The sequence below is a fragment of the Acetobacter estunensis genome (assembly GCF_019083805.1).
Taxonomy (GTDB): Bacteria; Pseudomonadota; Alphaproteobacteria; order Acetobacterales; family Acetobacteraceae; genus Acetobacter; species Acetobacter estunensis_A.
In genome coordinates this window covers 1-84,101 of the sequence record NZ_JAHRDV010000014.1, presented here as the reverse complement: position 1 = coordinate 84,101, position 84,101 = coordinate 1, and the positions used below count along the sequence as shown (strand labels likewise).

76 protein-coding genes are annotated in these 84,101 nt (G+C 60.9%); 45 read left to right on the top strand and 31 right to left on the bottom strand.

The window, feature by feature from the left end; all coding sequences use genetic code 11:
• From KUA11_RS14280 to KUA11_RS14270, 3 genes are all read right to left on the bottom strand, one after another.
• The coding region (locus tag KUA11_RS14280) for a DNA-methyltransferase (protein WP_217411430.1) at positions 1-612 on the bottom strand (612 nt) is incomplete at its 3' end.
• Positions 609-1,241, bottom strand: coding sequence for a ribonuclease HII (locus KUA11_RS14275; protein WP_217411428.1), 633 nt, complete (start codon positions 1,239-1,241; stop codon positions 609-611). The genes KUA11_RS14280 and KUA11_RS14275, both read right to left, overlap by 4 nt.
• 192 nt (positions 1,242-1,433) lie before the next feature.
• A complete protein-coding gene (locus KUA11_RS14270) occupies positions 1,434-1,739 on the bottom strand; it encodes a CsbD family protein (RefSeq protein ID WP_217411426.1) in 306 nt (101 codons plus the stop codon).
• Positions 1,740-1,957: 218 nt separating this feature from the next.
• Here KUA11_RS14270 and KUA11_RS14265 point away from each other — a divergent pair, with 218 nt between their 5' ends.
• Positions 1,958-3,460, top strand: a complete 1,503-nt coding sequence (locus KUA11_RS14265) for an MFS transporter (RefSeq protein WP_217411424.1) — start codon at positions 1,958-1,960, stop codon at positions 3,458-3,460.
• Here KUA11_RS14265 and KUA11_RS14260 read toward each other — a convergent pair.
• From KUA11_RS14260 to KUA11_RS14245, 4 genes are read right to left on the bottom strand one after another with little or no spacing between them, the layout of a single operon-like run.
• Entirely contained in the window at positions 3,384-5,552 is a 2,169-nt protein-coding gene (locus KUA11_RS14260; RefSeq protein ID WP_217411422.1) for a VWA domain-containing protein, read from the bottom strand. The genes KUA11_RS14265 and KUA11_RS14260 overlap by 77 nt on opposite strands.
• Positions 5,553-5,558: 6 nt before the next feature.
• On the bottom strand, positions 5,559-8,408 hold the full coding sequence (locus KUA11_RS14255; protein ID WP_217411420.1) for a DUF4159 domain-containing protein: 2,850 nt from the start codon (positions 8,406-8,408) through the stop codon (positions 5,559-5,561).
• Positions 8,408-9,430, bottom strand: a complete 1,023-nt coding sequence (locus KUA11_RS14250) for a DUF58 domain-containing protein (RefSeq protein WP_254454950.1) — start codon at positions 9,428-9,430, stop codon at positions 8,408-8,410. Before KUA11_RS14250 ends, KUA11_RS14255 begins: the two co-directional genes overlap by 1 nt.
• A gap of 2 nt (positions 9,431-9,432) precedes the next feature.
• Entirely contained in the window at positions 9,433-10,479 is a 1,047-nt protein-coding gene (locus KUA11_RS14245) for an AAA family ATPase (RefSeq protein ID WP_217411418.1), read from the bottom strand.
• A gap of 92 nt (positions 10,480-10,571) precedes the next feature.
• Here KUA11_RS14245 and KUA11_RS14240 point away from each other — a divergent pair, with 92 nt between their 5' ends.
• From KUA11_RS14240 to KUA11_RS14220, 5 genes are all read left to right on the top strand, one after another.
• A complete protein-coding gene (locus KUA11_RS14240; RefSeq protein WP_217411416.1) occupies positions 10,572-11,174 on the top strand; it encodes a DUF1285 domain-containing protein in 603 nt (200 codons plus the stop codon).
• The gene (locus KUA11_RS14235) at positions 11,171-12,421 is read left to right on the top strand and encodes a CCA tRNA nucleotidyltransferase (RefSeq protein WP_217411414.1); all 1,251 of its coding nucleotides are present in this window, start codon (positions 11,171-11,173) and stop codon (positions 12,419-12,421) included. The genes KUA11_RS14240 and KUA11_RS14235 overlap by 4 nt, the downstream gene beginning before the upstream one ends.
• Positions 12,422-12,496: 75 nt before the next feature.
• Entirely contained in the window at positions 12,497-14,287 is a 1,791-nt protein-coding gene (locus KUA11_RS14230; protein ID WP_217411412.1) for an ABC transporter ATP-binding protein, read from the top strand.
• A gap of 177 nt (positions 14,288-14,464) precedes the next feature.
• The gene (locus KUA11_RS14225) at positions 14,465-14,644 is read left to right on the top strand and encodes a CsbD family protein (RefSeq protein WP_217411410.1); all 180 of its coding nucleotides are present in this window, start codon (positions 14,465-14,467) and stop codon (positions 14,642-14,644) included.
• Between the two features lie 180 nt (positions 14,645-14,824).
• The gene (locus KUA11_RS14220) at positions 14,825-15,493 is read left to right on the top strand and encodes a glutathione S-transferase (RefSeq protein WP_217411408.1); all 669 of its coding nucleotides are present in this window, start codon (positions 14,825-14,827) and stop codon (positions 15,491-15,493) included.
• Positions 15,494-15,524: 31 nt separating this feature from the next.
• On the opposite strand, the gene KUA11_RS14215 is transcribed toward KUA11_RS14220, so the two are convergent.
• From KUA11_RS14215 to KUA11_RS14205, 3 genes are all read right to left on the bottom strand, one after another.
• Positions 15,525-17,147, bottom strand: a complete 1,623-nt coding sequence (locus tag KUA11_RS14215; protein ID WP_217411406.1) for an ABC-F family ATP-binding cassette domain-containing protein — start codon at positions 17,145-17,147, stop codon at positions 15,525-15,527.
• 39 nt (positions 17,148-17,186) lie between these two features.
• Entirely contained in the window at positions 17,187-18,086 is a 900-nt protein-coding gene (locus tag KUA11_RS14210; protein ID WP_217411404.1) for a 50S ribosomal protein L11 methyltransferase, read from the bottom strand.
• A 96-nt stretch (positions 18,087-18,182) separates the two neighbouring features.
• Positions 18,183-20,480: an ATP-dependent helicase gene (locus KUA11_RS14205; protein ID WP_217411402.1), complete on the bottom strand. Its 2,298-nt coding sequence runs from the start codon at positions 20,478-20,480 to the stop codon at positions 18,183-18,185.
• 105 nt (positions 20,481-20,585) lie between these two features.
• On the opposite strand from KUA11_RS14205, the gene lipA reads away from it, so the two are divergent.
• Positions 20,586-21,575: a lipoyl synthase gene (lipA, locus tag KUA11_RS14200; protein WP_217411400.1), complete on the top strand. Its 990-nt coding sequence runs from the start codon at positions 20,586-20,588 to the stop codon at positions 21,573-21,575.
• Positions 21,575-22,081 (top strand): type II toxin-antitoxin system RatA family toxin, encoded by a 507-nt coding sequence (locus tag KUA11_RS14195; RefSeq protein WP_217411398.1) that lies wholly within the window; start codon positions 21,575-21,577, stop codon positions 22,079-22,081. Before lipA ends, KUA11_RS14195 begins: the two co-directional genes overlap by 1 nt.
• Before the next feature lie 708 nt (positions 22,082-22,789).
• Here the strand turns inward: KUA11_RS14195 and KUA11_RS14190 are convergent.
• The 3 genes from KUA11_RS14190 to KUA11_RS14180 all read right to left on the bottom strand — a co-directional run bounded on the left by KUA11_RS14190 (position 22,790) and on the right by KUA11_RS14180 (position 25,872).
• Positions 22,790-24,214, bottom strand: coding sequence for a cytochrome-c peroxidase (locus KUA11_RS14190; RefSeq protein WP_217411396.1), 1,425 nt, complete (start codon positions 24,212-24,214; stop codon positions 22,790-22,792).
• Between the two features lie 117 nt (positions 24,215-24,331).
• Positions 24,332-25,069, bottom strand: a complete 738-nt coding sequence (locus KUA11_RS14185) for a DNA-methyltransferase (protein WP_217411437.1) — start codon at positions 25,067-25,069, stop codon at positions 24,332-24,334.
• Positions 25,070-25,194: 125 nt separating this feature from the next.
• Complete coding sequence (locus tag KUA11_RS14180) at positions 25,195-25,872, bottom strand: Tim44/TimA family putative adaptor protein (protein WP_217411394.1); 678 nt, start codon at positions 25,870-25,872, stop codon at positions 25,195-25,197.
• A gap of 147 nt (positions 25,873-26,019) precedes the next feature.
• On the opposite strand from KUA11_RS14180, the gene KUA11_RS14175 reads away from it, so the two are divergent.
• The 13 genes from KUA11_RS14175 to glpK all read left to right on the top strand — a co-directional run bounded on the left by KUA11_RS14175 (position 26,020) and on the right by glpK (position 40,865).
• Positions 26,020-26,559: a histidine phosphatase family protein gene (locus KUA11_RS14175; RefSeq protein WP_217411392.1), complete on the top strand. Its 540-nt coding sequence runs from the start codon at positions 26,020-26,022 to the stop codon at positions 26,557-26,559.
• 88 nt (positions 26,560-26,647) lie between these two features.
• Positions 26,648-27,148, top strand: coding sequence for a protein-export chaperone SecB (secB, locus tag KUA11_RS14170; protein ID WP_166316034.1), 501 nt, complete (start codon positions 26,648-26,650; stop codon positions 27,146-27,148).
• Positions 27,149-27,217: 69 nt separating this feature from the next.
• A complete protein-coding gene (locus tag KUA11_RS14165; RefSeq protein WP_254454949.1) occupies positions 27,218-27,628 on the top strand; it encodes a hypothetical protein in 411 nt (136 codons plus the stop codon).
• Between the two features lie 194 nt (positions 27,629-27,822).
• Entirely contained in the window at positions 27,823-28,401 is a 579-nt protein-coding gene (locus KUA11_RS14160) for a sigma-70 family RNA polymerase sigma factor (RefSeq protein ID WP_217411390.1), read from the top strand.
• 141 nt (positions 28,402-28,542) lie between these two features.
• Positions 28,543-28,716 (top strand): NepR family anti-sigma factor, encoded by a 174-nt coding sequence (locus tag KUA11_RS14155; protein WP_217411388.1) that lies wholly within the window; start codon positions 28,543-28,545, stop codon positions 28,714-28,716.
• A 147-nt stretch (positions 28,717-28,863) separates the two neighbouring features.
• Complete coding sequence (locus KUA11_RS14150) at positions 28,864-30,663, top strand: sensor histidine kinase (RefSeq protein WP_217411386.1); 1,800 nt, start codon at positions 28,864-28,866, stop codon at positions 30,661-30,663.
• A 51-nt stretch (positions 30,664-30,714) separates the two neighbouring features.
• Positions 30,715-32,436: a thiol reductant ABC exporter subunit CydD gene (gene cydD, locus KUA11_RS14145; protein ID WP_217411384.1), complete on the top strand. Its 1,722-nt coding sequence runs from the start codon at positions 30,715-30,717 to the stop codon at positions 32,434-32,436.
• Complete coding sequence (gene cydC / locus KUA11_RS14140) at positions 32,433-34,127, top strand: thiol reductant ABC exporter subunit CydC (protein WP_217411382.1); 1,695 nt, start codon at positions 32,433-32,435, stop codon at positions 34,125-34,127. The genes cydD and cydC overlap by 4 nt, the downstream gene beginning before the upstream one ends.
• 73 nt (positions 34,128-34,200) lie before the next feature.
• Positions 34,201-36,057: a DNA helicase RecQ gene (gene recQ / locus KUA11_RS14135; RefSeq protein ID WP_217411436.1), complete on the top strand. Its 1,857-nt coding sequence runs from the start codon at positions 34,201-34,203 to the stop codon at positions 36,055-36,057.
• Positions 36,058-36,086: 29 nt separating this feature from the next.
• The gene (locus tag KUA11_RS14130; protein ID WP_166316016.1) at positions 36,087-36,857 is read left to right on the top strand and encodes a DeoR/GlpR family DNA-binding transcription regulator; all 771 of its coding nucleotides are present in this window, start codon (positions 36,087-36,089) and stop codon (positions 36,855-36,857) included.
• A gap of 108 nt (positions 36,858-36,965) precedes the next feature.
• Positions 36,966-38,489: a glycerol-3-phosphate dehydrogenase gene (gene glpD / locus KUA11_RS14125; RefSeq protein ID WP_217411435.1), complete on the top strand. Its 1,524-nt coding sequence runs from the start codon at positions 36,966-36,968 to the stop codon at positions 38,487-38,489.
• A gap of 38 nt (positions 38,490-38,527) precedes the next feature.
• Positions 38,528-39,355, top strand: coding sequence for an MIP/aquaporin family protein (locus KUA11_RS14120; protein ID WP_166316013.1), 828 nt, complete (start codon positions 38,528-38,530; stop codon positions 39,353-39,355).
• Between the two features lie 19 nt (positions 39,356-39,374).
• Positions 39,375-40,865, top strand: a complete 1,491-nt coding sequence (glpK, locus tag KUA11_RS14115) for a glycerol kinase GlpK (RefSeq protein ID WP_217411380.1) — start codon at positions 39,375-39,377, stop codon at positions 40,863-40,865.
• Positions 40,866-41,391: 526 nt separating this feature from the next.
• On the opposite strand, the gene KUA11_RS14110 is transcribed toward glpK, so the two are convergent.
• Positions 41,392-42,834 carry a DUF2252 domain-containing protein gene (locus tag KUA11_RS14110; protein WP_217411378.1) on the bottom strand — a complete coding sequence of 481 codons (1,443 nt, stop codon included), beginning with the start codon at positions 42,832-42,834 and terminating at the stop codon, positions 41,392-41,394.
• 193 nt (positions 42,835-43,027) lie between these two features.
• Here KUA11_RS14110 and KUA11_RS14105 point away from each other — a divergent pair, with 193 nt between their 5' ends.
• The 8 genes from KUA11_RS14105 to recO all read left to right on the top strand — a co-directional run bounded on the left by KUA11_RS14105 (position 43,028) and on the right by recO (position 53,016).
• Positions 43,028-44,116, top strand: coding sequence for an LLM class flavin-dependent oxidoreductase (locus KUA11_RS14105; RefSeq protein WP_217411376.1), 1,089 nt, complete (start codon positions 43,028-43,030; stop codon positions 44,114-44,116).
• A gap of 20 nt (positions 44,117-44,136) precedes the next feature.
• Positions 44,137-44,961 carry an NADPH-dependent oxidoreductase gene (locus KUA11_RS14100; protein WP_217411375.1) on the top strand — a complete coding sequence of 275 codons (825 nt, stop codon included), beginning with the start codon at positions 44,137-44,139 and terminating at the stop codon, positions 44,959-44,961.
• 70 nt (positions 44,962-45,031) lie between these two features.
• A complete protein-coding gene (gene dnaE / locus KUA11_RS14095) occupies positions 45,032-48,451 on the top strand; it encodes a DNA polymerase III subunit alpha (protein ID WP_217411373.1) in 3,420 nt (1,139 codons plus the stop codon).
• A gap of 74 nt (positions 48,452-48,525) precedes the next feature.
• Positions 48,526-48,804 (top strand): hypothetical protein, encoded by a 279-nt coding sequence (locus tag KUA11_RS14090; protein WP_217411371.1) that lies wholly within the window; start codon positions 48,526-48,528, stop codon positions 48,802-48,804.
• A gap of 232 nt (positions 48,805-49,036) precedes the next feature.
• On the top strand, positions 49,037-50,173 hold the full coding sequence (locus tag KUA11_RS14085) for a Rieske 2Fe-2S domain-containing protein (RefSeq protein WP_408744216.1): 1,137 nt from the start codon (positions 49,037-49,039) through the stop codon (positions 50,171-50,173).
• 209 nt (positions 50,174-50,382) lie between these two features.
• Positions 50,383-51,180, top strand: coding sequence for a 30S ribosomal protein S2 (gene rpsB, locus KUA11_RS14080; RefSeq protein ID WP_166313647.1), 798 nt, complete (start codon positions 50,383-50,385; stop codon positions 51,178-51,180).
• Positions 51,181-51,303: 123 nt separating this feature from the next.
• The gene (tsf, locus tag KUA11_RS14075) at positions 51,304-52,209 is read left to right on the top strand and encodes a translation elongation factor Ts (RefSeq protein WP_217411369.1); all 906 of its coding nucleotides are present in this window, start codon (positions 51,304-51,306) and stop codon (positions 52,207-52,209) included.
• Positions 52,210-52,248: 39 nt separating this feature from the next.
• Positions 52,249-53,016 carry a DNA repair protein RecO gene (recO, locus tag KUA11_RS14070; RefSeq protein ID WP_217411433.1) on the top strand — a complete coding sequence of 256 codons (768 nt, stop codon included), beginning with the start codon at positions 52,249-52,251 and terminating at the stop codon, positions 53,014-53,016.
• On the opposite strand, the gene KUA11_RS14065 is transcribed toward recO, so the two are convergent.
• Both KUA11_RS14065 and KUA11_RS14060 read right to left on the bottom strand, forming a co-directional pair.
• Positions 52,999-53,748: a 2-keto-4-pentenoate hydratase gene (locus KUA11_RS14065; protein ID WP_217411367.1), complete on the bottom strand. Its 750-nt coding sequence runs from the start codon at positions 53,746-53,748 to the stop codon at positions 52,999-53,001. The two genes, recO and KUA11_RS14065, sit on opposite strands and share 18 nt — an antisense overlap.
• A 185-nt stretch (positions 53,749-53,933) precedes the next feature.
• Positions 53,934-55,013, bottom strand: coding sequence for a YeiH family protein (locus KUA11_RS14060; protein ID WP_217411365.1), 1,080 nt, complete (start codon positions 55,011-55,013; stop codon positions 53,934-53,936).
• 98 nt (positions 55,014-55,111) lie between these two features.
• Here KUA11_RS14060 and KUA11_RS14055 point away from each other — a divergent pair, with 98 nt between their 5' ends.
• Entirely contained in the window at positions 55,112-55,996 is an 885-nt protein-coding gene (locus tag KUA11_RS14055; RefSeq protein ID WP_217411363.1) for a LysR family transcriptional regulator, read from the top strand.
• A gap of 30 nt (positions 55,997-56,026) precedes the next feature.
• On the opposite strand, the gene KUA11_RS14050 is transcribed toward KUA11_RS14055, so the two are convergent.
• Complete coding sequence (locus KUA11_RS14050; protein WP_242006183.1) at positions 56,027-56,479, bottom strand: hypothetical protein; 453 nt, start codon at positions 56,477-56,479, stop codon at positions 56,027-56,029.
• A 46-nt stretch (positions 56,480-56,525) separates the two neighbouring features.
• Here KUA11_RS14050 and parC point away from each other — a divergent pair, with 46 nt between their 5' ends.
• The 7 genes from parC (at position 56,526) to KUA11_RS14015 (ending at position 65,477) form a co-directional block, all read left to right on the top strand.
• Complete coding sequence (parC, locus tag KUA11_RS14045; protein WP_217411361.1) at positions 56,526-58,745, top strand: DNA topoisomerase IV subunit A; 2,220 nt, start codon at positions 56,526-56,528, stop codon at positions 58,743-58,745.
• Between the two features lie 97 nt (positions 58,746-58,842).
• Positions 58,843-60,564 carry a hypothetical protein gene (locus KUA11_RS14040; RefSeq protein ID WP_217411359.1) on the top strand — a complete coding sequence of 574 codons (1,722 nt, stop codon included), beginning with the start codon at positions 58,843-58,845 and terminating at the stop codon, positions 60,562-60,564.
• Complete coding sequence (locus KUA11_RS14035; RefSeq protein ID WP_217411357.1) at positions 60,561-61,547, top strand: hypothetical protein; 987 nt, start codon at positions 60,561-60,563, stop codon at positions 61,545-61,547. The genes KUA11_RS14040 and KUA11_RS14035 overlap by 4 nt, the downstream gene beginning before the upstream one ends.
• On the top strand, positions 61,544-62,158 hold the full coding sequence (locus KUA11_RS14030; RefSeq protein ID WP_217411355.1) for a hypothetical protein: 615 nt from the start codon (positions 61,544-61,546) through the stop codon (positions 62,156-62,158). The genes KUA11_RS14035 and KUA11_RS14030 overlap by 4 nt, the downstream gene beginning before the upstream one ends.
• Entirely contained in the window at positions 62,158-63,303 is a 1,146-nt protein-coding gene (locus KUA11_RS14025) for a hypothetical protein (RefSeq protein ID WP_217411353.1), read from the top strand. Before KUA11_RS14030 ends, KUA11_RS14025 begins: the two co-directional genes overlap by 1 nt.
• Complete coding sequence (locus tag KUA11_RS14020; protein WP_217411351.1) at positions 63,300-64,925, top strand: NADH-quinone oxidoreductase subunit D-related protein; 1,626 nt, start codon at positions 63,300-63,302, stop codon at positions 64,923-64,925. The genes KUA11_RS14025 and KUA11_RS14020 overlap by 4 nt, the downstream gene beginning before the upstream one ends.
• A gap of 51 nt (positions 64,926-64,976) precedes the next feature.
• On the top strand, positions 64,977-65,477 hold the full coding sequence (locus KUA11_RS14015; RefSeq protein WP_217411349.1) for an NADH-quinone oxidoreductase subunit B family protein: 501 nt from the start codon (positions 64,977-64,979) through the stop codon (positions 65,475-65,477).
• Positions 65,478-65,486: 9 nt separating this feature from the next.
• On the opposite strand, the gene KUA11_RS14010 is transcribed toward KUA11_RS14015, so the two are convergent.
• Both KUA11_RS14010 and KUA11_RS14005 read right to left on the bottom strand, forming a co-directional pair.
• The gene (locus KUA11_RS14010) at positions 65,487-66,362 is read right to left on the bottom strand and encodes a CDP-alcohol phosphatidyltransferase family protein (RefSeq protein ID WP_217411347.1); all 876 of its coding nucleotides are present in this window, start codon (positions 66,360-66,362) and stop codon (positions 65,487-65,489) included.
• Positions 66,363-66,394: 32 nt separating this feature from the next.
• On the bottom strand, positions 66,395-67,090 hold the full coding sequence (locus KUA11_RS14005) for a phosphatidylserine decarboxylase (RefSeq protein WP_217411345.1): 696 nt from the start codon (positions 67,088-67,090) through the stop codon (positions 66,395-66,397).
• A 149-nt stretch (positions 67,091-67,239) separates the two neighbouring features.
• Here KUA11_RS14005 and KUA11_RS14000 point away from each other — a divergent pair, with 149 nt between their 5' ends.
• Together KUA11_RS14000 and KUA11_RS13995 are read left to right on the top strand one after the other, a co-directional pair.
• The gene (locus KUA11_RS14000; RefSeq protein WP_217411343.1) at positions 67,240-67,944 is read left to right on the top strand and encodes a lysophospholipid acyltransferase family protein; all 705 of its coding nucleotides are present in this window, start codon (positions 67,240-67,242) and stop codon (positions 67,942-67,944) included.
• A 419-nt stretch (positions 67,945-68,363) separates the two neighbouring features.
• Complete coding sequence (locus KUA11_RS13995) at positions 68,364-69,419, top strand: DUF2125 domain-containing protein (RefSeq protein WP_217411341.1); 1,056 nt, start codon at positions 68,364-68,366, stop codon at positions 69,417-69,419.
• Positions 69,420-69,421: 2 nt separating this feature from the next.
• On the opposite strand, the gene gloB is transcribed toward KUA11_RS13995, so the two are convergent.
• A complete protein-coding gene (gloB, locus tag KUA11_RS13990) occupies positions 69,422-70,150 on the bottom strand; it encodes a hydroxyacylglutathione hydrolase (protein WP_217411339.1) in 729 nt (242 codons plus the stop codon).
• A gap of 44 nt (positions 70,151-70,194) precedes the next feature.
• Between gloB and KUA11_RS13985 the strand changes: the two genes are divergently transcribed.
• The 3 genes from KUA11_RS13985 to KUA11_RS13975 all read left to right on the top strand — a co-directional run bounded on the left by KUA11_RS13985 (position 70,195) and on the right by KUA11_RS13975 (position 72,312).
• Entirely contained in the window at positions 70,195-70,914 is a 720-nt protein-coding gene (locus KUA11_RS13985) for a class I SAM-dependent methyltransferase (RefSeq protein ID WP_217411337.1), read from the top strand.
• A 6-nt stretch (positions 70,915-70,920) separates the two neighbouring features.
• Positions 70,921-71,451 carry a hypothetical protein gene (locus KUA11_RS13980; RefSeq protein ID WP_217411335.1) on the top strand — a complete coding sequence of 177 codons (531 nt, stop codon included), beginning with the start codon at positions 70,921-70,923 and terminating at the stop codon, positions 71,449-71,451.
• Positions 71,452-71,529: 78 nt separating this feature from the next.
• The gene (locus KUA11_RS13975; protein ID WP_217411334.1) at positions 71,530-72,312 is read left to right on the top strand and encodes an acetoin reductase; all 783 of its coding nucleotides are present in this window, start codon (positions 71,530-71,532) and stop codon (positions 72,310-72,312) included.
• Positions 72,313-72,318: 6 nt separating this feature from the next.
• Here the strand turns inward: KUA11_RS13975 and KUA11_RS13970 are convergent, their stop codons facing one another.
• The 3 genes from KUA11_RS13970 to KUA11_RS13960 are packed head-to-tail and all read right to left on the bottom strand — an operon-like array spanning position 72,319 to position 74,526.
• On the bottom strand, positions 72,319-72,870 hold the full coding sequence (locus KUA11_RS13970; protein WP_217411432.1) for a YdcF family protein: 552 nt from the start codon (positions 72,868-72,870) through the stop codon (positions 72,319-72,321).
• Between the two features lie 38 nt (positions 72,871-72,908).
• Positions 72,909-73,859, bottom strand: coding sequence for a cell division protein FtsX (locus tag KUA11_RS13965; RefSeq protein WP_217411332.1), 951 nt, complete (start codon positions 73,857-73,859; stop codon positions 72,909-72,911).
• Complete coding sequence (locus KUA11_RS13960) at positions 73,852-74,526, bottom strand: cell division ATP-binding protein FtsE (RefSeq protein WP_217411330.1); 675 nt, start codon at positions 74,524-74,526, stop codon at positions 73,852-73,854. Before KUA11_RS13960 ends, KUA11_RS13965 begins: the two co-directional genes overlap by 8 nt.
• 228 nt (positions 74,527-74,754) lie before the next feature.
• On the opposite strand from KUA11_RS13960, the gene KUA11_RS13955 reads away from it, so the two are divergent.
• Complete coding sequence (locus KUA11_RS13955; protein ID WP_217411328.1) at positions 74,755-76,062, top strand: MJ0042-type zinc finger domain-containing protein; 1,308 nt, start codon at positions 74,755-74,757, stop codon at positions 76,060-76,062.
• A gap of 205 nt (positions 76,063-76,267) precedes the next feature.
• Here the strand turns inward: KUA11_RS13955 and KUA11_RS13950 are convergent, their stop codons facing one another.
• From KUA11_RS13950 to rplM, 5 genes are all read right to left on the bottom strand, one after another.
• Positions 76,268-76,678, bottom strand: coding sequence for a hypothetical protein (locus tag KUA11_RS13950; RefSeq protein WP_166313695.1), 411 nt, complete (start codon positions 76,676-76,678; stop codon positions 76,268-76,270).
• A gap of 140 nt (positions 76,679-76,818) precedes the next feature.
• On the bottom strand, positions 76,819-77,085 hold the full coding sequence (locus KUA11_RS13945; RefSeq protein ID WP_166313697.1) for a hypothetical protein: 267 nt from the start codon (positions 77,083-77,085) through the stop codon (positions 76,819-76,821).
• Between the two features lie 60 nt (positions 77,086-77,145).
• Positions 77,146-78,348: a BaiN/RdsA family NAD(P)/FAD-dependent oxidoreductase gene (locus KUA11_RS13940; protein ID WP_217411326.1), complete on the bottom strand. Its 1,203-nt coding sequence runs from the start codon at positions 78,346-78,348 to the stop codon at positions 77,146-77,148.
• 87 nt (positions 78,349-78,435) lie between these two features.
• Positions 78,436-78,927, bottom strand: coding sequence for a 30S ribosomal protein S9 (gene rpsI / locus KUA11_RS13935; protein WP_166313701.1), 492 nt, complete (start codon positions 78,925-78,927; stop codon positions 78,436-78,438).
• A gap of 5 nt (positions 78,928-78,932) precedes the next feature.
• A complete protein-coding gene (gene rplM, locus KUA11_RS13930) occupies positions 78,933-79,412 on the bottom strand; it encodes a 50S ribosomal protein L13 (RefSeq protein WP_217411324.1) in 480 nt (159 codons plus the stop codon).
• Between the two features lie 267 nt (positions 79,413-79,679).
• Between rplM and KUA11_RS13925 the strand changes: the two genes are divergently transcribed.
• The gene (locus KUA11_RS13925; RefSeq protein ID WP_217411322.1) at positions 79,680-81,203 is read left to right on the top strand and encodes a 3-demethylubiquinone-9 3-methyltransferase; all 1,524 of its coding nucleotides are present in this window, start codon (positions 79,680-79,682) and stop codon (positions 81,201-81,203) included.
• A gap of 5 nt (positions 81,204-81,208) precedes the next feature.
• A complete protein-coding gene (locus tag KUA11_RS13920; RefSeq protein ID WP_217411321.1) occupies positions 81,209-82,087 on the top strand; it encodes an SDR family oxidoreductase in 879 nt (292 codons plus the stop codon).
• An 18-nt stretch (positions 82,088-82,105) separates the two neighbouring features.
• Here the strand turns inward: KUA11_RS13920 and KUA11_RS13915 are convergent, their stop codons facing one another.
• The 3 genes from KUA11_RS13915 to panB form a co-directional block, all read right to left on the bottom strand.
• Positions 82,106-82,429: an EF-hand domain-containing protein gene (locus tag KUA11_RS13915; RefSeq protein WP_166313709.1), complete on the bottom strand. Its 324-nt coding sequence runs from the start codon at positions 82,427-82,429 to the stop codon at positions 82,106-82,108.
• A 133-nt stretch (positions 82,430-82,562) separates the two neighbouring features.
• The gene (gene panC, locus KUA11_RS13910; RefSeq protein WP_217411320.1) at positions 82,563-83,399 is read right to left on the bottom strand and encodes a pantoate--beta-alanine ligase; all 837 of its coding nucleotides are present in this window, start codon (positions 83,397-83,399) and stop codon (positions 82,563-82,565) included.
• A 4-nt stretch (positions 83,400-83,403) separates the two neighbouring features.
• The coding region (panB, locus tag KUA11_RS13905; protein ID WP_217411319.1) for a 3-methyl-2-oxobutanoate hydroxymethyltransferase at positions 83,404-84,101 on the bottom strand (698 nt) is incomplete at its 5' end.

The window sequence follows — 84,101 nt, the reverse complement described above, 5'->3', positions numbered from 1 at the left end:
CAGGCTTTCGGGCTTCTGCGTGGGGTGCAGTTTCAGGCCGTGTTCGTTGCGCAGGCGTTCATTGCCGGTGCAAAGAGGCAGATACCAGTCCGAGCGCATCTGAACATCATCGTTCAGCGCCTTCATGGCCTGATAGTTGAAGCGATAACGGCTGCTCTGGTCGCGCGCGGCCCAGATCATGGTCTCGTGCGCATTGGTGAAACGGCGACCACGGAAATTGGGCATCGGGTTGGACTTGCGCCAGACGATGTCGTTGAGGATCCAGAAGCCTAGATCTTGCAGGATCGCGCCGAGGCGGAAAATGTTGTGATAGGAGCCGATCACCCAGATCGTGCCGTCCTTGTGCAGCAGACGGCGAGCTTCGCTCAACCATTCGCGCGTGAAACGGTCATAGGCCGCAAGGTCGGAGAACTTGTCCCAGTCATCGTCCACGCCATCCACGACACTGTCATCGGGGCGGCGAAGCTCTCCCTTGAGTTGAAGATTGTATGGCGGGTCGGCGAAGATGCAGTCCACACTGCCGGACGGCAGGGAACGCATCGTTTCCACACATTCGCCGCGGAGAATCTGGTCGAGCGGAAGCTCCGTCTTCAGTGTGGCAGCGCCGCTCATGCTGGTTCTCCGGTGGCAAGGGTGAGTGCAAGCTGCTTGCGGACAGTGCCGAAGCCGCGTCTGTGATGGGGTGTGCAGCCCTGCGAAGCGATGGCCTCGCGGTGGGCTTTGGTGCCGTATCCCGCGTTGCGCGCCCAGCCGTAGCCGGGCCAGCGCGTGTCGAGCCGCTCCATGATGCGGTCACGCGTGACCTTGGCGAGGATGGAGGCGGCTGCAATCGACAGGCTGATGGCATCACCACCCACTACGGTGCGCACGGGCACGTTGAGCGGCGGCACACGATTGCCATCCACTAGCGCCAGAACTGGAGGCGAGGGCAGGCGTTCGACAGCCCGTTTCATGGCGAGTTGGGCGGCGCGAAGAATGTTCAGGTGGAGGATTTCATCCACTGAAGCGGCAGCCAAGCCGATTTCGATGCCGGGAACGGAAGGCAAGCGCTCAGCCAGCATTTCTCTGCGGCGTGCCGTCAGGGCTTTCGAATCATCCAGTGTGGATGTGAGATCGTCGGGCACACCAGCGCCGAACACCACGGCGCAGGCTACGACGGGACCAGCCAGCGGACCGCATCCGACCTCGTCCACGCCCGCGACGCGGCCACCGTGTTCGAGTTCGAGTGAAAAGTCCGGCATGTGCCCCCGTCAATGTTTTTAACGACTCGTTGTTAACCGCCGAGTCGTGCCATCAGCGACTCGGTAAGTCAGAAAAACCATTGAATGGGGGAGCGGCGCAAGAGTCGGGCGGTAAAAAGTTGCGACTCGGAGGAAAAAATCGCGCAAAGAAAAACGGATGCCGCTTTTGTACGGCATCCGTTCCGTTTTCGTTCAGGCTTTCTTGCCGCGCGGCAAAAAGAGCCAGCCCAGAAGAGTGCCAACGGCGGCGACGATGCCCAGCGAGAGAAGCGGCTTGTCACGCACGAAGGTGACGCCCTTTTCGATCAGGCCTTCGCCCTCTTCGTAGAGATCGGCGAACTCTTCGCGCGCCATGCCAGCGAACTGATCCATCTTGCCATCGGCCTGCATGCCTGCATCGCCCGTCAGGCCGCCGACCGCATCCTTGACGCGACCCTTGGCCTGATCGACCACGCCTTCGACCTTCTGTTCGGTGGGGTTGATGCTGTTGTCAGCCATGAAACTTTCCTCTTCTTTGATCCGCGGTACGGACGGGCCGGACCGCGACGACATGCTTAGTAGGAGGCCCAACTACGGGCCATGGCAATGTTTTTCAGCGGTTGACCATTCGGGTTCTGCCGCCTGCCATGATCCGAACGCTCGGCTTCGTGATGAGTTCGGGGGCATCGTGATGGCAATATCCGGGTCATGTTACGAGAAAGAGAGTGTCGCACTTCATGATCTCCCTGACACCCTCGCGCATCATCGCACTGACCGTCGCGTCGCTGCTGTTCATGGAGCAGCTTGACGGCACGATACTGGCCACAGCGCTTCCCTCCATTGCGCGCTCGCTGGACGTCGATCCTGTCCTGACCTCTGTGGCGCTCACCTCCTATATCGTGGGGCTGGCGATCTTTATTCCCGCGTCTGGCGCTGTGGCGGACCGTCTGGGGAGCCGCACGACGTTGATGGTGGCCATTACTCTTTTCATGGCCTGCTCCATGCTGTGCGGTGTTGCCGGAAATCTGGAACTGCTCGCGTTCGGGCGGATATTCCAAGGGATGGGGGGCGCGCTGATGGCCCCTGTGGGGCGGCTCGTGCTTTTGCGCAGCGTGCCACGCAGTGAACTGCTGGGCGTGATGATGTGGATGATGATGCCCGCCACGCTCGGCCCCATGCTGGGACCGGTGATTGGAGGTGTCATCACCACGCTGCTGTCATGGCGCTGGGCATTTTACGTCAATGTGCCGGTCGGATTCATCGGGCTCTGGCTGACGTGGCGCTACATCCCGCAGTTGCGGGAGGATCGACCGCCTCCATTCGACTGGAAAGGCTTCGCTCTGGCGGGGGGCAGTCTCGCGCTGTTGTCGTTCGGAGCCGAACTTGTCAGTCATGCCACACGGCCACTTTGGCTGTCCGTTGTTCTTCTGCTGGCCGGAAGTGTCCTGTTTGTCGTCTGTTACCGGCATATGTGCCGCTACCGGGCGCCGATGCTGGATTTTCGACTGATGGAAGTGCCCACCTTCCGTCTTTCTGTGCTGGGAGGGGCGGCATCTCGTCTGGCGGTGGGGGCGTTTCCCTTTCTGATGCCTTCTCTGCTCCAGCTTTCTCTTGGGTTGGACGCGGCACGCAGTGGTCTCATCATGCTGGCGGCGCCGCTCGGGGCTGTCGTGGCCCGTCTGCGGGTACCACAACTGTTCCGGCGGTTCGGTTTTCGACGCGTGATGATGGTGACGGGCGGCGGTGCAGCGTTTGTGTTCGGGCTGCTGGCCTGTATCCGGCCCGGCTGGCCGCTGTGGGTGATCCCGATCATCCTGTTTGCGTCGGGTATCATGCAGGCCATCCAGTTTTCGGCCTATAATTCGATAGCCTATGCCGATCTGCCCGAAACACACATGAGTGCGGCCACGAGCTTCTATTCCACGTTTCAGCAGATCATGCTTTCAGCTGGCATCAGCGTGGCAGTGCTGGCCGTTACAATTTCACGGCTCATGCAGGGGCATGTGGAGGTGACGGGAAGCGATTTCGACGTGGGCTTCCTTGTCACGGGTGCGCTCTCATTGTTCGCCATTCCGATGGCGCGCTGCCTCGCTCCCGACGCTGGTGCGTCGGTGAGCGGTCATCGAGGGTCGTCCCTGGGGAAAGACGAAGGAAGGGAGAACGTTAGCCACGCCCTTCTCGGTACCAGCCCAGACCGAGTGTCAGGAGAGCGAGCCCCAACGCCAGCCACGCGGGAATGAGGGGCGTGCTGCTGGTGCCGGTCAGCACATGCGCATGCCGCACTGGAAACATGAGCGTTCCCTGTTGGCCTGCGGGTGTGCCTAGTTGCACTGTCGGCATGACGGGCGCCGCTGGATTGTCACCCAGCCATGCCAGAGTGCCGCCGCTTTTCTTCACGATCGGTGCGATGCGCTCCGCTGTCACGCGCAGATCATCGTATTCCTGTGGGTCCGTGCTACGTGGGGCGGCATAGGCTTTGTGTTGACCGTCATCGGCTTCCCAGATGCCGGACAGGCGCGCGGTCATAGACGCTGATGCGACACCGGGGGAAAGCTGGTGAAAGACGAGTGTCGTCTTCGTGCCATCCGGCGCGGTGACACTCACCACTGAAGGCGGCGTGGGTTGTTCGCTATGGCGTGTTACTGTCAGCGTGTCGTCTTCAATTCGTGCTTCGAGCCGTTCCTCCTCCAGATCCGGCTCTTTCATCAGCCAGTGCGAGATACGGCGCAGCAGTTCCGCCTGTGGGCCGCCCCCGAGTTCTCCACGGGACCACAGCCAGATCTGATCCGACAGCAGCAACGCCACACGTCCGTCCTCCACATGATCCAACACGAGGAGAGGCGAGGCGTCGGGACCACTCATCAGCACCTCGCCATGGGCTGAATCCGCTTTCAGTGCGCGATACCATGGGCCCCATTGCCCCGTGATTTCCTTGTCGGATGTGGTGTCAGTGGCCCGTGCTGGAGGGGCACCGGGCAGTTCCGCCGTGACGGGGTGACGGCGGCCGGCATCGGTGAGTTCAGGACGAAAGCGGCGCACGGCAATGCTGGCGCTTGCGGCCTGCGGATCGTCATAGAGCACGGGCGGCACATGGGCGGGCAGGATATCGCCCACAGCCGTTTCCTGAAGCGAGCCAGGGCCGGTAAACTCCGGGCCTGCGATCAGGAGCAATCCTCCGCCCTTACGCACGAAGCGGGCGATGTTGCGGAGATAACGTGGTGGCAGGATGTGACGGTTCTCAAAACCGTCGAGAATGATGAGGTCGAACTGGTCGATCTTGTTTTCGAACAGTTCCTGCACGGGAAAGGCGATCAGCGCGAGATCGGACAGCGGCGTGCCGTCATCCTTCTCGGGCGGACGCAAAATGGTGAAGTGGACGAGATCGACGGTCGGGTCGGCCTTGAGCAGACGTCGCCATACGCGCTCGCCCTGATTGGGAGTGCCCGAGACGAGAAGCACTTTCAGCCGGTCGCGCACGCCGTTGATGCTGACCACATCCTGATTGTTCAGCGTAGAGACTTCTCCGGGCAGCGCGGAGACGGACAGCCCCACCAGCGTTTCGCCGGGATGGGTGAGGGGAAGCTGGATATCCTGCGGCTCCCCTGTACGCACGGGAACCTCTAGCGCGGGTTCCCCATCTTTCGTGAGCGTGACGGTGGCGGGCGTGCCGTCATGTGTGCCGGGACCGAGATCGTCCACCTGCACGCGCAGCGTTGCGGTTTTCCCAACGATGGCATAGGGCGGCGCCTGAAGGATGCGCAGACGGCGGTCTGTTTCTTCGCCCTTTCCCGTCAGAAGAACATGCAGCGGAAGTGTCGTTTCATGACCGTGAGAATCTTTGGGGACGAGACGCTCGGGAACATTGGCGGGTGTATCGCGTGTCTGACCGTCGGTGATCATCACCGCGCCGGCAAACTGCTCGGGCGGAATATCGGCGGCACCTTGTGAAAGCGCATCGAACAGTCGCGTGCCACCGCTCTGCTCACCATGCACGGTGATCGCGCGCAGGCTGAGACCGGGTGGTGTTTTCTCCCCCAGAAGGCGCTCTGCAGCGCGAGCAATCGCTGCCCGTTTCTCCAGTGTCATCGAAGGTGTCTGGTCCACGATCACCAGCGCCGTTTCGGGCAGATCATGATGGGTTTCGTGCAGCGTCTGCGGACCCGTCAGCCACACCAGAATGATGACAGCGGCTAGGGCACGGAGCAGCGTGCCCCGCATCCGGGCCACCACTCCGGTAAGTGTGAGCACGACAACGAGAGCAGCGAGCGCGATCAGCGCCCAACGGGGCAGGAAAGGTGCGAAATTCAGCGAACGGGTGAAGAAATCAGGCATGTGTCTTCACTCCCCCAGCCGGCGCAGGATGGCGGGGACGTGAACCTGATCCGCCTTGTAGTTGCCGGTCAGGGCGTAAATCACCGCGTTCACTCCGAAGCGATAGGCTGTGCGCCGTTGTTCGTCACCGCCCGGTAGAACCGCAAAGCGCGTGTCGCCGTTCTGATCCACTGCCCAGGCATGCGCCCAGTCGGCGCTACCGATGATGACGGGACTCACATCGTCGTTCTCGGCTTCTCCCTCACGGGCCACCCATACGGGCTGTCCGGCGTAGCGGCCGGGGAAATCGTGCAGCAGATAAAATGTGTGGCTGAGTACATGATGATCGTCGAGCCGGGCGAGCGCCGGGATGGGAAGGCCCGCAGTGACGCGGCGTAGGGCAGCGGTGCTGCCGGGGGCGTCCCCAGAAAAGCCGGTTTCATCGTTGCGGGCGGTGTCCGGGTCCACCCCCTGCGTGTCGATGACGATCATGCCGCCACGCGCCATGAAAGTGGAAAGGGCGGCGGTTTCCGCAGGCGTGACCTGAGCGTCGGGCGTGATGGGCCAGTAAAGCAGTGGATAATAGGCGAGATCGTCTTTTCCCGGCCGTACGCCGTCCGGGTGTCCCAGCACGGCGGAGGTGCGGGCGTTGACGTAATCCGAAAGCCCCTGAAGTCCTTCACGGGACACGGAGTCCACCTCCGCGTTGCCGGTGAGGACATAGGCCAGGCGCGTTTCAAGGGCGGCCTGTGGAACCGGTTCTGTAATTTGCGACGGTGGAGGACTTGACTGCGGCAGGGGGACGGCGTCCTGCGCGAATGCCGGAGTGAGTTGTGCGACGAGAAGCAGGACGAGAAGGGACGCGCGTGTGCTGGACCGACCCAATGAAAAACCTCGCAGTCGCCATGTCCAAATGGCGTCGATCAGCAGAAGCAACAGCCCCAATGCCAGTAGCCATGGTCCCGGATAACGATCTGGTTGGTGTCCAGCCGGAGTGGCGGAAACACCGATAGCTGGAAGGGCTGAAAGAGTGTGTAGCGTGTCGCCCACATTGAGCGCGCGCCGTGCGGAACGGCTGCCATAAAGACCGGGCGGATGCTCGGGCGATGGTGGCGTGCTGCCGAACAGGTTCGCGGCCAGCCCCCGAGCGAACGGCGGTGGCGGTCCAAGTGCGCCGTCTCCGTCCAGCGACAGGACGGGCGGCAGGATGGCGGTATCGGCTGGAGCGTCCACGCCGCTTGCGTGGTTTACGAGGCGCTCCAGCATGGCCACGAACAGACCGGAAAGCGGCAGATTGGACCAGTCCGCCGTGGGCGTGACGTGGAACAGCACGACTTCGCCCTTACCCAAAGGAGTGTGAGTAACCAGCGGCGTGCCGTCCGCCAGACGTGCCCATGTGAGGCTGTCCAGATCGGGGGCAGGCCGCGCGAGCACCTGCCGCGAGACGGTCACGTCCTTTGGAATCGGCAATCCGTGGAAAGGAGAGGTCTCGGGAAAGGCAGTCAGGGGCTGTGGCTTGCCCCATGACATGGCGCCGCCAAGCTGGCGCGCTGTTGGCATCAGAGATACCGGCAGCAGAGTTGTGGCAACATCGTTTTTCTGAGTGGACGAATCCGTGTCGTCCGTTTCGCTGGCGCTGTCTTCGTTGCCTGCAAGCGTGCGTCCGGCAAAACGTATGAGAGTGCCTCCCTTGCGAACCCAGTCCGCCACACGTTTACGGGTCTCGCCATCCGTCAGGCTGCCGTCGGGAGCGATAAGCACGGACAGGGGCTGTGACACGAGTGACGCGACAGTGCCTGTGTGCAAATCCGCCGTGGGGGTGAGGGCACGGCGCAGGTAAAATTGCGTGCCGACCAAAGGCGTGTCACCGCTTGCGGACGCCGAGACGAGACCGACGGGGCGCAGGCGGTCCCCTTCATCGAGGAGCAGGGTAGCGGCAGCGGAAGGCGTGGCGTCCACGCTGAGCAGGTCCACACGGTTGCGCATGATGGTGGGGAGCGCGACGGAGACAGGGGCACTTGCCGCATCGGCTGGGATCGCCACATCCGTTACGGCCAATGTGCCACCGTCCTGTCCATGAGCGCGAATACGCACATGGCGGCTCATTGCCTGCGGCAGAGTGATGAGCTGCGCCATCACGCCACTGTCCGCGCCTTCATCCGGTGTGTGTGTGCCGGTCAGAACCATGGGCTGGCTGTCGGGGAAGCGGATGTCCTGTGTGGGCGCTGTGGCAGCCAGAGCGGCAGCCAGTGTTCTGTCGGCGACGGCGCCCGCTTTGCCCGGCGTGGCGACGCCATCGTCGAAATAGATCACAGCTCCGATGGGAGTATGGGCGGCCATCAAGGCCCGAAGAGTGGCCGCTGTTCGGGCGCGATCAGGAGCCCACGGCGCAGAACGCAGTGCATCGAGCCGATGGCTGGCTTCTTCGGCAGAAAGAACTGGAGGAAGAAGGGGTTCGTTCGTCGGAGACGCAGAACCATTGGGAGCTGTCGGCAGCAGCACGATCTTGCGCTCAGCGTGTCCGGCGGCATCGAGCACAGCGTGGGCGGCGGCGGTGCGGGCGGGCCAGTCGGCGGCGGAAAACAGACCGTTGTCCATCAGCACGACAAGGGTGCCGGAGCCGGGCAGAGGCACGGGACGTCCCGAAATGACAGGGGTGGCGAGGCCGAGAATCAGTAGGGCAACAGCAGCCAGTCGAAGTAGCAGTAGCCATAAGGGAGGCGTGGCGGCGTCATCGCGTGCAGGTTTCAGCCGTGTCAGCAACGCAATGGGTGGAAAGACCTGCGTGCGCGGCGCGGGTGGGCGGGTGCGAAGCAGCCACCAGACGCCCGGAAGCACGAGGAGCGCTCCGAGAAGGGCCGGAAACTGAAAGAACATCAGGCGCGCCCTCCTGTCCGGTGACTTTGCAGGGACGTGCCCAGTGTCAGCAGCGCCGATGCCGCGGACATATCCGTGGAATGGGTCAGGAGCGTGTGTCCACAGCGGTCGGCCAGCGTGCGCAGCTTACGGACGCGCTCATCGAACAATGTGCCATAGTCTTCGCGCAGAGTTTCGACGCGGGGCAGCGTTATGGGCGGCTCGCCTTCCGTGCCCTCAAAGCGCACGCGACCGGACCATGGCAGTGCCCGTTCAGCGGGATCATGGATTTGAATCAGATGCGCCCCGATGCCGTTGCCCGCAAGACCGCGCAGAAGGGTGTCGAGATCTTGGTCGGGGCAGAGCAGATCGCTGGCGACGATCAGACGGGCATGGCGTGGGAGAGCGATGGCGGCTGGCAGAGCCGGAAGGGAATCCTGTCGGGCGAGCGTTTCCAGCGTCAGACCGATCCGCATGGCGATCCGTCCCGCACCCGGTGGCAGCATGGCCGGCCCTTGTGGCGTGAGCAGACGCACACGTTCGTCGCTGCGTTCCAGCAGGCTTGCGATGCCCAGCAGTAACAAAATGGCCCGGTCGCGTTTGAGCGGCAGGGTGCGAGCGTTGGAGCGCCAGAACATAGAAGGGGAGAGATCGCACCAGAGATAGATCGTCTGTGCGTTTTCGGCTTCGGTTTCACGCACCTGCGCGCGATGACTGCGGGCGGATTGCCGCCAGTCGATACGTGAGACGGACTCACCGGGTAGTGCGGGACGAAACTGCCAGAACGTCTCACCCGGACCGGCGCGGCGACGGCCATGCAGTCCGGTGGCCACCGTGGCGGCAATGCGTTCGGCTTCCATGACAAGGGCAGGAAGAGGGGCCGCCAGCCGATCGGCCTCAGTTGCGAGAAGCGCCGGTTCGGAGGTGTGAGTGTCGGCTGTTCGTGCCTGCGTGGAAGAGAGGGCGTCGATTGAGGACGCCTTACCCTCTTGCAAAAGGGAGCGCGCGCGGGCGAACAGTCCTGTCCGGGGAGAAGTCGCCAAGATCAGCCCAGACGCTGCACAAGCCCGGCGATCACATCCTCGACGCGGGTGGAATCCGCGCGCGCGGAGAAGCTCAGCGCCATGCGATGGGCAAGAACCGGGACGGCGAGCGCTGCGATATCGTCGAGACTGGGCGAGAGGCGTCCATCCAGAAGGGCACGGGCGCGTGTGGCCAGCATGAGCGTCTGGGCCGCACGTGGGCCGGGGCCCCATGCAATGGCGTCGCGCACTTGCTCAACGTCGGAAGTCTCGGGCCGCGCCATGCGAACCAGTTTCAGAATGGCGTCCACGATACGCTCGCCCACCGGCAGGGCACGGACCATCATCTGGGCGGCAATGAGCTTTTCGGCGCTCAGCACCGCTCGCGGCTGGACATGGGCGTTACCCGTGGTGGCGAGCAGCATGGCGCGTTCGTCGGCTTCATCGGGGAAGGCGAGATTGATCTGGAGCATGAAGCGGTCAAGCTGTGCTTCCGGCAGCGGGTAGGTGCCTTCCTGATCGATCGGGTTCTGTGTGGCGAGCACATGGAACGGACGGGGAAGGGGATATTCCGTGCCGGCGATCGCGACCTTGTGCTCCTGCATGGCCTGCAAGAGCGCGGACTGGGTGCGTGGGCTGGCGCGATTGATCTCGTCTGCCATGAGAAGCTGGCAGAAAACCGGACCCGGAATGAAACGGAAGCTGCGATGGCCGGAGGCGTCCTCATCGAGGATTTCACTGCCGGTAATATCGGAGGGCATAAGGTCGGGCGTGAACTGCACGCGCCGGGAATCCAGCCCGAGAACGGTGCCAAGCGTTGTCACCAGCAGGGTCTTGCCCAATCCCGGTGCGCCGACCAGCAGGGCGTGACCACCGGAGAGGATGCTGACGAGTGCCTGGTCCACCACGTCGCGCTGCCCGAACACGACCCGTCCGATCTCAGTGCGCACTTCCTGCAGCAGGCCTGCGATGACATCGGCTTCCTGCGCCAGTGCCGTGGCGTCGGGAGTTGAAGGCGCGCCCGTTTCGGGGGCGAGGAGAGGTTGAATCGGCAGGATCTGATGCGTCATGAGTCCAGTCTGACAGGTCCGGGGCTTACATCAAGGCGACGCAACCCTATATCGGGAAGATGCTCAGGCAAACACATGTGAGTTAATCTGACGTGACAGCCGATCCTTCAGCCGCAGGCAAGGCGCTTCTTCCGGAAAAACCTCCGCAAGGTCGGACGCCGCGTCAGTGTGGAAAGCTTCCCTTTCTCATCCGCCGCGATGGGGTGTGGCTCTACAGGGGCACACCCATTCGTCGCAAGCCGATGGTCTGCCTGTTTGCCTCCGCGCTTTCGCGCGCGCTCAATGGGGATTACTGGCTGCGCACCCCGGTGGAAGCCGGTACCATCGACGTGGAAGACGTGCCTTTCGTGGCGGTTCAGCTTGAATGGTGCGGCAAGGGGCGTGAGCAGCGGCTGTGTTTTCGCACCAATGTGGATGAGGTGGTGACGGCGGATGCCCGTCATCCCCTGATCGCCAAATGGGATGTGCCGCTCGACGCCTGCGACAGTGCGCCGCCTCCCTATATCACTGTCAGGCAGGAAGAAGGTGAGTTGCCGCTGCTTGCCCGTATTTCCCGGCCTGTGTGGTACGAACTGGCGGCGTTGGCGGAGCCGGGGTGCCATGAGGGGCAGGCCTGCCTTGGTGTGTGGAGCGGGGGCGTGTTCTTTCCTCTTGCCTGCACCCCCCGCAACTGTCCCGACGCACCCACGGAATGACGCAGAATAATGAAGGCTGCCTTGCGTTGGACGCTTTGTCCGTCCGACCACAGTTGGAGCGGATATGGCAGGTACTTCCGCAGGCGAGGCTGGTAGGCGGGGCTGTTCGTGACCTTCTGGCCGGTCGGGCTGTCAGCGACTTCGATCTGGCCACACCTGAACCGCCTGAAGACGTGATGCAGCGGCTGGAGAGTGCGGGGATTAAGGCCGTTCCCACCGGCCTCGCGCACGGGACGGTGACGGCTGTGCTCGAAGGATGCGGTTTCGAGATCACGACCTTGCGGCGGGATGTGAAGACGGATGGGCGTCATGCGGAGGTCGCATGGACACAGGACTGGCGTGAGGATGCGGCGCGTCGGGATTTCACCATCAACGCGATGTCCTGTGATCCCACAGGCCGAGTGCATGACTTTTTTGGCGGTCGCGCCGATCTGAAGGCGGGGTGGGTGCGGTTTGTGGGCGACGCCGCTCTTCGTATCCGTGAGGATGCGCTGCGGGTGTTGCGGTATTTCCGGTTCGAGGCCCGCTATGGTCGTGGCGCACGGGATGCCGCCACAGTGCAGGCCGTGAGCGCGGGGGCAGCGTTGATTGCCGGTTTGTCCGTCGAGCGTGTCTGGTCTGAACTCAAGCGTATCCTCAGCGGTCCGCGCGTGGGCGAGACACTCGGGTTGATGGATGCGACAGGCGTGTTGCGTGTCTGTCTGCCGGAACTGCAAACGGAAAGCAGCGCTGCGGTGCGGCGTGTGGAGGCTCTCTTGGCGTCCGGTGCGCCCGCCGATGGATTGCTTCGGCTCACAGCACTCCTGCAAGGAGCTCATGTTGAAGGCGATGATGTGGAGGCAGCGGTCAAGCGGTTGCGGCTGTCACGCACAGAGGCCGCGTTCGTGGTGGCGGTGTGCAACGGTGCTGCAGTGACACCCGGAGACATGCAAGGGGACGCTGATACGGCGCGCCTGCTGGCTCGGGTGCCGCGTGAGGTGGCGTTGGGAAGAGCGTGGCTGGCGCGTGCGCAGGTGCGCGAAAGAGGGCAGGACGAACCCGGTTGGGACGGATTGCTCAAGGCATTGGGGACTCGCCGTGTGCCGGAGTTTCCTGTGGCCGGGCGTGATCTGCTCGCGCTTGGCATAGCTCCCGGTCCGGAAGTGGGGCGGCATCTCGCGGCGGTGCGTGCGTGGTGGGAGGCGGGCGGCTGTGTGGCGGACAGGATCGTCTGTCTTGAATGGCTGGAACGCAGGCTTGCCGCCTGATGTGCCAGCGGTTTTGCTCTGCCTGCGTGGAGTTCGCGCCTTTTCCATGACGTGGGGCGCTGGTAGAGCACGCTGATGAACGCTGCGCTACCACGCCCCATTCTTTCCTCTTCGCAAGCGTCCACGCCTGTGAAGGATGACACAAACACCCTGCTGATACGGCTCTGGCGCGATCAGGTGCGTCAGCATGTCGGACGGATCGTCTCGGTGTTTGTGCTGACAGTCCTGATGGCCGGATTGACGGCGCTTTATCCACTGGTGATCCAGCGCGCGCTGGACATGTTTTCCTCCCACGATGAGCGGATTCTGTATCAGGTGCCGCTGCTGATCGTGGCCATCACCCTGTCCAAGGCAGCGGCCCAATATGGGCAGACCCTCGCCACTCAGGGGCTGGTTCTGGTTGTCATTCGCGGTCTTCAGGGGGAGATGTTCCGGCATCTGACGACGGCGGATGTCGCGCGGGTGGAGGAAGATGCTCCCGCAGCACTGGCCGCCCGTTTCACGACCGATGCGATTTCCATTCGCGAGGCGATGATCCGCGCCGTCAACTCCGTGGGCGATGTGGTGACGGTCATCGGCTTGATCGCCTCCATGATTTATATGGATTGGGAACTTAGCCTGATCGCGGCGTTACTGTACCCCATCGCCGCCGTCCCCATTCAGAAACTTGGCAAGCGGGTGCGCCGGGCGTCTGGCAATGTGAATGAGCAGGTGGGTGCGACCGCAGCTTTTCTGACGGAAAGTTTCGCGCAGGCGCGCACCGTCCGCGTCTATCGACTGGAATCCCGCGAGGAACAACGCGCCGAGACCGCGTTCGATCGGCTGCACGAGGCTTTCCTCCGGATCATGCGCGGGCGGGCGCGGATCGATCCGCTGATGGAGGCGCTGGGGGGCGTGGCCGTGGCTGCGGTGCTTGGTTTTGCCGGCTGGCGCGCGGCCATGGGAGGCGCGACGCTGGGGGACTTTTCGGGCTTTGTGGCAGCACTTCTTCTGGCGGCTCGTCCTTTGCGTGCACTGGGAGCACTGAATGCAGCCCTTCAGGAAGGATTGGCCGGACTTTCGCGTGTTTTTTCTCTCATTGACGAACAGCCTACCGTGACAGAACGCGCATCCGCCCGTCCGTTGCCTGCGGGAAAAGGACATCTGCGCTTTAATCAGGTGGGATTTCGTTACCCTGACGGACGCAGTGGACTTGCGGACCTGTCATTCGAGGCGCAGCCGGGCATGACGGTGGCGCTCGTTGGGCCATCGGGGGCGGGGAAATCGACCGCGCTTTCGCTCATTCCCCGTCTGCATGACGTGACAGAGGGTGCGATCACACTGGACGGGGTGGATCTGCGTGATCTGCGGCTGGACGCGCTGCGCGACGCCATTGCTTATGTCAGTCAGGATCCGCTGCTGTTCGATGTGTCCGTGCGGGAAAACATCCTGATGGGGCACCCGGATGCCACCGATGAGGCCATGCGCCGCGCCGCGGAAATGGCGGCGGCGGACATCTTCATCGAAGCACTGCCTGATGGGTATGACACGATTGTTGGCCCCGGCGGTGGACGGTTGTCCGGCGGGCAGAGACAGCGGGTGGCGTTGGCGCGCGCTCTGCTGCGCGATCCGCGCCTGCTGTTGCTCGATGAGGCCACAAGCGCGCTGGACAGTGAGAACGAGGCGCTGGTGCAGAACGCACTCGCGCAACTTCGGGCTGGTCGCACGACGATCATTGTGGCGCATCGTCTCTCCACAGTGCGCTCGGCCGATATGGTGGTGGCCATGGCGGATGGAAGAGCGATGGAGTGCGGCACGCATGCGGAGTTGATGGCGGCGGACGGGCTGTATGCGCGGTTGGTGCGGAGTCAGGGGCTGGGGGAATAGGTGGACCGCTGAGCAAGAAGATGCGGGCTGGCGATATTTCTGCAATCCGGGCCGATGCTGGAACCTTTGAAACGGCAATGTGAATTACTGGTAATTGATGAACCTGTCAGGACGGAACGCGTTGTCACTGTCACAGGCCCCGTTAAATGGGCAGCATAGTGTCAGGGAGAATGACCGATGAGTGAACTGAGCGACAAGATTAAGGGCACCACCGACAAGGTCGTGGGTTCCGTGAAAGAAGGCGTTGGAAAGGCGACCAATAATGCGGAACTTGAGGCTGAGGGCAAGGCCCAGCAGGTCAAAGGTAAAGTTGAAAATGTAAAAGGTACAGTCAAGGGTAAGATCAACGATCTCTGATGTGAGATGTTGACTGACCTGAAAAAAGAGCGTCCGAAGTGGCGCTCTTTTTTTATTGGTAAAATCGCCTGATTTCTGCGTTACAGTTTCGTCCTGAACGCAAGCGTTCGTTTCTGCGTTGCCTTGAGTCCTACTGTTCCAAGCTGCGTTTTGCACGTGGCGTGTTTAGGACGATTGCCCATGATTACTGTGCATCACCTCGAAAATTCCCGCTCACAACGTGTGCTGTGGCTGCTTGAAGAGCTTGGCGTGCCGTATGACATTCGGTTCTACAAGCGTGATCCCAAGACCATGCAGGCGCCTCCAGAACTGCGGAAGATCCATCCTTTGGGCAAATCCCCCATTATTACGGAGGGAGATGTCACGCTGGCGGAAAGCGGTGCCATTATCGAATATCTTCTCGATGAACATGGGAACGGACGCCTGCGTCCTGCTTCCGGCACTCCGGATTATCGCTCTTTCATCTATTGGCTGCACTACGCGGAAGGCTCGGCCATGCCGCCGTTGGTGATGAAGCTTATCTTCGGAATGATTCCCTCGAAGGTGCCATTTCTGGTCAGGCCAATCGCCTCACTTATTTCCAAAGGTGTGCAGGCGCAGCTTCTTCGGCCGGAAATCAAGCGTCATATGGAGTTCTGGGAACAATCGTTGGCAAAAACTGGATGGTTTGCGGGCAGTGACTTCACGGCTGCCGATATTCAGATGAGCTTTCCACTGGAAATCGCATGCGCGCGGGCAGATGGAGCGCATCTTCCGCATGTGAGCGCGTTTCTGCGGCGTATCCATGCACGACCGGCGTGGCGGCGTGCCTTGGAAAGAGGCGGAGCCTATGCATATGCGGGATCATAAAAATGATTGATGTCAAAAGGAGACCGGGCCTTTACTCATGCAGTCCCGGCGCTTCCCGCCCGGTCCGGGCCACGTATTCCGTGTAGCCCCCGTCATATCGGTGAAGCCCGTCTGGTGTCAGTTCAAGCACCCGGTTGGATAATGCCGCCAGAAAGTGTCGGTCATGCGACACGAACAACATCGTTCCGTCGTAGTCGGCCAAGGCTGAAATCAGCATTTCCTTGGTGGCAATGTCGAGATGGTTTGTTGGCTCATCCAGCACGAGGAAATTCGGCGGGTCATAGAGCATCAGAGCCATCACCAGCCGCGCTTTTTCACCGCCTGACAGGACGCGGCACTTCTTCTCCACATCGTCACCGGAAAATCCGAAGCCACCCGCCAGCGCCCGCAACGATCCCTGTCCCGCAAGAGGAAAGGCGTCGTTCAGCGTCTCGAACACGGTGCGGTCACCATCGAGCAGATCCATGGCGTGCTGTGCAAAATATCCCATCTTCACACTGCCGCCGAGCGTCACGGTGCCGGCGTCCGGCTCCGTTGTGCCTGTCACCAGCTTCAGCAGCGTGGACTTGCCCGCGCCGTTTACACCCAGCACACAGCAGCGTTCCTGACGGCGGATCAGTAGGTCCAGCCCTTTGTAAATCACGCGGTTGCCATAGCTTTTGTCCACACCACGCAGATTGACCACGGCGTCACCAGAACGTGGAGCCTGTGGGAACGTGAAAGACAATGCCTGCCGACGCTTGGGCGGTTCCACGCGGTCGATCTTGTCCAGCTTCTTCACGCGGCTCTGCACCTGTGCCGCATGGGAAGCACGGGCCTTGAAACGCTCGATAAATGCGACTTCTTTCGCAAGCATCGCCTGCTGCCGGTCGAATTGCGCCTGCTGCTGTTTCTCGTTTAGCGCCCGCTGCTGTTCGTAAAATTCGTAGTCGCCAGAAAAACTCGTGAGTGTGCCGCCATCGATCTCAATCACCTTGTTGATGACGCGGTTCATGAAGGCGCGGTCATGTGAGGTCATCAGCAGCGCGCCGTCATAACCTGCGAGAAACTGCTCCAGCCAGATCAGGCTCTCCAGATCGAGATGGTTGCTTGGCTCATCAAGCAGCATCACGTCCGGTTTCATAAGAAGGATGCGGGCAAGCGCCACGCGCATCTTCCAGCCGCCGGAAAGACGGCCCACGTCGCCGTCCATCATTTCCTGACTGAATCCAAGTCCATGCAGGACTTCGCGCGCCCGGCCTTCCAGCGCGTATCCGCCAAGTTCCTCGAAACGCGCCTGCACTTCGCCAAAGCGTTCCAGAATGGCGTCCATCTCATCGAACCGCTCCGGGTCCGCCATCGCGGCTTCCAGTTCTGCCAGTTCCGTGCCGATGTCCGCGACGGCTCCCGCGCCGTTCATCACCTCAGCCACGGCACTGCGGCCAGACATTTCTCCCACGTCCTGATTGAAGAAGCCGATCGTGACCCCACGATCTGTCAGAACCTGTCCTTCATCGGGTTCTTCCTGTCCCGTGATCAGTCGGAACAGCGTGGTCTTTCCGGCACCATTTGGCCCGACCAGTCCAATCTTCTCGCCTTTCTGAAGGGCGGCGGAGGCCTCGATAAAGATGACACGGTGGCCGTTATGTTTGCTGATGTTGTCGAGACGGATCATGAGGCGGCCTTACGTGTCGCTGGAGCGGATAGGCGAAGATCAGAAAGGCTTGCGCAGCACCAACGTTGCCCAGTCCCCTTCACGCAGGCGACGTTCCATCACCAGCCCGCACCGCTGATGGGCGACCAGCACCATACGGACCTGTGTGTTCAGCAGTCCGGCAAGAATCACCGTGCCGCCGGGAGCAAGATGTGCCGCCAGATCCTTGGCCATCAGGCACAGCGGACGGGCGAGGATATTGGCGAACACCAGATCATACGGTGCGGCCTTGCGGATGGCGGGGGCGGACCAGCCGTTGCTGTAACGCGCATCGATCAGGCGGGACAGACCGTTGCGGGCTGCGTTCTCGCGGGTGATGCGCACCGACCAGGGATCGATGTCGGTGGCGAGCACCGGACGGTGCAGCAGGGTTGCCGCTGCCATGGCGAGGATGCCCGAACCGCAGCCCAGATCCAGAATACGCTGTGGCTTGCGGTGAGCCACGCCTTCCAGCGCCCGCAGGCAGCCACGTGTTGAGCCATGTTCCCCCGAGCCAAAGGCCATGCCCGCGTCCAGTGTCACGACAATGCGGCGTGTGGCTGGTGGTGCGTCCAGATGCGAGCCGCAAATTATGAAGCGCTTGCCCACTTCCTGTGCTGGGAAGGATTCATAGGTCCGCGCCAGCCAGCCTTCGGATTCCGTGTGCGAGCGTTCGAGCGGCACGGACACACCGCTTGTCAGTTCCGCCAGCGCAAGCGCCGTGGCCAATTCGGCTTCCGCATGACCGACGTCCTTGACGCCTTCGATCCGCCACATGCGTTCTTCTTCGTCGAATTCGAAGATGCCCACCGTCGTGCAGACCATGCTGATGGCGGATTCATAGGCTTCTACAGCCGCTTCCGGCACCACGACGGAAATGGTTTCAAGCTCGGTCGCGTGGCGGCGGCGGCTGATGGTCATGGCAGCTCTTTCTCTCCCGGCGGGTGTCGTATCCGGCGCGGACAGGGGCCGGGTGCGGCTTCCTATCAGGGGGAGGGGCGGGAGCGCCAGAGGCGATCAGTCCGCGACCGGCTGAAGATAGGACGACATCACGCGCTTGACGCCGGATTTCTCGAATGAGACTTCCGTTGCGCCGCGATCGGCTTCGATCACCACGCCATAGCCGAACTTCTGGTGAAAGACCCGCGTACCGACCTGAATCTGCGGCGTGCTGGCGGCCAGTTCTTCCTGCATCCGCTTGCGGCGCTTGGCCACCAAGGGCGACATGGAGCCGCTGATGTCATCGGAAAATACACTTGATGAGAATAGGCCTGAGTGATCGCGCCGCGCCTGTCGTGTGGCATTTTCGCCTTCACGCTCTACATGCTCGTCAGGCAGTTCGTCTAGGAACCGGCTGGGCATGGATTCCTGCCAGTTGGCGTAAATGCGGCGGCTGGACGCGTGCACGATCGTCAGTCGGTGGCGCGCGCGGGTGATGCCCACATAAGCCAGCCTGCGCTCCTCCTCCAGTCCCTTGTTGCCGCCTTCGTCCAGCGTGCGTTGGGAGGGGAACACGCCTTCTTCCCAACCGGGCAGGAACACGGTGTCGAACTCCAGTCCCTTTGCGCCATGGAGCGTCATGACGGAGACTTTCTGATCCTCGCTCGCGCCTTCTCCATCCATGACAAGTGAGACATGTTCGAGAAATTCGCCAAGAGTGGGGAAGTCGGCCAGAGCGCGGACCAGTTCGCGCAGGTTTTCCACCCGTCCGGGCGCGTCGGGCGCGGTGTCGTTGCGCCACATATCGAGATAGCCGCTTTCTTCCAGCAGCATCTCCACGGCAACGACATGGCCTTCCTTGGCCAGTGTGGCACGGGCATTTGCGAAGGCCGTCATCAGTTCGGCCTGTTTGTCGGCGGATTTTCCCTTGATCAGCTTTTCTTCAAGCATCTGAGCCAGCGTGGGGGCGAGAGGCTGTTGCCGTGTGCGTGCCTGCACATGCATCTTCTGGAGTGCCGCTGCTCCGACGCCCCGTTTGGGCACATTGACGATCCGTTCAAAGGCGAGGTCATCGGCCGGATTGACCAATGCGCGCATATAAGCGAGCGCATCGCGGATTTCGGCCCGTTCATAGAAGCGCAGACCACCGATGATTCGGTAAGGAATGCCGGTCTGCACCAGTCGCTCTTCGAACGCGCGGGTCTGGAAACCGGCGCGGACAAGGATGGCGATCTCACCCAAGGGATGACCTTCCGCCCGAAGGCGGTCGATCCGCACACAGACCTCACGGGCCTCCGCGTCCGAGTCCCATACGCCGACAATGTGGACCTTCTCGCCCTGTGCGTCTTCGCGTCCGGGGCGCAGGGTTTTGCCCAGTCGTCCATCGTTGTGGGAAATCAGCCCTGCGGCCGCTCCGAGAATATGCGCGGTAGAGCGATAGTTGCGCTCCAGCCGGACGATGGTGGCACCGGGGAAGTCCTGCTCGAAACGCAGGATATTCTCCACTTCCGCACCGCGCCAAGAGTAGATCGACTGATCGTCATCACCGACGCAGCAGATATTGGACACGTCACCGGGACGGCGGGCGAGCAGGCGCAGCCAGAGATACTGCACCGTGTTCGTGTCCTGATATTCATCCACCAGAATGTAGCGGAACATCCGGTGATACTGCTCCAGCACATCCGGGTGCTTGCGCAGGATTTCCACCATGTGAAGCATCAGATCACCGAAATCGCAGGCGTTGAGTTCGCGCAGCCGGGTCTGATAGGCGGCATAGATCGCTCGTGCATGACCGTCGGCGTAATCCACGTTTTCAGCGGGTGTAATTGCGTCTGGGGTCAGTCCGCGGTCTTTCCAGCGCTGGATGATGCCCATCAGTCCGGGCAACGGCCAGCGTTTCACATCCACACGCCAAGGTTCGATCACCTGTTTGAGCAGACGCAACTGGTCATCGGTGTCGAGAATGAGGAAGCCGCTGGTCAGCCCCACATGCTCCGCATGGCGGCGCAGCATCCGCGCGCACAGGGCATGGAACGTGCCCAACCACAGCCCTTCGGCGGGAGCGCCGAGGATGAACGAGATGCGCTCGCGCATTTCGCGTGCAGCTTTGTTGGTGAACGTGACAGCCAGAACCTGCCATGGCTTGGCGCGACCCGAGAGCAGGATATGGGCAAAGCGCGTGGTCAACACCCGTGTCTTGCCCGTGCCGGCACCCGCCAGAACGAGAAGCGGCCCTTCGGTCGTCTCGATGGCGGCAAGCTGTTCGGGATTGAGGCGTTCGAGATGGGAGGGTGTGGTCACGGTCTGTCTTTCCGGTGCTCCGGGGCGGAGCCACTCGTCGGTGCGTTCATTATGGTGTCGCGTTCCTGCTACCATGCACGGCATTTCCTGTCTCGCTCGCGCAGGCTTGCGGAGAGAGTGCTTGACGATCGGGGCGGCGCGTCACAGCTTCTGGGGACGATTTGCCGGGGCAGGGGACAGATGAGCGTTCGCGTTCTCATAGATCATCGCAAGACAACACCGGCGACGCGCCATCCGGAAAAGGCGCATCGCCCGGATAATCCGATTGCGCGCAAGCCGGACTGGATCCGTGTGAAGGCGCCCGGTCATCCGGTCTATCATGAGACGCGCAAGCTGATGCGCGACAACAAGCTCGTGACGGTGTGTGAGGAAGCGGCCTGCCCCAATATTGGGGAGTGCTGGTCCCAGCGCCATGCCACCATGATGATCATGGGCGAGATCTGCACCCGCGCCTGTTCGTTCTGCAACGTGACCACCGGTCTGCCCCATGCGCTCGATCAGGACGAACCGCAGCGTGTGGCGGACGCAGTGGCCAAGCTCGGCCTGCGTCATGTGGTCATTACCTCTGTGGACCGTGATGACCTCAAGGACGGCGGCGCGCGGCATTTTGCGGACGTCATCACGGCCATACGCCGGGCCTCCCCCGATACCACGGTCGAAGTGCTGACACCTGATTTCCTGCGCAAGCCCGGGGCGCTGGAGGTTGTTGTGGAAGCGCGGCCCGATGTGTTCAACCACAATATCGAGACCGTCCCGCGTCTCTATCCCATCATTCGTCCCGGCGCGCGCTACTATCAGTCGGTTCGGCTTCTGGACCGGGTGAAGCAGCTCGATGCGTCGATTTTCACCAAATCCGGTGTGATGCTGGGGCTAGGAGAGGAGAAAATGGAGGTTGCACAGGTGATGGACGATTTCCGCATAGCGGATATCGATTTTATCACCATGGGGCAGTATCTTCAGCCCACGGTCAAGCACGCGGCTGTCGCCCGGTTCGTGACGCCGGAAGAGTTCGAGGAGTATGCCGCAATGGCGCGTGCAAAAGGGTTCCTTCAGGTTAGCGCCACACCGCTTACGCGGTCGTCCTATCACGCGGACGCCGATTTTGCGGCGCTGCGGGAAGCGCGGGAGGCCCATTTGCGCATGAAGGCGGCAGCGGGCGAGGTGGCCTGATGCCGACCCATTCCGAACGGCGCGTTCTTCCTTATACACCGGAGCAGATTTTCGATCTTGTGGCGGATGTGGGCAATTACCCAAGGTTTTTGCCGTGGTGCACCAATGTTCGTGTGAAAATGAGCACGTCACAAGAACTGGTAGCGGATATGACGGTCGGGTTCGGCCCGTTTCGGGAGACATTTACATCTCGCGTCGCGCTAGATCGTCCAAATTCTATTCGTGTGACGTACGAAAAAGGCCCGTTCCGTTATCTCAATAACGTGTGGGCGTTTGCGCCTCATGAAAATGGCTGCGTTGTCGATTTCTTCGTGGATTTCGAGTTTCGCTCGCGCCTGCTCCAAAGCGCGATCGGGGTGGTGTTCAACGAGGCCGTTCGGCTGATGGTTTCGGCGTTTATCCGACGTGCGCGGGAGATATACGGGCCGCCGAAGACGGAGCGGGTGGCGGTCTCTTCTCCCGTTCAGGGCGTGGGAATGAGGGGTAGCGTTGCGGGGCGTAGTTGAGAGGGGTCTCTGACGCCTATGCCGATGTGCGGCCGTCAGGTTCAAGCGTGACAAAATAGGTTAGCGGTAATCGTCGGGTCTCTGCCCATAGCGACCACCGGGGCCGAGGGCACTTGGAACGTGCATTGGGCCGGTATTGGAATAACCGTAGTTATCTGCCCGATAACCTGATCGTTCATCTTGCCAATGGCGATGATGCCGGTGTGCGCAGCTCGACAGCAGAATGACGGCGAGAACAGCCAGTAATCTTGAAATATTACAGTGTGGCATGCTTGGTTCCCCGCAAGGATCGGGTGAAACGTTGTTAGCGTGTATAGTGTCCATACGATCCTGGTACCGTTGGTGCGCTATCTCCCGGCTCACGGCGTGGAGGCGGTGGCCCATAGCTTCCGGCGCTGCGTTGCGCGCGCCCATCGCGCCAGCCGTGATGAGGGTGGTGCTCACTACAGGCGATGAGTGAAAAGCTCAGGGCCGCAATCACACAGAGTCCCACATTACGTAGCCGCATATCCTTTGCTCCTTCGATGTTGTCCGAAGAAAGAGGCCTGCAAATCTCATGAAAACCAACGAAGGCTAAGGACAGGAGTTTCTGTGTAAGAAGATGACAAGATAAGACAGCTCATAGCTCATGAGTGGCGACAGTGTGCGCCGTAATGAAAAAGGGAGGCTTTAAGCCTCCCTTTTTCATCGTGTCCGATTGCTGGCTGATTACTGAGCCGTAGGTTTGACCTGATCCAGTGGCACACCATGATAGCGTCCTGTCTGGGCTTTCAGGAACGCGGTGATGGCCTCGACATCGGCATCCGAAATATCGCCTGCTGGCGTCTGATCTTTCGCCATCTTGCGCACGGCGTCTTCCAGTGTTTTCACGCTGCCATCGTGGAACCATGGACCGGTGAGAGCCACATTGCGCAGGGTCGGCACGAGGAAGCGCGAGCGATCCAGCGGGTCATGCGTGACGTTAAATCGTCCAGCATCCGCGTTGGTGAGAGGCGTTCCACGATCCTTGAAGTAATCATGCTCCAGTCCCATGACCTCCATCGCACCACCACCCATCGACGGGCCATTGTGGCAGCCTGAGCAGCCGATGCTCTTGAACAGGGCGTACCCGTGCTTTTCCTGATCCGTCAGGGCACTTTCATCTCCCTTGAGGTACAGATCGAAGCGGCTGTCCGGTGTGATGAGTGTTTTCTCATATTCCGCGATCGCGTCCGTGATGGTGTCCTTATCGACCGGCTGGTTCGGATAGACCGACGCGAACGCCGCCATCAGATCGTGTTCGCCGGCAAGACGCGCGGCAACCGAACCCCAATCGTGGGAACCCATTTCCACTGGATTCATGACGGGACCGGCCGCCTGTTCCGCCAATGTGGCGGCACGTCCATCCCAGAACTGCACGATGTTATAAACCGAGTTGTACACGGTCGGAACGTTGATCGGGCCTTTTTGCCCGTGGATACCGGTTGCTGTAACCAGATTGTCCACACCACCTTTGTCCAGCCCATGACAACTGGCACAGTTGAGTGTGCCATCGCCGGAGAGGCGATTGTCAAAGAACAGCTTGCGTCCCAGTTCGACCTTGTCCGCATTGACCGGCCAGCTTTCGGCGATGGGCTGAACAGGCTCGGCCGCAAAGCGGGCGGCAACACCCTTCACGGCGTAATGCGCGCGGCGTTCAGCGTCGATCCATGCCAGCACGGCGTTACGCTGGCTTTCCGAGAGGTGAGCGTGCCAGTGCATGAGCAGATACATCGTGGGCGGCATCCGGTTTTGGCGGATAACTTCTTCGATGCGTGAAAGCTGTTCTTCGCTTGGCGAATGGCCTTCCTGGAAGGCGGCGATCACCGGCTCCATACGGAAATGCCGCAAACCCTGTTCCAGGTCATGCTGCATGAGCTGATTGGCAACGGGCACGCGGAAGTAGAAGGGGAGGTTGGCGTCTTTGGTATGGCAGTAGTCACACCGGGCTTCCCGCAACACATCGAAGGCGGCATGAGCGACCGGATCTTTGAGAGTGGGAGAGGAGGCCGAAAGTTCGGGCGCTCCGGCATGATCGAAATGGGTCAGGTAGGCCACTGTTCCGCCGTAGACCACGACACCGGCTCCGATCAGCCCAAGGATGATCCGTTTCAAATGACTTCTCCGAAGCGCAGAATTAAAAACATGTCAGACCTGTAACATGACACCCATGCGATCTGTCAAAACGATTATCTTGATAAAAACGATGATTGATTTCGATCAAGTCGGCCGTCAGCCGTCGAGTTCACTTTTCAATCGTGCCCGCGCAATCGTGGCATAGGCGGGATCGATCTCGATACCGATCCCCTGCGCGCCCATACGTTGAGCGGCGACAAGGGTGGTTCCCGTGCCCATGAATGGGTCCAGCACACGGGGGTTCTCTCGTCCATGCAGGCGAATGCACAGTTCGGGAAGAGCAACGGGAAACGTGCCGGGATGATTGAACTTCTCGTCTCGGCCTCTGACAGTCTCGTAAGGCACGAACCAGGTGTCGCCGCGACAGCGTCTGTCCTGCGCGTGTCCGCGCCGGGCGATGTTGCTCTTGTCCTTGAACGGCACACCCGCTCCAAGTCGGTCCACTTTCACGTCTCCCGAGAGAGTAAGGTGAAAGAGGTGCTCGTGATTGCGGTTGATGTAGCGACCGCTGTTCACGGGTTTGAAATGGCCGAAAGAGTCGTCCTCCACGGCGATGGATTTCACCCAGGAAATGTGATTCTGCAGAACGAACAGTTCCCGCAGGCGCACGGCCAGTTCAAAGGGTAGCCATGGCTCGGTTGATGTTCCGGCAATGTTGAGGAAGAAGGAGGCATCGGAACGCATGACGCGGCGTACGCCCCGGGCGACGTCCATCATCCAGTCCAGATAGGCCTGTTCATCCAGCCGGTCTTCGTACGAACGATAACCCAGTCCGATGTTGTAGGGCGGGGAGGTGATGACGACATCCACGTTCTCAGGCGTCATTCGCTTCATGACCCGAAGACAGTCCCCGAGCACGACTTCCTGTTCACCGATCCTGTAGCGTCGTGTGCGCTTGAGCGGCGGTGAAGGAAGTTCATCAGACGCCTTGACTGGTGGTGCCGCCCGTCGAGGACGTTTCACGCACTCCGCGCCGCAGCGAGGCGCCACGTCGAGCCGGCAACGCCGAGAATACGCTCGAACGTCCACAGATCGGAGAATTCGGTTACGGATTCCGTCCCTGTCACCGGCCTACCTTCGGCATCGAGCGTCAGGCTGATCTGATCGGAAACGATGCGGGTGTCGATGGAGGCAATGGTTCCGGCTGCTCCATCTATGAGTCGGACATCTTCGATGGCAATGCTGTCGATGCCCCGGATTTCGCTGCGCTGCGTTTCGCCAGCACTTTCGCGGGCGGTGATGGCGCTCTCAAATGCATCGGCTGCCGCTGGGGTGAGACGTTCGCGCAACACGGCGCGGTTGCCGCTGGCATAGGCCGCCACGATCTGTCGGAAAGCTCCTTCCACCCCGACAAGGAATTGCTGGGGCGAAAAAGTGGAATCGCGCTGCGTGATGGAGGCCAGAACGGCGCCAACACGGGTGGCGGGAGTGGGGATGTCGAACCGGACAGATGGCGAGGACTCAGCCTGGGCATCGATCACCGGGCCGGGCGCTGATCGGGCACTGGGCGCAGGCATGGGAAGAGGCTGAAACCCCGCTTTCTTTCCCAGCACACTGCGCAGCCGCAGAGCGAGAAATGCCGCGATCAGAGCCAGAACGACGATATCGACCGGAAAGTGGCCGAAGGAACCATCCATGCTTTACCGTACCCACTATACTGGAAATTCATCGGACAGCCCCGGAAACTGCCCTTCCTGATATTCCGACAGGATAGGCTCCTGCCGGTCCGCGTGCAATGATCCTGCATCGCGGCTCAAAGGTTGGTCGCATGATCGGGAAAAAGCATGATCGTCCTGCGTCACTGTCAGTCCGAGTTCAATCGTCTGTTTACCGCCACACGACGCGATCCCGGCATTTCGGATCCTTCTCTTTCAGCGCATGGTCACGAGCAGGCTCAGGAACTGGTGGCACGCCTTCGGGGTGAGGACATTCGGCGCATTGTTGTGTCCCCTTATCGAAGGGCGTTGCAGACAGCCGCACCTTTGGCGCGGACGCTGGGGATCACGCCGATCGTGGAGCCGCTGGTGCGTGAGCGTGTGGCGTTTTCCTGCGACGAAGGGTCGTCGCCATCCCAACTGGCTCTTGAATGGCCCGATCTGGATTTTTCCGGTCTGAGCGAAGGCTGGTGGAGCGAGAGTCCAGAGCCGCAGCACGTGGTGGAAGACCGGGCGGCGCTTTTTCGGACTGCGATAGGGGCGTTGCCTCAGGCGCGACATACGCTCGTTGTGTCGCACTGGTGCTTCCTTCTCGCTCTTGTGGGGGAAAGCATGGAGAATGGCACATGGCGTAGGCTCGATGATCGTGTTCTGCATGGCATGGATTGAGGGCTCCGGTTGGCGAAGTGGGTCTCTCATGCTACCGCGGACACTCAGGGCGTTAGAGTGTCCCCAACCCGAAAGAACCGAGTAAATCATGTCCGACAGCACGACCCAGGCCGCTCCGCCGGCCCTGCCGCTTGCCATCAACCTGCAGTACACGAAGGATCTGTCTTTCGAGGTGCCCAATGGTCCGGAAATTTTCACGGCTCTGACGGCGGCTCCCCAGATTTCCGTCAATATCGATGTGCAGGCCAACCGCCTCCAGAACGATCAGCCGCATTATGAAGTGGCGTTGACGCTCAAGGCCGAGGCCAGCGAGGCTCCGGCGACCGAAGGCGGTCCTGCCGGTCGCAAGGTATTCATTGCCGAGTTGACCTATGCCGCCGTTGTTACGCTGAATGAGCCCCCGGCTGAACTGGTCGAGCCGCTGCTGCTGGTCGAAGTGCCGCGACTGATTTTCCCGTTCGCCCGCAACATCCTCGGCGACATCACGCGTGATGGCGGGTTCCCGCCGGTTGTTCTGCAGCCCATCGATTTCGTGGCGCTGTGGCAGGCCCGTCGTGCCGAGATGTCGCAGACCGTTGGCCACGCCTGATCTTGTGGGGATGGGGACGATAAGCGTCCCCATCTGTTTGCCGTATCAATGACTGAGGCAGATGGATCGATGGTTTCTTCGTCAGGCCGGTTTGGAAAAACACGGGGCAGTGTATCGAAGCGGGCAGGGGCCGCGGTCCGAACGGCCTGCTTTGTCGTTCCCTTTGCATTGGCCGCCTGTGCCCAGCAGCCTGCGGGAGTGACGGCGGCCAATCCGCCGGGGCGCATTCCACCGCAGGTTTTTCCACCGGGGACGGTGACGGAGTCCGCACCGCCAAGTGGCGTGAAGCTGGTCAACGATCCGTCTGCGCCGTTGACGACACCGCTGTGTGGCGCATCAGCGCAGGAAGCGAATGCGATGGGGCAGGCGCTCTATCCACAGCCTTCTCGTACGGGTGGCGACTGCACGCAGAATGCGTGTTTCGACCCGGCTACCCAGACTTATATTGCCTCTGACAACACACGGCGTGTCTGCCGGTAAACGACTGCCGTCTGAGTGCGATAAAAAGGCCCCGCTCCATTCAGGTGAGCATGGGCCTTTTTTTGTTTGTGGTGCCCTACGGAATGCGGGAAGAGAAACGAAGACGCTCACGTTTTCGTGAATGAAAAAGGCATCGGTCATGCAACCCCGGCGGTCTCCCATTCATTGGATGAGGCAAAAGAGGGGAAAAAATCATGGCTGATATCTTTCAGAACCAGCTCATCGACATCCTGCCCAAGCTGCGTGTGCAAGCACTGGCACTGACCCGTAACCGCACGCGGGCAGAAGATCTTGTGCAGGATGCGGTCTGCAACGCGCTCAAGGCGCGCGACAGCTTTATCCCCGGAACAAATTTCGCAGCCTGGATGCACCGCATCCTTCGGAACCGTTTTATTTCGGATCTGCGTCGCCACCGTGCCACGACAGACATCGACACTCTTCCAGGCGATCTCCTTGCCACCAAGCCCGATCATGAAGACCGTCTCGCGATCAAGGATCTGGCCCATGGACTGGCCCAGTTGCCGAGTGATCAGCGCGAAGCGCTCGTGCTCGTTGTCCTGCAAGGTATGAGTTATCAAGAGCTTGCCGAAGTAAGTGGGTGCGCTGTGGGAACGGCCAAGAGCCGCGTATTCCGTGCGCGGCGCCAGTTGCAGGCATGGATGATGGGCGAACTGCCTGAGGACGACCGTCTGCGTGAAGAGGCGGCAGCCCTGCGCCGTCGTCTGGAGCGGACAGGTGCCCGCAAGAGTGAGGGAGTTGGGAAGGGAGTGTGACTCCTTTCCCTTTCCGGCATTTCTTTCGCGTCATGGATGATGCGAGAGAAATGCACAGTTGCGCCGGGGTGTGATATGAGTAGCCACTGTTTCCCGGCATCGCGCCCGGAAGTCCATGAACGTCTGCCGGGATGGTTGTCGATGTCGGCCAGAAACCGCAAATCGGGTTCAAAAGGAAAGAAGGACCGGCAAGAGGACGACGCATTCGACATCTGGTTGCGCAGAGGACTGCACCAGCTTTTCGACGATGTGGCCAATGAGCCGATTCCCGAGGATCTTCTGAAACTACTGGAAGATGGCGACGACGACACCTGACGTCGATGATGTTGCCTCTTTCATCCACGGGACGTGTGCAGGTGAGAGCCGCGTCCCGCGCGTTTTACTGTCCATGCGCCCGGATTCTTTCGTGTGCTGTCGGGACGCGTGCTCGGTATTTTGCTGGTGAGGCGGAGCCCTGAGGGAATGAAGTCCTGGACGCCGATTGCCCGTTTGCGTTCATCGGGAACGGAGCATCTGCTCGACTCCGTGCGTAGTCGGATGCTCGGTGTCATCCTCGGTTCGGTTCTTCCGATCGCGGCGTTGGGCACAGTGCTGATCTGGCAGGATTACGAGCGCCTTGCGGACAGTGGGAATCGCCGGGTGGCGGCAGCATTCTGGCAAATTGACAGCCGCATCACCCAAGATATCGAACGCACGCGAAACATGCTGCGGACGATCGATCAGACAACGGTGGATATGGAATCGGTATGGCGATTCCTCCGGCTTGCGCAGTCTGCCAGTGGCATGCGGTACTGCCTTCTCGCCATGGTGGACGGAGAAGGTCGGATACGCGACAGCCAGCCTGATCCTTTTCCGTCTGCCGAAGCGTGTCCGGGCGCGATGCGCGATCTCCATATCACGGAGGCGCCCGAGAACAGTTTCTGGACAGAGCGTGGGCGCCCCTATCTTCGTGTCGTGATGCCCGCGCGTCATCTCGATCTGCAAGGACGACCGACCTATTTTGTCGCTGTCGAGCCGGTTGACTGGCACTTTCCTTCCCTTGCGGGCAACCCGTCGCTCGGAGACCGGAATAGCTCGGTATTCGACAATGTGTCTGCGTGGTTCGTTCTGGCGGACGGACAATCCCAACCCTTGTGTTCCGGCTGCGAGTGGCCGGAACCCCAAGCCGATCTCGTTGCACAACTGGCACAACAGAGTCGGGCACATGACGGAATTCCGGTGTGGGAATCGCGCGATCAACTATCCTATGCGTTTGGTCCGACGGCGGGCATCGTCAACCTTCTCGTGATTGCCCGTAGGCTCCCTGCTGAAACAAGAGCGCTTCAGATGTTGGGAGGGTGGATCGCGCTCGTCAGCGTTCTGCTGATGGCAGGATTGCTCGGTGTGATGATTGTGGGGCGGAGACTAGTCACCCGTCCATTGCATCAACTCACGGACGCGGTTCGCACGTGGGAAAAAACTGAATATTTCGATGCGGCTATCGGTGCGGGCATGCCTCGCGAGTTTCGCCAGCTTTCATGGACTTTTGGGACAGCGACGCGCCGTTTGGCCCGTCGCGAAACGGAATTGCGTCATGCACTGGAACGTCAGCGCGCGCTGATCGCGGAAATCCATCACCGTGTGAAAAACAATCTCCAGATCGTGGGGTCGTTGCTTAGCCTGCAGGGCAATCGCTCCGGCAAGGACGATGTGCGGAGCGCGCTGTTGCGCGCGCGCGAACGCGTCCGGACGCTGGCGATCCTGCAACGCCATCTTTATGTCGAAGGCGATCTCGAAAATCTCAACATGGCCGAATTTCTCCCCGAAATGGGGGAGCAGATGATGCAGTCTGCCGACGATGACGTGCGCGCGCGCGTGACGCTTGAGCTTGATGTGGAGCCGGTGATTCTCTCGCCCGGTGTTGCTACGCCCATCGTGCTGATCGTCTCCGAACTGGTCACCAATGCGCTGGCGCATGCTTTCCCCGATGGCCGCTATGGCTCGATCAGGGTTTCCCTTGCTCGGGAAGAAGATCGCCTGCGGCTAGAGGTGGCAGATGACGGGATAGGTCTGGGAGAGGAGAGCGGAGGAGTCGGACTTGGTCTTCAGCTCGTTCGTGGATTTGCCCGTCAGTTGTCCGGGCAATTGGCCATGGAAGAAGGAGAGGGCAGCCGCTGGGTGATTACGTGCCCTATGGGCGAGGAAAAAGAGCCTTCCGGAGACGGATATGCGCCCGAAACAGCAGCGTCCGGCAGTTCTCCCTTGTCCCGCGTGGGACACTGAGCGCGGACTTGCCCACTGTTTCCCGTCCTGACTGTCAGGTATAGGGGCGGCATGAGTGAGAGCAAGGCGGCAATCAAAGCTTGGACTGGTGCGCAGCGGCGTATGGGCCTGCGTTCGGCCCGCCCTTCCATCCTGATCGGGTTGGCAACAGGACTGATCGGGGCGTTTCAGATGTGGTGCATCGCCAGTCTGCTTGGCCCGGTGCTGAGCGGTCTAATCGGGCAGGCGCCTCAGAGCGCGCCTTCGGCCTGGCCGCTGGTCGGTTTCGCGGTGGCCGCCTGCGTGCGGATTGTTCTTGGAATTGTCGGGGAGACCGCGAGCGCGCGAGCGGGGCGCGTGGCCCGCAGCCGTCTGCGTCGTGAAGTGTTGACGACCTTTGTCGGTAACGGCCCAGCCATTCTGCGTCACGCCCATAGTGGCGCGCTTGCTGCTCTCGTGGTGGACCGGATCGAATCTCTGGACGGTTATTTTACCCGTTGGGCACCCGCCTCCGTGCTGTGGATTGCCGTTCCGTTCTGTCTATTGCTTGTTACTTTGTGTGTGCAGCCTCATGCAGCCCTGATTTTGGGTATTTGCGGGGCTGCGGTGCCCTTCGCGCAGGCTGCGTTCGGGATCGGGGCAGCTGTGGCGTCCCGTAATCAGTTTCTTGCCATGACCCGCCTTCAGGCGCGGTTTCTGGACCGTGTGCGGGGCATTGCCACCATCGTGCTCTCGGGGCGCACGGAAGACGAGGCGATACGTCTTCAGGTAGCCGCGGACGAGTTGCGGCAGCGTACGATGAAAATTCTGCGCGTGGCGTTTCTTTCATCGGCTTCCATCGACTGCGCCATGGTTGTGGCATTGATCCTGATCGCGCTGACGGATGGACGTCACGCTGCGCTCATGGCGCAGGGCGGCGACACGGCTGCGTTCCGTAACCTCGTCACGGACAGTCTTTTTGCGTTGCTCATCGTGCCGGAGTTCTTCGCGCCTCTCCGCTCGCTTGCGCTGGCGTATCAGGATCGCGCGCTCGTGCAGGGCGCTGCGGAAGATGTGCTAGCTCTTCCCGAGGCACCGCAGCCGGCGCAAGGGCAGACCGTCCGCTCGGTGGAAGCGCATGGCATAACCATCGCGTTCGAAAATGTGTCCTTCACATGGGATGAAGCCCGTGGCCCCGCGCTGGATCACGTCTCCTTCGTGGCGCCTGCGGGAGAGACGCTCATCCTTGCTGGGCCTTCCGGCTCGGGCAAGTCCACGATCATGGAACTGCTGCTGGGCTTCGTGAAGCCGGAGTCCGGTCGCATCACCTTCAATGGCGCGGACATGCAGACCATCGTGCCGGACGCACTCTCGCGCATGATTTCGTGGATCGGCCAGAAACCGGTGCTGTTTGCCGGTTCGCTGCGTGAGAACATTCTCTTTGCCCGACCGGACGCAACAGAGGAAGAACTCGCGGCAGCTGTACACGCAGCGGCCGTGGACCGCTTTCTCGACGTGTTGCCCGATGGGCTGGAAACCATGATCGGAGAAGGGGGTTTCGGTCTCTCAGGCGGCCAGGCCCAGCGCATCGCCATCGCGCGCGCCTATCTCCGCAACGCCCCCATTCTGCTGCTGGATGAGCCGACAGCGCATCTCGACCCCACGACAGAAGCCGACGTGTTTGAAAGCCTGATCCGTCTCACACTCCGACGCACCGTGATCCTCGCAAGCCACTCCACCGCCGTGCACATGTTCCATGGGCGTCGTGTGGATCTTTCGCATGGGCATGTCAGCGTCTGTCAGGAGAGCGCATGAGTTCGTCCCTGTCGCGTCGCCCCGATCAGGAAAAGGCGGATCGCGCCGCCCTGATGCGCATCATCAAGGTGTGGAAGCCTCATGCGGGACGTCTGATCGTTGGACTGGTCCTGTCGCTGCTGGCGGTCATTGCCGGACTGGCCCTCATGAGTGGGGCGGGTCTGCGTTTCGCGGGAACCGTGATCGGCGTGACGGTGGTAACGACGCTGGCCCTGCGCGTTTTCGGCGTCAGCCGTATCGTGCTGCGTTATGCCGAGCGGTTGTATGCCCATGACGCGATGTTCCGGGCACTCGCGACACTGCGTGTGTGGTTTTTCCGCTCTCTGGCGAAAGGTGCGGCGGCGGGGCTCGGCTTTCGTCGGGCGGGCGATCTGCTCTCGCGTCTCGTCAATGACGTGGAGACGCTGGACGGGCTTTATCTTCGGCTTCTGCTGCCTCTGGCGGGAGCAATTCTCACATTTCCTGTCCTTGTGGTGGCGTTGTCGCGAGCCAACGCTCTGCTGGCCGTCCTGATCGGTTGTCTCTTCGCCATTTCAGCTCTTTTCGTGCCGCTGGCCGCAGCCCGTCTCAGTCGTCGCGAGGGCGCAGCCTTGGCCCATGCACAGGCTGCTTTGCGTGTGAGTGTGCTCGATCTGGTGAGTGGCATGCGCGAAATTCGCGTTTTCGGTGCCGGGCCGCGCATGCTGGACCGGGTCAGCCTTGCCAATGACCGGCTGCTTGCCCGCCAGAAACATCAGTCGCGCCGGCTCGCACTGGTGGGTGGGGTTTCGCAGCTCTGCACGCAGACAGCCGTTCTTCTGTTGCTGGCCGCTATTGCCGGTATCGGTTTCGATCGCATCGCGCCGGTCACGGGCGTGGGGCTGCTGTTCCTGACGCTCACGGCGTTCGAGGGGGCGGGAAGCCTTGCGCGCGCAGGCATGCTGGCGGGCAACATGGGAGCGGCCGCCCAGCGTGTGGTCGCTGTGGCGGATGAGCATCCGGTGCCGCACCAATCGGTTCCGGCTGCCACCACCATGCCTCAGACCTTCGATGTCCTCTACGATCATGTCGGCTTCCGCTGGCGGGAGGATCGCCCTTGGGTCTACGAGGATTTCTCGCTCGATATTCCCGTAGGCTCGCGTGTGGCGTTGCTTGGTCCTTCGGGAGCGGGCAAATCCACGCTGGCCGCTCTTCTGCTCAAAGCGGTTTACCCCCAGAAGGGGCGTATTCTGCTAGGAGGGGTGGATATTGCGGCACTCCCCGATGAGTGGGTGCGCAGACATGTCGCTTGGCTCTCGCAGGCGACTCATCTGTTCGATGACACCATCCGCAACAATCTTCTTCTCGGTACGCCGGAGGCGAGTGAAGAGGCATTGTGGACGGCTCTGGATGAGGCGGCCATAGGCGATTTCGTCCGCACGCTGCCCGACGGACTCAATACGTGGCTGGGCGAGGGCGGCGTGAAGGTATCAGGCGGTCAGGGACGCCGCATCGCGTTGGCTCGCACGCTGCTTTCAGACGCGCCCATACTGGTTCTCGATGAACCCGCGACGGGGCTCGATGCGCAGACGGAGCAGGATTTCTTCCTCACTCTCAACCGCGTGGCCACAGGTCGTACGGTCATTCTGATCGCGCATCGCCTGACAGGTGTGGAGCATCTTGATCGGGTGTGGCGCATTGCGGGTGGAGTTGCGACTGCCGCCACGGCATGATGCGGTGATGCTGGAAGACGATCCTCCGTTCTCTCCTGAGGACGAGCCACCTCCGTTTGAACCGCCCGATGAGATGTTCCCGTCCGCAGCCGATAGCGAGCGGGATCGTTTCGTGGGACTCAGTCCGACAGAGGTTCTCGTGCGCGTCTTCGGCTTTCCGGCGTTTCGGGGGCTTCAGGAACAGGCAGTCGAGCGCGTCATGGCGGGGGAGGACACGCTTGTTCTCATGCCCACCGGTGGCGGCAAGAGCGTGTGCTATCAGGTTCCGGCCCTGTGTCGTGCCGGAATGGGACTGGTCGTCTCCCCGCTGATCGCGCTGATGGACGATCAGGTGGCGGCGTTGCGCCAGCTTGGCATCAATGCTGCCGCGCTTCATTCCGAACTGGATGGAGATGAGGCCAGTCGTATTCGCAGCGATCTGTTTGCGGGACGGATCGACCTGCTCTATGTCTCGCCTGAACGGCTGCTGTCTCCCGGCACGCTGGATCGTCTCTCCCGTCAGACCATTTCGGTCATCGCCATTGATGAAGCGCACTGCATCTCGGCGTGGGGACATGAGTTCCGTCCGGAATATCGCGCGCTTCAGACCCTGCCGCAGCATTTCCCGGACGTCCCTCGCATAGCGCTCACGGCCACGGCGGATCCGCGCACGCGCGACGATATCCTTACGGCTCTCGCCATGCCGGAAGCTCGTGTGCTTTCGGCCAGTTTTCATCGCCCCAATCTGATGATCTCGGCTCGTCCCAAGGGCGGCGAGATGAAGCAGCTTGTGCAGGTGCTGGATCGGCATCGTGACGATGCCTCCATCGTGTATTGCGGTTCTCGTGCCCGGACGGAACGCATCGCGGCGTCTTTGCGCGAGAAAGGCTATCCCGCCTGCGCCTTTCACGCCGGGCTTGCGCCAATGGAGAAGCGCGCGGCCCTTCATCGCTTCCGTTCGGGCGAACCGATCGTAATGGTGGCGACCATCGCCTTCGGGATGGGGATCGACCGGCCCGATGTGCGGGCTGTGGTGCATCTGGACATGCCAGCCTCACCCGAGGCGTATTATCAGCAGATCGGCCGCGCGGGCCGCGATGGCCTGCCCGCCGATGTTCTGCTGCTCTATGGCGGCGAGGACATGAGCCGCGCGCGGTACTGGTTGGACCAGTCCAACGCGCCGGAGAGTGAAAAACGGGTCATGCGTTCGCGGCTGGAGGCAATGATCGCCTTTACTGAAAGCACGTCATGCCGCACGCGCGCTCTGCTGGCGTGCTTCGGGGAGACGATGCGTGAGCCGTGCGGTCATTGCGACAACTGTCTCCAGCCGGTGCCGACGTTCGACGGCACCGAAGCGGCGCGCAAGGTGCTCTCGGCGGTCTATCGCACAGGTCAGCGCTACGGAATGGTTCATGTCATCTCGGTGTTGCGGGCAAAACTGTCCGACAATATCGCGCGTGCGGGGCATGATCGGTTGTCCGTGTGGGGGATTGGCAAGGATCACAGCGAGAACTTCTGGCGAAGCGTCATGCGTCAGCTCATTGCGCGGGGCGCGCTCATGCCCGGCAACGAGCACGGGGGGCTTCGTCTGAATGGCGATGTAGCGCGTCCGATCCTGCGTAATGAGGAGAAAGTGGAGCTGCGCGAGGACGCGATGGCCGCCGAGAAAGAAACGCGCTCGGGCGGTCAGGGCGATTCGATTGTGGATCAACTGACAGATGAGGCGCGCGAGCGCTTTCTTGCCCTCAAGAAATGGCGGCTGGCGGAGGCGCGGGAGCAGGAAATCCCGCCCTATGTCATTTTCCATGACGCCACTTTGCGCGACATCGCGCTCGAATGTCCCAACACACTCGATCAGTTGGGCGATGTGCGTGGCGTGGGCGGCTCCAAGCTCACACGTTACGGGGATGCAGTTCTGGAAGTGCTGGCCGACATCGGGGCTGCCCGGTGACGGGAGGCGCGGATGTTTCACGCACGCAGATGCGTCATCAGGCGATCATAGCTGCGGTCCGCAAGCAGGGTTATGCGTCGCATGAAGAACTGGCACGGCACTTCGATGTCGCCGTGCAGACCATTCGGCGCGATATTCGCATACTGGACGCGGCGGGGGATGTGGTGCGTCACCATGGCGGTGCCAGCGCACCGTCTTCCGTCGAAAACATTGCCTATTCCCAGAGACAGATTCATACCCGGCGTGAAAAGGAAGCCATCGGCGCCAGCGCGGCGCGGGCGGTGCCGGATGGTGCGTCGCTGTTCATCAACATAGGGACTACGACCGAGGCGTTTGCGCGGGCGTTGAGCGGACACCGAGGGCTTCAGGTCATCACCAACAACCTGCATGTGGCCTCCCTTCTGGCCGGTGGCGCGGATTGCCGTGTGGTGGTGACGGGCGGCACCGTGCGAATGCGGGACGGCGGCATTCTGGGGCCGGACTCGCTGGAAATGCTGGCGCGGTATCGCGCCGATTACGGCGTGATCGGCATCAGCGGCATCGATGGGGACGGCACGCTTCTGGACTACGATCAGGAGGAAATTCGTGCCTCCGAGTTGATCCGCGCCAATTCGCGCAAGGTGTTTCTGCTGGCCGATCACACAAAGTTTGGCAGACGACCATTGGTGCGGGCAGGCAGCATCGTGGGCGTGGATGTGTTTTTCACGGATCGCAGACCGCCTGAGCCGATCTGCGATCTGCTGGCCGAGCATGGGGTGGAACTGGTGATTGCGGACATGAATGTTCGGAAACGAACATAATGTGGTCAGCGTGCCATAATTTTCCGGCAGGTATCTTGGTGTTGCCAAGAGCCATGATGTTCGGATACGAAAACAGACATGACATTCCACGAACGTGAGACGGAACCGATGAACACGGCAGCTTCAGGCGACACTTCCACCGTATATGACCTGCTGATCGTCGGCGGCGGTGTGAACGGCACCGGCATTGCCCGCGATGCGGCGGGGCGCGGCGCGTCCGTGCTGCTGGTGGAGCAGGACGATCTGGCCAGCTACACCTCATCGTCGAGCACCAAGCTGATCCATGGCGGTCTGCGCTATCTTGAATATTACGAGTTCCGCCTTGTGCGGGAGGCATTGATCGAGCGTGACCGCCTGCTGGCGATTGCGCCGCACATCATGTGGCCGCTGCGCTTTGTGCTGCCCCACACGCCCGAGCAGCGTCCGGCATGGATGATCCGGCTGGGCCTGTTTCTCTACGATCATCTCGCGCCGAACATGAAGCTGCCGAAGTCGCGCGGGATCGACCTGCGCACGCATTCGGCGGGCAAGCCGCTGCAGGACCGCTACGACAAGGGGTTCGTCTATTCCGATGGCTGGGTGCAGGACAGCCGCCTTGTGGTGCTCAATGCCATGGACGCCTCTCAGCGTGGGGCGGAGATCCGCACGCGCACCCGCCTCACGGCTGCCCGCCGTGTGAACGGTGTGTGGGAGGCCCAGATCGAGGATATGGTGAGCGGCGGGACCAGCACCGTGCGGGCCAAGGGCGTTGTGAACGCCGCCGGTCCGTGGGTGGCAAAGCTGCTGGCCAATCAGCTCGATCTGCCGAACTCCAAGTCCGTCCGTCTGGTGAAGGGCAGCCATATCGTGGTGCCGCAGATCTTTGACGGCCCGCAGTGCTACATTTTCCAGAACCCGGACAAGCGCATCGTCTTTGCCATTCCCTATGAGCAGAAGTTCACGCTCATCGGCACTACAGATGTGACATGGAAGGAAGAGCCGGGTCTGGTCGAGATTTCGCCCGAAGAGGTGAAATATCTCTGTGAGAGCGTAAACCGTTATTTCAACAAGGAAGTGAAGCCGTCCGATGCCGTGTGGAGCTACGCTGGCCTGCGTCCGCTCTATGACGATGCTGCCGCCAACGCCTCTGCCGTGACACGCGATTACGTGCTGGATCTGGACAATACGGACGGCGCTCCGCTTCTGTCGATCTTCGGTGGCAAGATCACGACATTCCGCAAGCTGGCCGAGCACGCGCTTGAGAAGCTTGCGCCTGTGTTGCCGGCCGTGGCGGGTCATTCCTGGACGGCGGATGCCGCTCTTCCAGGTGGCGATCTGGGGTCGGGAGGCTTTGAGGCGGCGCTGAACCGTTTCCGCGCGACCGCGCCTTTCCTGCCGCTTCAGCTTGCGTGGCGTCTGATGCGGATGTACGGCACCCGGGCTTACGATATTGTGGGTAATGCAAAGGAGCTTGCCGATCTAGGAGAAGATCTGGGTGCGGGCATGACCACCGCCGAGGTGGACTACCTCATCGAGAACGAATGGGCGCGCGCGCCGGAAGACGTACTGTGGCGTCGCTCAAAAATCGGTCTGCATATGACACAAGCGGAGCGTGATCGCCTCGCGGAGTATGTGCATAAGAAAGTCGGCTGACCGACCGACATAACCAACGGGTAAGAGCAAGAAAAACAATGACAGCCCGAAACCGGTTTATTGGCGAATTGATCGCCGAGTGCATTGCGGTCTTCATCATCGTCCTGCTGGGCGATTCCGTGGCCGCGATGTACGCACTCTATGACCCAAGCCCCTACAAGAACGCCTATTGGGGCGTGTGCATCGTCTGGGGGCTTGGTGTCACACTCGCCATTCACATCACGGGAGCCGTCTCCGGCACACATGCCAATCCGGCGGTGACGCTGGCTCTGGCCATCTATCGCGGCTTTTCGTGGAAGAAAGTGGCTCCCTACATGGCAGCACAGATCGCAGGTGGCGTTATTGGCGCATCCGCGGTCTATGCGCTGTTCCAGCCGGTGATCCTGCACTATGCGGCAGCGCATGGCATGGATTTCTGGAACGATGGTGCGGCAGCGGGCGTTTTCTTCACTCATCCCGGTGAATATGTGACGCCTCTGCACTCGCTGCTCGTGCAGACCATCCTGACGGGTCTGCTGGTGTTCGGCATCTTTGCCATTACGTGCGAGTACAACACGATGGCCCCGCAGGCGAACGGTGGCGCGTTGATTATTGGTCTGCTGGTCGCAGCCATCGGCGCGTCCGCGGGTTATCTCGATGCGTGGGCCATCAATCCGGCGCGCGATTTCGGTCCGCGTCTGTTCTGTTTTCTGACCGGGTGGGGACCGTCTGCGATCCCGTCTCCGGGCAATTACTGGTGGGTGCCCATCGTCGGGCCGCTTGCGGGCGGCGTGATCGGCGCGGGGCTTTACCAGTATCTCCTGCGGCCCTTCATGCCGCGTGCCGCCGTGGCGGACATTCCCGTCACACATCCTTCATCCGTCTGACCGCCAGGAGCGCGCCGTCATGATCAAACAGGATCGTATCCTGGCCATCGACCAGGGCACCACGTCCACTCGCAGCATCGTCTTCGATGTCAATGGACGCGAGCTTTCCGTCGCCCGTCAGGAGTTCCCTCAGTATTACCCCAATCAGGGCTGGGTCGAGCACGATCCTGAGGATATCTGGCGTGACGCGCTTAGCACGGCGCAGGAAGCTGTGGAGCGGTCGGGTGGTGTGGACCGGATCGCGGCCATCGGCATCACCAACCAGCGTGAGACCATCGTGGTGTGGGATCGCGCCACGGGCAAGCCGATCCACAGCGCCATTGTCTGGCAGGATCGCCGCACGGCCAAACTGTGCGCGGAACTAAAAGAGCAGGGGCATGAAAAGTTGGTGACAGAGCGCACCGGCCTTCTGCTCGACCCGTATTTCTCGGCCACCAAATTGGCGTGGATTCTCGACAATGTGGAGGGTGCGCGGGTCCGTGCGGAGAAAGGGGAACTGGCGTTCGGCACGATCGACAGCTTTTTGCTGTGGCGTCTGACGGGCGGTGCGGTTCATGCAACGGATGTGACCAACGCCTGCCGCACGCTGCTGTTCGATATTCATCGTCAACAATGGGATGACGATCTGCTCAAGCTGTTCCGCGTTCCGGCAGCACTTTTGCCGGAAGTGAAGGACAGCAGCGGTGTGTTCGGTGAGTCCACGCCAGATCTGTTCGGTCGTCCGGTTCCGATCGCAGGTATTGCTGGAGACCAGCAGGCGGCCGTTGTGGGCCAGACCTGTTTCAAGCCGGGCACGGCGAAGGCGACCTATGGCACAGGGTGCTTCGTGCTGCTTAATACGGGCGAGAAGCCGGTCGTGTCCCGTAACCGGATGCTGACCACGATTGCGTATCGTGTGAAGGGCAAGACGGCCTACGCGCTGGAAGGTTCGATTTTTGTGGCGGGTGCGGCCATCAAATGGCTGCGCGATGGGCTGCACCTCATCACTCATGCGTCCCAGACGGACGATATGGCGACGCGTATTCCCAACAGTCACGGTGTCTATATGGTACCGGGTTTCGTGGGGCTGGGCGCTCCGCATTGGGAGCCGGATGTGCGCGGCTTGATCTGCGGTCTGACACTGGATGCGACCGAAGCGCATATTGCGCGTGCCGCACTGGAATCGGTGGCGTATCAGACGATGGATCTTGTGGCCGCCATGACGCAGGACGGCGGCGGTACGACCAGCACGTTGCGCGTGGATGGCGGCATGTCGGCCAATGACTGGTTCTGCCAGTTCCTTGCCGACATGCTTCAGGCGCGCGTGGAGCGGCCTCGTCAGATCGAGACGACTGCGCTCGGAGCCTCTTTCCTTGCCGGTGTGGGCGTGGGGCTGTGGAACAGTCTCGATGATGTCGCGGCAGACTGGGAACTGGGTGCTCTGTTCGAGCCGAAGATGGATCTGACGGAGCGCCGGACGATGATCGATGGCTGGCATCTGGCTGTGCGCCGGGCGCTTGTGAAGGCATAAATCGTTCGAAGAGACTGGAAAACCCCGACATGTCGCTGGATATGTCGGGTTTTTTTATGTTCTACGTTCGGTCGTTATTGAGTGCCGCGAGATGAAGCCGCTTTTTTCCGAAATCCAGAAGAACCGATTTTTGTGAAATTGTATGACTGGCGATGGAGAGTTCAAACTCTCATGCTGGTATGTCGTTCAGGATTGATGAACGCAGATCTGCTCCATGCAGGTCTTGGTTCTCTCAAAAGGAGAGAGCAAGGTGAGATGTCTAAAAACCGTTGGTATCGTCGGTGTTTTGCTGGTTTTGACGGCCTGTCACCATCACAGGCATCCGCATGAGGGGCCACAAGACTATAATTACCGTCATAGTCATTGGTATGACAGTTCGCATGACATGGGTCGTCCCCCGCCAGATCGAGGATCGATCCCTTATCTTCCCTGAAATATAAAAGATTTTTCAGGGAGGTTGGTAATGTCTTTCCAGACCTGATGTGAACGGTGGCAAGAGGTCGCCTGAAGCAAAGAGGGCTTTCTTTCAGGTCGATGACGGGCTTTTTTTGCTTGTAGGGCTTTTCCCAGTGGTGGAGGCGACGAAATGCTGCCAGTCCTGCCGGGTCTGTTGGGCATATGCCACAGAGAAATCGGCGATGGCATCTGCAAAAGCGTTGCCCTTGCCGGCATAGGCCGAGATGGTGACGGGATCACCGGAGCGGGCATGGGCCCGGGCAAGAACCCGGCCACACAGGCGCGCATAATCTTCCAGCCCGTCCTGAGCGAAATCGGCGCCAATGGCGGCCAGTCGTGTGTCCTTGACCCGGCGGACGTAGAATTGTCGTTCCTCATCGTTGGGAACGGGAGAGGAGGAAGCTGTCGGTGTGATGATGGCGGGGTTGTGGGGCGCGTCGTCAGGACTGTCCGTCCAGCCAAGAAAGGAGTCCGATACCGCCTGCATGATGCGCTGGCCGGTGACGACACGTTTGCCCTGATTGTGGAAAGGCGATTTTTCGCTGACATATGGTGTGAGAACGGAGGCCTGTGCTTCCTTGATCTGGAGCAGAAGCGGTTCATTGTCCGCTGTGGTGAAGAGACCGATGGCGCAGAACGTGCCCACGCTGCCGATCCCCACCACTTTGAAAATGACATCGCGCAGCGTGTAACAGTTCAGCAGCGCCAGACGCTCCTGCGGCTGCGTGGCGATATACCGGGCGAAGGCGGCGCGGATGGCCGTGTCCTGTTCCGGCAGGCGCATCGTCAAAGGAGGGCACTCCCGCAGAGATGGTGCGTTGCTATCATCCGAGATCAGGCCAAAGGCGTTTCGGGTGCTGTCGAGACGTTGCTTGAGTAGGGTTTCCACCCGGTGCCGCGTCTTGGGATTTTCAAAATGCTCTATCGCGCTTTGAAGATCGACGCGGTTGACCCATACCTGAAGCGGACTCAGTCGGGAAAGACGCGCCATTTCCGTGCAGTAGGTTTGCGCCATGATGTTCGCAAGCGACTGCGCGACCCGGTCGGCAAGACCCGTTTCGGCACCTGCGAGAATGAGCGAGGTGCCGAGGCGCTTGATGTCCCACTCAAAAGGCGCGCGAAGCGTTTCATCGAAGTCGTTGATGTCGAAAACCGGAATACCTTCGGGTGAGGCATAACTGCCGAAATTGGCAAGATGGCAATCACCGCAGCCCTGAACGGTCAGTCCGCTTGTCGGTGTGTGAGCAAGGTCGGCGGCCATGACAATGGCGGCGCCCCGGAGAAAAGCGAAAGGGGAGGCCCGCATACGTTCGTAACGAACGGGGATAAGGCTCGGGATCCGAAGTCGGCTCTGCTGATTGAGAAGTGTCAGTGGATCCGCACGGTCCTTGGTGGGTGACCACCCCGCGTGGGACGAGCGAGGCACGGAGCGCCGAAGGGCTTGCCCTCTCTCTCTGCGGGCCGCTCGTGGAAGAAGAACTGCAGGAGAGGCGGGAGTGGGGGACGTTGTCATGAGGGAATTATGCAGAAATCGAGGTGTTTGTCAGTTCCTGCAGGTTTGTCCCGACGTTTCCCGTTAGCTTGCTCAGCAAAGCCGAGCACACCATCCATTTTCCCATTACTCTCACTTGACCATAACTCGCATGACGCGGAAGGCTGCTCGCGCTCACTCTGGCGATCTGATCGCAGACGATGGAGTGATGAAAATGCCTGTAAATTTCATTGGTTATATCGGTTTCAATAATACCTCCGAAATTCACGCTGGCACACGCAGCCGCGCGCTGGACCCGCAATACGTGCGCGATGCGCTGGATGCGCAGGAAAAGGGTGGTTTTGACCGTGTGCTGATCCCGTTTGGTTCGAATTCCCCCGAGAGCCAGATTGTCGCGGCTTATGGCGCGGCCCTGACCACGCGGCTCGGGTTTCTTGTGGCGCACCGGCCGGGCTTCACCCAGCCCACATTGGCGGCGCGTCAACTCGCCACACTGGATCAGCTTTCGGGTGGACGAGTGGCCGTACATATCATCACTGGCGGCGCAGATTCCGAAATGGCGCGGGACGGAGATGTCGGCACGACCAAAGCGGAGCGTTACGCTCGTAGTGATGAGTATCTCGACATTCTGAGGCAGGAATGGACGGCTCGCACACCGTTCGATCATGACGGAAAATTTTATCACATCCGTCAGGCATTCAGTTCTCTGCATCCGCAGAACCTGCCGGTCTTTTTCGGAGGCACATCCCCGGAAGCCATCGAGGTCGCGGGCCGTCACGCAGATGTTTACGCGACATGGGGTGAGTCGCTGGAGGCTACACGCGACGTCGTAACGCGAGTCCGGACGGCGGCGACCAGACACGGTCGCAGGGTTGGTTTTTCCCTCTCATTACGTCCCGTTATTGCGGAAACCGAAGAAGCTGCGTGGAAACGGGCGTCCGAGATCGAGGAGCAGGTTCGTGCCAACCGAGAGGCGGAAGGGCTGCCCACTACCGGGCACCGGCCGCCCAACGATGGCTCTCTCCGTCTTCTGGAAACGGCGAAGCGGAACCGACAGGACACGCGTCTGTGGACAGGCGTGGCCACGTTGACAGGGGCAGCCGGCAATTCCACCGGCCTTGTTGGCACTCCTGAACAGGTGGCAGAGAGTCTGCTGGAGTACTATAGCCTCGGTATCGACAATTTCCTGATCCGTGGTTTTGAACCGCTGGAGGACGCCCGGCGTTACGGTGAGCAGCTTATCCCGCTGGTGCGCGAGCGTGTGGCGGCACTGGATGCGCAGCCTGAGCGTCAGGCTGGATGAAAGTAGGAAGAGGAACGCTCATGACATCGCCGGACGTCGCTCACGCATGGCATCTCAGATATGGGGCCGAGACGTCCGTGCCTGTCGAGACTCTCGATCCGGTCACGCGTGGCCTACTGGCGCATCGGTCCGTCCGCTCGTTTTCGGACCGACCGCTGCCGGTCGGCACGATTGAAACGGCCATTGCCGCAGCTCAGTCAGCGTCTTCTTCTTCCAATCTTCAGATATGGAGCGTCATTGCCGTCGAGGACAGCGCCCGCAAGGAGCGTCTGTCGCGATTGGCTGGCGATCAGGCGCACATTCGGCAAGCGCCGCTCCTGCTGGTCTGGGTGGTCGATCTGGGTCGGTTACGGCGTATTGCCGAGCGGGAGGGTGCACCGTCGGAGGGGCTGGATTATCTTGATACGTTGCTCGTGGGCGTCAGCGATGCGGGCATAGCCGCCCAGAATGCCGTCGTGTCGCTGGAGGCCTCTGGGCTGGGCATCGTCTATCTCGGGGCGCTCCGCAACAATACTCCTGAAGTGGCGAGAGAACTTGGCTTGCCTCCATTGACGACCGTGGCGTTCGGTCTGGCTGTCGGTTACCCCGATCCGGCCGTGACGACGCACGTCAAGCCAAGATTGCCGCAATCGGTGGTGCTGCATCGTGAGCGCTACACCACGACGGACGAGGAAGCTGGCGTGCGGCATTACGATGAATTGTATGCGGACTTTCAGAAGCGACAGGGATTGCCAGAGCGGAGTTGGACATCCACCGTCGCGCAGCGGATCGGTAAGCCGTCCGCTTTGCATGGACGCGAGCATCAGCGCGCCGTTCTTGAAGAGGCAGGGTTTAAATTGAAATAGGAACCCGCTGCTTGCCGCTGCGGGATGAAGAGCGCCTGCCATAGGCCTTCAGTCGTGCTAGACTTATGGAATGTCGTACGCCGATTTCGTCCATCTCCGCGTTCATTCCGCCTATTCCCTCAGTCAGGGCGCCATCCGAATCCCGGAGTTGGTGGGACTTGCCCGCGGGATGGATATGCCCGCCGTGGCGATCACGGATACAGGCAACCTGTTCGGCGGACTGGAGTTTTCGCAGTACTGCTCGGGGAAGGGCGTGCAGCCCATCATCGGGTGTCAGATCGGACTACCACCCCGTGATGACCGGCCCTCTGCTACTTCTGAGCCGATTGTCCTGCTGGCGCGCGATGAGCAGGGATTGGCCAATCTCCAGTTTCTGTCTTCGGCGGGATTTCTGGAAGGCGATACGAGCGATCCCTCCATCAATCTCGATCTTCTGTGTGAGCGTAGTCAGGGATTGTTCCTGCTGACAGGGGGCACGCGCGGACCGCTTTATCAGATGCTGGCGGAAGGTCAGCAGGATATGGCGCAGGCATGGCTGGCGCGTCTGCACGAAGCTTTCGGCGATAATCTTGTGGTGGAACTCAACCGTTTCGGCGTGCCGATTGAAGAGGCAGTCGAACCGGGAGTGCTGGCGCTCGCAGATCGGATGCGTCTGCCAATTGTCGCGACCAATGAATGTTTCTTTCCGCGTCCCGAGATGCATGAGGCGCATGATGCGCTGATCTGCATCGCGCAGGGGCGGACCATGGCGGAAAAAGACCGCTGGCGCGTTTCGTCGGAGTGCTGGTTCAAGCCGGCCGCCGATATGCGTGCCCTGTTCGCGGACTTACCGGATGCCTGTGACAACACGTTGGCCATTGCGCAAAGCTGCGCGATCAAAGTGGAGACACGCAAGCCGTTGCTGCCAATGTGCCCAAAGGTGCGTGAGGGGCAGACGGAGGATGAAACCGTTCGAGGTATGGCCCGGGAGGGGCTGGTCAAGCGTCTGGACGCGATCAACGCGGATGAAAAGACGCGCGAAACCTATTCGGAGCGGCTGGAATTCGAACTCGACATCATCTCCAGCATGGGGTTCCCGGGCTACTTCCTAATCGTTGCGGACTTCATCCAGTGGGCAAAGGCGCATGACATCCCGGTAGGGCCGGGGCGTGGTTCGGGTGCCGGTTCGCTCGTGGCCTATGCGCTGACCATTACGGACATCGATCCTATCCCCTTCAATCTGCTGTTCGAGCGCTTCCTGAATCCGGAACGTGTCTCGATGCCGGATTTCGATATCGATTTCTGTCAGGATCGACGTGACGAGGTGATTGCCTATGTCCGACGCGAATATGGCGCGGATCGGGTGGCGCAGATCATCACGTTCGGAAAATTGCAGGCACGCGCAGCGGTGCGCGATGTGGGACGTGTACTGGGCTTGCCCTACGGCATGGTCAACCGCGTGGCGGAACTGATCCCCAACAATCCAGCCAAACCCGTCACGCTCAAGGATGCCATTGCGGGCGAGCCGAAACTGCAGGAAATGCGCGACAATGATGAGGCGTTGCGGCGTCTCATGGAAATCGGGCAGCAGCTTGAGGGGCTGTATCGCCACGCCTCCACGCACGCTGCCGGTGTGGTGATCGGTGATCGGCAACTTGTCGATCTTGTCCCGCTTTATCGCGATCCGAAGAGCGACATGCTGGTGACGCAGTTCAACATGAAATATGTTGAACAGGCGGGGCTTGTGAAGTTCGACTTCCTTGGCCTGACGACGCTCACCATCCTGCAGCGCGGTGTCCGGTTCCTGAAAGATCTTGGCGTAGAAGTCGATCTTTCAAAAATACCACTTGATGACAAGCTGACCTATGAAATGCTGGGACGCGGTGACACGGCGGGTGTGTTCCAGTTCGAAGGCGCGGGCATGCGTGACGTGCTCAAGCAGATGCGGCCATCCCGGCTGGAAGATCTGATCGCTGCCGTGGCGCTGTATCGACCGGGGCCTATGGCGAACATTCCCGATTATTGCCGGCGTAAGCATGGAGAAGCTTGGGAGCCGCCGCACGAAGAAATCCGTGACATTCTTGAAGAGACCTATGGCATCATGGTCTATCAGGAACAGGTCATGCAGATCGCCCAGAAGATGGCGGGCTACAGCCTGGGTGGCGCCGATCTGTTGCGGCGCGCGATGGGTAAGAAAATTCGTGCTGAGATGGATAAGCAGCGCGAAATCTTCACCGAAGGTGCTACAGGGCGCGGTATTCCGAAAGAGAAGGCGGGCGAGGTCTTTGACCTCATGGCAAAGTTCGCTGACTATGGCTTCAATAAATCCCATGCGGCGGCCTACGCACTGGTGTCGTATCAAACGGCGTGGATGAAGGCGAATTATCCCGTCGCGTTTCTGGCGGGCTGCATGTCGCTGGCACGCGAACGAACGGAAAAGCTGGCGGCCCTGCGGCAGGAAGCGGAACGACTTGGTATTCGCGTGCTGCCGCCTGACATCAATCGTTCGGACGCGGATTTCACGGTTGAGAAGCAGGAAGATGGTTCCTACGGTATTCGTTATGCACTGGCGGCAGTGAAGAAAGTCGGCTTTGCCGCCATGCAGGTGTTGGCAGCGGCACGGGGAGGAAAACCCTTCCGCGATTTGGCGGATTTCGCAGCGCGGATCGATCCGAAGAACCTCAACAAGATGCAGCTTGAAAATCTGGCGCGCGCCGGCGCGTTCGATTCACTCGATCCCAATCGTGCGCGCGTGTTCGGGGCTATCGAGACGATCCTGCGAAGTGCACATGCGCGCGCGCAAGAAGCGGCAAGCGGGCAGGCGGGGCTGTTCGGTGGCCCGACGGAGCCTGAGCCGCTGCGACTGCCAAACTGCCCGCCGTGGCCCGAGTTTGAAAAACTGTCATATGAAGCCGAGGCCATCGGCTTTCATATGACCGCGCATCCGCTGGATTCCTATAAGGCAGCGATGCGAAGGATGGGTGTCGTATCGATGTCGCGCCTGTTGACGGCGGCGGAAGGGGGCGTGACGCGCGTGAAGATCGCGGGTTGCGTGGTGGATCGCAAGGAGCGTCCGACGCGCACGGGCAGCAAGATGGCATGGGTCAATCTCTCGGATGCCAGCGGCAGTTGTGAGGTGACACTGTTCTCCGAGGTTCTGGGGCGTGTGCGTGAACTGCTTGTGGCGGGGCGGGCTGTTCTGGTGACAGCCGATCTCAAGCTGGATGGGGAAGCGCTCCGGATCACGGCCAGCGACCTGGTGGACCTGGAAGAAGAAGCCTCACGCGCGGGTGGGGAGATGCGGGTCTGGCTGGACAGCGCGGAGGCGATTGCCGGTATCAAGGCGATTCTGACGCGTCAGGAAGGAGGGCGTGGTTCGGTCGTTCTTCTGCCCGGCATAGCTGAGACACAGGAGGTGGAAGTGAGGCTGCCGGGGAGATACCGGATCAGTCCGGTCGTGGGACAGGCGCTCAAGACGATTGCAGGTGTGACGCGAATAGATTCCATTTGATTCAACTTATGATTGTATGAAGTTAAGATTTATGGCATGCCGGACAGTAGCCTCATAAGGTTGGGAGAGGGCAGATGCAGATCGCGGCTGCTGGTATGGAAACGACGCGGACGTCAGAGCGCATGACGGCCCAAGACAGTTCATCATCGAATGGAAGTGCCAACGTGGCTGTTTCCGCTTCGACGCCAACGGCGGCCAGTGATCTTCCGCCCGTCAATCCGGCGTCGCATATCGATCCCGGTCTGGGCATCGTTGTGGTGGAAACCTACAACACGGCGGGTGAGGTAATCGAGCAATACCCGACGGCGCATATGATGCAGCAGTATTCGTTGTTCGGTTTCAAAGCGAGCTGACGGAAGCATCGCCTTTTCGTCTTCTTGAGATGGATCAAGAAAACAGTCGGGGCAGGTCGCGCAGCCATGCAGAGCGCGGGACTTGCAATCGGTAGGCCACCGGTCGATCTTCCTCTGTCAACAATGATGGACTGATCGGCACCGGGGCTGGACGCGAGGAATGTGATCCGCTGTTCCTGCCCGTGTAAGGTCACGTTGCAATGATCTGGAAACGGGAGATGCGGAAATGGTGATGCAGATGGACGTGGGGCGGCAAGCCTCTGCTCCGACGGAAAAGCCGGTTCGTCGCGATGAGTCTGCGGTTACGCGCGAACTCCACACCTCGACGGAGCCGGATCTGCGCCGCGTCGATCTCGATCCGAATTTCTGGTACCCGGTCGCCTGGTCGAACAAGGTCAAGGCGGGCAAACCGTTCGGAACACGCTACGGGGCAGATCCGATCGTTATCGTCCGTCCCGATAACGGTGCGCCGATCTATGCTCTGGAAGACCGTTGCGCACATCGGCAGGTGCCGCTGAGCAAGGGCAAGGTCGAGGGTGATGTGGTGAAATGCTGCTACCACGGCTGGTCGTTTGACCGGAAAGGGTGCTGCGTGACGGTGCCTTATCTCAATAAGCCCGGTGTGGGACGCGGCGTGAAGACCTATCCCTGCAAGGAAAGTGGCGGGCTGGTCTTCATTTTCCCCGGTGACCCGGCTCTGGCCGAGAAAGTGCCTGTGCCCGTTCCGTGTCAGGTGAACAACACCGAGGAGTTCAAGACGCGGCGTTTCGATCCGCACGTGAAATGCCACTACAGCTTCATGCACGAAAACCTGATGGACATGAATCATCAGTTCCTGCACCGTAAGCAGATGGGGCAAATCACTGCCCGCTTCCTTGGTCAGGACAAAGGTGAGAACTTCGTGGAGGCTAGCTACAGCTTTGCCCGCAAGGGCGGAGAGCAGCCTCTGGCGGAGCGTCTGCTGTTCGGACGTCACGACAAGACTATTGATGTGAAGGATCAGCCGATCGATGAGGTCGTGACGATCCGCACGACCTATCCGTACCAGACGCTCCAGATCCGCGACAAGGACGGTGACCTGATGATGGATCTCTGGGTGGCTTATGTGCCACTTGGGGAGCATCAGGAAGAAACGCAGGCTTATGGTCTTCTCTCCGTGCGGCGGCCGAAGATGAAGTTCCTCCTTGATCTGGCATGGCCCGTGTTGGGAATCTTCACGAACCGTATCTTCATGGAAGACAAGGAAATCGTGGAGATGGAGCAGGAGGCGTGGCGCGAGCTTGGAGGAGACCACAATGTGGAGGTCTTCCCCGTGGTCCGCAATCTTCGGGAGCTTCTGCGCCGTTCGGGTGTGCCCGAGCAAGTTTAAGCGCTCCATTCTGGGCGGCAGGCCGCCGCCCGGTAACTGTCACCATATCTTCGCGGGCGTATTTCTTGCCTTTTGTGGGTAAAGGCGGCATATACGCCCCGTTCGCGTCAGGTGGCGCGGAACTTCACACGCAGCGTCCGTCCTGGTGTCCGGCATGACCGGATCTGGTGCGCTGCGGAGGAACAACCGGAACACAAGGATTTTGCATCATGGCGATGCCTGATTTCACCCTGCGCCAGCTTCTCGAAGCCGGTGTCCACTTCGGCCATCACACCCGTCGTTGGAACCCGCGCATGGCGCCGTATCTGTTCGGCGTGCGCAACCAGGTTCACATCATCGATCTGCAGCAGACGGTCGTTCTGCTTGACCGCGCCCTGAAGGTCATCCGTGACACGGTGGCAAGCGGCGGTCGCGTCCTGTTCGTGGGCACGAAGCGCGCGGCATCCGATCTGGTGGCTGAATCCGCGCAGCGTTGCGGTCAGTATTATGTCAACCATCGCTGGCTCGGCGGCATGCTGACGAACTGGAAGACCATCACCGGTTCGATCAAGCGTCTGCGTCGCATCGAGGACATCCTTGCTGGTGAGACGCAGGGTCTGACGAAGAAGGAAATCCTCGACATTACCCGCGACAAGGACAAGCTTGAGCGTTCGCTGGGTGGCATCAAGGAGATGGGCGGTCTGCCCGACATCCTGTTCGTCATCGACACGACGAAAGAGAAGCTCGCAATCGAGGAAGCCAACAAGCTGGGTATTCCGGTTGTGGCCGTGCTCGACAGCAACTCGAACCCTGAGGGCGTGACCTATCCGATCCCGGGCAACGATGACGCCATCCGCGCGATCGAGCTGTATTGCAACCTTGTCTCCGGTGCTGTGCTTGACGGTATCTCGGCTGAGCTGGGCGCTTCCGGTCAGGACATCGGTGCGGCGGAAGAGCTTCCCGTCACCGAACTGATGGAAGAAAAGGCGGTTGCCGAGCAGGCTGTCGCTCCGGCTGAGGCTGGCTGAAGACATACGGGACGTTTCTCCTCTCCTGTCTTCTCATGGACGGGATGAGGCGACCCCGCAGAATTGATGCAGGCACGTTGCCCATAGTGGTGACGTGCTTGCTGCTATTGTGGAGATAAGATCATGGCGGAAATCACTGCTGCACTCGTCAAGGAACTGCGTGAGCAGACCGGCGCGGGCATGATGGACTGCAAGAAGGCCCTCAACGAGGCCGCTGGTGACATTGAGGCGGCCGTTGACTGGCTGCGCAAGAAAGGCCTTTCGGCTGCGGCCAAGAAGTCCGGTCGTGTGACGGCGGAAGGTCTGGTTGGCGTTGTTTCCGAAGGCAAGCGTGCGGCGATGGTCGAGGTGAATGCCGAGACCGACTTCGTGGCTCGCAACGAAGCATTCCAGAACTTTGTGGAAGAGGTGGCGAAAGCCGCTCTGAAAGCTGGCGACGATCTGGAGAAGCTGAAGGCTGCTGTCGTGACGTCTGGTCGTACGGTGGCCGACGAACTGACGCACCTGATCGCCACCATCGGCGAGAACATGTCGATCCGTCGGGCGCGCGTTCTGGAAGTGCCGTCAGGTGTGGTTGCGACGTACATCCACGGCGCGCTGAAGCCCGGTCTGGGTAAGATCGGCGTTCTGGCCGCTATCGAAGCCCCTTCCGAGAGCGATGCGATCGAAGCTCTTGGACGTCAGGTTGGCATGCATGTCGCCGCGACCCGTCCGAGTGCTCTGGACATCAGCAGCGTCGATCCGGAGTCGATCGAGCGCGAGCGTTCGGTGCTGCGTGAGCAGGCTCTGGCCTCGGGCAAGCCGGAAGCCATTGTTGAGAAGATGATCGATGGTCGTATCCGCAAGTTCTATGAGGAAGTCGTTCTTCTGGAGCAGGTGTGGGTCCATGACGGCGAGAGCCGCGTGAAAGCCGTTCTCGACAAGGCTGGCGTGAAGCTTGTTGCGTTCGATCGCTTCCAGCTCGGTGAGGGCATCGAGAAGGAAGAGAACGATTTCGCGGCTGAAGTTGCCAAGGTTGCTGGCAGCTAAGGTCAGGCGTCGTTGACGATGCGCGAGGGCGGGGCATCCCTGAACTGGGAGGCACCCGCCCTTGTTCTTTCCAGCACTCTTTTTTCCGAAACGGATGCTCTTGTGCATCTGTTCGCACCGGCGCAGGGCGTCGTGCATGGATTGGTAAAGGGCGGTGGCAGCCGCCGCAGCGCAGGCATCTGGCAGATGGGCAACCTTGTGCAGGTGACGTGCCGGATGCGCTCGGAAGGTCAACTCGGTCTGGTCTCTGGCGAACTCGCAGCGGCGAATGCCGCCCGTGCAATGAATTTTCGGGCAAGCCTCGCCTGTCTTGCATCCGTTTGTGCGGTTACGGATGCGGCTCTTCCCGAAGCCGAACCCTATCCGGGTCTTTGTCAGGACACGGCAGGTTTTCTGTCCATGCTGGGAACGGAAGGTGAGGCAGGGCAGGGTGCTGAGATCGCCACCCTTGTGGGCTGGGAAGTCATTCTCCTGCGTGATCTGGGGTTTGCGCTCGATCTTTCCTGCTGTGCTGTGACGGGCGAAACGGAGGATCTGGTGTATGTATCTCCCCGTACTGGTCGCGCGGTCTCACGTGCCGGCGCGGGGAAATGGGCATCCCGTCTTCTGCCGCTGCCTCATTTCCTGTTGGACCCTTCGGTCAATGGAACGCCGCAGGACTGGGACGACGGTCTGCGACTGACAGGCCATTTCCTGATGCGGGATGTTTTCGGCCCTGTTCACTGCCCCTTGCCATCCGCGCGTGTTCGGCTTGCCGATATGGTGCGGGCTTTGATCCCGACGGTCGCTTCAGGCGAGGAAAGCTGAAACACTTCCCAACGTGTCGAAGCACGCGGAGACATGTGTCCGATGCGGCACGAAAGTTGCGCCGGAAAGAGAGCCGGTCGTCACAATCGTACCGGCTGTGATCGGCAGCCCGCGCTCGGCGGCATGTCGCGCCAGCCAAACAAGAAGTCGCAGGGGATCTCCCGCAGCGTTGCCACCGATACGCTCGGCCGTCTGACGATGATCGATGCGCAGCACAAAGTGCTCTGAGGTGGGATCGAATGTTTTCCAGTGAGAAAAAGCTGCTCCAATGACCAGCGCGCCATGGCTTTGCTGATCGGCCATATGCGCGAGAGAGGGTTGCGAGGCCGGGCGCTCATACCGCGTGTCCACAATCTCGATGACGGGATGCACGCTGCCGATAGCATTGAGCACAGTCTCGCGCGTGATGGTGTCTCCCACATCATGGGCAAAGCGCCACGCTATTTCCGCTTCCACACCGCGATGGCGCAGGAAGTCGGCGGGAATGACGACACCATCGGGGAAAAGAGTGTCCTCGTGGAGCGGGGCGGCGGAAGGCTCGGCCTCCGGGCTGCTGGCTCCCACTTTCCATCCGTGCACGGGACCGAGTGCGGCCGCCACGCTGTTTTGGACCGCATACGCCTCTGTTACCGTTGTTGGCACGAGATCTGCGGGAACCTGTGTCAGAGGAGCCGACACACCCTTGCGGACGGAAAGCAGATGGGCGGCAAGAGAAGCCGTTGCGGACGTCATGGAAAGAGTCCTTTGTCCTTCAATGAAAAGAATGTGTCCGCGTCATGAACGACCGCCGGAGTGTTTGTCTTTTCGAACCTGACGCGAAAGAGAGTGTCAAGCACGGGGACAGAATTGCAAAGAGACAGCTTTTGATTTGATGGCGGCCTCCACTGAGCAGGCGCGTGTTCTTTCCTACCAAGCCATCAGGTCAGCCCGATAAGGTGCAGCAACATCAGACTTATGGCTGCGAGCGTGAGCAGTGAGAGAATTACGGCTCCTGTAACGGGTCCACCCGCTTTCATGACGGTGCGTATATCCACGCCCAGACCCAGTGCCGCCATCGATACTACCGTCAGGAATGTCGCCAGATTGCTTGCTGCTCCTGCCATCGTTTCGGGAATGAACCCGAGGGAGCGGCAGGCCGCCAACCCAAGAAATCCGACGATAAACCACGGCACGAGATGCGACAGTCGAGGTTGCTGGCCCTTAGGCGTGGTGATCACGTCCTCCGCTGCAGTGAGACGTGGGGCTGCAAGAGAGAGCGCGACGCAGACCGGGCCAAGCATCAGCACCCGTACCAGTTTCACCAGTATACCTGTCTGGACAGCCGTTGCGCCGAAAGGGGCTGCGGCCGCGAAGACTTGAGGAACGGCATAGACCGTGAGACCGGCAAATGTACCGAACGCGGCATCGCTCATATGGAGCATCAGGCCGGCCACAGGCAGGCCCAGCACGACCGCAACACCCAGAATGGCTGTAAAGGCGATGGAAGCCGCGACGTCTTCACTGTCCGCGTTGATGATGGGAGCCACGGCTGCGATGGCGGAGTTTCCGCAAATGGAATTGCCGCACGCCACCAGCATGGCCATGCGCCACGGCAGACCGATCAGGCGACCGATGCCGAAACTCAGGGGTATGACAAGCGCCACGACGCTGACAATTCCCGCAAGAAGAACGGGATTGATCGCTTGAAGCGTTCTGACGCTGACCGAGGCGCCCAGCAGGACAACCGAGATTTCCAAAAGACCTTTCGCGCCGAAAGCGATGCCCGCATGCCATCTCGGGCTTGGGTTCCACAGTGTTCGCAGAACGGCCCCCAGCAGAATGGCCCAAACGAGGGCTTCCAGCCATGCTTTGCCGAAAACTACCTGTTCTCCGGCTTGCAAAGCATAGGCCATGGCTGTGACAGCCAGACACAGAGCCAGACCGGGGCCGAAGGCACGTAACCGGTAAACTCCTGTGTGGCGGTGCGCGAGCGATGCGTGCTGGACCTGTGAGACCATGACGGTGTCCTCCCGTCCATTGATCTAGGCGCTTGCAATCAATCTCTCCAACGCATTGTAATGGTCATTCTGATCGTATTTTGTGATTGATTGGAAGCATGACCCTTGAACAGCTTCGCATTTTCGTGGCGGTGGCCGAGCGTGAGCATATGACGGCTGCGGCCCGTGCGCTGAACATCACGCAATCCGCAGTTTCGGCGGCCATTTCAGCACTTGAGGAACGGCATGGCATCCGGCTGTTCCATCGTGTTGGACGCGGTATCAGTCTGAGCGAGGCGGGCCGATTGTTTCTGGATGAGGCACGAGCTGTGCTGGCACGGGCTTCAGCCGCCGAAAACGTGCTGGACGAGTTGGGTGGCCTGCGGCGTGGAACTTTGCGGGTCGTGGCCAGCCAGACCATTGCGGCCTACTGGCTTCCGCCCATTTTTGCGCTCTTTCGTAAGCGTTACCCTTTGCTGGGAATGGAACTGTCTATCGGCAACACGCAGCAGACGGCTGCGAAAGTGCATGCCGGCGAAGCTGATCTGGGATTTGTGGAAGGAAAGGTCGATGACCCAACATTGGCTCACTGGCCGGTTGGGGAGGATCGCCTGCTTCTGGTCGGCTCAGAGCCGTTCGGGAAGAGAGAGATTAACGCGGCGTGGTTACGGAAGGCGCACTGGGTCACGCGCGAACCGGGGTCTGGCACCCGGTCCACACTTGATGAAAGCTTGCGCAAAATCGGTGTCGATCCGGATGATCTGCACGATGTCCTTGTGCTGCCATCGAACGAGGCGGTGCGCACAGCCGTCGAATCGGGCGCGGGCATTGCCGCCCTGTCTGCGTTGGTGGTCCAGCCAGCCTTGGTGGCAGGACGGCTGCATGCTGCGCCACTCGAATTTGGGCCGCGCGTTTTCTTCGGTCTGCGGCACAAGGAGCGTTATTGCAGCAAAGCGACCGATGCGTTTCTCGACCTCATGGAAGAATATCAGGCGGGACGATAGGCTGCAGGAGAGGCGCTCTAGTGGCGTTTCTTACCATTCGGCTCCGATGACATGCTTTGGCTGGTTCGGGCCCGGATCGGCATTGGCGGACCACACGCTCCAGTCCCAACCGGGATGCTGATTGATTTCAGCCGTCATGGCGGGCTGGGAGGGAACGGGTTCGAGCGTGTGGCGGGTGTAGTCGATAAACGCGGACTGACTGCCCATGTAGACACATCCGCAGCCGATGCGGTCAGCATAGAGATAGACCGGGCCGGATGTGGTCGGGCGATAGGTCATTACGCCCGCAGGCAGTAGGTTCATCATTTCATAACGGGCCGTGGTGTTGGCATAGTGCGCGGTGAAGCCGCTCATGGCCAACTGATCGCCCGCTTTGAGAAATCGGTCGGCCGGGGAGCAGGCCGACAGCGTGCCAATGAGGATGGCAAGCGGGGCGAGGCGAAGTGGCAATCCGCATCGAACGCGGGTCGGGACGTTGGCCAAAGCGTGTCTCTCCGTTATTGGGTGCACACGACGGAGGACACGGGACATGAGTGACACGTTCGAAGGCCATATCGAGGACACGCGGCTCACGGATGCATTGAGCGAGCGGTATCTGGCGTACGCACTGTCCACCATCATGTCCCGCTCGTTGCCGGATGTGCGGGACGGTCTGAAACCGGTGCACAGACGTCTCGTCTATGCCATGCACCAGCTCCGCCTTGATCCGACGTCTGGGTTTAAAAAGTGTGCACGTGTCGTCGGTGACGTGATCGGTAAATACCATCCTCACGGCGATGCTTCGGTTTATGAGGCCCTCGTACGTCTGGCTCAGGACTTCGCTGTCCGCTTTCCTCTCGTAGAGGGACAGGGCAATTTCGGTTCCGTGGACGGCGATAACGCGGCTGCGATGCGTTACACCGAATCCCGGCTGACGAAGGTGGCGCAGGCGCTGCTGGAAGGCATCAATGACGATGCCGTCGATTTCCGCCCGACCTATGATGGCGAAGACGCCGAGCCTGTCGTGTTGCCTGCCGCCTTCCCGAATCTTCTGGCCAATGGTGCCGCGGGTATCGCCGTGGGCATGGCAACGTCCATTCCGCCGCACAATGCGGGCGAAATCTGTGCGGCGGCCGCTCTTCTTATCCGTGATCGGAACACGCCCATCCCGGATCTGCTGCGCCATATGCCGGGTCCGGATTTTCCAACCGGCGGCATTATTGTTGAGGACGCCGATGCCATTCTCAGGGCTTACGAGACTGGGCGCGGAGGCTTTCGCATCCGGGCGCGTTGGACAACGGAACCCGGTCGTTTCGGCACATGGCAGGTGGTGGTCACCGAAATTCCGTATCAGGTGCAGAAGGCGCGGCTGATCGAGCAGATCGCGGACCTTCTGGTGCAGAAGAAGCTGCCGCTGCTGGCGGACATTCGCGATGAAAGTTCCACTGACATCCGTTTGATTCTTGAGCCCCGATCCCGCGCCGTTGAGCCGGAAGTGCTCATGGAAACGCTGTTCAAGGCGACACAGCTTGAAAGCCGTTTCTCTCTGAACATGAACGTCATCGGTCCTGACAGGACGCCGGGCGTGCTCAATTTGCGCGACGTGTTGCTGGCGTGGCTCGATCACCGCAAAATCGTGCTGGAGCGCCGAAGTGTTCACAGACTGACGGCAGTGGAGCGACGGCTGGAAATCCTCGAAGGGTTCCTCGCGGTCTATCTCAACCTCGATGAAGTGATCCGCATCATCCGTGAAGAGGATGACGCCAAGGCAAGCCTGATGCAGACCTTCGCTCTGTCCGATGTGCAGGCCGAGGCCGTTCTGAACATGCGGCTGCGCAGCCTGCGCAAACTTGAGGAACTCGAAATCCGCAAGGAGCACACGGCCCTCTCAGCGGAACGCGATGAACTGCGAGCACTTCTGGGCGATGAGGCTTTGCGCTGGAAGCGAATTGCGACCGAAGTGAAGGAAATTGGCAAGGCGTTTGGTGGCGGCCCACTGGGCACGCGTCGCAGCACGTTGGGTGCGCCGCCTCCGCAGATCGACCTGTCAGCCGCCACGTTGGTCGAGCGTGAGCCCCTGACGATGGTGCTCTCCGAGAAGGGATGGGTTCGCGCCATGAAGGGGCACGGCATCGACACCGCCGGCCTGAAGTTCAAGGAGAGCGATTCCCTGCGTATGGCGCTGCCTTGCCAGAGCACGGACCGGCTGTGCTTCTTCGCCACCGATGGACGCGCCTTTACGATCAATGCGGCCGATCTTCCGCGCGGTCGAGGAGATGGGCAGCCCGTGCGTCTGCTCATGGATCTGGCCAATGAGGAAGACATTCTGTCGGTTTTCGTCATCGAGCCGGAGGGAAAGCGGCTCGTCGCGTCCGATGTGGGACGAGGCATGATCGTGGCGGATTCCGATTTCGCAGCGGAGAAGCGCAGCGGCAAGCAGGTTCTCAACCTCAAGGGAGACGAGAGCGCGAAGCTGTGTATTCCGGCGGAAGGGGATTATGTGGCAGTTCTGGGAGGAGACAGGCGGCTTCTGATCTTCCCCCTTGAGCAGCTTCCCGTCATGGCGCGCGGATTGGGAGTGGCGCTTCAGAAATACCCCGATGGTGGAAAGAAACTTGGGCTGAAGCAGGCTGTCGTCTTTACGCAGGCGGAGGGTCTGATCTGGCCGGGTGCCGTGCGCCCCCGGTCCATGGCCGATCTGGAAGCATGGGTTGGCAAACGTGCCGCTTCAGGCAAGGCTGCTCCACCATGGGCGCTGCGCAAAGCCTGAGCGTGCGGGTCGTGCGCCATAACGAGCTGACAGCCAGCCGGGACGTTGTGTCATCCTGATATTTGTCCTTCTTCTGCCGATCCTTGTCGCGTGCGGCTTGCCGCTGCTGCCCGGACGCTGGACGCGCCTGCCGCCTGATCGGCAGACACAGATTGCTCAGGGCGCGTGGTTGCTGGGCGCCTTGTTGGCGCTTGGACTTTTGCCGTGGAGCGGCAGTCCGGCTCGTTCTCAGTTGCCGGGGTTGGCGTTCAATACAGTTCAGGCGATTTTCTTTTTTGCTTTCGCCATGACCGGTCTGTGCGCGGAAAATCCAGCGGTGCCAGGGCGACGGATATCGCTGGCCTGCGGTGCAGCGTGTCTGGCAGCTTTGGCCGATCAGCCTTTCGTTCTGATGGGCAGTGGTTGCTGCGCGTTGCTGCTGACGCTTTCCGATCGGAGGGGCGGTGCGCGGGGTATGGCGCGGGCGTTCTTCTTTGCGGCGGCCTGTGGCGCGAGTGTGAGTGGGAAAGGCGATGGGTTGATGCTCATCGCCACATTGGCCTGCCTGCTTTCCGAAGCCCGCGCGGTACCGGAGTTTACTCTCGCACCATTGGTGGATGCAGGCTGCGGCCTGTTGCTGCTGATCCGCACGCAGGTGGTGACCGCGCCACTTGGTCAGTCCGGCGCCGCGTTCGTTCTGCTGGCGCTGGGCATTGGGCTGGCGGCCCTTCGGCTCTGGCGCGCCCTTGCAACGTCGGAGTTTGGGCAGGCTGTCACCGGATTGGCCATGCTTCCAGCGCTGATAGGGGCTATGATATTGGCGCTGTTCGGTCTGGCCCATGACAGTGGTTCGGCCCTGACAGCGCATGCGGCCCAAACCACTCTGATCCTTGACTTCATGGTGTTGTGGCCCGCAGCCGCCGCCTTTCTCGCGACCTCGGCGCTGGTGCGTGAGGCAACTGGTTCCGACCGTCTGGGCGAGATGGGAGGGATGATTGGTTTTGCGCCACGGCTGGCGGCCATGTTTGCCGCCACGCTCGCGGGCTTGCTGCTTCTGCCGCCCACGGGTGGTTTTGTCGTGCTGTGGATGCTGATCGAAAGTGCCCTCGGTCTTCTGCCTGATGGATTCACGGCGGCCCTTCCGTCGCTGGCTTTCCTGCTGGCGCTGGGTCTTGTGGTGGCGCTGGTGGCTTTCGTGGTGCTGCGACTGGGTATGCTGGTTCTGATGGGGGGAGCGAGATGTCCGCGTATGTCCGTCTGTCCCGACGCGTCATGGTTTGCGTTGATGCCTGTGGCTCTGGCCGCAGGCTGCGCTTTCTCTCTTTCTCTTGTGCCCGGTCTCGTTCGTTGGCTTGCGGCCGCATCGGTGGAAGGTAAGGAAAAACCCTCCATCTTCACAATGGGAGCGCCGGACGGATTGTCCTTCCTGCTTCCATCAGGCTTCATGGCGCTGCTTTTTGTCCTGATCGCGGCTGTGAGACTGGTGCAGGTACGTCATGAGACGCGGCTTGCTCACACGACAGCCGTTCGCCCATCACCGTTTGGTGGCCATGAGGAGGGGGCGGCATCGCCTTGGCTGGGGGGACTGGTTGTGCGCTCTCCTGTCTCGCCTTTTGGAGAGCCGCTTCTCTGGCCGGGGACAGACCTCGCTATCTCCGTTTTGCGAACGGTGTTTCGGCTTGAGCGCTTGCCAAAATGGCGGAAAATGGGGCGATGGATGCCTTTGTCCCGTCATCTGTGGCGAAGGATGCGCCGCATGTGGGGAGATGGCACACAGGCATCCGGGATCGTTCTGGCGCTGGTGGCTGTCGTGCTCTGTCTGGCGGCCTGGTGGTCATGACTCTCTTCTGGAGCGTTCTTCTGACCCTGCTTCAACTGCTGCTCGTGCTCTGTCTCGCGCCGCTTTGCGCGGGACTGCGGGCATCGTTCGGAGCGCGCTTGAGCGGTCAGCCCGCGCCGCCCATTCTGCGTCATGTTTTCATGCTAGGACGGTTCTGGTCGCAGCCGGTTTCCTTGTCTCAGAGTGGTTTGCCGCCCTTATCACGGGAAATGGTGGCCCGGATCGCAGCACCGGTCGCGCTGGGAGCAGCTCTCACGGCATCGCTGCTGCTTCCGGCCTTTACCGTCAATCTTGTGACCGCTCCGTGGTCGGACGTGGTGCTGGTCGGTCTTCTTCTGGCATTTGCACGACTTGCCACACGACTTCCTGCACTTGATCGTCCAGCGGCGGACACATTGTGGGCTTTTGGTCGCGTGGTGGGAGAGGTGATGCTTCTACCCGCGTTCCTGCTGCTGGTTGCGCTCCTGTTCAGTTCTGGAGCCACGACCGCTCTCGCTTCTGTTCTGGCTGAAGCCGCTGGAGGCAATCCGTTTGGAAAGGATGCGCCGCTCGTGCTTGCGGGCGGCGTGATCCTTATGTTCGCAGTCCGGAATCGCGAAGAGCGAGGGCTGGAAGGTTTGGGGGCGGACGCGGCTCTGCTGATGCTGGCAGAGGACGTGATGACTCTGGCGTGGATCACTTTGGCGACGGATCTGATATGGCCGGCAGGACTGCTGGCTTTTCATGAGGAAGTGCCGTCGTTTGGTGGCCTTGCGTTAGCGTTGCTGTGTTGGGTGGGAAGAGCTGCTGCCTTCTCGCTGCTTCTGGCTGCTGGCCGTGCGATTGTGATCGCCCCCGTTGCCGCGATGCGGCTGCGGGCTGCGGCGGCCCTTCTGCTGGCGCTTGTCGGTTTCCAACTCATGACGGCCACGCGTCTGGGAGTGGCCTCTGCTGTCCAGCCGGAGGCTTCTGTCCCGATGAATGAGCGCGGAAGCCCGCCATGACTCTCGCCCTTGCACTGTTGCCATTTGCGGCGCTTCTCACATTGATCGCGGGACTTTCCGCTGTGCCGTTCGTGGGTCTGCTGACGGCGCTCTCGATTGTTTTCGTACGTCAGGGAGGACTGTTTTCTTCGGCCTGGCCCGTAGTTTTTGCCGCTGTCGTGGCGCTTGCTGTCGCCATAGTCCCTGTCGTTTTGCTGGCAGGTTACGAAGACGATTCAACACCTTCCCGAAAGGCGGCCGCCTTGATTCTGGCGCTTCTCCTGCTCGTTGCTGCCAATCTTACAGTGCCTGTCGGGGATGTTTCGTTTGTTGCCGGTTCGCTGCCCGAATTCGTGAGGCCCGTCAGCGTTCCGGCTGTGACGGTGGCACTTGGCGTGACGTTTGCCGGGCTTGCCACAATGGCGCTTCGTTCCGGCATTCGCCGCCAGCTTGCCGGGGTGCTGATGGCCTGCGATGGCGTGCTGTTGAGTGCTGTGAATACTCCCGATCCCTCCATGGCGTGGCTGGTCGGTGCGTGTGTCCTTCTGGTGGCGGGAGCTGGAACCTGGCTTGCGCGGCGGTTGTCGCTTCTGCGGGAAAGACAGGCTCCGCGCCGGGGAAAGATGACCTGATGCTCATAGCCGCCAATATTCTTCTGTTTTGCAGTCTTGCATGGCCGTTTCTCGCGGGCACGGTCGTGGCGGCGCTGGTCGGACGCGCCGGGGAAGGCGGTGAGAGCGCGCAGCGTCAGTCCCAGCTTGCCCCCAATCTGTCGCTGGTTGGTCTTGCTCTGATGGCGTTCGATATTCCCTGTGCGTGGTGGTTGGAGACACATGGCTTCGCGACGCAACAGGGATGGATGACGGAATCCTCGCTTGCGGTGACGGGAGCGGTGGTGCTGCATGCCTCTCTGGTGTCGCGCTGCTTTGCGCCGCCCCGACGAGAGGACGCGGGAGCGCTCCTGTCACGCGACGCCGTGCCGTTCTGGACGACCGGCCTGCTTGTGCTGGCGTTGATGCTGTCTGCGCCCGTGGCCCGCGCGGCGATGTTGCTTTCGGCGCCTGTTCTGGCCGTCATTCTGCTGGACACCGGGGCGGGGCGTGCGCTTGTGGGATGGAACATGCTGCGCCGAAATGTGACGGGCACATTGTTGGCGTTGACCGGGCTGCTGCATCCCAATCCCACAGTTTCGGGACTGCTGACGGGATTTGGCATGATGCTGGTAAGCGGCCTCTGGCCTGCCTGCTTGCCTTCGCGTTCCAGCCCGATGCTTGAACGTGTGAACAGCGGAGAAGCTTTGCGTCTTGCCGCGGCCGCACTGATTACGGGTTCATTACTGACCGCAGCCCCTCAGTCGATGGAGGCGGCCCAAGCGTTTTCCATTTTGATGATTGTGGCGGGTTTTCTGACGGTCGCGACAGCGTCCCTTCGTCTGCGCGTGGTCTCTGGGGAGAAGGCTGCGAGCCTTACTCTCGTTAGCATAGGTCTGGCGGCCATTGCGGTGGGGATCGGCGAGGCTCTTCTGGTCGATCTGGTTCTGTTCGGACCGCTGCTGGCCGGACCATGGCGCGACATGAAGGGGCGGGGACAGTGGAAGGTGGCGGGCCTTCTGGGCCTGCCCGTGTTTGGCGCTACCTTGCTGATCGTGATGGTTCTCTCGGCCATATGGCCAACAGTCGGACTGGTGCTGGTGCTTGCCCTGACGCCAGCCTGGAAGCCGGTCCTGCGTTTCCTGCCGTCCTTTCACGCCCGTATAGGCTCGGAGACATCGGGATGAGTCTGCCTCCCATTCTGTTTGGCGGGATTCTGCCCGTGAGGGAGGACGAGCGGCCGTCAGTGCGACGCCTCATCCGTAGCGGGGGAAAAACATCCACGCCGTGGCGATTCGAGCTAGATGAGGATGGCTGGTACGAACTGGTAGAACGGCTGCGTGACGATCCCATAACCTTCATGGGGTTGTGGTGCGATGGCGTCCGCATCCATGCGCTGTTCAGTGAAAACATTCCGGGTGGGGACAGTAGATTGCGTCCCTTGATGGCCAGTCTTGTGCCCGACGGCCCGCGTTATCGTGGGTTGTCCTCCGTGCGGAGTGCAGCGTCATCGTTCGAGCGCATGATCCATGACCTATGGGGAGTAGAGGCCATGGAAGCCGTCGATGTCCGACCTCTGATCGATCATGGCGCATGGAGTGCCAACGCTCCTCTGTCCGCCCGGGCGGTCCCTTCACTAGGAGTGGTCGCCTCGTTCGTGTTCGAGACGCCCGACCCTGCTGTGACGGACAGGGGAATGATTCTGCCATATGGCCCGGCTACGGGTGGGATGGAGGGACCGGTTCATCACAGGTTGGGCGTCATAGGCGGTCGTATTCGCTCGGTGGAGACAGCGGGGGGATTTGCGCATCGCGGAGTGACGGCCCGGATGGTGGGCATGACGCCTGCTGCGGCTGTTGAACTGGCAGGTCGTATCAGTGCGACGGCCACCGTTGCGCATCAGTGGACGCTCTGCATGGCGGTGGAGCAGGCACTGGGTGTGATGGTGCCGCCGACCGCCCAGTGTATGCGGGCTGTGCTTGCGGAGATCGAGCGTATCCACACACATCTGACGTGGCTGGCGCGGACAGCACAGGCAGCGCGGGCCGATCTGGTGATGGGGCGTCTTTATCGAGCGCGTGAGACATTGGCGCGCTTATGTGCCAGCGTTCTGGGCAAACGGCTGTTGGTGGACACCATCATCCCCGGTGGAGTGTTGCTGTCGGCTCGGCCTGCGGAGGGGGCGGAACTTGGACTGTCGGCTGCGATGGTGCGTCTGGCAGACGAGATCGCGGCGTTCGAGGAGCGTGAGTTTCCCGAGATACGCGCTCTGTGGCTGGAATCCGCCGGTTTGATGGAGATGTTGAGCGGCGCGGGGTACGTATCGCGAGAAGAGGCGGCAACCCTCGCACTGGGAGGACCGGTGGGACGTGCGTGTGGACGCGGTCTGGATATGCGCGAGTCTTGCGATGCCTATGGTACGGTATCGCTGCGCACGCCGGTCCTGACGCAAGGAGACGCTCTGGCACGATCTTTGATCCGGTTTGACGACATTGCCGAAAGTCTACGTTTGCTTGCGGCATTCGCGCGTGAACTGGAAGACCACAAGAATGAGGGGCCCGGTGAAGTGTGCGCCCCGGTTCCAGCCGTCCTTGAAAGGGTGGAAGGATATGGCGCGGTAGAGGGGCCATCCGGTCCGGTCTGTCACTGTGTGGCGATGCAGGAGGGACGGATCGCGCAGGTTTTCGTGGCCGATCCGGCCGCGATTCTGAGCATGACGCTTGAAAAAGTGCTGTCAGGGGCACGTTGGGAAGAATTTGATGTGGTTAGATGCTCTTTCGGCGTTTCGGCTGCGGCGGCTGATCTGTAATATCACCACGAAGAGCCCAGTGCGCTCTCCGCGCCGTCGAGGAGGTTGCCCGTGTCCACCGTCCTGATTCGTGCTCTGTTCACATCGCTCGTGGCGCCTGCCGGGCCCGCGCTGCCACCGGTTATCTCACGCTCGCCGCTGGTGCTGTTCCATGTGGACAGTGGCGGCTGCGAAGCCTGTGGACTGGAAGTGGAGGCTCTCATTCACGGCAATTACGGTCTTGCCGAAGCCGGAGTGAGTTTTGCCGACACGCCTCGGACGGCCGATATGCTGCTGGTTACGGGCGCTTATTCTCGTATGATGATGCCGGTCGTTCAGGCTGCATGGGAGGCGATGCCGCAGCCCAAGGGGCTGCTGGCGGTCGGGGCATGTGCTCTCGATGGTGGCCCGTTTGGAAAAAACTACGCCATGCTGGGCGGGTTGGAATCGCACGCATCGGTCGATTGCGCCATCCCCGGCTGCCCACCCACGCCGCGCGCCGTTCTGGAGGGCATCGTCAGCCTGCTTTCGCCTGCATCCGTGGTCCGACCGGTTGCCGCTACCGAAGAGTGAAGTCTCGTCTTAGTGCTGCGGCAGGGAGGTGGGAGCGATGTCTTCCTCTTCTTCCTCGTCGCGCAGGGATTCGGCCGCGTGACGCAGACGGTGAAAGCTCATGCGGCTGAGAGGAAGTAGGGCGACATACACCACGCCCATGGCCGCCAGAACGCCCCACGGATCAGCCACCAGCGCGACGACATAAATGCCCGAGCCAAGCATCATCGGCAGGACGTAGCGGGCCGGGATCTTGAAATTCTTGAACGACCAGACGGGCAGGGTGGAGACCAGAAGAAACGCCGTGCTTGTGAGGGTGAGGGCCGGAAGCCAGGGCAGGCGCGTTAGTTCATAAAGCTGCGTGAAACCCAGCTTGTTGAACTCCAGCCCCAGAAACAGTGGGAACAGGGCCAGACCGGCGCCAGCCGGAGCGGGAACGCCGGTGAAGAAGTTGCTGGCGTATTTCGGACGATCTTCCGCGCCATCAAGATTGGCGTTGAAGCGGGCGAGCCGTAACGCCATACACACCGTAAAAAGGAGACATGGGAGAAAGGCGTAACGCCCCGCATCCTTGAGCGCCCAGAGATAGAGCACGAAAGAAGGCGCCACACCGAAGCAGACAAAATCCGACAGACTGTCGAACTCTGCGCCAAATCGCGTGGAGCCGCGCAGGAGGCGCGCGATGCGCCCATCCAGACCGTCGATCACTGCCGAGACGAGAAGCGCTATCGCAGCACTCTGGAAACGCCCATCCAGCGCGAAGCGCATGCCTGTAAGACCGCTGCACAGCCCAAGCATGGTCAGCAGATTGGGAATCAGGCGATTGAACGACGGGCCACGAACCCGCGTATGAGGCGCGCGGCGCCGCAGACGACCGCGTTTGCGGCGGGAGGTGGTCTCACTCATCGTGGGTGATTTCCGATCGTCCGCCGAAGGGATCAGGCGTCAAGCTGTGCCACGACGGTCTCGCCGCCCACCATGGTCTGGCCAACCGCAACCAGCGGCTCAACGCCCGGCGGCAGATACACATCCGTGCGTGAGCCAAAGCGAATGATGCCGAAACGCTCGCCGGCTTCCAGACGGTCGCCTTCCTTCACGGAACACACGATGCGGCGCGCCACCAGTCCGGCGATCTGCACGACGGCGACCATGCGCCCATCCGGCAGGGTGATGCTCAGCGCGTTGCGCTCGTTGTCCGTAGAAGCCTTGTCGAGACTGGCGTTGAGGAACTTGCCCTCGTGATAGGCAATGCGGGTCACGGTGCCTGCCACCGGCATGCGGTTGACATGCACATCGAGCACCGAGAGGAACGTCGCCACGCGCCAGACAGGTGTGTCGCCCATGCCAAGTTCGGCAGGAGGGGCAACCTTCTGGATGGAGACGATATGGCCGTCTGCGGGAGCGACAACCAGTCCCTCACGCGGCGGAGGCACGCGTTTGGGATCGCGAAAGAAATAGAGGCAGAAGCCAAAAAACGCGCCGCTGAGTGTGCCTGCGCGTTTGAGGACCGGACAGTTCAGCCGCCAGCCGAGATAGCGCACGGCGACCGTGGCCGCTCCCGATGCGAGCAGGAAAGGGCGTGCCTCACGGTGGGGGCGGGACAGGACGAGCCTGAGAGATCCGATCAGTGACATGGAACCGTTCCTGAACGCTTGGCCCTTGGGAATCAAGTCTCATCATGGAGACAGGCGGCCCACGACTTGCGTCTGCAGGGCTTTTCTGGTCTCCATCCGCTGCTTTTGTGCCCGAAAAGCGCCCCCCTGCTTCAACGGAAGGTCACGCCATGAGAGTGCTGCGCTCTGCTCTGTTCCGCGTCTGGATCGTCGCTATTTCGGTCCTGATGGGGTGGGCCGCGATTCCGCTGCGTCTCTTCGCGCCGCGTTTCGCAATGCCCTACGCCAAGCTCTGGGCGCGGCTGTATCTGGCGGGAGGACGGTATTTCTGTGGCATCCGGACACGGGTGACGGGACTGGACAAATTGCCCAAGGATCGCCCGTTCATCCTTGCATCTCAGCACCAGTCGGCTTTCGACACGCTGGTCTGGATGAACCTCGTGTCCAAGCCGACCTATGTGATGAAAGAAGAGTTGCAGCGTGTGCCGCTGGTGGGGCCGATGCTCAAATTGACGGGCATGATTCCGGTGGCGCGCACTGGTGGCAGCAAGGCGTTGCGCAGTCTGCTGGATGCTACGGAGCGGGCGGCTTCCGAAGGGCGGCAACTTATCATCTTCCCGGAAGGGACACGGCTTGCACCGGGCGAACGGGTGCCCCTCAAACCGGGCATTGTCGCGATGGCCCGCCATGCGAAACTTCCGGTTTATCCGGTGGCCACGAATTCCGGATTGTGCTGGCCGAACCGTGGTTTTCTCAAGAGGTCCGGCACGATTACGGTGCATGTGTGCGACCCTATCGAGGCTGGGGCACGAGGAGCCATGTTGAGGGCGATAGAGGATGCATGGCGGGCGGCTGAACCACAACTCGCGCAATAAAAACCTTTTATGACCCTCGAACGAGGGAGACGTTAACATTTGGCACAGGGGTGTGGATAACTCTGTGGGGCAAGAATCCGTCGTGGAACGATATGAAGGAAAAGAGGAAATATCCGCGGCGTTTCTTGCGTTTATGGAAGTCAAGATAAATTGTTACAGGATAGACAGGTTTTCTTGGGAATTGGCGGAAGACTGCGGTTCTTCTCGCTCGTTTGTATAAGAATCCGACTTTCTGACCTATTTGCTCCGATAGCCTGAAGACTGTGCGAAAAGAGTGGACTCATCTGGGGACAGGCTGTGGACAGATTGAGAAGGGTTGCGATGGATAGCGGTGGATTACCCATCAGATTCCATCATCGGTCCAGAGGGTTGGGCGCTTTAGGTGATGCGGCGCATGAGTTCGAAAGCCTCGGAACATCGTGACGGGCCGCTCCACTCGAATCGGTCTGATCGTGGCGCTGGTTATTCTTGTGGGAGGTGGTGGCGTCCTTGCGCGTCAGGCAGGCAACCGAGCGATCCTGCGGGGACTTGAAGCCTCTCGTCACGATCTGGCGCAGCATGGATGGTCAGTGTCGTGGCGTATTGTCCGGCCTCGCTGGGCCTTGTTTGTGGCGACGGTCGAGTTTGTGGACTTCCGGCTGTCCGCAACGGTGGGCGATTTCCGGGTGTTCTACGGCGCGGACGTCCTTGCTGTGCGTCGCCCGCATTTTTTTTCCCATGATGTCATGATGTTCCCGGGAAAGCGACAGGCTCTCGTGGTGAACCGCAGGGAAGAGACTGTGCTGGCGCTTCGTCTGGTGAGTGAACGAACACATCTTGTCGCTCAGCTATCCTCTGAAGGAGTTGTGCGGAACCTTGTGTTGACGATGCCGCAGGTCACGATGGATCTCGCGGCGCTTCCGGCGCTGGTCCCCACAGGCAGCCTGCCGGCCACGCTGGTTGCGGAGAGTGTAAGAGTCAGGCTCCATAATAGGCCTCAGGACAGAGGCGGACTGGCGGTCGATATCGGGCTGGAGGCGCTCCGGCTGCCCTTCTCATGGCCGGGACTGGGCGATACGTTGCACGGAGTGGAAGCAGCTTTCTCATTGCCGGTAACGACGGGAAGAGAGACTTTTCTCCTGCATCTCGCGCAGGGAAAACTGGGAGCGGCATCGGCTGCTCTGTCGGGACGGATGACCGGCTGGCCTGTTCCGACCGGTGATTTCGATCTCGTGCTGCGCGGCGTGGATGTCGCGACACAGAACATGGCGGCCAGCGGAGCGGTGTCTCCTGAAGTGGGCGAAGCGGCCGCCGTACTGGGACGCATCGCGCGTCACGATGCTTCTCCGGTTACAAACGGTGGAGACACGAAAGCAAAGTCAGGAAAAGAACCTCTTGTCGACCTGCCCCTGCGTTTGAGGGAAGGACGATGGTGGGTGGGAACACTGCCGCTCTCCGCCGTATTGGGACTGATTGCCCGCTCACGACAGCCATAGGCTCAGCTTGCGTGATCTTTGGCTTCCCGAAGACGTGCGAGGGTGGCCACATCTGGTGCACGCAGAAAGGGATTGCAATCACGCTCGCTGCCAAGAGTGGAGGGCAGTGTCGGTGCTCCCACAGCGCGAAGCCGTTCCACTTCCCGAGCGCGTTCGCCAAGAGCGATATTCTCGGGATCGACGGAAAGGGCGAATCGGGCGTTGGCGGCCGTGTATTCGTGACCGCAATAGACGCGGGTTCGATCGGGCAGGTGATCGAATGCCCGGAAACTCGCGAACATCTGCGCTGCCGTTCCTTCAAACAGACGACCGCACCCAAGGCTGAACAGCGTGTCTCCACAGAACAGGGATGGTGGATCGTCGAAATAATAGGCGATGTGCCCCAATGTATGGCCCGGTGTGTCGATCACGATGGCACAGCTTTCACCCAACATGATGCGGTCGCCGGGATTTACGGCATGATCGAGGGGAGGCAGCCGTGCCGCGTCGGTGGCATTGCCGATCACCTGCGCACTGTAGCGTTTCCGCAGGGAGATGGTGCCGCCTGTATGGTCGGCGTGATGATGGGTGAGCAGGATCAGATCGAGACGACCGCCATGCTCGTCGATGGCGGACTGAACCGGCGCGGCTTCCCCCGGATCGACCACGGCAGTCTTTCCCGTGGCCTCATCCCGGATGAGCCAGACGTAGTTGTCTGAAAGAGCCTCAATGGCATGAACGGTAATGGGCATGAAACGTGGCTCCTTCCTCAAGGCTTCATGGTAGTGTACGTTTCATGAGAGACGAAGTTCGGACGGTCGAAGCTTTTTACGATGCGCCGGTGGGGACGGACACGGGACGTCTGCTCGGTCGCCATCTTCTTGCGGCATGGCCAGAACTCGCGGGCCAGCGCCTGCTTGGCATGGGCCATGCCGCGCCCTTTCTTCCGCTCTGGGATGCCCGCACGTCGCTTGCCGTGTCGGCACGTCTGGGCCTGTCCGGTGCCGCCCTCGGATTGCACCAACGCTACGGGCGCGAATGTGTGGTGTCGGAAACCGCTCTGCCTTTTCCCGATCTGTCCTTCGATCGTGTTTTGATGATTCACGCACTGGAGACTTCGCATGCCGGTGGAGAACTCTTGCGGGCCGTCTGGAGAGTTTTGCGCGATGACGGCAAACTGTTGCTGGTCGTGCCCAACCGCCGCGGTGTTTGGGCCTTGAGCGACACGACCCCCTTTGGGCAGGGGCGCCCGTTCTCGCAGCGTCAGCTCTGGCGGCAACTCGCGCAGTGCATGTTCCATGTCGAACGGAGCGGCACCGCACTCTATCCGCCGCCGTTTCCATCGCTTCATCGTCGGAAGGTCGGTGATCTGCTTGAGCGGGCAGGGAGCGCGGTGTTGCCGGCCTGCGGGGGCGTGGTGATCGTGGAGGCTGTGAAGGATCTGTGGGGTGGCCTGCCGCTGACACGCGAGGGTGTTCGCACACAACCGGCACGACAGGTTGTCGGGGCCGGTTGATACACCATGGCGGAACTGTTGCGACAACGGGTCGAGGAACTCGCCGCCGCGCTGCGTGTAACCACCAGCGTCACGTGGACGTTGGAAAAATGGTGTGAGAAGCAGGGATTGGTCAAACCGCCGGCCAATATTCAGGCCTGTGTCGAGTCAGGTTCCCAACTGCCTGTGCCTGAAGCTTTTCAGGGTGCTTTCCCAGCGGGCGAACGCCTGCGGCATCGTCGAGTGGATCTGACCTGTCAGGGACTGTCTTTGTGCCATGCCGATAATTGGTATGCTCCCTCACGTCTGTCTCCAAAAATGAACGCGCGGCTGGAAAAGACCCGTGAACCATTTGGGCGTGTCGTAAGGCAGACGGGCATTCATCGCCGCACGCTGGACTGCCGTGTTCTCTGGACTGAGGAGGCGCCGCCGCCCTCTTCCGCCCATACGCCCGTCATCAGTGTGCTGGCGTTTGTGTGTCGCGAAGACGGTGTGGCGCTCAGCCTTGTGAGGGAGATCTGCACCGCAGCCTTGCTGGGTGTTGGCGATTCCTGCTGATCGCTGCTTCTCAAGCGGAACTCTCTCACGTCTCCAGACGTTGCGCCTCGGTTGTCGCTGATCGAAAAGGTGCAGCTTATGGCGGACATTTCTGGAAAAGTAGCCCTCGTCACGGGATCGGGGCAGGGGATCGGGCGGGGCATCGCCCTGAGACTGGCGCGTGATGGCGCGGATGTTGCTCTGGTGGACATCCGCGAAGACCGTCTGGCGGATGTCGCGGCGGAAATCGAGGCGCTGGGTCGCAAGGCCACCACCTTTGTGGCCGATATCGGGGACCGCGCGCAGGTCGCCGCAGCGATAGATCATGCCGAGAGCGCTCTGGGCGGTTTCGATGTGATGGTGAACAACGCTGGCATCGCGCAGATCAAGCCATTGGCGGATGTAACGCCGGAGGAAGTGGAGCGTATCTACCGCATCAATGTTCAGGGCACGCTGTGGGGCATCCAGCTTGCGGCGGCTCTGTTCCAGAAGCGCGGGCACAAGGGCAAGATCATCAATGCCTGCTCTATTGCCGGGCATGAAGGATACGCCATGCTGGGGGTCTATTCCTCGACCAAGTTCGCCGTGCGCGGGCTGACGCAGGCGGCGGCCAAGGAATATGCCAGCCACGGCATCACCGTGAACGCTTATTGTCCCGGTGTGGTCGGCACTGACATGTGGGTGGAGATCGATGCCGAGTTTGCCCGGTTAACGGGTGTAGCGAAGGGAGAGACCTATGACCGTTTCGTCAAAGGGATCGCGCTTGGGCGCGCCGAGACACCCGATGATGTTGCCGGTCTTGTCTCATGGCTGGCGGGGCCGGACTCGGACTATGTGACGGGGCAGTCGATCCTGATCGATGGCGGCCTTGTCTATCGCTGAGGTGTTTCAGCCTGCGTCTACGGTGTGACGAAACGCCCAGTTCGGTCCGATAAGGGCGAGCAGAAACTTGCCGTATTCCAGCGCAAGCAGGCGCAGCGTCGCACGGGTATAGGGGCGCTGCATCGCGGGCGGCTGGACGGGGAGCGCCTCCAGCCGGATCTCGGGTGCGGCGCGGTGGATCATCAGCATGGCGCGGCGCATGTGGTAGCCCGCCGTGACCACGATCAGGCTGTGCAATCCGTTATGGCGTGCCCATGCGGCGGTTTCCGCGCCGTTGCCCGCAGTGGAGGTGGCTTGCTGGCCCAATGTCACGCGGTCGAGCAGCGCTGATGGGATACCGGGTGCGATATCGCGTAACGTCGTGTGCGGATCGACGCCGGAAATCAGCAGTAGGTATCCGCGACCGTCCTTCAGGAGACGTAGCGCCATCTCCACCCGACCGTTGCCGCCTGTCAGGGCCACAATGCCATCTGCTTTCATAATGGGGCTGACGGCTTTCTGCGCATCCATCACGAACCAGACAAAGCCGCAAACCACTGCCGTCGAGAGCCCGACCATCAGCAGGCAGGCGGCTTTTCCCAGAGAGGCACCGCGTCTCACGGGAGACGCCGCAGCCAGATGCGAACAATGGTCTGGGCGGTGCCCCATCCCAGAAGGGTCATCATCAGGGGGATACAGCCCAGTCCGATCAGAAGGTCTGTGGAGGTTCCGCCGACTGTCAGGCTGTGGAGGGAATCCCGCAGGAGAGAGGGCCATGTTTCATGGCTCACCGCTGCACCGGAAAGGGGCGCCATCAGTCTGGAGACGACGGCGATGGGGGGGACAGCCAGAATCGTTCCTAAGGCGCCGCCGCCGAAAGCCAGCAGGGCGACCCGGCGGGCAAACCTCCCGGCCACGTAACCATCCGGGGCGCCAAGTCCATGCAGGATGATAAGGCTATCGCGTCGCGCACCCAGCCCGAGCCGGGTGGCCATGCCGATAACGGCGGCGGCAATGCCTCCGACCAGCGTGATGGCGAGTGCCGCGCAGACAAGCAGACTGCGGGCAATGGCATGGAGCTGTTCGCGCCAGTCGTCGTTGCGTTCGATCAGCGTGCCGGGGGCCTCGCTCTGCACGGTCGCCACGAATGTGTCCGGCAAAGTTGCGCCGGACGTGAGATCGACTTCGATCACGGCGGGAAGCGGCAGGGCGGACGTGCCGGTATTGCCGAGCCAGGGCGCCAGAAGCCGGTCGAGTTCCTGTGCGTTCAGCCTGTGCGCCCGTCGCAGGGATGGCAGTGTCTGCAACAGTGAGAGAACGGCATCGGCGCGCGATACGGCCGCGCTGTCTGACGGGACAATCGCCGGCTTTTCGGGATCGGGCACCTGCACGGTCATGAGATTGGCCGCGCCGCGCGCCCAGCGGGCGGACAGTTCGCGTGCGCCGAATGCACCGGCAAAGGTAAGGGCGGCCAACAGGCTCATGGCGGCCACCATGGCAATCAGGCTGCGGTCGGGCAGGGCATGGGCGAGAGCCAGACCGTCGCGCGCCTGTTTACGGCTACTCATCGCTGATGAGCTTTCCGTGTTCGAGATGCAGCGCGGGCGCTGGATAACGGCGCACCAGAGCATCGTTATGCGTGGCCACGATCACGGTCGTTCCCATGGCGGTCAGTTCTCGCAGCATGGTGAGCACGCGCACGGCCTGCGCCTCGTCCAGCGCATTTGTGGGTTCGTCAGCCAGAATGATGGCCGGTCGGGAAACCACGGCCCGGGCGATGGCCGTGCGCTGCTGCTCGCCGCCCGAGAGTTCGGCCGGACGGGAAGACTGGCGCGCGCCCAGTCCCATCCATGTCAGCAAGGTGCTGACTTCCTGTGCGACTTCATCTTCATCGCGTTTCTGAAGGCGCAGCGGGAGTGCCACGTTGTCGGCGATGGAGAGGGTGGGCATTAGGCGATAGTCCTGATGCACCATGCTGATCCGTTGGCGCAGGCGCGCGAGAGCGGAGCGTTTCACATGCGGCGTGATGGATGTGCCGAGCAGTTCGCATGTGCCCGATCGTGGAAGCGCTTCAAGATGCAGAAGGCGGAGTAGGGAGGACTTGCCGGCGCCCGATGGACCGAGGAGCCACCGGAAACTGCCCTGCGGCACGGCAAAGCTGATATTGGCGAGGGTTTCGCGCTCTCGTCCCGCCGATGGTCCGTGCTGCCATGTCACTTTTTCCAGCCGTATCATGCGGGCGGCCGAAAAGTTGTGCGCGGAAGGAAGGAGCGGGATGCTGTCACGGCTGCCCTCATAACGTGAGCGGATGAGTGATGTCGATCATCATGTAACGGTTCCGCCCCTTTCGCGTCCTTGTGATCGCGTTTAGAAAATGGGAAGAAATTTCGGTACATATCCACCGGGCAAGGGACCGGACATGCGCCGGGTGGAGAGCTCGCAAGAGCACCAGAGAGGAAACCGATGCTGATTGTCTGCCCGTCCTGCGGCATTAAATACAATGTTCCTACCTCGTATCTGACAAAAGACAGAACATTGAAATGCGCCAGTTGCGGGACGAGCTGGCTCGTGCCCGCCCTGCGCGATGAGGCAAAGACCAGCCCCGAATCGGCTTCTGCGGAGTCGGTGCCTGCGGGGCCGTCGGCTGTTCCTGTGGCTTCGGAAAACAGCGCGGCACCTGCCCCGGAAAAAGAGGCTGCGCCTCCTGTGGAGGAGGCGGCGGAAAGCCCCGTTTCCTCTCCTGATGACGGCAAGGCGTCTGACAGCAAGGATGAGGTGGCTGAGCCGGTTTTCGGTGTTTCTTCGCATCAGGACGGACCTCAGGAAGAAAAGACGGAGCCATCGCTGCCGCCAATTCTACGAACCGTGGCGCCCAAGCCAGCGCCTGCTCCAGAACCGGAAGAAGAAGAGGACGACCGTCCGTTCAGTTTTCTGGATCAGGCCATTGCCCGTCATGCGGCGCAGAGTGACGCCGTGGAAGAGGAGCATAGCGTTTCCTCCCACCATGCACCCGCGCAGACAGTCGCAAGCGGGCATTCCCCGATGTGGGAAGAAACAGCGCTCGATACGCATGCTCTGCACTCCGATGAGAACGGAACGCACGGTGCCTTTCAGGACACTCTGGCGGCCGAGACAGAGCGGTTGGGGCATCTTGAAGAGGTGGAACACCATGCGGTCCTTGGAGCGGAAGATGAACATTCGTCCCATGTAGAGGCGGCGGCTCCCTTTGAACGAGACAGTCATCAGCCGGACGAGATTGACGATGTTGTCGCGCGTCTGCGTTCTGCGCGTGGACAGGGCGCAGGTGCGGCGGAAGCGGAAAAACCGACTTCCGTTCAGGCAGAGCCAACTCCGGCTATGGCTGAAAGCGCATCCTGGGTTCCAGCATGGGATCGTGTGGAACGGGCGGAAGCTGACGAGGAAATGGCGTCAGTCGCAAAGCCAGAGGACGAACATGCGCCCATCTGGGATGTGGGAGAGGACCACGGCGAACAGGTCGCTGTGCAACCTGCTTCCGCAGATGAGCAGGCTGAACCGGTTCGGCATGTCGAACCGGCAGTGGATATGGCAGAGCGGCTGCGTAAGGATGTCTTGCAGCGCACGGCGACAACAGAGGCTACAAAGTCGGAACGGGGTTCGTTTCTGGAAAGTCAGGCTTTCTGGAAGAAGGCATGGATTGCGAGTGGCGCGACGGCCGTTCTCGCTGTTGCCGCTGCTGTTCATTGGTTCGATGCGCTGAGCCATGTTTGGCCAGCGTTACGTCTGCTCTGACGGGCTGAAAGAAAGCCCGTTTCAGTCATTCTTTGAGTGGCTGTTTCAAAAGCCTTCTTAGGTCGATTTGAGAGGGCATTTTGTGCCTGAATACGTTGGCTTTTCGTCCCGATATTTCCGTAACGGTCCTACAAAACCGCCTTATCAAAGAAAACCTGTACCATTTTGCTACTGCAGATTGCTGAAACAGATTCTCAAGCGGTGATTACATGGAGCGGGCGGCGATAGCTGAGAGCGTTGCGCCAAGTGCGGCCAGAGCCATCAGCAGAATGCCATCGGTAATGAGGCCATCAGGTGTTAGCTGATGCGTACCGAACATGATCTGATCGGGAATGGCATCCGAGACATGTGACATGACGTCATGCGCCTGCGCATCCACTTTTCCGGCGCTTGAAGACACTGCATTCATGACATGGGGAAGCGCCTTCCACCCGATGCCGGCAATGAGCAGGAGTGGTGCCAGAAGTTCAGCGATCTGCTGAGCAAGGTAAAACAAAAAATACAGAACGGACCAGATGCCGATCCGAGCGAGAGACGATGCTGCGCTGCCTGTGCCGCGTCTGCTCCGTGCAAGGGGCGCTCGGGCTGGACGGCTGCTATCGTCGCTGAAGTTCATGCGGGTCGTCTCTCTTTCTTCATGCCGCATCCGGTCTATCCGATGACATGATCATCGGAGCCGTATCGCGTGTCCCATGCCGGAGGTAGCGCCGAAGGAGTCGAAAGGCAAATTCGGCATGGGAAGCCTCAGGAGGGACTTTACTTGACGTAAACCTGTCCATAGGACGCGGCCCCAAGGCCGGGACAGCTGCACGGCGCACCAACGGGCGAGGCCAGCGGCAACTGGCAGGTGTAGAGACCGGCTTTACAGGTGCCTCCTAGTGGCGTGCCCGGCGGATAGGAACCCGGAGCAATTGGCGTTCCGGCCTGTCCCGTACAGGCAGCCATGCCAAGAGTGGCGAGTACGGCAAAAATCTTGGCCGTGCGACGCCTTGCGGTCGGAGCCGCCTTGAAAGTGGTGGTCATCTGGCGATCAACCTCGTGGCTGTAATCGGTTGTTTTGCGGTGCCATAACGCCTCGAGCGGCTACGAGATGCAAGTCCGTTCCGCAATGGCGACACCCGCCGCGTGTCCACTTGCCCATGCCCAATGGAAATTATAGCCGCCAAGCCAGCCTGTGACGTCGACAGCCTCACCCACCGCATACAGGCCGGGAACGGTGCTGGCCTCCATTGTGCGGGAAGAAAGTGCGCGCGTGTCGATCCCACCAACTGTGACTTCCGCTTTGGCGTAACCCTCGGTGCGTGCGGGTTTGAATGACCAGTTCTGGAGAGCCTGTGCTGCGGGACGCAGTATTCTATCGGGCCATTCCGCCGCCGATTTCGGTCCGAGAAGGCGTGGTCCCATGGTTTCGGCTAGTCTGCGTGGCATCCATTCTCCCAGAATACTCGTGGTGCGCGCGCGAGGACGAGCGGAGCGCGCGTCTTTCAAGAGAGCGAGGGCATCCCTGCCGGGCAGGAGGTCTATGTCGAGAGGCAGCCCTTCCTTCCAGAAAGACGAAATCTGGAGGATGGCTGGTCCTGACAGGCCGCGATGTGTGAACAGCATCGCTTCATCGAAGCCGATCTTGCCGCATCGGGCACGAACGGGGAGGGAAACCCCAGCAAGCGATTGCATCCATTCCAGATCGTCCGCACTCGCTTGTAATGGGACAAGACCGGGTTCCGGACGCACGACGGGAATGGCGAATTGGCGTGCTAGGTCATGTGCCAGCCCTGTTGCGCCAAGTTTGGGGATGGACAGCCCTCCACAAGCCAGCACGAGCGTTTCGGATGCAAAGGTCGTTGCGTCAGTGCGAACTTCGTAACCATCGGCGTGCCGCACGTCACGAATGGTTTCGGACAGGCGGATCGTGACGTGACCGGCTCGACACTCCTCCAGCAGCATGGCCAGAATTTCGCGAGCGGAACCGTCGCAGAACAGTTGTCCCAGCGTTTTTTCATGCCACGCAATACGATGGCGCTCCACGAGAGCGAGGAAATCGCGCGCAGTATAACGGGCGAGGGCAGAGCGGGCGAAATGTCGGTTGGTGGACAGAAAACGGTCAGCCGCGACGTGCAGATTGGTGAAGTTGCATCGTCCCCCACCTGAAATGAGGATTTTCCGTCCCGGTTCGTTGTTGTGGTCCAGAACGAGAACCCGCGCGCCATGCTGGCCGGCAGTAAATGCCGTCATCAGGCCGGCAGCACCGGCGCCTATGATGATGGCATCGAATTTTTCCTGTTTCATGGCAATCCGTTCTCCCATGAAAAAAGCCGCCAGCCCGAAGGCTGACGGCTTTTGCACCCGTCCCACAAAGGGAAGAGTTGTCCCGGTTCAGCGCTTGCTGAACTGGAACGAACGACGGGCCTTGGCCTTGCCGTATTTCTTACGCTCAACCTGACGGGAGTCGCGCGTGAGGAAACCGGCAGCCTTGAGAATGCTGCGCAGTCCCGGCTCGTAGTGCGTCAGTGCACGGCTGATGCCGTGACGGACCGCGCCGGCCTGACCGGACAGACCACCGCCCGTCACCGTGCAGATGACATCGAACTGGTTGTAGCGGTCGCTCACGAGGAAAGGCTGTGTGAGCAGCATGCGCAGGACCGGGCGGGCGAAGTAGGTGCCCACCGGACGGCCGTTCACCGTGATGTCACCCTTGCCGGGCTTGATCCACACGCGGGCCACGGCGTCCTTACGACGACCGGTCGCATAGGAGCGGCCCTGTGCGTCGCGCTTTACTTCATAGACGGGAGCCTCAGACGCGACGACCTGGGGTGCGACGTCCTTGAGGTCGGCGAGGGTGCCGGTACGTTCGATCGTTTCAGACATGGAAATCAGACCTCACCCTTGGCAGCAGCGGTATTCTTGCGGTTCAGAGCCGCGACATCGAGCGTCACCGGCTTCTGGCCGTCATGCGGATGCTCGCTGCCGGCATAGACGTGCAGATTGCGCATCTGCTGACGCTGGAGCGGGCCGCGCGTGATCATGCGCTCGACGGCCTTCTCCACGACCTGACCGGGATTCTTGCCCGTCAGACGCTGCGTGATGGTGCGCGTCTTGATGCCGCCGGGATAACCGGTGTGATAGTGGAAGAGCTTCTGTCCGACCTTGTTGCCGGTCAGCTTGATCTTCTCGGCGTTGATGATGACGACATGGTCGCCGCAATCAACGTGCGGGGTGAACTGTGGCTTGTGCTTGCCGCGCAGGCGGTTCGCAACGATGGTGGCGAGACGTCCCAGAACGAGGCCTTCGGCGTCGATCAGGATCCAGTTCTTCGTCACCTCCGCAGGTTTGAGCGAGAGGGTGGTCTTCATGTGTCGTGTGTCCGTTCGAAAATCTTGAGCGGTTCGCGTGGCGCCTTATGCGCAGGCGAAAAGGGCGCGTCAAGCACAATCATGCGTCATAAAAGGACGGGAATATGATTTTTCCCATGTTTTCCGTGACTTTTAGGTGTAGGTAACATAATACCGTGCTGTTGTAGCACTCTACCGAAAGGCATTGAGCTTTTCCTGATGTCCTGCTCCCCACATCCTGTTAGGTGTGGCACCACATGGCAGACCTGAGAGAGCCGAACGCACCCCATGACTCGTCCATCGCCGCGCACGATCGCCATTGCTACAGCTCTTGCCATGGCGACAGCCTTGGGCACGGGAGGGTGGATCTGGTTCCACCGTCAGGCCAATCATGAATTGGTGGAAGCGCTCGAGGACGCACGCGCACACCTTCCGTCCGATGTCACGCTGACATGGGGCAAGGCCACGGCCCAGCCCGCGAGCCACGGCGCGCGTCTGACGGATGTTGTTCTTCAGGAAGGCGATCTGACCATTTCTGCTGCCGCGCTGGAAATTGTGGGCGCGACACTGGGACCGGACAGAGGAACCGGCGTTTCACCCTCGGCGGCCAACAGTCCTCTGCATTGCGATCATGTGGTGGCCTATACCCTGCGTGTAGGCAGTCCTCACGGACAGTTCGAAGCCCACCGGATGTCTCTCGACGGCCTGACGCTTCCCGCGCCTTCGGACGATCAGCTTGCGGGGTTGGTGCTCGATCATGGGGAACTACACGATGCGAGTCTTGGAGTGCCTGTGCGGCGGGTGACCATGGCTGCGAAGAAACTGGATCTTGACCAGTATGGTGGTGGTCGTTTCGCCCGTGTGAGCGGACATGGACTTACGGCCCGAAGCGAAGCGCCTGTGACACGGGAGTTGGCCGTCTCCGAAGCTTTTCTCGACGGCGTCGATCTGGCGTCGGTTTTCGCGGATGAACTGGCCGGTCGTGTGTCGGCTCCGCGCGATGGCACACGGTCCTTCAGAATGGCAGGGGTGCTGCTCAAGGGGCAGACGGTGGCTACGGACCCTGCGTTACAGCCGCTGATGGCTGTGGGGAAAGGACATGCCTACCAGTCCATCTCGAACCAGAAGGCGCGGATGACGATCAGTCTCGATCATGTGCGTTTGTGGCCGGTTCTCTCTTTTCTCCAACCTTTCACGCATGACCGGGTGGATGGCGCGATCGTTGCGAACGCCATCATCGACTACGAACAGGTCGTCACGCATGTCACCCAGCTCGATGTGCATGTGCATGACTGGGGACGGCTGGATCTTGTGGGCGATTTCACTTCAGGTGCGCGGAACCCTAGTTGGTTTCCGCCACTTGAGCAGTTCACTCATCTGGATATCTCGTGGCGTGATGCCGGTCTCGTGCCGCGCTTGTTGAGTAACGCGGCGGTCAAGCAGGGCATGGACCCCGATGCGTATGTCGCTTTGCTGAGCCGATCTCTGGCACCCGCAGGTGCGTCAGCGAATGGTGCGGGCGTGCAGCTTGCCCATTATCTGAACGACCCTTCCGCTGGTCCGCTGAGCGCCACACTGGCGCCTTCCACGGCATTGCCTGTGAGTTCGCTGCTCGAACTAAAAGTCCTTCCGTTTCATCCGGAAATCGCCGGAAAATTTGGCCTGTCGCTTCAGGCACCCGTCGGGGCGAACAGCCGTCCGCTCCCGGATACGGAACCCGACGATCCGAACATGACGACGGACGAGCCGGTCGATCCGGAAGTGTTTGCCCCCGCTGATCCACCAGCCTCACCTGCTGGAACGGAGCACTGAAACAGGTGTTGGACGTTGTTCACGTCATCGGCGCCAGTGGGCGTTCGGGGGCGGCGCTTTGCCGCGCCCTAACGACACGCGGCACGCGTGTTGTGCCGATCATTCGCAATGGCGCGCGATATGCCGCGGCTTTTCCCGATGCATCGGTTGGATCCGGGTTTGAAGCTCCCCGGATTGCCGATCTGACCGGTCCTGTCTCGGCTCTTATATCGGTATTGGCGGACGCCACTGTCATTGTTTGTACGGCCCATGCCCGCAACATCCCGGCCTTGGTGGCGGCTGCTCCCAAGGCTGCGCGTCTCATCTGTCTTGGGAGCACGCGCAAATTCACACGCTGGCCGGACGCTCACGGCAACGGTGTGCTGAAAGGAGAGCGCGCTCTTTTCGCATCGGGGCGCGACAGCGTCATTCTTCATCCCACCATGATTTATGGAGCGCAGGGCGAGGACAACGTGCAGCGACTGGCGGCTCTCCTGAGTCGCCTGCCTGTCGTCCCGCTGCCTGCGGGTGGCCGGGCGCTCGTTCAGCCTATCCACCAAGACGATGTGACGGCCAGTCTTCTGGCGGCTATCGACCGGCAATGGGTAGGACCGCACGCAGTGGTCATCGCGGGGCCGGTGGCCGTGGCGTATCGCGATTTTGTAGCGCTGGTGGCGCGTGCCGCAGGTATTCCGTCCCGGTTCGTGCTGGCTCTTCCCGGTAGTGTGCTCATGGCAGCAGCGGTCGCAACAGCGTGGTTGCCGAAATGCCCCTCCGTTGGACCGGATGAGATACGACGATTACTGGAGGACAAAAATTTCGACATCTGGCCGATGATCGATCAGCTGAGCGTCGTACCCCGATCATTGGAAACAGGGCTGGGCCAGTTGTTCCTCGGAAGATGAGTCCCGCCTCTCGCCGGGTTACTCATCCTTCCATTCGCTGAAGACCAGATAGCCTTTGTGGCCTGTATCCATCTTGTCGAAGTTGGAGCGCAGAATGCTTTGCTGCTGACCGGGAAACATGGTGCGAAATCCAGCGGCCCGCCAACTGTTTTCCTTTTCGAGAATGGCCGTGACGCCCACACGAAACTCATCCCATGAGATATGTCCGTCGTGGTTCGCGTCTACTTTCTCGAAGGTGCTCTGGCGTTCCGCCAGTTCTTCAGAGCTGCCGGGTTTCGGCGCTGCGGAGCAGCCGCTCAACAAACTGCCGACCACCGCAGATGCGAGAAACGACCGGGACATGATCCGGAGTCCGCATGGAAACAAGGCTTTTTCCCTTCTTCGATGACTGTCGTAAACGCATGGTCGCATTTCCGGCTTCCATCCCCCAAGGCATGGCAGGTTTCATTTTCCTGCAAGGGTGTTGGGGACAGACTCAGAACTGGATGACACAGTTGTCCAGCAGCCTTGTGGTGCCCACCCGTACGGCAAGGGAGACGACAGCTCCATCAATGAGGTGATCGAGTTCCTGCATCGTCAAAGGGTCGGCAATACTGACATAGTCAACGACAAGAGCCGGCTCGCGGGCAAGTGTGTCGCGGATTATGGCCCGCAGGCGAGCTGGGTCACGCTCTCCCGCGGCGATCTTGGTGGAGGCGGCGCTGAGGGCGGTCGATAGCATGACAGCGCGCGAGCGTTCCGTCTCGTTCAGATAAGCATTGCGGCTGGAAAGGGCGAGGCCGTCTGCACTGCGGACGATATCTCCGATCACGATCTGCACCGGGATATCCAGATCGCGCACCATGTGCCGAATCACGGCGCATTGCTGGGCGTCTTTTTGCCCGAAATATGCATGGGTCGGCTGCACGATGTTGAAGAGTTTAGTCACGACCGTCGCCACACCGGCAAAATGACCGGGACGCAACGCGCCCTCCAGTGGTTGCGCCACCGGCCCAACATCGATGCTCGTGGCAAAACCGGGCGGATACATTTCTTGTGGCGTTGGGGTGAAGACGAACGCGACGCCTTCTTTTTGAAGCAGATCCAGATCGCGCTCCAACGCACGAGGATAACGGTCCAGATCCTCATCAGCTGCAAACTGCGTGGGATTGACGAAAATGCTTACAGCAACCGTGTGGCATTCCGCGCGCGCCCGGCGAACGAGACTTAGGTGACCTTCGTGCAGAAAGCCCATGGTGGGCACGAGGCCCAGTTTTTCCGTGAAGGAACGACGCCCAGCGCGCAATGCGGCAATGGAGGAATATACCTGCATGGCGTCAGCCCTTCTTGGGAGGAAGGACGTTCAGGGCTGCGGTCAGTTCGTCCTCGTCCATTTTCGCGCTTTGTTTGTCTGTGGGAAAGGTACCGCTTTGGACCTCATCCACATAGGTGCGGATGGCGTTTTCCATCGCAGCGCCGATTTCCGCAAACCGTTTGGCGTGACGGGGAGAGCGGCCTTCAAACAGTCCAAGGACATCGTGCCAGACCTGCACCTGCCCATCGCATTCAGCACCCGCACCAATGCCGATCACGGGAATGTCGAGCCGTTCGGACACCGCTTTTGCCAGTGATGCTGGGACGACTTCCAGCACGAGTGCGAATGCACCGGCTTCCTGTAGGGCGAGCGCATCTTCCAGAAGTTTGCGAGCCTCTGCTGCCCGACGTCCCTGCACACGCAGACCAATCTGATGTTGGGACTGCGGCGTCAGACCGAGATGTCCCATGACGGGAACACCGAATTCGACAAGACGACGTATCTGTGGGACGGCGCAGGCGCCACCTTCCAGTTTTACCGCCTGCACACCACTTTCCTGCATGAGACGCCGGGCTGATTGCACGGCATCCTCAATCGTTGCGTAGCTCAGAAATGGCAGATCCGCGATGACCAGAGCCTGTCGGCTTGCCCGCATGACGGCGCTGGCGTGATGGATCATATCATCGAGCGTGACAGGTAGCGTCGTGTCGTGGCCGAGCA

Excerpts from the sequence above, each read along its gene's own strand:
- KUA11_RS13985 (WP_217411337.1), top strand. The coding sequence starts at position 70,195 with ATGAGAGACGAAGTTCGGACGGTCGAAGCTTTTTACGATGCGCCGGTG.
- KUA11_RS14255 (WP_217411420.1), bottom strand. The coding sequence starts at position 8,408 with ATGTTCTTTCAGTTTCCGGCCCTTCTCGGAGCGCTCCTCGTGCTTCCG.
- KUA11_RS14100 (WP_217411375.1), top strand. The coding sequence starts at position 44,137 with ATGACATCGCCGGACGTCGCTCACGCATGGCATCTCAGATATGGGGCC.
- KUA11_RS14215 (WP_217411406.1), bottom strand. The coding sequence starts at position 17,147 with ATGATCCGTCTCGACAACATCAGCAAACATAACGGCCACCGTGTCATC.
- panC (WP_217411320.1), bottom strand. The coding sequence starts at position 83,399 with ATGCAGGTATATTCCTCCATTGCCGCATTGCGCGCTGGGCGTCGTTCC.
- rpsI (WP_166313701.1), bottom strand. The coding sequence starts at position 78,927 with ATGTCTGAAACGATCGAACGTACCGGCACCCTCGCCGACCTCAAGGAC.
- KUA11_RS14195 (WP_217411398.1), top strand. The coding sequence starts at position 21,575 with ATGCCGACCCATTCCGAACGGCGCGTTCTTCCTTATACACCGGAGCAG.
- KUA11_RS14160 (WP_217411390.1), top strand. The coding sequence starts at position 27,823 with ATGGCTGATATCTTTCAGAACCAGCTCATCGACATCCTGCCCAAGCTG.
- KUA11_RS13925 (WP_217411322.1), top strand. The coding sequence starts at position 79,680 with ATGACTCGTCCATCGCCGCGCACGATCGCCATTGCTACAGCTCTTGCC.
- tsf (WP_217411369.1), top strand. The coding sequence starts at position 51,304 with ATGGCGGAAATCACTGCTGCACTCGTCAAGGAACTGCGTGAGCAGACC.
- KUA11_RS14220 (WP_217411408.1), top strand. The coding sequence starts at position 14,825 with ATGATTACTGTGCATCACCTCGAAAATTCCCGCTCACAACGTGTGCTG.
- KUA11_RS13975 (WP_217411334.1), top strand. The coding sequence starts at position 71,530 with ATGGCGGACATTTCTGGAAAAGTAGCCCTCGTCACGGGATCGGGGCAG.
- KUA11_RS13950 (WP_166313695.1), bottom strand. The coding sequence starts at position 76,678 with ATGAACTTCAGCGACGATAGCAGCCGTCCAGCCCGAGCGCCCCTTGCA.
- recQ (WP_217411436.1), top strand. The coding sequence starts at position 34,201 with ATGTTCCCGTCCGCAGCCGATAGCGAGCGGGATCGTTTCGTGGGACTC.
- KUA11_RS14005 (WP_217411345.1), bottom strand. The coding sequence starts at position 67,090 with ATGTCACTGATCGGATCTCTCAGGCTCGTCCTGTCCCGCCCCCACCGT.
- KUA11_RS14230 (WP_217411412.1), top strand. The coding sequence starts at position 12,497 with ATGAACGCTGCGCTACCACGCCCCATTCTTTCCTCTTCGCAAGCGTCC.
- lipA (WP_217411400.1), top strand. The coding sequence starts at position 20,586 with ATGAGCGTTCGCGTTCTCATAGATCATCGCAAGACAACACCGGCGACG.
- KUA11_RS14270 (WP_217411426.1), bottom strand. The coding sequence starts at position 1,739 with ATGGCTGACAACAGCATCAACCCCACCGAACAGAAGGTCGAAGGCGTG.
- glpD (WP_217411435.1), top strand. The coding sequence starts at position 36,966 with ATGAACACGGCAGCTTCAGGCGACACTTCCACCGTATATGACCTGCTG.
- KUA11_RS14225 (WP_217411410.1), top strand. The coding sequence starts at position 14,465 with ATGAGTGAACTGAGCGACAAGATTAAGGGCACCACCGACAAGGTCGTG.
- cydD (WP_217411384.1), top strand. The coding sequence starts at position 30,715 with ATGAGTGAGAGCAAGGCGGCAATCAAAGCTTGGACTGGTGCGCAGCGG.
- KUA11_RS14155 (WP_217411388.1), top strand. The coding sequence starts at position 28,543 with ATGTCGGCCAGAAACCGCAAATCGGGTTCAAAAGGAAAGAAGGACCGG.
- secB (WP_166316034.1), top strand. The coding sequence starts at position 26,648 with ATGTCCGACAGCACGACCCAGGCCGCTCCGCCGGCCCTGCCGCTTGCC.
- rpsB (WP_166313647.1), top strand. The coding sequence starts at position 50,383 with ATGGCGATGCCTGATTTCACCCTGCGCCAGCTTCTCGAAGCCGGTGTC.
- KUA11_RS13940 (WP_217411326.1), bottom strand. The coding sequence starts at position 78,348 with ATGAAACAGGAAAAATTCGATGCCATCATCATAGGCGCCGGTGCTGCC.
- KUA11_RS13960 (WP_217411330.1), bottom strand. The coding sequence starts at position 74,526 with ATGATACGGCTGGAAAAAGTGACATGGCAGCACGGACCATCGGCGGGA.
- KUA11_RS14025 (WP_217411353.1), top strand. The coding sequence starts at position 62,158 with ATGCTCATAGCCGCCAATATTCTTCTGTTTTGCAGTCTTGCATGGCCG.
- KUA11_RS13955 (WP_217411328.1), top strand. The coding sequence starts at position 74,755 with ATGCTGATTGTCTGCCCGTCCTGCGGCATTAAATACAATGTTCCTACC.
- KUA11_RS14085 (WP_408744216.1), top strand. The coding sequence starts at position 49,037 with ATGCAGATGGACGTGGGGCGGCAAGCCTCTGCTCCGACGGAAAAGCCG.
- KUA11_RS13965 (WP_217411332.1), bottom strand. The coding sequence starts at position 73,859 with ATGAGTAGCCGTAAACAGGCGCGCGACGGTCTGGCTCTCGCCCATGCC.
- KUA11_RS14010 (WP_217411347.1), bottom strand. The coding sequence starts at position 66,362 with ATGAGTGAGACCACCTCCCGCCGCAAACGCGGTCGTCTGCGGCGCCGC.
- KUA11_RS14245 (WP_217411418.1), bottom strand. The coding sequence starts at position 10,479 with ATGACGCATCAGATCCTGCCGATTCAACCTCTCCTCGCCCCCGAAACG.
- KUA11_RS14110 (WP_217411378.1), bottom strand. The coding sequence starts at position 42,834 with ATGACAACGTCCCCCACTCCCGCCTCTCCTGCAGTTCTTCTTCCACGA.
- KUA11_RS14120 (WP_166316013.1), top strand. The coding sequence starts at position 38,528 with ATGACAGCCCGAAACCGGTTTATTGGCGAATTGATCGCCGAGTGCATT.
- KUA11_RS14185 (WP_217411437.1), bottom strand. The coding sequence starts at position 25,069 with ATGAAGCGAATGACGCCTGAGAACGTGGATGTCGTCATCACCTCCCCG.
- KUA11_RS14175 (WP_217411392.1), top strand. The coding sequence starts at position 26,020 with ATGATCGTCCTGCGTCACTGTCAGTCCGAGTTCAATCGTCTGTTTACC.
- KUA11_RS14180 (WP_217411394.1), bottom strand. The coding sequence starts at position 25,872 with ATGGATGGTTCCTTCGGCCACTTTCCGGTCGATATCGTCGTTCTGGCT.
- KUA11_RS14000 (WP_217411343.1), top strand. The coding sequence starts at position 67,240 with ATGAGAGTGCTGCGCTCTGCTCTGTTCCGCGTCTGGATCGTCGCTATT.
- KUA11_RS14265 (WP_217411424.1), top strand. The coding sequence starts at position 1,958 with ATGATCTCCCTGACACCCTCGCGCATCATCGCACTGACCGTCGCGTCG.
- KUA11_RS14090 (WP_217411371.1), top strand. The coding sequence starts at position 48,526 with ATGCAGATCGCGGCTGCTGGTATGGAAACGACGCGGACGTCAGAGCGC.
- rplM (WP_217411324.1), bottom strand. The coding sequence starts at position 79,412 with ATGAAGACCACCCTCTCGCTCAAACCTGCGGAGGTGACGAAGAACTGG.
- KUA11_RS14130 (WP_166316016.1), top strand. The coding sequence starts at position 36,087 with ATGCGTCATCAGGCGATCATAGCTGCGGTCCGCAAGCAGGGTTATGCG.
- KUA11_RS14205 (WP_217411402.1), bottom strand. The coding sequence starts at position 20,480 with ATGGTAGCAGGAACGCGACACCATAATGAACGCACCGACGAGTGGCTC.
- KUA11_RS14150 (WP_217411386.1), top strand. The coding sequence starts at position 28,864 with ATGAAGTCCTGGACGCCGATTGCCCGTTTGCGTTCATCGGGAACGGAG.
- KUA11_RS13945 (WP_166313697.1), bottom strand. The coding sequence starts at position 77,085 with ATGACCACCACTTTCAAGGCGGCTCCGACCGCAAGGCGTCGCACGGCC.
- dnaE (WP_217411373.1), top strand. The coding sequence starts at position 45,032 with ATGTCGTACGCCGATTTCGTCCATCTCCGCGTTCATTCCGCCTATTCC.
- glpK (WP_217411380.1), top strand. The coding sequence starts at position 39,375 with ATGATCAAACAGGATCGTATCCTGGCCATCGACCAGGGCACCACGTCC.
- gloB (WP_217411339.1), bottom strand. The coding sequence starts at position 70,150 with ATGCCCATTACCGTTCATGCCATTGAGGCTCTTTCAGACAACTACGTC.
- KUA11_RS14260 (WP_217411422.1), bottom strand. The coding sequence starts at position 5,552 with ATGCCTGATTTCTTCACCCGTTCGCTGAATTTCGCACCTTTCCTGCCC.
- KUA11_RS14275 (WP_217411428.1), bottom strand. The coding sequence starts at position 1,241 with ATGCCGGACTTTTCACTCGAACTCGAACACGGTGGCCGCGTCGCGGGC.
- KUA11_RS14055 (WP_217411363.1), top strand. The coding sequence starts at position 55,112 with ATGACCCTTGAACAGCTTCGCATTTTCGTGGCGGTGGCCGAGCGTGAG.
- KUA11_RS14165 (WP_254454949.1), top strand. The coding sequence starts at position 27,218 with ATGGTTTCTTCGTCAGGCCGGTTTGGAAAAACACGGGGCAGTGTATCG.
- KUA11_RS14060 (WP_217411365.1), bottom strand. The coding sequence starts at position 55,013 with ATGGTCTCACAGGTCCAGCACGCATCGCTCGCGCACCGCCACACAGGA.
- KUA11_RS14020 (WP_217411351.1), top strand. The coding sequence starts at position 63,300 with ATGAGTCTGCCTCCCATTCTGTTTGGCGGGATTCTGCCCGTGAGGGAG.
- KUA11_RS14035 (WP_217411357.1), top strand. The coding sequence starts at position 60,561 with ATGACTCTCTTCTGGAGCGTTCTTCTGACCCTGCTTCAACTGCTGCTC.
- KUA11_RS14030 (WP_217411355.1), top strand. The coding sequence starts at position 61,544 with ATGACTCTCGCCCTTGCACTGTTGCCATTTGCGGCGCTTCTCACATTG.
- KUA11_RS13980 (WP_217411335.1), top strand. The coding sequence starts at position 70,921 with ATGGCGGAACTGTTGCGACAACGGGTCGAGGAACTCGCCGCCGCGCTG.
- KUA11_RS13915 (WP_166313709.1), bottom strand. The coding sequence starts at position 82,429 with ATGTCCCGGTCGTTTCTCGCATCTGCGGTGGTCGGCAGTTTGTTGAGC.
- cydC (WP_217411382.1), top strand. The coding sequence starts at position 32,433 with ATGAGTTCGTCCCTGTCGCGTCGCCCCGATCAGGAAAAGGCGGATCGC.
- KUA11_RS13970 (WP_217411432.1), bottom strand. The coding sequence starts at position 72,870 with ATGGTCGGGCTCTCGACGGCAGTGGTTTGCGGCTTTGTCTGGTTCGTG.
- KUA11_RS14065 (WP_217411367.1), bottom strand. The coding sequence starts at position 53,748 with ATGACGTCCGCAACGGCTTCTCTTGCCGCCCATCTGCTTTCCGTCCGC.
- KUA11_RS14210 (WP_217411404.1), bottom strand. The coding sequence starts at position 18,086 with ATGACCATCAGCCGCCGCCGCCACGCGACCGAGCTTGAAACCATTTCC.
- parC (WP_217411361.1), top strand. The coding sequence starts at position 56,526 with ATGAGTGACACGTTCGAAGGCCATATCGAGGACACGCGGCTCACGGAT.
- KUA11_RS14235 (WP_217411414.1), top strand. The coding sequence starts at position 11,171 with ATGACGCAGAATAATGAAGGCTGCCTTGCGTTGGACGCTTTGTCCGTC.
- KUA11_RS14105 (WP_217411376.1), top strand. The coding sequence starts at position 43,028 with ATGCCTGTAAATTTCATTGGTTATATCGGTTTCAATAATACCTCCGAA.